Annotated in this window: 122 protein-coding genes, 3 tRNA genes, 2 pseudogenes and 1 riboswitch (1 of these 128 cut by a window edge); of the genes and pseudogenes, 75 read left to right on the top strand and 52 right to left on the bottom strand. The window is 57.5% G+C overall.

The features are described 5' to 3' along the window. Nucleotides 1-48: the start of a PAS domain S-box protein gene (locus tag L53_RS14660; protein WP_034817050.1), read on the bottom strand. 1,737 nt of this gene lie to the left of the window's left edge; 48 of the gene's 1,785 nt are visible here — the first part of the coding sequence; its start codon is at nt 46-48; its stop codon lies off the left edge, out of view. Nucleotides 49-356: 308 nt separating this feature from the next. Here L53_RS14660 and hpf point away from each other — a divergent pair, with 308 nt between their 5' ends. Next, nucleotides 357-950 (top strand): ribosome hibernation-promoting factor, HPF/YfiA family, encoded by a 594-nt coding sequence (hpf, locus tag L53_RS14655; protein ID WP_034817049.1) that lies wholly within the window; start codon nt 357-359, stop codon nt 948-950. A 23-nt stretch (nt 951-973) separates the two neighbouring features. Continuing rightward, nucleotides 974-1,444: a PTS sugar transporter subunit IIA gene (locus L53_RS14650; protein WP_034817047.1), complete on the top strand. Its 471-nt coding sequence runs from the start codon at nt 974-976 to the stop codon at nt 1,442-1,444. A gap of 82 nt (nt 1,445-1,526) precedes the next feature. Here L53_RS14650 and L53_RS14645 read toward each other — a convergent pair whose 3' ends face one another. Continuing rightward, nucleotides 1,527-3,725 (bottom strand): M3 family metallopeptidase, encoded by a 2,199-nt coding sequence (locus L53_RS14645; protein WP_034817045.1) that lies wholly within the window; start codon nt 3,723-3,725, stop codon nt 1,527-1,529. Between the two features lie 67 nt (nt 3,726-3,792). Next, on the bottom strand, nt 3,793-4,731 hold the full coding sequence (locus tag L53_RS14640; protein ID WP_034817043.1) for a nitronate monooxygenase family protein: 939 nt from the start codon (nt 4,729-4,731) through the stop codon (nt 3,793-3,795). A 95-nt stretch (nt 4,732-4,826) separates the two neighbouring features. On the opposite strand from L53_RS14640, the gene L53_RS14635 reads away from it, so the two are divergent. The 7 genes from L53_RS14635 to rpoN all read left to right on the top strand — a co-directional run bounded on the left by L53_RS14635 (nt 4,827) and on the right by rpoN (nt 10,071). Then, entirely contained in the window at nt 4,827-5,279 is a 453-nt protein-coding gene (locus L53_RS14635; protein ID WP_051608019.1) for a GNAT family N-acetyltransferase, read from the top strand. Nucleotides 5,280-5,285: 6 nt separating this feature from the next. Further along, nucleotides 5,286-5,768: a YaiI/YqxD family protein gene (locus tag L53_RS14630; protein WP_034817040.1), complete on the top strand. Its 483-nt coding sequence runs from the start codon at nt 5,286-5,288 to the stop codon at nt 5,766-5,768. Nucleotides 5,769-5,836: 68 nt separating this feature from the next. Further along, nucleotides 5,837-6,451 carry a ribonuclease D gene (locus L53_RS14625; protein ID WP_034817038.1) on the top strand — a complete coding sequence of 205 codons (615 nt, stop codon included), beginning with the start codon at nt 5,837-5,839 and terminating at the stop codon, nt 6,449-6,451. A gap of 88 nt (nt 6,452-6,539) precedes the next feature. After that, nucleotides 6,540-7,214 (top strand): hypothetical protein, encoded by a 675-nt coding sequence (locus L53_RS14620; protein WP_051608018.1) that lies wholly within the window; start codon nt 6,540-6,542, stop codon nt 7,212-7,214. Beyond that, the gene (locus L53_RS14615; protein WP_051608017.1) at nt 7,201-7,722 is read left to right on the top strand and encodes an LptA/OstA family protein; all 522 of its coding nucleotides are present in this window, start codon (nt 7,201-7,203) and stop codon (nt 7,720-7,722) included. Before L53_RS14620 ends, L53_RS14615 begins: the two co-directional genes overlap by 14 nt. Before the next feature lie 98 nt (nt 7,723-7,820). Continuing rightward, entirely contained in the window at nt 7,821-8,555 is a 735-nt protein-coding gene (gene lptB / locus L53_RS14610; protein WP_034817035.1) for an LPS export ABC transporter ATP-binding protein, read from the top strand. A 22-nt stretch (nt 8,556-8,577) separates the two neighbouring features. Continuing rightward, nucleotides 8,578-10,071: an RNA polymerase factor sigma-54 gene (gene rpoN / locus L53_RS14605; RefSeq protein WP_199285735.1), complete on the top strand. Its 1,494-nt coding sequence runs from the start codon at nt 8,578-8,580 to the stop codon at nt 10,069-10,071. Between the two features lie 3 nt (nt 10,072-10,074). On the opposite strand, the gene L53_RS14600 is transcribed toward rpoN, so the two are convergent. The 3 genes from L53_RS14600 to L53_RS14590 all read right to left on the bottom strand — a co-directional run bounded on the left by L53_RS14600 (nt 10,075) and on the right by L53_RS14590 (nt 12,710). Next, on the bottom strand, nt 10,075-10,866 hold the full coding sequence (locus L53_RS14600; RefSeq protein ID WP_034817033.1) for a S1/P1 nuclease: 792 nt from the start codon (nt 10,864-10,866) through the stop codon (nt 10,075-10,077). A gap of 87 nt (nt 10,867-10,953) precedes the next feature. Next, entirely contained in the window at nt 10,954-11,790 is an 837-nt protein-coding gene (locus tag L53_RS14595; RefSeq protein ID WP_034817031.1) for a ribokinase, read from the bottom strand. After that, nucleotides 11,787-12,710: a nucleoside hydrolase gene (locus L53_RS14590; protein WP_034817030.1), complete on the bottom strand. Its 924-nt coding sequence runs from the start codon at nt 12,708-12,710 to the stop codon at nt 11,787-11,789. The genes L53_RS14595 and L53_RS14590 overlap by 4 nt, the downstream gene beginning before the upstream one ends. 86 nt (nt 12,711-12,796) lie before the next feature. Between L53_RS14590 and cdd the strand changes: the two genes are divergently transcribed. Then, on the top strand, nt 12,797-13,204 hold the full coding sequence (gene cdd / locus L53_RS14585) for a cytidine deaminase (protein ID WP_233347866.1): 408 nt from the start codon (nt 12,797-12,799) through the stop codon (nt 13,202-13,204). Here cdd and L53_RS16615 read toward each other — a convergent pair. Together L53_RS16615 and L53_RS14575 are read right to left on the bottom strand one after the other, a co-directional pair. Next, nucleotides 13,201-13,749 carry a thioesterase family protein gene (locus L53_RS16615; protein WP_051608016.1) on the bottom strand — a complete coding sequence of 183 codons (549 nt, stop codon included), beginning with the start codon at nt 13,747-13,749 and terminating at the stop codon, nt 13,201-13,203. The genes cdd and L53_RS16615 overlap by 4 nt on opposite strands. 281 nt (nt 13,750-14,030) lie before the next feature. Beyond that, on the bottom strand, nt 14,031-15,212 hold the full coding sequence (locus L53_RS14575; protein ID WP_034817029.1) for a hypothetical protein: 1,182 nt from the start codon (nt 15,210-15,212) through the stop codon (nt 14,031-14,033). Nucleotides 15,213-15,436: 224 nt separating this feature from the next. Between L53_RS14575 and L53_RS14570 the strand changes: the two genes are divergently transcribed. Then, complete coding sequence (locus L53_RS14570) at nt 15,437-16,330, top strand: stearoyl-CoA 9-desaturase (protein ID WP_034817027.1); 894 nt, start codon at nt 15,437-15,439, stop codon at nt 16,328-16,330. Between the two features lie 196 nt (nt 16,331-16,526). Continuing rightward, nucleotides 16,527-17,288 (top strand): vWA domain-containing protein, encoded by a 762-nt coding sequence (locus L53_RS14565; RefSeq protein ID WP_034817025.1) that lies wholly within the window; start codon nt 16,527-16,529, stop codon nt 17,286-17,288. 117 nt (nt 17,289-17,405) lie between these two features. Here L53_RS14565 and L53_RS14560 read toward each other — a convergent pair whose 3' ends face one another. Continuing rightward, the gene (locus tag L53_RS14560) at nt 17,406-18,185 is read right to left on the bottom strand and encodes an SDR family NAD(P)-dependent oxidoreductase (protein ID WP_034817023.1); all 780 of its coding nucleotides are present in this window, start codon (nt 18,183-18,185) and stop codon (nt 17,406-17,408) included. Between the two features lie 65 nt (nt 18,186-18,250). On the opposite strand from L53_RS14560, the gene L53_RS14555 reads away from it, so the two are divergent. Further along, nucleotides 18,251-18,652, top strand: coding sequence for a YkvA family protein (locus L53_RS14555; RefSeq protein ID WP_034817021.1), 402 nt, complete (start codon nt 18,251-18,253; stop codon nt 18,650-18,652). Between the two features lie 4 nt (nt 18,653-18,656). Beyond that, nucleotides 18,657-19,310, top strand: a complete 654-nt coding sequence (locus L53_RS14550; RefSeq protein WP_156947943.1) for a lysoplasmalogenase — start codon at nt 18,657-18,659, stop codon at nt 19,308-19,310. On the opposite strand, the gene L53_RS14545 is transcribed toward L53_RS14550, so the two are convergent. Continuing rightward, nucleotides 19,307-20,143, bottom strand: a complete 837-nt coding sequence (locus L53_RS14545; protein WP_034817019.1) for a TauD/TfdA family dioxygenase — start codon at nt 20,141-20,143, stop codon at nt 19,307-19,309. The genes L53_RS14550 and L53_RS14545 overlap by 4 nt on opposite strands. Before the next feature lie 136 nt (nt 20,144-20,279). On the opposite strand from L53_RS14545, the gene L53_RS14540 reads away from it, so the two are divergent. The 6 genes from L53_RS14540 (at nt 20,280) to L53_RS14515 (ending at nt 26,341) form a co-directional block, all read left to right on the top strand. Further along, nucleotides 20,280-21,443, top strand: a complete 1,164-nt coding sequence (locus tag L53_RS14540) for a phosphoserine transaminase (RefSeq protein WP_034817017.1) — start codon at nt 20,280-20,282, stop codon at nt 21,441-21,443. A 10-nt stretch (nt 21,444-21,453) separates the two neighbouring features. Continuing rightward, nucleotides 21,454-21,846 (top strand): contact-dependent growth inhibition system immunity protein, encoded by a 393-nt coding sequence (locus L53_RS16610; protein WP_051608014.1) that lies wholly within the window; start codon nt 21,454-21,456, stop codon nt 21,844-21,846. Between the two features lie 4 nt (nt 21,847-21,850). Further along, entirely contained in the window at nt 21,851-23,446 is a 1,596-nt protein-coding gene (gene serA / locus L53_RS14530) for a phosphoglycerate dehydrogenase (protein WP_034817015.1), read from the top strand. A gap of 112 nt (nt 23,447-23,558) precedes the next feature. Further along, nucleotides 23,559-24,146, top strand: coding sequence for a flavodoxin family protein (locus L53_RS14525; protein ID WP_034817013.1), 588 nt, complete (start codon nt 23,559-23,561; stop codon nt 24,144-24,146). A gap of 67 nt (nt 24,147-24,213) precedes the next feature. Next, nucleotides 24,214-24,795, top strand: coding sequence for an acyloxyacyl hydrolase (locus tag L53_RS14520; protein WP_034817011.1), 582 nt, complete (start codon nt 24,214-24,216; stop codon nt 24,793-24,795). A gap of 79 nt (nt 24,796-24,874) precedes the next feature. After that, nucleotides 24,875-26,341, top strand: coding sequence for an NAD(P)/FAD-dependent oxidoreductase (locus L53_RS14515; protein WP_034817009.1), 1,467 nt, complete (start codon nt 24,875-24,877; stop codon nt 26,339-26,341). Between the two features lie 89 nt (nt 26,342-26,430). Here the strand turns inward: L53_RS14515 and L53_RS14510 are convergent, their stop codons facing one another. Then, nucleotides 26,431-27,321 (bottom strand): DUF2971 domain-containing protein, encoded by an 891-nt coding sequence (locus L53_RS14510; RefSeq protein WP_034817006.1) that lies wholly within the window; start codon nt 27,319-27,321, stop codon nt 26,431-26,433. 509 nt (nt 27,322-27,830) lie between these two features. On the opposite strand from L53_RS14510, the gene trpS reads away from it, so the two are divergent. From trpS to L53_RS14480, 5 genes are all read left to right on the top strand, one after another. After that, nucleotides 27,831-28,832: a tryptophan--tRNA ligase gene (gene trpS, locus L53_RS14500; RefSeq protein ID WP_034817002.1), complete on the top strand. Its 1,002-nt coding sequence runs from the start codon at nt 27,831-27,833 to the stop codon at nt 28,830-28,832. A gap of 118 nt (nt 28,833-28,950) precedes the next feature. Next, entirely contained in the window at nt 28,951-29,571 is a 621-nt protein-coding gene (locus L53_RS14495) for a hypothetical protein (protein WP_034816999.1), read from the top strand. A 158-nt stretch (nt 29,572-29,729) separates the two neighbouring features. Further along, nucleotides 29,730-31,022: an adenylosuccinate synthase gene (locus tag L53_RS14490; RefSeq protein ID WP_034816997.1), complete on the top strand. Its 1,293-nt coding sequence runs from the start codon at nt 29,730-29,732 to the stop codon at nt 31,020-31,022. Nucleotides 31,023-31,115: 93 nt separating this feature from the next. Beyond that, entirely contained in the window at nt 31,116-31,559 is a 444-nt protein-coding gene (locus L53_RS14485) for a PA2169 family four-helix-bundle protein (protein ID WP_233347865.1), read from the top strand. A 162-nt stretch (nt 31,560-31,721) separates the two neighbouring features. Further along, entirely contained in the window at nt 31,722-33,809 is a 2,088-nt protein-coding gene (locus tag L53_RS14480) for a catalase (RefSeq protein ID WP_034816995.1), read from the top strand. Nucleotides 33,810-33,873: 64 nt separating this feature from the next. On the opposite strand, the gene L53_RS14475 is transcribed toward L53_RS14480, so the two are convergent. Next, the gene (locus tag L53_RS14475) at nt 33,874-34,149 is read right to left on the bottom strand and encodes a hypothetical protein (RefSeq protein ID WP_034816993.1); all 276 of its coding nucleotides are present in this window, start codon (nt 34,147-34,149) and stop codon (nt 33,874-33,876) included. A 386-nt stretch (nt 34,150-34,535) separates the two neighbouring features. On the opposite strand from L53_RS14475, the gene L53_RS14465 reads away from it, so the two are divergent. Both L53_RS14465 and L53_RS14460 read left to right on the top strand, forming a co-directional pair. Further along, nucleotides 34,536-34,976, top strand: coding sequence for a hypothetical protein (locus L53_RS14465; RefSeq protein ID WP_156947942.1), 441 nt, complete (start codon nt 34,536-34,538; stop codon nt 34,974-34,976). Further along, a complete protein-coding gene (locus L53_RS14460; protein WP_051608013.1) occupies nt 34,963-36,063 on the top strand; it encodes an ImmA/IrrE family metallo-endopeptidase in 1,101 nt (366 codons plus the stop codon). The genes L53_RS14465 and L53_RS14460 overlap by 14 nt, the downstream gene beginning before the upstream one ends. Here the strand turns inward: L53_RS14460 and L53_RS14455 are convergent. The 3 genes from L53_RS14455 to L53_RS14445 all read right to left on the bottom strand — a co-directional run bounded on the left by L53_RS14455 (nt 36,060) and on the right by L53_RS14445 (nt 39,787). After that, the gene (locus tag L53_RS14455; RefSeq protein WP_156947941.1) at nt 36,060-37,046 is read right to left on the bottom strand and encodes a hypothetical protein; all 987 of its coding nucleotides are present in this window, start codon (nt 37,044-37,046) and stop codon (nt 36,060-36,062) included. The genes L53_RS14460 and L53_RS14455 overlap by 4 nt on opposite strands. Nucleotides 37,047-37,055: 9 nt before the next feature. Next, the gene (locus L53_RS14450; RefSeq protein ID WP_051608012.1) at nt 37,056-38,009 is read right to left on the bottom strand and encodes a thymidylate synthase; all 954 of its coding nucleotides are present in this window, start codon (nt 38,007-38,009) and stop codon (nt 37,056-37,058) included. Between the two features lie 107 nt (nt 38,010-38,116). Then, nucleotides 38,117-39,787: a hypothetical protein gene (locus L53_RS14445; protein WP_034816987.1), complete on the bottom strand. Its 1,671-nt coding sequence runs from the start codon at nt 39,785-39,787 to the stop codon at nt 38,117-38,119. Nucleotides 39,788-40,102: 315 nt separating this feature from the next. Between L53_RS14445 and L53_RS14440 the strand changes: the two genes are divergently transcribed. Continuing rightward, nucleotides 40,103-40,624, top strand: coding sequence for a hypothetical protein (locus L53_RS14440; RefSeq protein WP_034816985.1), 522 nt, complete (start codon nt 40,103-40,105; stop codon nt 40,622-40,624). On the opposite strand, the gene L53_RS14435 is transcribed toward L53_RS14440, so the two are convergent. From L53_RS14435 to cpdR, 4 genes are all read right to left on the bottom strand, one after another. Then, on the bottom strand, nt 40,606-41,580 hold the full coding sequence (locus tag L53_RS14435; protein WP_034816982.1) for a site-specific integrase: 975 nt from the start codon (nt 41,578-41,580) through the stop codon (nt 40,606-40,608). The two genes, L53_RS14440 and L53_RS14435, sit on opposite strands and share 19 nt — an antisense overlap. Nucleotides 41,581-41,687: 107 nt before the next feature. Next, nucleotides 41,688-41,762, bottom strand: a tRNA-Val gene (locus L53_RS14430). Nucleotides 41,763-41,806: 44 nt separating this feature from the next. Then, nucleotides 41,807-42,127 (bottom strand): hypothetical protein, encoded by a 321-nt coding sequence (locus L53_RS14425; RefSeq protein WP_034816980.1) that lies wholly within the window; start codon nt 42,125-42,127, stop codon nt 41,807-41,809. Further along, nucleotides 42,127-42,486 carry a cell cycle two-component system response regulator CpdR gene (cpdR, locus tag L53_RS14420; RefSeq protein ID WP_034816978.1) on the bottom strand — a complete coding sequence of 120 codons (360 nt, stop codon included), beginning with the start codon at nt 42,484-42,486 and terminating at the stop codon, nt 42,127-42,129. The genes L53_RS14425 and cpdR overlap by 1 nt, the downstream gene beginning before the upstream one ends. Nucleotides 42,487-42,769: 283 nt before the next feature. Here cpdR and L53_RS14415 point away from each other — a divergent pair, with 283 nt between their 5' ends. The 3 genes from L53_RS14415 to L53_RS14405 all read left to right on the top strand — a co-directional run bounded on the left by L53_RS14415 (nt 42,770) and on the right by L53_RS14405 (nt 45,116). Continuing rightward, nucleotides 42,770-43,576: an N-formylglutamate amidohydrolase gene (locus L53_RS14415; RefSeq protein ID WP_034817174.1), complete on the top strand. Its 807-nt coding sequence runs from the start codon at nt 42,770-42,772 to the stop codon at nt 43,574-43,576. Nucleotides 43,577-43,870: 294 nt separating this feature from the next. Continuing rightward, entirely contained in the window at nt 43,871-44,266 is a 396-nt protein-coding gene (locus L53_RS14410) for a helix-turn-helix domain-containing protein (RefSeq protein ID WP_034816976.1), read from the top strand. A gap of 34 nt (nt 44,267-44,300) precedes the next feature. Further along, nucleotides 44,301-45,116 (top strand): inositol monophosphatase family protein, encoded by an 816-nt coding sequence (locus tag L53_RS14405; RefSeq protein WP_034816974.1) that lies wholly within the window; start codon nt 44,301-44,303, stop codon nt 45,114-45,116. Nucleotides 45,117-45,120: 4 nt separating this feature from the next. Here L53_RS14405 and L53_RS14400 read toward each other — a convergent pair whose 3' ends face one another. Then, on the bottom strand, nt 45,121-46,122 hold the full coding sequence (locus L53_RS14400) for a TraB/GumN family protein (protein ID WP_051608011.1): 1,002 nt from the start codon (nt 46,120-46,122) through the stop codon (nt 45,121-45,123). Between the two features lie 131 nt (nt 46,123-46,253). Here L53_RS14400 and L53_RS14395 point away from each other — a divergent pair. Beyond that, a tRNA-Arg gene (locus tag L53_RS14395) sits at nt 46,254-46,330 on the top strand. On the opposite strand, the gene L53_RS16890 is transcribed toward L53_RS14395, so the two are convergent. The 4 genes from L53_RS16890 to L53_RS14365 form a co-directional block, all read right to left on the bottom strand. Continuing rightward, nucleotides 46,301-47,914, bottom strand: coding sequence for a recombinase family protein (locus L53_RS16890; protein WP_084333503.1), 1,614 nt, complete (start codon nt 47,912-47,914; stop codon nt 46,301-46,303). The two genes, L53_RS14395 and L53_RS16890, sit on opposite strands and share 30 nt — an antisense overlap. A gap of 3 nt (nt 47,915-47,917) precedes the next feature. Beyond that, nucleotides 47,918-48,115: a hypothetical protein gene (locus L53_RS14375; RefSeq protein ID WP_156947940.1), complete on the bottom strand. Its 198-nt coding sequence runs from the start codon at nt 48,113-48,115 to the stop codon at nt 47,918-47,920. Nucleotides 48,116-48,225: 110 nt separating this feature from the next. Further along, nucleotides 48,226-48,930 carry a hypothetical protein gene (locus L53_RS14370; protein WP_034816965.1) on the bottom strand — a complete coding sequence of 235 codons (705 nt, stop codon included), beginning with the start codon at nt 48,928-48,930 and terminating at the stop codon, nt 48,226-48,228. Between the two features lie 26 nt (nt 48,931-48,956). Beyond that, nucleotides 48,957-49,709 carry a TetR/AcrR family transcriptional regulator gene (locus L53_RS14365; protein WP_034816962.1) on the bottom strand — a complete coding sequence of 251 codons (753 nt, stop codon included), beginning with the start codon at nt 49,707-49,709 and terminating at the stop codon, nt 48,957-48,959. A gap of 276 nt (nt 49,710-49,985) precedes the next feature. Here L53_RS14365 and L53_RS16605 point away from each other — a divergent pair, with 276 nt between their 5' ends. Both L53_RS16605 and L53_RS16600 read left to right on the top strand, forming a co-directional pair. Beyond that, complete coding sequence (locus tag L53_RS16605; protein WP_156947939.1) at nt 49,986-54,005, top strand: DNA methyltransferase; 4,020 nt, start codon at nt 49,986-49,988, stop codon at nt 54,003-54,005. 88 nt (nt 54,006-54,093) lie between these two features. Then, nucleotides 54,094-55,137: an HNH endonuclease gene (locus L53_RS16600; protein WP_198019826.1), complete on the top strand. Its 1,044-nt coding sequence runs from the start codon at nt 54,094-54,096 to the stop codon at nt 55,135-55,137. A gap of 317 nt (nt 55,138-55,454) precedes the next feature. Here L53_RS16600 and L53_RS17790 read toward each other — a convergent pair whose 3' ends face one another. The 3 genes from L53_RS17790 to L53_RS16885 form a co-directional block, all read right to left on the bottom strand. Then, a complete protein-coding gene (locus L53_RS17790; protein WP_369794180.1) occupies nt 55,455-56,012 on the bottom strand; it encodes a GIY-YIG nuclease family protein in 558 nt (185 codons plus the stop codon). Between the two features lie 148 nt (nt 56,013-56,160). Next, nucleotides 56,161-56,511, bottom strand: a complete 351-nt coding sequence (locus tag L53_RS17050) for a hypothetical protein (protein WP_156947938.1) — start codon at nt 56,509-56,511, stop codon at nt 56,161-56,163. Beyond that, entirely contained in the window at nt 56,489-57,376 is an 888-nt protein-coding gene (locus L53_RS16885) for a DUF2971 domain-containing protein (protein WP_084333501.1), read from the bottom strand. The genes L53_RS17050 and L53_RS16885 overlap by 23 nt, the downstream gene beginning before the upstream one ends. A gap of 347 nt (nt 57,377-57,723) precedes the next feature. Between L53_RS16885 and arsB the strand changes: the two genes are divergently transcribed. Both arsB and arsH read left to right on the top strand, forming a co-directional pair. Further along, nucleotides 57,724-58,746 carry an ACR3 family arsenite efflux transporter gene (arsB, locus tag L53_RS14340; protein WP_034816958.1) on the top strand — a complete coding sequence of 341 codons (1,023 nt, stop codon included), beginning with the start codon at nt 57,724-57,726 and terminating at the stop codon, nt 58,744-58,746. A gap of 93 nt (nt 58,747-58,839) precedes the next feature. Continuing rightward, nucleotides 58,840-59,559 (top strand): arsenical resistance protein ArsH, encoded by a 720-nt coding sequence (gene arsH, locus L53_RS14335; protein WP_034816956.1) that lies wholly within the window; start codon nt 58,840-58,842, stop codon nt 59,557-59,559. Between the two features lie 26 nt (nt 59,560-59,585). On the opposite strand, the gene L53_RS14330 is transcribed toward arsH, so the two are convergent. From L53_RS14330 to L53_RS14315, 4 genes are all read right to left on the bottom strand, one after another. Next, on the bottom strand, nt 59,586-60,644 hold the full coding sequence (locus L53_RS14330) for a DUF6607 family protein (protein ID WP_034816955.1): 1,059 nt from the start codon (nt 60,642-60,644) through the stop codon (nt 59,586-59,588). Nucleotides 60,645-60,914: 270 nt separating this feature from the next. Further along, nucleotides 60,915-61,190: a MarR family winged helix-turn-helix transcriptional regulator gene (locus tag L53_RS17045; protein ID WP_051608008.1), complete on the bottom strand. Its 276-nt coding sequence runs from the start codon at nt 61,188-61,190 to the stop codon at nt 60,915-60,917. Between the two features lie 10 nt (nt 61,191-61,200). Continuing rightward, entirely contained in the window at nt 61,201-63,192 is a 1,992-nt protein-coding gene (locus L53_RS14320; RefSeq protein ID WP_034816953.1) for a tetratricopeptide repeat-containing sulfotransferase family protein, read from the bottom strand. A gap of 83 nt (nt 63,193-63,275) precedes the next feature. Beyond that, nucleotides 63,276-65,846, bottom strand: coding sequence for a TonB-dependent receptor (locus L53_RS14315; protein WP_034816951.1), 2,571 nt, complete (start codon nt 65,844-65,846; stop codon nt 63,276-63,278). 252 nt (nt 65,847-66,098) lie between these two features. On the opposite strand from L53_RS14315, the gene L53_RS14310 reads away from it, so the two are divergent. After that, nucleotides 66,099-67,733 (top strand): BCCT family transporter, encoded by a 1,635-nt coding sequence (locus L53_RS14310; protein WP_084333499.1) that lies wholly within the window; start codon nt 66,099-66,101, stop codon nt 67,731-67,733. Between the two features lie 15 nt (nt 67,734-67,748). Here L53_RS14310 and L53_RS14305 read toward each other — a convergent pair whose 3' ends face one another. The 4 genes from L53_RS14305 to L53_RS14290 form a co-directional block, all read right to left on the bottom strand. Next, complete coding sequence (locus tag L53_RS14305; protein ID WP_156947937.1) at nt 67,749-69,038, bottom strand: hypothetical protein; 1,290 nt, start codon at nt 69,036-69,038, stop codon at nt 67,749-67,751. 119 nt (nt 69,039-69,157) lie between these two features. Beyond that, nucleotides 69,158-69,234 (bottom strand) — tRNA-Arg (locus L53_RS14300). 68 nt (nt 69,235-69,302) lie between these two features. Beyond that, on the bottom strand, nt 69,303-70,256 hold the full coding sequence (locus L53_RS14295) for a serine protease (RefSeq protein WP_034816946.1): 954 nt from the start codon (nt 70,254-70,256) through the stop codon (nt 69,303-69,305). A 14-nt stretch (nt 70,257-70,270) separates the two neighbouring features. After that, entirely contained in the window at nt 70,271-71,251 is a 981-nt protein-coding gene (locus L53_RS14290) for a P1 family peptidase (RefSeq protein WP_034816944.1), read from the bottom strand. A gap of 80 nt (nt 71,252-71,331) precedes the next feature. On the opposite strand from L53_RS14290, the gene ggt reads away from it, so the two are divergent. Then, complete coding sequence (gene ggt, locus L53_RS14285) at nt 71,332-73,149, top strand: gamma-glutamyltransferase (protein WP_034816942.1); 1,818 nt, start codon at nt 71,332-71,334, stop codon at nt 73,147-73,149. Between the two features lie 5 nt (nt 73,150-73,154). After that, nucleotides 73,155-73,745 carry a thymidine kinase gene (locus L53_RS14280; protein WP_034816939.1) on the top strand — a complete coding sequence of 197 codons (591 nt, stop codon included), beginning with the start codon at nt 73,155-73,157 and terminating at the stop codon, nt 73,743-73,745. Here the strand turns inward: L53_RS14280 and hemW are convergent, their stop codons facing one another. Then, complete coding sequence (gene hemW / locus L53_RS14275) at nt 73,746-74,918, bottom strand: radical SAM family heme chaperone HemW (protein ID WP_034816937.1); 1,173 nt, start codon at nt 74,916-74,918, stop codon at nt 73,746-73,748. Further along, entirely contained in the window at nt 74,915-75,523 is a 609-nt protein-coding gene (gene rdgB / locus L53_RS14270; RefSeq protein ID WP_034817161.1) for an RdgB/HAM1 family non-canonical purine NTP pyrophosphatase, read from the bottom strand. Before rdgB ends, hemW begins: the two co-directional genes overlap by 4 nt. 133 nt (nt 75,524-75,656) lie before the next feature. Between rdgB and L53_RS14265 the strand changes: the two genes are divergently transcribed. The 5 genes from L53_RS14265 to L53_RS14245 all read left to right on the top strand — a co-directional run bounded on the left by L53_RS14265 (nt 75,657) and on the right by L53_RS14245 (nt 77,864). Next, nucleotides 75,657-76,178, top strand: a complete 522-nt coding sequence (locus tag L53_RS14265) for a DUF2975 domain-containing protein (RefSeq protein WP_233347864.1) — start codon at nt 75,657-75,659, stop codon at nt 76,176-76,178. Between the two features lie 11 nt (nt 76,179-76,189). Further along, nucleotides 76,190-76,429: a helix-turn-helix transcriptional regulator gene (locus L53_RS14260; RefSeq protein WP_027839066.1), complete on the top strand. Its 240-nt coding sequence runs from the start codon at nt 76,190-76,192 to the stop codon at nt 76,427-76,429. Beyond that, the gene (locus L53_RS14255) at nt 76,430-76,816 is read left to right on the top strand and encodes a hypothetical protein (RefSeq protein WP_034816932.1); all 387 of its coding nucleotides are present in this window, start codon (nt 76,430-76,432) and stop codon (nt 76,814-76,816) included. A gap of 42 nt (nt 76,817-76,858) precedes the next feature. Beyond that, entirely contained in the window at nt 76,859-77,356 is a 498-nt protein-coding gene (locus tag L53_RS14250) for a CreA family protein (protein ID WP_034816930.1), read from the top strand. A 67-nt stretch (nt 77,357-77,423) separates the two neighbouring features. Continuing rightward, nucleotides 77,424-77,864: a group III truncated hemoglobin gene (locus L53_RS14245; RefSeq protein WP_034816928.1), complete on the top strand. Its 441-nt coding sequence runs from the start codon at nt 77,424-77,426 to the stop codon at nt 77,862-77,864. Here the strand turns inward: L53_RS14245 and rph are convergent. After that, nucleotides 77,861-78,565 carry a ribonuclease PH gene (gene rph / locus L53_RS14240; protein ID WP_034816926.1) on the bottom strand — a complete coding sequence of 235 codons (705 nt, stop codon included), beginning with the start codon at nt 78,563-78,565 and terminating at the stop codon, nt 77,861-77,863. The two genes, L53_RS14245 and rph, sit on opposite strands and share 4 nt — an antisense overlap. Before the next feature lie 89 nt (nt 78,566-78,654). On the opposite strand from rph, the gene L53_RS14235 reads away from it, so the two are divergent. From L53_RS14235 to L53_RS14225, 3 genes are all read left to right on the top strand, one after another. After that, entirely contained in the window at nt 78,655-80,325 is a 1,671-nt protein-coding gene (locus L53_RS14235; protein WP_034816923.1) for a formate--tetrahydrofolate ligase, read from the top strand. A gap of 65 nt (nt 80,326-80,390) precedes the next feature. After that, nucleotides 80,391-81,482, top strand: coding sequence for a heat-inducible transcriptional repressor HrcA (hrcA, locus tag L53_RS14230; protein WP_051608007.1), 1,092 nt, complete (start codon nt 80,391-80,393; stop codon nt 81,480-81,482). Beyond that, nucleotides 81,479-82,093, top strand: a complete 615-nt coding sequence (locus L53_RS14225) for a nucleotide exchange factor GrpE (RefSeq protein ID WP_034816921.1) — start codon at nt 81,479-81,481, stop codon at nt 82,091-82,093. Before hrcA ends, L53_RS14225 begins: the two co-directional genes overlap by 4 nt. Here L53_RS14225 and L53_RS16590 read toward each other — a convergent pair whose 3' ends face one another. Then, nucleotides 82,094-82,930: an SMP-30/gluconolactonase/LRE family protein gene (locus tag L53_RS16590; protein WP_051608006.1), complete on the bottom strand. Its 837-nt coding sequence runs from the start codon at nt 82,928-82,930 to the stop codon at nt 82,094-82,096. 76 nt (nt 82,931-83,006) lie between these two features. Next, on the bottom strand, nt 83,007-83,219 hold the full coding sequence (locus tag L53_RS14215; RefSeq protein ID WP_051608005.1) for a DUF2061 domain-containing protein: 213 nt from the start codon (nt 83,217-83,219) through the stop codon (nt 83,007-83,009). A gap of 304 nt (nt 83,220-83,523) precedes the next feature. Here L53_RS14215 and dnaK point away from each other — a divergent pair, with 304 nt between their 5' ends. Next, a complete protein-coding gene (gene dnaK / locus L53_RS14210; protein WP_034816917.1) occupies nt 83,524-85,437 on the top strand; it encodes a molecular chaperone DnaK in 1,914 nt (637 codons plus the stop codon). A gap of 64 nt (nt 85,438-85,501) precedes the next feature. Here dnaK and L53_RS14205 read toward each other — a convergent pair whose 3' ends face one another. The 3 genes and pseudogenes from L53_RS14205 to L53_RS17785 form a co-directional block, all read right to left on the bottom strand. After that, entirely contained in the window at nt 85,502-85,810 is a 309-nt protein-coding gene (locus L53_RS14205; RefSeq protein WP_034816915.1) for a PilZ domain-containing protein, read from the bottom strand. A 102-nt stretch (nt 85,811-85,912) separates the two neighbouring features. Next, entirely contained in the window at nt 85,913-86,221 is a 309-nt protein-coding gene (locus tag L53_RS14200) for a PilZ domain-containing protein (RefSeq protein ID WP_034816913.1), read from the bottom strand. 75 nt (nt 86,222-86,296) lie between these two features. Beyond that, nucleotides 86,297-87,263, bottom strand: a pseudogene (locus L53_RS17785) (NADPH:quinone oxidoreductase family protein). Nucleotides 87,264-87,362: 99 nt separating this feature from the next. Here L53_RS17785 and L53_RS14190 point away from each other — a divergent pair. From L53_RS14190 to L53_RS14180, 3 genes are read left to right on the top strand one after another with little or no spacing between them, the layout of a single operon-like run. Next, the gene (locus L53_RS14190) at nt 87,363-88,235 is read left to right on the top strand and encodes an isoaspartyl peptidase/L-asparaginase family protein (protein WP_034816911.1); all 873 of its coding nucleotides are present in this window, start codon (nt 87,363-87,365) and stop codon (nt 88,233-88,235) included. Beyond that, nucleotides 88,235-88,555, top strand: a complete 321-nt coding sequence (locus tag L53_RS14185; protein ID WP_034816909.1) for a hypothetical protein — start codon at nt 88,235-88,237, stop codon at nt 88,553-88,555. The genes L53_RS14190 and L53_RS14185 overlap by 1 nt, the downstream gene beginning before the upstream one ends. A gap of 1 nt (nt 88,556) precedes the next feature. Then, nucleotides 88,557-89,081: an RNA methyltransferase gene (locus L53_RS14180; RefSeq protein ID WP_034816907.1), complete on the top strand. Its 525-nt coding sequence runs from the start codon at nt 88,557-88,559 to the stop codon at nt 89,079-89,081. Here L53_RS14180 and L53_RS16585 read toward each other — a convergent pair whose 3' ends face one another. Next, the gene (locus L53_RS16585) at nt 89,082-89,744 is read right to left on the bottom strand and encodes a ChrR family anti-sigma-E factor (protein ID WP_198019824.1); all 663 of its coding nucleotides are present in this window, start codon (nt 89,742-89,744) and stop codon (nt 89,082-89,084) included. It abuts the gene before it with no gap. Between the two features lie 15 nt (nt 89,745-89,759). Next, the gene (locus tag L53_RS14170) at nt 89,760-90,356 is read right to left on the bottom strand and encodes a sigma-70 family RNA polymerase sigma factor (protein WP_233347860.1); all 597 of its coding nucleotides are present in this window, start codon (nt 90,354-90,356) and stop codon (nt 89,760-89,762) included. A 178-nt stretch (nt 90,357-90,534) separates the two neighbouring features. Between L53_RS14170 and L53_RS14165 the strand changes: the two genes are divergently transcribed. Next, a complete protein-coding gene (locus tag L53_RS14165) occupies nt 90,535-91,050 on the top strand; it encodes an invasion associated locus B family protein (protein ID WP_034816905.1) in 516 nt (171 codons plus the stop codon). Here the strand turns inward: L53_RS14165 and L53_RS16875 are convergent. Beyond that, nucleotides 91,047-91,883 carry a 1-acyl-sn-glycerol-3-phosphate acyltransferase gene (locus L53_RS16875; protein WP_084333495.1) on the bottom strand — a complete coding sequence of 279 codons (837 nt, stop codon included), beginning with the start codon at nt 91,881-91,883 and terminating at the stop codon, nt 91,047-91,049. The genes L53_RS14165 and L53_RS16875 overlap by 4 nt on opposite strands. Between L53_RS16875 and L53_RS14155 the strand changes: the two genes are divergently transcribed. After that, nucleotides 91,845-92,501 (top strand): DJ-1/PfpI family protein, encoded by a 657-nt coding sequence (locus tag L53_RS14155; RefSeq protein ID WP_034816903.1) that lies wholly within the window; start codon nt 91,845-91,847, stop codon nt 92,499-92,501. The genes L53_RS16875 and L53_RS14155 overlap by 39 nt on opposite strands. Here the strand turns inward: L53_RS14155 and L53_RS14150 are convergent. Further along, nucleotides 92,498-93,142: an OmpA family protein gene (locus L53_RS14150; protein ID WP_034816901.1), complete on the bottom strand. Its 645-nt coding sequence runs from the start codon at nt 93,140-93,142 to the stop codon at nt 92,498-92,500. The genes L53_RS14155 and L53_RS14150 overlap by 4 nt on opposite strands. A gap of 175 nt (nt 93,143-93,317) precedes the next feature. Between L53_RS14150 and rlmN the strand changes: the two genes are divergently transcribed. Continuing rightward, complete coding sequence (rlmN, locus tag L53_RS14145) at nt 93,318-94,478, top strand: 23S rRNA (adenine(2503)-C(2))-methyltransferase RlmN (RefSeq protein WP_034816898.1); 1,161 nt, start codon at nt 93,318-93,320, stop codon at nt 94,476-94,478. 51 nt (nt 94,479-94,529) lie between these two features. On the opposite strand, the gene L53_RS14140 is transcribed toward rlmN, so the two are convergent. Continuing rightward, nucleotides 94,530-95,033 (bottom strand): PadR family transcriptional regulator, encoded by a 504-nt coding sequence (locus L53_RS14140; protein ID WP_034816896.1) that lies wholly within the window; start codon nt 95,031-95,033, stop codon nt 94,530-94,532. Between the two features lie 233 nt (nt 95,034-95,266). On the opposite strand from L53_RS14140, the gene L53_RS14135 reads away from it, so the two are divergent. The 5 genes from L53_RS14135 to L53_RS14115 all read left to right on the top strand — a co-directional run bounded on the left by L53_RS14135 (nt 95,267) and on the right by L53_RS14115 (nt 97,986). Continuing rightward, the gene (locus tag L53_RS14135) at nt 95,267-96,022 is read left to right on the top strand and encodes a phosphodiester glycosidase family protein (RefSeq protein WP_034816893.1); all 756 of its coding nucleotides are present in this window, start codon (nt 95,267-95,269) and stop codon (nt 96,020-96,022) included. Nucleotides 96,023-96,073: 51 nt separating this feature from the next. Beyond that, complete coding sequence (locus tag L53_RS14130) at nt 96,074-96,454, top strand: hypothetical protein (RefSeq protein ID WP_034816891.1); 381 nt, start codon at nt 96,074-96,076, stop codon at nt 96,452-96,454. A gap of 33 nt (nt 96,455-96,487) precedes the next feature. Continuing rightward, on the top strand, nt 96,488-96,844 hold the full coding sequence (locus L53_RS14125) for an ArsC/Spx/MgsR family protein (RefSeq protein ID WP_034816889.1): 357 nt from the start codon (nt 96,488-96,490) through the stop codon (nt 96,842-96,844). After that, entirely contained in the window at nt 96,841-97,203 is a 363-nt protein-coding gene (locus L53_RS14120; RefSeq protein ID WP_034816885.1) for an MmcQ/YjbR family DNA-binding protein, read from the top strand. Before L53_RS14125 ends, L53_RS14120 begins: the two co-directional genes overlap by 4 nt. 72 nt (nt 97,204-97,275) lie before the next feature. Then, on the top strand, nt 97,276-97,986 hold the full coding sequence (locus L53_RS14115) for a hypothetical protein (RefSeq protein WP_051608002.1): 711 nt from the start codon (nt 97,276-97,278) through the stop codon (nt 97,984-97,986). A 4-nt stretch (nt 97,987-97,990) separates the two neighbouring features. Here L53_RS14115 and L53_RS14110 read toward each other — a convergent pair whose 3' ends face one another. From L53_RS14110 to L53_RS14095, 4 genes are all read right to left on the bottom strand, one after another. Continuing rightward, nucleotides 97,991-98,794, bottom strand: coding sequence for a hypothetical protein (locus L53_RS14110; RefSeq protein WP_156947935.1), 804 nt, complete (start codon nt 98,792-98,794; stop codon nt 97,991-97,993). A 111-nt stretch (nt 98,795-98,905) separates the two neighbouring features. Continuing rightward, nucleotides 98,906-99,904 carry an alpha/beta fold hydrolase gene (locus tag L53_RS14105; RefSeq protein ID WP_034817142.1) on the bottom strand — a complete coding sequence of 333 codons (999 nt, stop codon included), beginning with the start codon at nt 99,902-99,904 and terminating at the stop codon, nt 98,906-98,908. Between the two features lie 123 nt (nt 99,905-100,027). Then, nucleotides 100,028-100,489 (bottom strand): SRPBCC domain-containing protein, encoded by a 462-nt coding sequence (locus tag L53_RS14100; RefSeq protein WP_034816883.1) that lies wholly within the window; start codon nt 100,487-100,489, stop codon nt 100,028-100,030. A gap of 1 nt (nt 100,490) precedes the next feature. Then, nucleotides 100,491-100,844, bottom strand: coding sequence for a helix-turn-helix transcriptional regulator (locus L53_RS14095; RefSeq protein WP_034816881.1), 354 nt, complete (start codon nt 100,842-100,844; stop codon nt 100,491-100,493). Between the two features lie 109 nt (nt 100,845-100,953). Further along, nucleotides 100,954-101,120: riboswitch (TPP riboswitch) on the top strand. A 65-nt stretch (nt 101,121-101,185) separates the two neighbouring features. Here L53_RS14095 and thiC point away from each other — a divergent pair. From thiC to L53_RS14025, 16 genes and pseudogenes are all read left to right on the top strand, one after another. Further along, nucleotides 101,186-103,066 (top strand): phosphomethylpyrimidine synthase ThiC, encoded by a 1,881-nt coding sequence (gene thiC, locus L53_RS14090; protein WP_034816879.1) that lies wholly within the window; start codon nt 101,186-101,188, stop codon nt 103,064-103,066. Nucleotides 103,067-103,147: 81 nt separating this feature from the next. Next, nucleotides 103,148-103,480, top strand: coding sequence for a hypothetical protein (locus L53_RS14085; RefSeq protein WP_034816877.1), 333 nt, complete (start codon nt 103,148-103,150; stop codon nt 103,478-103,480). 127 nt (nt 103,481-103,607) lie between these two features. Beyond that, a complete protein-coding gene (locus tag L53_RS14080; protein ID WP_034816875.1) occupies nt 103,608-105,290 on the top strand; it encodes an AIPR family protein in 1,683 nt (560 codons plus the stop codon). Between the two features lie 57 nt (nt 105,291-105,347). Then, the gene (locus tag L53_RS14075) at nt 105,348-105,572 is read left to right on the top strand and encodes a SlyX family protein (RefSeq protein ID WP_034817140.1); all 225 of its coding nucleotides are present in this window, start codon (nt 105,348-105,350) and stop codon (nt 105,570-105,572) included. A gap of 181 nt (nt 105,573-105,753) precedes the next feature. Continuing rightward, nucleotides 105,754-106,236 carry a hypothetical protein gene (locus L53_RS14070; protein ID WP_034816873.1) on the top strand — a complete coding sequence of 161 codons (483 nt, stop codon included), beginning with the start codon at nt 105,754-105,756 and terminating at the stop codon, nt 106,234-106,236. A gap of 160 nt (nt 106,237-106,396) precedes the next feature. Beyond that, the gene (locus tag L53_RS14065) at nt 106,397-106,693 is read left to right on the top strand and encodes a hypothetical protein (RefSeq protein WP_034816870.1); all 297 of its coding nucleotides are present in this window, start codon (nt 106,397-106,399) and stop codon (nt 106,691-106,693) included. Between the two features lie 209 nt (nt 106,694-106,902). Next, nucleotides 106,903-108,231 carry a JmjC domain-containing protein gene (locus tag L53_RS14060; protein WP_051608000.1) on the top strand — a complete coding sequence of 443 codons (1,329 nt, stop codon included), beginning with the start codon at nt 106,903-106,905 and terminating at the stop codon, nt 108,229-108,231. An 84-nt stretch (nt 108,232-108,315) separates the two neighbouring features. After that, the gene (locus tag L53_RS14055; RefSeq protein WP_034816867.1) at nt 108,316-108,534 is read left to right on the top strand and encodes a hypothetical protein; all 219 of its coding nucleotides are present in this window, start codon (nt 108,316-108,318) and stop codon (nt 108,532-108,534) included. Between the two features lie 87 nt (nt 108,535-108,621). Next, the gene (locus L53_RS14050) at nt 108,622-109,251 is read left to right on the top strand and encodes a fasciclin domain-containing protein (protein WP_051607999.1); all 630 of its coding nucleotides are present in this window, start codon (nt 108,622-108,624) and stop codon (nt 109,249-109,251) included. 78 nt (nt 109,252-109,329) lie between these two features. Beyond that, nucleotides 109,330-109,833, top strand: coding sequence for a crossover junction endodeoxyribonuclease RuvC (ruvC, locus tag L53_RS14045; RefSeq protein ID WP_034817134.1), 504 nt, complete (start codon nt 109,330-109,332; stop codon nt 109,831-109,833). Then, nucleotides 109,830-110,135: pseudogene (locus L53_RS17410) on the top strand (Holliday junction ATP-dependent DNA helicase RuvA); the annotation flags it as partial. The gene ruvC and the pseudogene L53_RS17410, both read left to right, overlap by 4 nt. 74 nt (nt 110,136-110,209) lie before the next feature. After that, entirely contained in the window at nt 110,210-110,431 is a 222-nt protein-coding gene (locus L53_RS17405) for a hypothetical protein (protein WP_233347858.1), read from the top strand. Beyond that, nucleotides 110,428-111,456: a Holliday junction branch migration DNA helicase RuvB gene (ruvB, locus tag L53_RS14035; RefSeq protein WP_034816865.1), complete on the top strand. Its 1,029-nt coding sequence runs from the start codon at nt 110,428-110,430 to the stop codon at nt 111,454-111,456. The genes L53_RS17405 and ruvB overlap by 4 nt, the downstream gene beginning before the upstream one ends. Before the next feature lie 97 nt (nt 111,457-111,553). Then, nucleotides 111,554-111,796 carry a YdcH family protein gene (locus tag L53_RS14030; RefSeq protein ID WP_034816863.1) on the top strand — a complete coding sequence of 81 codons (243 nt, stop codon included), beginning with the start codon at nt 111,554-111,556 and terminating at the stop codon, nt 111,794-111,796. Between the two features lie 22 nt (nt 111,797-111,818). After that, nucleotides 111,819-111,947: a hypothetical protein gene (locus L53_RS17620; RefSeq protein WP_255342028.1), complete on the top strand. Its 129-nt coding sequence runs from the start codon at nt 111,819-111,821 to the stop codon at nt 111,945-111,947. A gap of 80 nt (nt 111,948-112,027) precedes the next feature. Then, on the top strand, nt 112,028-112,306 hold a 279-nt coding region (locus L53_RS14025), incomplete at its 3' end, for a hypothetical protein (RefSeq protein WP_034816861.1).

The following is a 112,306-nucleotide window of genomic DNA, read 5'->3' as shown; positions in this document are numbered from 1 at the left end:
CAGCATGACTGCCGGCTTATTCGGTTCCTCGGGCTCACCGGTCGACATGCCTTGAGTTCATCCTTGATGGAGAGATATTAATTCAAGTAACTACGCGAAGATGTAAATCAGGTTACCCTAACTGAACTCATCATACGACATTGAAACCATGTAATTTTTGATGCCAACGGGCATGCAAGTCATTGCAGGTGCATCCTACTGCAGTGACGCCAGAATACATATTCCACACGCAATGTATCGCTCGGCTCTTGAGGGCGGTTCTTCCCCTTCCCAAGTCAGGAAAGTGAGGAATTCGATTCGCCTCATTGGCAATTCTGCGCCATACTTGAATCCTGAAAAAACAAAGGAGACCGCCCGTGCAGATACAGATTACTGGCAAGCATATGGATCTCGGAGAGGCTCTGCGGAGCCGCATCGAAGACGGACTGGAGGCGGCAGTCAGTAAGTATTTCAACCGAACCGGCGACGCCCGCGTTTTCGTGTCCCAACAGGGCCCCTTCGTCGAAGTTGACTGCAACGTGCACCTGCCCTCTGGCATTATCCTCCAATCGACCGGCAAGGCGGAAGACCCTTATGCTGCGCTGGAAAACAGCCTCGACAAGATGGAAAAGCGGGTGCGTCGCTACAAGCGCCGACTGAAGGACCATCATGCCGGTACATCGGCTCCAATGCCGAACGAGCTGGCTCCGGAAGCCGTATTCCAGGTGAATGGTCACGATGCCGCCGAGGAAGAGCATTACGAAGAGCCGGATGACACACCGCTGACTGTCGCGGAAACATCGCACTCAATTCGGACAATGAGCGTCTCAGAGGCTGTTATGCAGCTCGAACTGCAGGAAGTGCCGGCCCTAATGTTCAGAAATGCTGGCCATGACGGGCTTAATATGGTCTACCGCCGACCAGACGGTCATATTGGATGGGTGGATCCAGCGAACGTCCCGAGGAACTAGTCCGGAACACGGAAAGTAACTTCATGGCCACTGATTTGACATCCCTGCTCGCGGGCGGGGTAATCATACCATCTTTGGAAGCGAAAAGCCGCAAACAGGCAATTCACGCGCTCGCAGAGGCACTTGCCGAGGCGACAGGCATTGGCCTGCGTGAGATTGAGGATGCCGTGATGGAGCGCGAGCGCCTCGGATCGACCGGTGTCGGCGAAGGCGTTGCCATCCCGCACGCCCGCCTTGAAGGCATCGACGCGCCTGTTGGTGGCTACCTGAGACTGGTCCACGGCGTCGATTTTGAAGCGATTGATGATCGCCCTTGCGACCTGATTTTCATGCTGCTGGCTCCGAAATCTTCGGGCGCTGACCATTTGCGGGCCTTGGCACAGGTAAGCCGCACATTCCGCCAGAGCGCCGTACGTGACGCCTTGCGCGAAGCGAATACGGAAGATGAAGTCAAAGCGATTGTCTGCCGCGAAGCTGTCGAACAATCTGCCTGAGACACGCCTGACTTTACTGACATGAAAAAGCCCGCCGAATATTTCCGGCGGGCTTTTTGTTTGGATGTCGACCGCGCGCCGATCAGCCCTCGCTTGGCTGCTGCTCAGAGAAACCGCGCAGCTTCAACAGCGGCTCGATGGTTGGGTCGGAGCCACGGAAATTCCGATACAGCTCGTCTGCTTCGCGCAGACCGCCAGATTCATAGACCCATTTCTTCAGCCGTGCCGCCAGTTCGGGATCATAGATGTCGCCTGTATCGCGGAACGCGGTGAAGCCATCGGCATCCAGAATCTCGGACCAGAGATAGGCGTAATAGCCTGCCGAATACCCACCCGCGAAGATGTGGCTGAAATACTGGCTGCGATAGCGCGGTTCGATCTCCGGGATCAGGCCGTATTCCTCCAGCACTTGCTGCTCAAATGCCCGGGCATCGGTGATTTCGGCGGCTTCCTCCGAAGTCAGCATGTGCCAACGCAAGTCCAGCAGCGACGCAGCGATGAACTCAGTCGTCTTGAAACCCTGATTGAAGGTCGCAGCAGCGTTCATCTTGTCGATCAGTTCGAGCGGAATGGGCTCGCCGGTTTCGTAGTGATTTGCATAAGTCGAAAGCACTTCGGGGGCGCCAGCCCAATGCTCAAGGATCTGGGCGGGAAATTCGGTATAGTCGCGAGGACCATCAACACCGGAGAATGTGGAATACCGGATCTGCGTCAGCAAGCCATGCAGGCCGTGGCCGAATTCGTGGAACAGCGTCTCAACTTCGTCAAACCGCATGAGGGTCGGCTCACCCTCGGCCGGAGTGATCAGATTGAGATTGTTGGTGATGATCGGGCGAATATTGTTGCCATTGACGTTGGACGTGTCGCGGAACGAGCTCATCCACGCTCCACCACGCTTGGAATCGCGGGCATACATATCGACCATGAACAGGCCGAGATGGTCACCGGTCTCCGCATCCTTGACGTCATACGCGGTCACAACCGGATTCCAGCCGTCAACCTCGACCGGCTCGATCGTGATGCCGAGCAGTTTGGAGGCAACATCGAACGCCCCATCCCGCACGGCGCCGAGTTCGAAATATGGTTTCAACGCATTGTCATCGAAGGCGTAGAGATCCTGGCGGACCTTTTCGGAATAGTGCCACCAGTCATGTCCGGCAATCTGGAATTCGTCGCCAACCATGTCTTGCATGGCTGCGCGTTCTTCCTTGGCGCGCTCGAGGCCCGGTTCCCAGACGCGGAGCAGGAACTCCTCTGCGCCTTGCGGCGTCTTGGCCATGCGTGTTTCCAACTGGTAGTGTGCGTGGGACTTGTATCCCATCAATTCGGCACGCTTGGCACGCAGCTGGGCAATCTTGATCGCGAGCGGGCCATTATCGAACTCGCCCTCGGACGCACGCAGGCGATAGCCATCGAACATCTTCGCGCGCAGATCGCGGTTCTCGCTCTGCGTCATGAAGGTTTCGTAGACAGAGCGGTCAACGGTCAGGACCCACTTGTCTTCGCCGTCGACTTTCAGGGCGCTTTTGAAATCGTCTGAAAGGCCGACAAGCTCTGCCTCGTCAGTGACCTCGATCTTGAAAGCCTTGGTCGACAGGAGCAAATTGCGACCGAACTTGGTGGTCAGGCCCGACAATTCCTCATTGATCGCGGCGACCTCAGTTTTGACTTCCGGCGAAAGGTCCGCGCCATTGCGGACGAATTCGCGATGGACCAATTCCAGCAGGCGCGCATCCTGTTCATCCAGCCCCAGCCGATCACGCTGGCTGTAGACGGTCTTAACACGCTCGAAGAGGTCCTGATTGAAATTGATCGCGTTCATCTCGCGAGTCAGCATGGGCCAAATTTCAGCCTCCAGCTCGCTCAGCGTGTCATTGGTATCTGTATTCGTGATGTTGCCAAAAACATTCAAAACCTTGTTCAGCGACCCACCGGCAACATCAATCGCGACGATTGTGTTCTCGAATGTCGGCGCGTCCGGATTGTCGACGATGGCATCAATGTCCGCACGCAACTCCAGAATCGCCTTCTTCGTCGCTGGCATGTAATGCCCATCATCGATTTCGGCGAAGGGCGGTACGCCATAGTCGGCCGTCCACTCCTGACGGAATGGATTACCTGCGAGTTCCTCATCACTGACGACAATCTCCGGCAGCCCGGTCTCGCTGGCGGTCGCCTCGGTTGCAGCGGGCGTTTCCGGGGTTTCCGCTTTCTCGCCACAGGCGGACACGGCAAGGGCGAGCGCAGCAACGCTGCCCGCGAGCAATGATTTTCTGGTCATGGGGTCCTCTCAGGTCAGTTAATGCCGTTTAGCGATAAATCACGGCAAAAACCAGACCGGTCGCGGCCTATTTCGGCAGGCGAGCTACGACTTCATGATACTCGGCCAGGGTTTCTTCGAGGATTTGAGCGACGGGCTTGACCGCGTGAATCCGCCCTGCGACCTGTCCCGTAAGGGCAATTCCCGCTTCGAGGTCTCCGTCGAAATAGACTTTCTGTGTCCCGGCAAATTCTCCGAAAATATTCTCTACGCCTTCCTTCAGGATGCGTTCTGTACGCTCCGTACTCAAGGCGCGCAGTGCGGGCCCCGGACCTGATCGGTTCAGGAATACGGTGTCGGTCGCATCCGCAGCAAAGATCGCGTCTTTCCAGTTCTGGTGCACCGGGCTCTCTTCCGAAGACAGGATACGCGTCCCCATCAGAACACCTTCCGCGCCAAGCGCAAAGGCAGCGGCCATACTGCGTCCGTCGGTTATGCCCCCTGCTGCGACCACGGGAACATTCACATGTTCGCAAACCAGCGGGATGAGAACCATCGATGCAACATCTTTCGGGTTCTTGAAGCCGCCCCCTTCCCCGCCTTCGACAATCAAGCCGTCCACGCCAGCTTCAATCGCCCTTAGCGCGCCCTGAAGCGATGGGACGACATGGAACACGGTGAGGCCTGCCTCCTTCAGCATCGACGTGTACTTCATCGGGTCGCCCGCAGATGTCGTGACGAACTTGATGCCCTGATCGATGATGAAGTCGACAATGTTCGGGTCACGCACGAAAGCCTGGGCAACATTCACACCAAACGGTTTGTCCGTCAGGTCATGCATCTTGAGGATTTCCTCGCGGATCGCATCCAGTTCGCCGGAGGACGTCTCGATGATGCCCATGCCACCAGCATTCGAGAAGGCCGAGGAGAGTGGCGCGCGGGCGATCCAACCCATCGCAGCCTGAATGACGGGTTTCTCGATTCCCAGCATTTCGGTGATGCGGGTTTGGACTGGTGCTGTTGCCATGTGACTTCCTCCATTTTGCCGATAAAAGAGGGGGGAATGGCGAGGCCTGCAAGCCCTTGCCTTGCGTCAGTGCCTGCGGGCGGGAGGACTTGCCAATGATCTTGAGACCGCCACGCCTGAACGAATTGCCATACTTGTCGGACCTGTGCCTGCGATCAAAGGCGGTGTGGGACTATGACGACGCCATGCTAGACGCATTCCAGGGCGAACTCACGCTGACTGAAGACGACCTGGAATCAGACGTCATCATTGTGGCGGAGGATTTGCGCGGTGTGGCAGGGGTAGCTCAACTATCTTTTGATGAAACCGGATCGAGCTATCTGGACAAACTATTTGTCGAGCCGGTCCGGCTCGGCGAAGGCACCGGAAAGATGCTGTATGTCTGGGCGTGCCGCTATGCACAGGATTCGGGGGCAAAGGAGATGGTGATCGAGGCCGATCCGGATGCGGCGCCCTTCTATGTCCACATGGGCGCAGAGCCCGCCGGAGAAGCCGAGTCTGGCTCCATTCCAGGACGTTTCCTGCCCCGTCTGGTGCACAAGCTGTAGTCTCGCATGTCTGACACCCAGCCGCCCCCGCTACAAATTCTCGTCGATGCAGATGCGTGCCCCGTCAAGGACGAGATATACAAGGTTGCACTACGCCATGACACGGCTGTGGTGATCGTTGCCAATTCCTACATCCGCATCCCCGAGCACAGATTGGTCAGCCGCAAAATCGTGTCAGACGGCTTCGATGCGGCCGATGATTGGATTGCGGAAGCGTCCACGCCAGAGTCGGTCGTCATCACAGCGGACATCCTGCTGGCCGACCGCGCCCTGAAGGCGGGCGCAGCCGTCATTTCCCCGAATGGAAAGCCCTTCACGGATGCCTCAATTGGCAATGCCGTGGCCGTGCGCGCAATTCATTCCGATCTTCGTGCAGGCCTCGGCGACGGCATCGCCCGCGGACCTGCCCCCTTCTCCAAGTCGGATAGGTCGCGCTTTCTCTCCGCCTTGGACGCAGCCCTCGTCGCGCTGAAGAAAACCGGCAGCTAAGTGTGAGCCGATTGTTTCCGGAGCGCGGAGATACTTGCCCTTAACGCCTGAAGTGCTAGAGCCTCGGCATGAACGGCATTACTCTTCACAAGGGCGACCTGCCCGCTGGTATCGACTTTGGCCCTGTTGTGGCGGTGGATACCGAGGCAATGGGCCTGAACCTGTTGCGCGACAATCTCACGCTCGTCCAACTTTCGTCCGGGGATGGCACGGCCCACCTGGTACAGCTGGACCGGGACTATAACTGCCCGAACCTCAAAAGAATCCTGACCGACCCGAAAGTGCTCAAACTGTTCCATTTCGCGCGGTTTGACGTATCGATGATGAAACGCTGGATGGGCATCGATTGCGCGCCGATCTGGTGCACCAAGATCGCCTCGAAGCTGGCGCGTACCTATACGGATCGCCATGGCCTGAAGGACGTCGCACGCGAAATCGCAGGCGCTGACATGTCCAAGGCCCAGCAAAGCTCAGACTGGGGCTCAGCCGAACTGACCGACGCGCAACTCCAGTATGCCGCCTCTGACGTGCTTTACCTGCACAAGATCAAGGACGGGCTGGAAGCCATGCTGAAGCGCGAAGGCCGGCTGGAACTGGCCGAGGCCTGTTTTGCATTCCTGCCAATTCGCGCGACGCTCGACTTGTCCGGGTGGGCAGAAACCGACATTTTTGCGCATAGCTGACATAGTCGTCATGCCTTCGCCGCTTTTGTTTCGGAGCATGGGCCGCTAAACGATTACTGTAGTTAAGAAAACAGGCAACCGCGTATCCATGGACGCCGTCAAGCATCACGATCCGGCATCATTATGGGCTCCGCGGCGCCAATTGACGCTGGACCAGGCCCGCAAGCGGTCTCAAGGCGTGCGCCTGTTACGCCTCGCCTTTTCGGCTTGCGCGGCCATCTCGATTGGCTTGTTTCTTGGATATATTGTGCGCAGCGCTATCGCGAAGGATGCGACACCTGTCCAGGTGGCACAGGGTGAAACCGTCACCATGCTCAATCCGCGTTTTTCAGGCCGGGATTCGGTCGGGCAGAGCTTCAACATCACGGCAGATGCGGCGCGACGGCGCCAAACCACCGGTACACTGGTCGATCTCGTCAATCCTGTTCTGTTGGACCAGACTGGAAGCGAAATCCGCGCACCATCGGGGATGTATGACCGTGATGCCGGAATTCTGGAACTGTATGAGGATGTCCGCATCGCGGATGCCAATGGATTCACCTTCATGACATCTGGCGCGCGCGTGTTCGTCGATGAGGGGCGCGTCGAAGGTCTTTCGCCATTACAAGGCAGAGGGCCTCTTGGCGATATCAGCTGTGACTCGTATGAAGTTCTGGAAGATGGCAACCGCGTCATCTGCAAAGGCAATGTCAAAACGGTGCTCTACCCTGCCCCGGAAGACACAAATGAAACGATTGAAGGTGAGACAGATGGCTCTCAATAGAATTCTTGTTTCGCTGACCGCTCTGGCAGCCTTCGCAATGCCGGCCGCCGCGCAGATCTCTTCTGAAGGCGGCCCGATCTACATCAATTCGGAACGTACCGAGAGTCTGGAGCGCGAGCGCAAGGTGCTGCTGATCGGCAATGTCGATATCCAGCAGGGCGATGCCCGCTTGCGCGCGGATACGGTGACCATGATCTTTGCGGAAAAGCCGGCTGGCACGACGCAATCCACCAGCGTCGGCGGCGGTTTCGGCCAGGTCAAGACAATGATCGCCGAGGGCAATGTCTTCTACATCACGGCAGATATGAAGGCCAAGGGCGATCGCGGCGTATATGATGCGGCCAGCGATATCATCACCATGACCGGGAATGTGGCCCTGTTGCGCGAGCGCGACGTGGCCGAAGGCGCCGTATTACGGGTCGAGATCGGCAATCGCCGGACAACGCTGGACGGGGGTGACGGACGCACCCGAATGGTGATTGATCCGGACAATCAGTCAGGAAACTGAAAAAATTTTGGCGCGCACGTGAAGCCGATCTTAAGTATGTAAGGTTAAGCCTGTTTCCGGGTGGCAATATCCCAGTAGATTGAGGGAATTCAGAAAAGATGACGGATTCGGCCGAAGGCCTTGTCGTAAACAGCATTGCCAAGTCTTTTGGTAAGCGACAGGTCGTGCGGGATGTGTCTCTGAGCCTTCAACGTGGGGAAATTGTCGGCCTGCTTGGACCCAATGGGGCCGGCAAGACGACCTGCTTTTACATGATCATGGGCCTGATCGGCGCGGATTCCGGATCGATTTCCATCGATGGCGAAGACGTGACCCGTTTACCCATGTACCAGCGCGCGCGCCTTGGCGTGGGCTATCTTCCACAGGAAGCCTCGATCTTTCGGGGCATGACCGTGGAAGAAAATGTGATGGCCGTCGCGGAACTGGTCGAAAAAGACCGGGCAAAGCGTATGGCACAGGTCGATAGCCTGCTCAGCGAATTGCATGTGGAACATCTTCGTGGCCAGGCAGCCACGTCGCTATCCGGGGGCGAACGCCGCCGGGTGGAAATTGCCCGTGCGCTCGCATCGCGTCCAAGCTTCATGCTACTGGATGAACCGTTCACCGGTATCGACCCGCTCGCCATTTCCGACATTTCCGATCTTGTCCGCTATCTCAAGCAGCGCGGCCTTGGTGTTCTGATCACGGACCACCAAGTGCGCGAAACCTTGCAGATCGTCGACAAGGCCTATGTGATGTATGAAGGTGAAGTCCTGTTTGATGGTACGCCGCAAGACGTGCTCACCAATGAGGATGTACGCAGGGTCTATCTGGGTGAGCAGTTCGCCGCTTAGGAAAAAGGCGCGGGCTTTGGGAATGAAACAGTCACTCGACATGCGCCAGGGCCAATCCCTGGTAATGACGCCGCAGCTTCAGCAGGCGATCAAGCTGTTGCAACTGTCAAACCACGAACTGTCGGAATTCGTCGAAGCGGAGATTGAACGCAATCCCCTGCTCAACAAGGCCGAAGAAGAAGGTGGCGCGGAAAGCGACGCCCCGAGAACGGAAAATCGCGAACAACTTTCGCTGGATGACACATCTGGCCTCGGCGCGGCGCGCGAGCAACTCGATGCACCGGGTGAAGACGTCTATGAACCGGGCACAGGTTCGGATGCGGCGATGCCAGCCGGAAATTCCGGGCCATCGGCCACAACCGATTGGTCCACCGCCAGCAGCGGCGGCGGATCTGGGGAAGACTTCGACTATACCGCCAATATAAGCTCCGAAATATCCCTTCACGAACATTTGCATACGCAGCTGAACCTGGCTGGCCTTTCAGCCGCCGACCGACTGATCGCGGCCCGCCTGATCGACGAAACCGACGACACGGGATATCTGCGTGCCGATCTGGAGGAAGTCGCCACCGCGCTCGGCGCTGACATCGCGAATGTGGAGGCCGTATTGGGTGTATGCCAGGGCTTTGATCCAACAGGCGTGATGGCGCGCTCGATACCGGAATGTCTGGGCTTGCAACTGCAAGAGCGTGGCCGATATGACCCTGCCATGGAAGCCATGGTCAAAAATCTTCAACTCGTTGCCAAGCATGACCTGAAAGGCCTCGCGGATATCTGCGGTGTCGACAAGGAAGACCTGCTCGACATGATGACCGAGTTGCGCCAGCTGTCACCGAAGCCGGGTTCGAGCTTTGCCGGCGATGCATCGGTCGCGGTGACACCGGACGTTTATGTACGCGAAATGCCCAACGGCATGTTTGCCGTCGAGCTGAATTCAGAAAACCTTCCGCGTGTCCTGATGGACAAGGCCTATTATGCTGAAGTCACAGCCTTGCCGATGCGCGACAAGGAAAAGGAATTCATCTCCGAATGCGCCGCATCGGCCACATGGCTGATCAAGTCGCTCGACCAGCGCGCCCGCACCATCCTGAAAGTCGCCAGTGAAATCGTCCGCCAGCAGGACGCCTTCTTCGCGCATGGCGTCGCACACTTGCGGCCGTTGAATCTGAAGCAGGTCGCAGACGCGATCGAGATGCACGAATCCACGGTCAGTCGCGTGACAACGAACAAGTACATGTCGACCCCGCGCGGGCTGTTTGAACTGAAATACTTCTTCTCCGCCTCAATCCCTGCAACAGGTGGCGGCGAAGCACATTCAGCCGAGGCAGTCCGCCATAGGATCAAGAATCTCATTGAGAACGAGAAGCCTGATGATGTGCTGTCGGACGACCAGATCGTCGAAATCCTGACAGGCTATGGCGTGGATATCGCCCGCCGCACCGTCGCGAAGTATCGCGAAAGCCTCAACATCCCGTCCAGTGTCCAGCGCCGCCGCATCAATCGCGCGAGCGCCTGACCCCTATTCAGTCTCCGGGACCGGCTCGAACATCGCGTTCAGATAGGCCGCAAGGCGCACACCGCCCTTGCTCATCTGCTGGTTCAGGATTGGCCGCGCCATATAGGCGTAGTCGTAGGACAGGATTTCCGATTCCGGATAGATCGTGTCGCGAATGGCGGCGCTCTCATCGGCCCATTGTCCGGGCGTGGCCGCGCCCCACTCGCCCAGGTCAGTCGGCGTGATTTTCTGAACCAGCCAATTGGCCCATTCGGTATAGGAGAGCTCTTCATACTGAATGAGCTTCTCGTCCCAGACCTCGTGCAAATTCGACATTTCCTCGAAGAAGACGACATCGACCCAGTTCCCGCCCCGATCGGTGCCGTTGCCGGCATGGAGCGGCTGCTGGAGGTCCCCGACAAGGTGCACAATGAACCGAAGTGCCAGCTGGCGCTCCTCAAGAGACGCGGCAGGATCGAGCACGGTGGCCCGAAAATTTGCAAGCGCCGTGATGGCGTCTCCGTTCGCAGGAGGTGTCACCTCCTCATAGGTCTGCCCTTCAGGGATCGTGACATAATGCCAGGGATTGGCTTCCGAGCGCCAGAAGGAGTCTGGATTGGAACGCATATAGTCTGGCCAGTCGGCAGCCTCGGCAAGACCTTCGGGTCCGAGAATGTCTTCGATAGCTGTTGCAGCGGGTTCGCTAAGATAGGTCGTCGCGACCTCCCCCACGATGCGGTGGCCGGTCTTGCCCCAGGCTGAGGCCGGAAGGGCGAGCGCCGTCACCGCGAGCGCGCCGGCAATCAATCGAAACATGGGGAAACCTCCAACCATCAAAACCTAATTCCAGAAAGCCCTAGCGCGGCCATGCGTCAATTGCATGAAGACGCCTGCGCCCGCCAATCAGAGATATGGATCGAGATCGACACGCTTCGGCAAACTCGGCTGCGCGCCGGGCTTCGTACATGCAACAGCGCCCGCAGCCACCGCGAACTCCAGCGCCTTCTGAGGAGACTGGCCCTCGATCAGGGCCACGGTCAGCGCCGCGGTGAACGTGTCCCCGGCTCCGACCGTGTCGACCACGTTCACTTTCGGGGGTAACGCCTGAGCGATCTGCTTGCCATCTTTCCAGAGCGTTGCCCCGTCACCGCCAAGCGAGATCGCAACATACGCATCCAACTGGTGTAACGCCCCGCCATAAAAGGCCGCTTCGGTCTCGTTCACGCTGATCAGGTCCGCTTCAGCTAGCAATGCGTCGGGCACGACCATGGCCGGAGCAAGGTTCAAGCTTACGAATCCGGTGGCCTTGCGCGCTGCTGCAAGCAACGTGTCTGCGCTGACTTCCAGAACCCCCATCATGTGTTCAATCTCGACGAATTCGACATCAGCAGGGCGCAACACGGCATTCGCGCCGGGGCAGACCACTATCTGGTTCTCGCCATCGGCAGACACCGCGATCAGCGCGACGCCCGTTGTTTCCCCATTCACGTGTTGGACTCCAGACAGGTCCACGCTGCCGGCCTGCAACAGCTTCAATGCTTCCTCTGCCATATCGTCCGCGCCGACAGCCCCCACCAGACGGACATCCGCGCCCAGACGGCGCGCCGCCAAAGCCTGGTTCGCGCCTTTGCCGCCGGGATGGCGGGCAAGCGTGGCGCCCGTCACCGTTTCCCCCGGCCGAGGCAAACTCGCGCCCGTCGCGACGATATCGAGATTGATAGATCCAACAATCGTGATCATGATGTCTCCAGCAAATCCTTCACCAACAAAAAGAAGCCCGCGGCATCCGCCTTGGTGATCCAGGTATGGCGACCCGTTTCCAGTTTGGACGGCCGGGTCTGTCCGAAACGCGCGCCCGATTCTGTTTCAACCGTCACGTCAGCCCTTCGGCCCTCGAACAAATGCGGCGCAAGCAGGAATGCGATTGTGGAGGGATCATGCATCGGCGTGCGCTTGCCCTTCCATTTCTGTTCCAGGGCGTTCGCCGCTTCCAGTAGCTGGACCATGATGCGCGGCCGGTCGCCCTCCAGTGTGCGGAAGGGAGCCAGATGGGAGTCGAGCGCCCGGACCTGATGCGTCACATCCAGAGAGAGAATTGTGGCTGACGTCTCGCTCCCCAGAACAACAGCCGCCGCATGGGGGTCTGCAAAGACATTGAACTCGGCAAAGGGCGTGATATTGCCGCCCTCGCTGTCAGCGCCGCCCATAAGGACCAGTTGGTCAATACTCTCCGCAATATCCGGCGCCATGATCAGCGCTGTCGCGAGATTGGTCATCGGCCCTGTCATCACGATCGACAGGCCCTTCGGCCCGGCGGCGCGAAGCATGTCGATCAGCGCGTTGACGGCATGCGCTTCGGCCAGCGGCGTTTCCGGCGCAAACGGTTCAAGCCCGGCAATCCCGCTTTCACCATGGAAATCCTCCGCAGTGACCGGCGTGCGCACCATCGGACGCGGGCACCCGGCATATACGGGGACCTCCCTGCGGTCCATCAAGTCGCACATCATGCGCGCATTCCGGCTGGTCAGATGAAGCGGCACGTTGCCGGCAACGGTCGTGATGGCACGTATGTCCAGATCTGAACTGGCCAGCGCCATCATCAACATGACGGCGTCATCCACACCGGGATCACAATCAATTATCAGGGGAATACGGGACATGGCGCTTCGCAGGATTCGGCAATCAAGTGACAAGACAGGCGACAATGCCTAAGCAGGAAGCCCGCACTTGGCCAGAGGATACCTGCGTGACCGACCCGTCCCCTTCCCTGATTGACCGACTTCAAGCTGCCGCGAGCGCCGCGCGTGAACAGGCCCACGCTCCCTATTCCAAATTCAAGGTTGGCGCCGCCGTCTTGGATGAACAGGGCAGGATTTTCGCGGGCTGCAATGTCGAGAATGCGGCCTATCCATTAGGAACGTGCGCTGAAGCGGTCGCCCTGGGTGCCATGGTGGTTTCGGGCGGAAAGACTTGCTCGCACGTGCTGGTAATAGGCGGGGACGGAGACCTTTCGCCATGCGGTGGCTGCCGCCAGCGTATTGCCGAATTGTGTGGTCCGGACTGCATCGTCTACGCGGTAGCAGCGGACGGGACCGCCCTGAAAGAGTGGAAGATGGCAGATCTGCTCCCAAACGCCTTTTCGTTTGATCGCTAGGTGCTTCTTTCCGCGTTCCGCGCAGCGTCTTTCGCCTGCAAGTCTGCGATCGCGTCAAGATAGCGCTGGCTCAGCTGCGGGCTTTCGAGGTTGAGCCCCATTGCTTCGAGCGCCATTTGCGTGTCCACCTTTTTCCGACCTCGCCCCACCAGCCGCGCCACCATGCGGCTCTCCGCAATCAGCTTGCCCTTGCTGTGAAACTGATGACGGAAACAAATATAGCAGTCAGCCCACCCAACCAGTTGCGTCGTCAGTTCGAATTTCTGCGGGAATTTCATCATCCGATAGAAGGTGATGGACTCGTGCTGGATGATCGGACTCCAGCCGCGCTTGCGATACGTCATCAGCGCACCGGTACGGCCCATATAGTTCATCGTGCCGAGATCGGTGAACGAGGAATAGCGCGAATTGGTCATGTGACCCAACGGGTCCTGGTCACCTATCCAGACGGAGGAGCGGACTGTATGAACATCCATCAGTCCGGTCCGCTTTTTCGTGAAGAAAGCCGGAAGGAAAATGCGAAGAAACCTGAAGAACAGATTCATGGACTTACTCTAACCCGTGGACGCGTATCATGGTAAACAGAGAATTCGCTCTCAATCACCAGATCACGCTACGTAACAACTGCACCTTTGCTCTGAACTTCCTGCAAGAGAATGAAGAGCGCCGGTACGACCAGCTTTCGCAAGTCGCAGGCCAGAAACGTAGTAAATGCTCCGCAAGACAGAAAAAAACCGGCACATTCTGTGCCGGTTTAGTTCAGATGGAGAAGCACCATGTCGTTGCTTCAATAGTTCTATGCGTGACACGCAGAAGAGTTCATTTTTCAGGAAATGTCTTGGTTAACGCTTTCAGGTTCGGCGTTTACTTGCGACCTGCCATACAGGATCAAAAGCGCGACCAGACCGATCGACGTGCCCTGACTGGAAAAAAGTTCAAGCATGAGCGCGAAGAACCAGCCCGGAATCGATGTGCGGGTCTGCGCTTCAACGAGAATGTCTCCCGAGCCCGTGCCCAGCAGTTCCGCATTTGCGGTCTCAATTCGAGCCAGCAGGTCATCGCGCCGGCGCGCCAGTCCGAGTTCATTCTGTGCATCTCGGTACGGCTTCTGGTGCGTCCGCCCAACCCGCTCGACCTCTTCTATATAGGCCTCCAATCCATCGACTGATCGGGTTTCTGGAGGGATGCCTTCCAACTGGCGCCGCCAGTCAGCGATTTGGGTGGTGAGTACGTCCCGGTTTGAACCAGCCCGGACAAGCTCTGCCTCGGCGGCCTGATTGTTGGCGGCGATGTACATTTGCGTGCCAACGATAGAAGTGCCCCCTCCAGCAAGGGCAAACAGCAAGGCACGCACACCCTCTTTCATTCGGTGGTTGGCCGAATGCCAATAGAAGAAAGTGAAGCCACCGAATGAAATGATCGCCGCGATCACGCCGGTCCATCCCCAGACGCCCGACTGAAGCGGGTCTGCAACGGATCTGGAAAAGGCTTGATAGTTCGCGAAACCGGAGAGGCCCGCTGCCGCCAGGCCTGCCCCGAGAAAGACAAGGGCCAGCAATGTGATGATGATCTTCTCGCCTGTGTGACGACCCTGACGCGCCGCCTTGCGGGCTTGTTTGCGCTCCAGTCGTAATTCGGCGTCGGACCGGACCCGCTGCCCCTCCCCCAATTGCATCACTCTCGGCTCGGCGCGAACGACCGCGTGGGTTGCCCGGATCGGCGCTTCTGAGAATTCAGCATCCATGATGGCGGGCGCTCGGGCTTCCTGGGTCAGCTCGCCGCTTTCAAGCGCGCGAACAAGCTCCCGGAACGAACCCGATTGTCCACAATTGGCGCAATGGAATTTCTCCGTCAGCTGGTTCAGTGTGAGGCTGTTGTCGCCAGCCTCAATACAGTCCCGGGTCAGGGGGCACGTACTTTTGAGTTCAGCCTCATCCTGACTGGAATCCAGATCCAGTCCCAGGTCCCGAAGGCGTTGCAGATCAAATTGGCGACGATCGTCTGCCATGCAGCGCCTCCCATACCAGCCCGGCATATGTTCCTGACGTGTTCTAGCGGGTTAGGAGCCAGTTCGTCACCCCTGCACCGCACGTTTCGGTCACAAGCCCGTCAACCATGCGGTTCCATCTTTACGACAACAGCTTTGAGGCCTTAAGTCTGTATTAATTCAGTCCGCTGGACACTCAGGAAAATCAAGGCCCACAGGATGTGAGGCTCTCAGGAGGACACTCAATGACGCTGCCGCGTTCGCTCGCCATTCCCAAGACGTGGAAGAATTTCAATTATGCGAGCTTCTTTTCAGCCTTCGGCTATCCGGCACTCGGCCTGGCGCTGTTCATCACCATGATCGTGCTTGGCGTTGCCCTGAGCCAATTGACCTTCCATTGGTGGTACGTTCCGCTGGCCATCGCCGTGATCGGCGCATCGATCTTCGTTTGCAATGCCGGCATCGGGCCGCTTCACCGCATCCTTCAACATCGCGCAGGCGAACTGGCCATGCCCGGCCAGATCGTGACCATGATCAATCTCGTGATTGCCATGCAGGGCAATGTGAAGGACTGGGTGAACTATCACTCCCAGCACCATCGCTTTTCAGACAAGCCCGGTGATCCGCACAATCCGTTCGAGTCCAAGCGCTGGGCCTGGGTCGGCTGGATCCTTTGGCGTGACCATCGCGACACTCAGCGCCCTCTGGCAATGTGGTTGAAGAACCAGCCAGCTGTAGTGTGGATGGACCGCTTCTATAATGAGATCAGCCTCGTCGTTCATCTTGTGATCCCGGCCGCGATCTATCTGATCGTCTGGGCCGCTGGTGGCTCATTGCTGCTAACTGCGCTGATCCATGCATCGGTTGTGATTGGCCGCGCCATTCAGTTCCACGCCACGGTCTATGGCATCAACGTGCTGGGCCATCTGAAAACCCCAATCTGGGCTGACCATATGATGGCGCTGTTGACAGGCGGCGAAGCCTTCCACGACCATCACCACGACCAGCCCATCAGCGCGCTGCACCGTCCGCGTCGCGGCGTCTGGAATCGGATTGTCGACTATAATGGCACGATCCTTCTGGCCATGGAAAAGATCGGGTGGGTGCGGAATCTGAAAATCGCGCCCCAGTTCGCCTAAATTTCCAGCTCGGAAATCTTACGCCTATAGCAGCCAATATGAACAGCTGCTCATATTCACCGGGTGCGGACAGTCGTTCGCACCCGATTTCCTTTCTAACAACGCGTTAATGCCACATGTGTGCCCGATTTCGCCCGGAGATTAACATGCATCAGGCCGGGTGGCCCGATGTAGATTTCTGGACAGGGACGCACGCATGAAAAAGCTCATCACAACACTCGCCGCCGGCGCAGCCGCCATCGCCCTGATGGGGCCAGCCTCCGCCAAGATACCCGCACCGGAGCCGGACGATGATCCGGGGGCGGTGCATTCCTACATCCTGCTCGACCGCACCGGCTCGATGAGCAGCATCTGGGATGAAGCCCTCACATCCGTGAATGCCTATGCCGCGAGCGTCGGCGAGGCCGATGAAGGAGAAATCGAGGGTAGCGACATTAAAACCGATGTGACGCTCGCCATCTTCGATTTTCAGGAGAGCATGCAGTTTGATGTCTTGCGCGAGAAAGTCGGTGCCGAAGACTGGACGGATGTTACCAATGAGGAAGCCAATCCGCGGGGGATGACACCCCTGTTTGACGCGATTGGCCGGATGGTGTCGCTGGCCGAGGCTGACGATCCGGAAAAGGCTGTGATCGTGATCATGACGGACGGTCTGGAGAACTCATCTCGTGAGCTTACCCGCGATGGTGCCAAGGCCGCGCTCGACAGGGCCGAGGCAAAAGGTTGGGAAGTCGTCTTCCTCGGCGCAGAATTTGCCCGCTTTGACGATGCCGAAGCCGTTGGTGTTTCCGCCGCGAAAACAATGGCGGTAGGCCAAGGCTCAATGCGAGACTCCATGTCGGCACTGGCCAAGAAATCCCGCGCCTATGGCAAAGGCGAGGAAGCAGAAATCATCTTCAATGACGAAGATCGCGCGATTGCTGACGAGGAAGGCGTAAAACAACGCAAGGGACAGTAAAGGGGACGACCGGGAGCCGGGCTCCCTTTCCGTCCTCGTAGCCCGCTTCCATTAAAGAGGCCCGCCCCCGAGAACCGGGAGCGGGCCTTTGAAGCGTGCTGAGACGGCGTGAGCCGATCAGCGCGGAGCCATGCGAATGGCACCGTCGAGGCGAACGTCTTCGCCATTGAAGTAGCCATTGCTGAGCATCTCACATGCGAGTGACGCATATTCGTCCGGGTTACCGAGACGAGCAGGGTTTGGCACCGAAGCGGCAAGCGCCTGTTTCACATTGTCAGGTGCGCCCTGCATCAGCGGGGTGTTGAAGATACCCGGCAGGATCGTGTTGACGCGGATCAGTTCGCGAGCAAGGTCGCGCGCGATTGGCAGGGTCATGCCAACAACACCGCCCTTGGAGGCGGAGTAGGATGCCTGGCCCATCTGACCGTCTTCAGCAGCAACAGACGCCGTGTTCACGATTGCGCCGCGCTCACCGTCGATCGGATCCAGCGTCATCATACCGGCCGCAGACTTTGCAATGCAGCGGAAGGTGCCGACAAGGTTGATCTGGATAATCATGTTGAACTTGTCGAGCGGGAAATGGGTGATCTCACCTGTTTCCCGATTACGGCTGGCCGTCTTGATGGCATTGCCCGTACCGGCGCAATTGACGAGGATGCGTTCCTGGCCAATAGCAGCGCGGGATTTTGCAAAACCGGCATCCACAGACTCTTCGTCAGTCACGTTCACCTTGCAGAAAACGCCGCCGAGTTCCTTGGCGAGAGCTTCGCCCTTCTCCTCATTCAGATCGAAAAGAGCGACTTTCACGCCCTGCGATGCCAGCTTACGGGCGGTTGCAGCACCAAGGCCGGATGCGCCACCTGTAATAACGGCAGAGATATTCGAGTTCAGTTCCATGGGCTGCTGCCCTCCCTTGTTTTTGTTGATACACTGCTGGTCTATAGTGCTGACAGGAGTTCGCAATGTCTGACGCAGCGGAAATTATCAACATGGTCGAGGACGCCGATGGACGGTTCACACCGCAATCGGTCGAGCGCCTTGAACGCGACACGAGAGGGCTCGTGCCCAAGCTGCTGCGCGTTGCGGGAAAGATACCGTTCGCGGATGACCTTGCGGCAGCTTATTTCGCCGCGCGCGATCCGAATACACCGTTGAAGGCAAAAGGCGTTCTGTTTGCCGCAGCCGCCTATTTCGTGATGCCGATCGACTTGCTGCCGGATTTCCTGGCCGGGCTCGGTTTTACAGATGACGCAACCGTGCTGGCCACGGCACTGGGTATTGTCGGCATGCATGTGAAAGACGTGCATCGCGGCATGGCGCGACGCCTGCTTCGCCTGCCGGAACCGGTCAAGCGCGCAGACTGATCCGGTGACACTTCCAACTGGCGTCCTGCTCACATCGATGGTCCTCGGCGTCCTGTACGGCACGGCCTTCTGCTGGCGACCGCACAACCTGCTCAAGCTGATCGTGAAAACCGGCTCCACCGCCCTGCTGGCGCTGTGGGCATATTTGCTGGGCGGCCCAGTCCTGCTGGTGGCCGGGCTGGCCCTCAGTTCTCTTGGTGATTTCTTCCTTGAGGCCGACGAAAATGACAAATTCCTTCTGCCTGGCATGGGCGCGTTCTTTGCCGCGCATGTCGCCTATATCGCCCTGTTCTGGGCGCTGCCCCAGGCCGACCGGACCCTGTTGATCCTCGCAGCACAGATTGGCCTGATCGCCTGCGGGGTTGTTTTCATTCGCTGGCTGGCGCCGTGGGTCACAAAGGACATGCGCCTGCCGGTGATCGGATATGGCGGCATCATCCTGATGATGGGCGCTGCCGCCCTGAGGCTCGAGCCCGCTTATCTTCTTGTCCTGCTGGGCGCGCTCATGTTCATCGCGTCAGATGTGATCCTGTCGTTTCAATTATTTGTCAGGCCAGCGGACGCGCCGAAACCCGCCCTGCCCTCTATCGCGCTCTGGTTTCTCTATTATGGCGGTCAGGCCCTGATCGCCTGGGGCGTGCTCAGCAACCTCGCCTAGCGCGGCTTGTCACCATTGATCGTCGCCCGGCGCATATGACGGCGATGGCCGTGATAATCATTCAGCGCATAATGCCAGACACAGCGATTGTCCCACATGGTCACGTCGCCCTCCTGCCAGCGCACGCGGCACGTATTGCGCTCTTCCCGTGACAGGTCGAACAGATAGTTGAGCAGCGGCCGGCTTTCCTTCCGGCTCCAGCCGGCAAAGCGCAGCGTGAAAGCCGGGTTGATGAACAGGCCCTTGCGTCCCGTTTCCGGATGCGTGCGGATAACGGGGTGTTCGTATTCCGGCGCATCGGGCGCGGCTTTGGCGTCCATCGACTGGCGCACGGCAGCGGAATAGCCATCCGCGCCGTATTCCTTGCTGGCCGTATGGATGGCGGTCATACCTTGCAGCGTGGCCTTCAGCCCATCGGACAGCCGATCATAGGCGGCCTGCTGGTCAGCGAATAATGTGTCCCCACCATAGGGCGGCACGTCGATGGCGTGCAGGACCGAGCCGAGCGCTGGCTCCTCAAGGAAGCTCATGTCGGAATGCCAGCCGCCACCGAAATTGGTTTTCTCGTCCGGCTCCTTGATGATCTCCATGAGTTCCGGATGGTCATCCATCCCCTTCACATAGGGGTGAATGTTCAGCGTGCCGAAGCGGCGGGCAAAATCCTTCTGCTGGTCTGGCGACAAACCGTGCTGGCCGCGCAGAACAATCACCTTGTGATCCAGGAAAGCCTGATGGATCTCATCGAAATCGGCATTGGACAGCCCAGCGAGCAGGTTTGCTCCATGGATTTCGGCACCCAGAGTGCCCGACAGGCGGTGAATGGTGAGGGTCATGAGCCGAAGTGAAGCACCCCGCTACACCAGACGCAATAATGTCATTTGCGCGTCCCATGGAAATGTGAGACAGACGCGGCGGGCCAGGCGCCCCCAACGGTGCCCAGCCTATCTGTGAGGATAGGAGTAAAAACAGATGACGAATGTCGCCAAACCCGGCGTGCTGCCAGCATGCCCGCACTTTTCTTCCGGTCCGACTGCAAAGCGTCCCGGATTTTCCCTCGAAAAACTTGAAACCGCCGCTCTTGGCCGCTCGCACCGTTCCGGTGATGCGAAGAAGAAGCTGAAAGCCGCGATTGACCGGTCGAAAGCCATTCTCGGTATTCCGGACGATTATCGCGTGGCCATTGTGCCTGCGTCCGATACCGGTGCCGTCGAGATGTGCATGTGGTCCATGCTGGGCGCAAAGCCCGTGGACGTGTTCGCCTGGGAAAGCTTCGGCCAGGACTGGGTCACCGATGCCACCAAGCAATTGAAGCTGCCTGAGTGTGAGACATACGGCGCCGACTATGGCGAGCTGCCGGATTTCTCCAAGGCGCGCGATGATGCGGACATCATTTTCACCTGGAACGGCACGACCTCTGGTGTGCGCGTGCCGAATGCAGACTGGATCAAGCCGAACCCGGACCGTGTCGTGATCTGCGACGCGACCTCTGCCGCCTTCGCGCAGGACATTGAATGGGCCAAGCTCGATGTCGTGACCTATTCCTGGCAGAAATGCCTTGGCGGGGAAGCGGCCCACGGCATGCTGATTCTGTCACCGAACGCCGTCCGCCGTCTCGAAACCTATACGCCGGATCGCGCCCTGCCGAAGCTGTTCCGCATGACCAAAGGCGGCAAGCTGAACGAGGACCTCTTCGCAGGCGCCACGATCAACACGCCAAGCATGCTGTGCGTGGAAGACTATCTGCAGGCGCTCGACTGGTGCGAAAGCCTCGGCGGCTGGAAGGGCATGAAGGCCCGCTCCGACGAGAGCCTTGCGCATCTCACGGACTGGGTCGCCAAGACAGACTGGGTCGACTTCCTTTGTCCGGATGCGGATGTCCGCTCCAATACGGGCGTAACCTTCAAGATAGTCGATCCCCGCGTGGCCAACCTGGATGAGGACGCCCAGCGCGCCTTCGTAAAGACGATGATGAAACGGCTCGAAGCCGAGAATGCCTGCTTTGACGCGGCTGGATACGCCAAGGCCCCTCCGGGACTGCGCATCTGGTGTGGCGGCTCGGTTGAGCCATCCGACGTCGCCAAGCTGACGCCCTGGCTTGACTGGGCCTTCGCCCAGGAAGCTGCAACACTCTGAGGATTACCCAATGGCAACGCTCGAAGAGCTTTCTGGCTCACGCTGGCCCGATCCCGAGTCGGATGCGACCCCGCTTGTTCGAAAGTGTGCGAAGTACGTCAAAACTGATGTATCCATGCTCACTAACGAAGGTGTTCGCTTGCTGGTCGGTCAGCGGATTCATCTGAAACATCTGCTTCCCGTGGCCCTTGGACGATTGATGTCGGACCCTTGGCTGGAAGGCGATATGTATCCCGGCGATCTTTTGAAGAACGTTGTCGGTTGCGCGGAAGAACCTGAAGCTCTGAATTTTCGAAGCCAAATTGAAGACGTCGCAAGAGCAGCTCTTGCTGCAGACATTCCCGAATTTATGCCTGACGAACTCATGTCAGGACTCCTGAAGATACTGAAAAGAGAAAATTAGACCAATGCCCAAAGTCCTCATCGGAGACAAACTCTCTCCCGCCGCCGTGGAAATCTTCCACGCGCGTGGCATCGAAACCATCACAAAGACCGGTCTGAACACGGAAGAACTGATCGCGGAGATTCCGGAATATGACGGCCTCGTCGTCCGCTCGGCCTGTAAGCCGAATGCGGACGTCATCGCCGCCGCCAAGAACTTGAAAGTCATCGGCCGGGCCGGTATCGGCGTCGACAATATCGACATCAAGGCCGCCACCGCCAAGGGCGTGGTCGTGATGAACACGCCCTTCGGCAACGCCATCACGACGGCCGAGCACGCCATCGCCATGATGTTCGCCGCCGCCCGCCAGATCCCTGCGGCGAATGCCGAGACGCAAGAAGGCAAATGGCCGAAATCCGGCTATATGGGCACCGAAGTTTCCTACAAGACGCTCGGCCTGATCGGCTGTGGCAATATCGGCAGCCGTGTTGCCGAGCGCGCCATCGGCCTGAAAATGAAGGTCGCTGCCTATGATCCGTTCCTGACCGACGAACGCGCTGTGGAACTGGGGGTAGAAAAGGTTGAACTCGAAGACCTCCTCACCCGCGCAGACGTCATCACACTGCACGTTCCGCTGACGGAGCAGACCAAGAATGTTCTCTCCCGCGAAGCGCTGGAGAAGACAAAGAAGGGCCTGATCCTGGTCAACTGTGCACGCGGCGGCCTTGTCGACGAGGAAGCCGTGAAAGACCTGCTCGAAAGCGGGCATATCCAGGCCGCTGCCTTTGACGTGTTCGCAGTAGAGCCCGCCAAAGACAATGTTCTGTTCAGCACGAAGAACTTCATCGCTACGCCGCACCTTGGCGCGGCAACGGCCGAGGCACAGGAGAACGTCGCCCTGCAGGTCGCCGAACAGATGTCGGACTATCTGCTCTCCGGCGCAGTGACCAACGCTCTCAACATGCCGTCGATCACGGCCGAGGAAGCTCCCCGCATCAAGCCTTTCGCGGCGCTGGCGGAAAAGCTCGGCAGCTTTGCAGGCCAGATTTCGGATTTCGGCTATGATGAAGTCGTCATCGAATATGAAGGCGAAGTCGCTGACCTCAACCGCAAGCCGCTGACGGCGGCCCTGCTGGCTGGCATGCTGCGCGCCTCGCGCGGTGATGTGAACATGGTGTCTGCGCCAGCCATCCTTGCCGACAGCGGCGTCAAGCTGACCGAGACCAAAACCGAGGACAGCCCGGTCTATGACAGCCTGATCCGCGTCAAGGTGAAAACCAAGGCGACGAAGAACGCCCCCGAGGGCGGCTGGCGCACGCTGGCCGGCACGATCATCGCCGGTCAGCCCCGCATTGTCGAAGTGAAGGGCATGGCGCTGGAAGGCGATTTCTCGCCGGTCACGCTCTACGTCAACAATCTCGACAAGCCGGGCTTCATCGGCGCGCTCGGCCAGTTGCTCGGCGAGGCCGGCATCAACATCGCCACCTTCCATCTCGGCCGCACGGCGGCCGGTGAAGAGGCGATTGCCCTGATTGGCATTGATGCGGTGCCACCCGCAGACATGATGGAGACGCTCGAGGGCCTGCCCCAGGTGCGTTATGCGAAAGTGCTGACCTTCTAGCAATTCAGGCCGGCTTTCATACCGGACTTGCATAAATCCTATTCGAATGGGGCGGGCTGATCCGAGGGATCGCCCGTCCTATTTGCTCCTTTCAACACGAAAGGACATCCTCATGACCAAGATCGCGATCGTATATCACTCCGGCTATGGCCACACGGCCAAGGTTGCCGAACACGTGCGCAAGGGCGCCGCAACCACCGACACCGAGGTCACGCTCTACAAGGCCGAAGACCTTGCCTCCCCTGAGGCTGGCCCTTGGGACGAGCTGGCTGCGGCCGACGCCATCATCTTTGGCGCGCCGACTTATATGGGCTCCGCCTCAGCGCCGATGAAACAGTTCATGGATGCCTCTTCCAAGGCCTGGTTCACCGATGCCTGGAAAGACAAGATCGCCGCAGGTTTCACCAATTCCGGCTCTCTGTCCGGCGACAAGTCCGGCACGCTCGCCCAGTTCGCCACCCTCGCCGCGCAACAAGGCATGATCTGGGTGAATTTCGGCATGAAGTCCGGATTCAATGCTTCGGGCCACGATTTCTCGGAAGCGCTCAACCGCGCTGGGCATTCCAATGGACTCGCCACACAGGCCCTCACCGATCTATCCGCCGAAGATGGGCCCGATGCGGCTGATCTGAAGACGGCGGAATTGTTCGGTGAACGTGTCGCAAATGCCACCCAACGCTGGGCGCGAGGAAAAAGCTGACGGAACGCGCTTGACGGTGCCGCATTGACTTCCATCTTTGTGTATTAACGTTAATTCGGGGTAATGTATGAACCGCGCCGCCATTTTGCTGTTTTCCGCCACAACCGTCTTCGCCGGATCCGCGCAGGCTGATATTCTGAGCGAAGCCCGGCTGGGCGTCATGCAGGAAAATATCTGCGTCACCGACTGCAACAATGCGAACAAGGAGCCCGGCCAGAACATCAGCGCTGAGCTCCTTTTCACATCTCCGGAGTTTCTGGACCTGATCTGGAGTCCCAAGCCCTATGTGATGGGCAGCCTGAGCACCAACAGCAATACAAGCTTTGGCGGCGTGGGATTGCATTGGTCCTTCCCCTTCTCGGACAAATGGTCCTTTGAACCGAGCGTGGGCTATGTGCTGCATGATGGCGAACTGAACAGCCCCTTCCCGCAAGGTAGCCCGGAAGGTGATGCGTTCACCGAAGACCATGTCCTGCTCGGGTCACGCGACCTGTTCCGCACCACGTTTGGTCTGCACTACAAGATCAACGAGGTTTGGGGCGCAGAACTGCTCTATGAACATCTCAGCCACGGCCAGATTCTCGGCAATGGCCGCAATCAGGGCCTGGACAATATCGGCGTGCGCATCTCCTACAAATTCGACGGCTAAGGCTCGCGCTGCGGAACCCCTTGCGAAACGCAGGCATCGTGACACTCTTCTCCCATAAAAATAATGGGAGGATACACGTATGCCGGACAAACATATCGTCATCATCGGCGCTGGCCTGGGCGGACTGACCGCCGCCATCAAGCTGCAGGAAGCCGGCTACGACTTCACGATTCTGGAACAGGCAGATCGGGTCGGCGGCACTTGGGCGCAGAACACGTATCCGGGATGTGCTTGCGACGTGCCCGTCGCCGCCTACCAGCTCTCCTTTGCGCAGTCGATGAACTGGACGCGCGTCTACCCGCAGCAGCCCGAAATTCAGGCCTATGCCGAGGAGATCACCGATCGTTTCCAGCTGCGCCCAAACCTCCGCCTGAACGAGGCCGCAGAGAAAGCCGTCTGGGACGAAGGCACAAAGACATGGACCGTCACGACCGCAAAGGGCGACACGCTAGAGGCGGATGCTGTGATCGGCGCGCTGGGTCAGCTCAACCGTCCCTTCTGGCCGGATATTCCCGGCAAGGACAGCTTCAACGGCCCGGTCATGCATTCAGCCGCGTGGGACCATTCGGTCGATCTTGAGGGCAAGCGGATCGCCATTGTCGGCTCTGCCGCCAGCGCGGTGCAGATCATTCCGGAAGTTGCCAAGACCTGCGCCAAGGTCGGCGTGTTCCAGCGCTCGCCCAATTGGGTGATCCCGCGCAATGACCGCTTCATTGCCCCGGAAGAAATGGCGCTGATGTTCACCCTTCCGGAAAAGGCGATGGAGTTCGCGGAAATGAACCGCAAGCTGATCTATGAGAATGCTGACTATTTCTTCTGGCAGGCTTTCCAGTGGACACCTGAAGGCCGGGCCCATTTCACGCGGCTGGCCACTGATCACCTTCAGGAGCAGGTCCCTGATGAAGAGATGCGCAAGAAGCTGACGCCGGACTATCCGGTCGGCTGCCGCCGCATCTTGATTTCAGACGACTATCTCACCACGCTGATGGAACCGAATGTCGACCTTGTCACCGAGCACATCGCGGAGATCGTGCCGGAGGGCATCAAGACGGTAGACGGCAAAGTGCATGAGTATGACGTGATCGCCTTTGCCACAGGGTTCGAAACGACGGGCTGGCGCTGGTCTGTCGACGTGGTCGGCCGCAATGGCGTGACGATCGCAGATCAGTGGGACGACGGCCCGGAAGCCTATCTCGGCATCACCGTGAACGGGTTCCCGAACCTCTTTGTCCTCTACGGCCCGAACACCAATCTCGGCCACAACTCCATCACCTTCATGCTGGAACGCCAGGTCGAATACACGATTCTGGCCCTGCAAGCGCTGGAAGAAAAAGGCGCCGCCGCCCTCGTTCCGACCGAAGCGGCCCAGGCGGCCTTCAACAAGGATCTTCAGGCACAGCTCGGCAAGACGGTCTGGGCCGATCCGGCCTGCAACAGCTGGTACAAGACCGGCTCCGGCAAGATCACCCAGAACTGGGGCGGCCACACCCGCGCCTATGCCGACGCCGTCGCCGAGGTGAAGCTGGAGGATTACGAGCTGGTGTAAGGGGCTTGATGGGGAGTTGGGGCTTAGGGCAACCAATGGTCGGGGAACCGGCTCATCCCGATTGCGAACATAACAAACACGACTTTCGTCTAAAACTCCACGAAAGGTGCGGAAGAGATTTTTGTCGGCAAGTTCTGGAAGCCGATTCTGATGATCAACTCATCCAATGCTTGTTTAGAGCGCTCGGGATGGGCAGAAGGACCGATAATGATCTCTGCCGGCGTTGGAACTGGAATTCGGACGTAGGGGATTAGATTGTTACGACCTGGTCGCACCGAGAACTGATAATCCGTGCCTTCTTGATCCTGATTTCTGTGTTCGAACGTTATGAGCCGCATCTCGCGCTCGTACGCAAAAGATGGGTGTTTGTAGAAGGAGCGAGCACACCACACTATATTGGAATAGAGATAGCTCGCCGTCTCGAGAGTGAGACCTTCCGCTTCGACGAAATCCTTTATCCTTCCAATGCTGTCGGCGAGTGATTTCCGCTGGACCTCGGGATCATAGCAGCAAGGACAAAAGCGGGTCATTGTCGGGGAAGACATTGCCGTTGCCGCAATTGCAGAGTGTTTCCAACCAATGGCATACCCATTGAACCCCGCATACATTCGCCATTGGGCCAGACTGTCACCGTCCCGAGAAAAACACGCCGCGTACTCCGGTATCTCGATCTGTACGGGTGATTGGTCCGTCAGCGGCAAAAGAAATGGACCGAGCTCCTCATTTTCCTGAATCATTTGCTCAATAAACCGATCTGCAAACCGCCTTTCAGTGTGGTCATTCATAAAGCGAAGATCGGACGCGAATATGCGGGCGGATTTTAGAATCCCGAGCAGAGCCTCTTGACCCGAATAGTGATAGATAATCCCAGACGACGGCTTAGTTGATGCCTCGAGAAGAGACTTCATGAACCGCTCACTCTCCTCTTGCAAGAATACCTGCACGCGTTTTTGTGGATTCAAATCGGTTTCGTCGGTCACTGTCGGCGACTCCTATTCCAAGTGGGCATTCCTCTATCAGATTCTTGAGCCAACGACATCACTGTTGCTGGAGCCAACGTCCGCTTTTGCGACCAAAGCAGTAGATACGAACAAAGCCTCCACCACATGGAATTCGCCAGGAGTCCCCCCCCTCCCATCGCCCCCGCCCGCGAGGATACGCCGCCCCGAATTCGTCTGACAGGTTCCGACCCCACACTTATGCCCATGAGTGTTGACCGGTCTTTCCTCACCCTGGGCCTCGAAACTGCCGAGCGCGCGCTGCTCGATGTGATCGCGCGGGAGCATCTGGATCGGCAGCCTGAAAAGTTGACGCGCCCCTGTGCGCGCTATAGGCAGCGCTCATGAGCAAACGAAGCACCTCAAATTTCGCTTGGTGGCACATCCGATAATCGGGTGGCCCAGCTTTCATATTCCAAAATGGGTCGCCGCATGAGCGGCCTTTTTTTGTTTCCTCTCCTGCGGTGCCCCCACACATTCAGGAGAATACAGTGTCACACCCCATCATCCTCACCGGCGATCGCACAACCGGCCCGCTCCATCTGGGGCATTATGCCGGATCCCTCAGGAACCGATTGAAATACCAGGAGACCCACAGGCAATTCGTGCTGCTCGCCGACACCCAGGCCCTGACCGACAATATCGGGAATATCGGCAAGGTCCGGGAGAGCGTTCTGGACGTGGTGATGGACTATCTCGCCGTCGGTATTGATCCTCAGAAGACGACAATCTGCGTTCAGTCGCATTTGCCCGCACTCGCCGAGCTCTCACTGCTCTATCTCAATTTCGTTTCGGTCGGGCGATTGCAGCGAAACCCCACCGTCAAGGAAGAAGTCCGTGCGCGTGGCCTTGAAAAGAGCATCCCGGCCGGGTTCCTGTGCTATCCCGCCGCTCAGGCGGCTGACATCACGGCGTTCAGGGCGACCCTTGTGCCAGTGGGCGAAGACCAGATCCCGATGATCGAGCAAACCAACGAAATCATTCGCAGAGTGAATGCGGTTGCCGGCCGCCCTCTGCTCGAGGAAATCGAGGCGATTGTCCCGAAGGCAGGACGGTTGCCGGGCGTCGATGGGGCTTCCAAGATGAGCAAGTCCGCCGGCAACGCCATCAAACTGTCGGCAAGCCCGGCTGAAATCTCGGCGGCTGTAAATGCGATGTACACAGACCCAAATCACCTCAGTGTGCAGGATCCCGGACAAGTCGAGGGAAATGTGGTTTTCACCTATCTGGATGCCTTCCACGATGATGCCGAGGAAGTGGAAGCGCTGAAGGCTCACTATCGCCGCGGCGGCCTTGGAGACGTGACGTTGAAAAAGCGCCTTGATGGGATCTTGCAGGACTTTCTGGAGCCGGTACGAGACCGTCGCGCCCAGCTTGAACAAGATCCGGACTATATCCGCGACATCGTTCGGGATGGTACCGAGACAGCGCGAAACCTGACGGAACAGACCAAATCCGAGATTTATGACGGGCTCGGAATTTTCCGGCTTTAAAAGTCCGGGTGCAATGGGGCATCTGCCTGTGGCGGATGCCTCCTCTCCCATCGTCCCCGCCCGCGAGGATAAGCCGCCCCGAATTTGTCTGACAGGTTCCGCCCCCACACTCGGGCCCATGAGTGTTGACCGGTCTTTCCTCAGCATGGGGCTGGAAGTTGCGGAGCGCGCGCTGACCGATCTGGTCGCGCGCGACAATCTGCATCTGCGGCCTGAAAAGATGCCGCGCACGCGCCGGGGCAAGGCAAATGGCCGCTTGAAACAAATTGAACAGATCGTCCGGCGGCTGCTCACCCTTATGGCGCTCAGCCTGCACATCGTGTTCGCGCCGCCGCGCAAGCGCGCACCGACCCCCGATCTGCCGGAGGGCGCCCAGCTGCTCACCTTCCCAGGTGCGGCAGACCCCTGTTTCGCGCTGCTGCCCCGTGCGGGTGGCCCATTTCCCTCTGGACCAGTTATGGACACTTTCGGGACCACTTGTGGACCAGCCGGACAGGTCCCGACCACAAGACTGCTCGCGCGCATCCGGGCGCTCCATCGCGTCCTGAAATCCCCGGACAGCGCCGCCAAGCGCCTTGCCCGGTTCATCCAGCGCCTCAAGGCCAGGGGCGAACCAAGGCCCATGGCGGGACATGCGCACAGCGCGTTCCGGCTATCTGCGGAGCTCGGGGCGCTTTCCACGGCCCTGCCGGGGCTCCTCACTGCCTCGCTTGAGGCGACATGGGAGGAGTCCGGCTGAGGCCCCTCCACATGCAGATGGATTGCCGGAGCGCAGGCCGCGTGTCCGGATAGGGGCGCATCCGCGCCCGCCTGCGACAAAGGGATTTCATTCCCCCCTCTTGCAATTGGTGCCCAAATCCTGCCCATGTCGCCGCGGACTTTGCAGGAGCAGGAATCATGGCCGGAGTAGTGGTTGTCGGGGCCCAATGGGGCGACGAAGGCAAGGGCAAGATCGTCGACTGGCTGTCCAGCCGCGCCGATGTGGTCGTCCGCTTTCAGGGCGGGCACAATGCCGGCCACACGCTGGTCATTGACGGCAAGGTGTTCAAGCTTGCGCTGCTGCCCTCCGGCCTCGTGCGCGGCGGCAAGCTCTCGGTGATCGGCAATGGCGTCGTGGTGGATCCCTGGCACATGCTGGAAGAGATAAAGGGCATTCAGGCCCAGGGCGTCGAAGTCACGCCTGAGACGCTCGTGCTCGCCGACAATGCCTCGCTCATTCTCCCGTGGCACAAGGACATCGACGCCGCCCGCGAAGGCGCGCTCGGCGCTGGCCAGATCGGCACCACGAAACGCGGCATCGGCCCGGCCTATGAAGACCGCGTCGGCCGCCGCGCCATCCGCGTGGCTGACCTCGCAGACCCCGCCGCCCTCGACATGAAGATCGAGCGCCTGCTGGCCCACCACAAGCCGCTACGCATCGGCGTTGGTTTGCCGGAACCGGATGGCGAAGAACTCAAGGCCGAACTCCTGAAGATCGCCGACCAGATCCTGGCCTATGCCAAACCCGTCTGGAAACTGCTCGACGAACAGGTCCGCGCCGGCAGTCGCATCCTGTTCGAAGGCGCGCAAGGCGTGATGCTGGACGTCGACCACGGCACGTATCCCTTCGTCACCTCGTCCAATGTAGTGGCAGGAAACGCCTCTGCTGGCTCAGGCGTTGGCCCCGGCGCCATCTCCTATGTGCTGGGCCTCGCAAAAGCGTACACCACGCGCGTCGGTTCCGGCCCCTTCCCCACCGAACAGGACAATGAGATCGGCGAACGCCTCGGCACCGTCGGCCGCGAAGTCGGCGTGAACACAGGCCGCGCCCGCCGCTGCGGCTGGTTCGACAGCGTCATGGTACGTCAGGCCTGCGCGACCTCCGGCGTTACCGGCCTCGCCCTGACCAAGCTCGACGTGCTGGACGGCTTTGACGAGATCAAGGTCTGCGTCGCCTACAGGCTGAATGGCGAGACGATTGACCACTACCCTGCCGGCCTGACCGACCAGGCCGCTGTAGAGCCCGTCTATGAGACGCTTCAGGGCTGGAAAGGCTCGACCGCTGGCGCACGCTCCTGGGCAGACCTGCCAGCCGAGGCGGTCAAGTATGTTCGCCGCCTCGAAGAACTGGTCGGCAAACCGTGCGCGCTGGTCTCCACGTCGCCGGAGCGCGAAGACGTAATCCTGATGAAAGACCCGTTCGAGGGCTAAGCGCCTTTGATCATGTCCGTCATTTAAGGTTTTCTGTCTGGAACTCATGCCTTGTCTCCCTGTTGGTCAGGACAGACAATGAGGAGTTTCCAAATGACCGACACAATCAACAAAACCGAAATTGACGCCCTCAACGACGTCACCAAAGTGCTGATCGACAGCCGCAAAGGCTATGAGAAATGCGCTGAACTCTCAGATGAGAGTTTTGCGTTTCGCACCCAGTTCCAGAAGCGCGCCAGTGATCGCGCAGCACTGATCAGCCGCTTCCAGCAGCAGGTCCGTACTCTCGGCGGCGAACCCCAAACTGAGGGTGGTGCGCTTGGGTCGCTTCATCGCGCCTTGACCGAGTTCTCGTCCATGTTTCAGGACGACAGAAAAGCTGCCCTTGAGGCGATTGATGACGGCGAAGAACACCTGGCCGACTCGATCAAGGATCGCCTTGAAAAGTCCGAAGTCCACGGCCAGTCCCGCGCCCTTCTGGAAGAAGCCTATTCGAGCGCCCGCTCTGGCGAAGCCTTTGCGGACAGCTTGAGCTGAATACAGGCATAGCAGAAATTTTGAGGGGCGGTTCTGTTTTCTGGAGCCGCCCCCGTTCATTGGATTCCCTCGAAGGGGGATGAAAGCCGCATATGCGAGGAACCAATGAGCCCGTCGCGCAGTTGATTAGAACACCCTCCAACCAGCAGATGGATTTCTCTCATGTCCGACAAACCAGACCTTTCCCTCGACGAGGGCGGCGCACCTCATCAGACTACTGAGGATGGCTACGAGACCATCACCACCCAGCAAGGCGTGCCCATTGCCGACGACCAGAACCATCTGAAAGCGGGCGCGCGCGGACCGATGCTGACCGAAGACTTCATCTTCCGTGAAAAGATTTTCCACTTCGACCATGAGCGCATTCCTGAACGCGTCGTGCATGCCCGCGGCTACGGTGCGCATGGCTATTTCGAGACACTGGATACGCTTGAGGACGTCACCACGGCAAACATTTTCCAGAGAAAAGGTGAGAAGACCAATGTCTTCGCCCGCTTCTCTACTGTGGCTGGCAATAAGGGCTCGCCCGATCTTGCGCGCGATGTGCGGGGTTTTGCCGTGAAGTTCTACACGAAAGAAGGCAACTGGGATATTGTGGGCAACAACATTCCTGTCTTCTTCATTCAGGACGCCATCAAGTTTCCAGACCTGATTCATGCGGCCAAACCTGCTCCGGATCGCGGCTTTCCGCAGGCCCAGACAGCACATGACAACTTCTGGGATTTCATCTCCCTGTCACCGGAATCCATGAACATGGTCATGTGGATCATGTCCGACCGGACCATTCCCCGTTCCCTGCGGTTCATGGAAGGCTTCGGCGTCCACACATTCCGGTTTGTGAATGCCGAAGGCAAAGCAACCTTTGTGAAGTTCCACTGGAAACCAAAGCACGGCCTGCAGTCGGTAGCTTGGAACGAAGCCCTGAAGATCAATGGAGCCGACCCGGACTTCCACCGCCGCGACATGTGGGATGCCATCCAGATGGGCGACTATCCGGAATGGGAACTCGGCGTGCAATTGTTCGACGAGGAATTTGCCGAGAATTTTGAGTTCGACGTACTGGATGCGACCAAGATCATTCCGGAAGAACAAGTGCCCGTCCGCATTGTCGGACGCATGGTCCTGAACCGCGTCGTCGACAATTTCTTCGCTGAGACTGAACAAGTCGCCTTCTGCACACAGAATATCGTGCCCGGTGTCGACTTCACTGCGGACCCGCTGCTTCAGGGCCGTAACTTCTCCTATCTCGACACCCAGTTGAAACGCCTTGGTGGCCCGAACTTTACACATATCCCGATCAACCGTCCGCAATGCCCGATGCGCCATTTCCAGCAGGATGGCCATATGGCGATGGAGAATCCCAAAGGCCGCGCCAACTACGAACCGAACAGCTGGGGACCGGAAGAAGGCGGACCGCGCGAAGATCCCGCCAAGGGGTATCGATCTTATGCCGAGCTGGTTGGCGGAGAAAAGACGCGCCTGCGCCCGGAATCCTTCGCCGATCATTACAGCCAGGCCCGCCAATTCTATGTGAGCCAGACCAAGGTCGAGCAAAAACACATGGCAGATGCCCTGACCTTCGAGCTCAGCAAGGTTCAGAAGTTGGAAATCCGTCTTCGCATGCTGTCTCACTTGCTGAACATCGATGAGGACTTGGCGAAGAAAGTGGCGGATGGGCTCGGCGTGTCTGACATGCCACCAGCGGCTGATCCGGCCAGCCCTCCCATCACGGACTTGCCTGCTTCCGATCCCCTGAGCATCCTGAAGAACGCTCCAGACAGTTTCGCAGGCCGAAAACTGGGTATCTTTGCTACGGACGGCGCGGATGCAGACCTCCTGAACGCGCTGAAAGAGGAAGTGACCTCCGCTGGCGGCATGACGATGCTGATCAGCCCGAAAGTGGGCGGCATCACACTCAGTGACGGGTCGCACATGGATGCTGACGAGAAAATCGATGGCGGTCCATCGGTCCTCTTCGATGCCGTCGCCCTGCTGATCTCCGAAGAGGGGGCGGACATGGTCAAGAACGACGCCCCTAGCCGGGATTTCGTGGCCGACGCGTTCGCGCATTGCAAATTCATCGGCTATGTCGAAACGGCCCAACCTCTCATGGAGAAGGTCAGCGTCTGGGATGCGAAGGATGAGGGCTGCGTCGCGATCAGCAAGACCGGAGATGTGCCCGGTTTCGTGAAGACACTCGGCAAGCTCCGCCATTGGGATCGCGAACCGATGGTTGACCTTGACGGCTAGGACAAGGCCCCTGCCCCGGAATTGAAACGAACATGAAGGAAGGCGGCCAGTTCGCCTTCCTTTTTTATACGTCCATCATACGGCGGACCCATTTCGTGGTGCCTTCTTCCATCCCTTTGAATTTGGGCAGGGAGTCCAAGCGACCGACGAACAGGGCGTCCGGCTGGGCCAGGCGTTTGACGTGGTGGTAGAGTCTGGACTGCGTCTCCGGCGTCGCAACAAGAAACAGACGTTCATCCAGCTTCCTAGTCATCAGAGAAATATTGGAGGCCTGCAGCATTTTCCCGCCGGTGTAATAGACGACAAACATATCGGCGTCCGGCAAATCTGGATCAATCATGGAAACATCCCGTCATTTTTTAAAACAACGCGGCAGGTTTCAGGAGGTTTCGGAAGACTTCGGAATGGTGGGCGGTACAAGGTTCGAACTTGTGACCCCTACGATGTCAACGTAGTGCTCTACCACTGAGTCCGCTTCGCTTTTGTCGACCTTTTGCCTTTTAAATCAGTCTGCTAGCGCAGCCTAAGGCAATGCGGCCAGACACGCAACCGCCCGTCATTCCTCGGGGAATCATCATTTTGGTGTGACACCAGTGTGACAGAAATCGAAGACTGCAAGGGGGGGAGGCAGGGGGACGGGGGGCCCTTAGTATATGCATACTAGACGATCAAAATTTCTCGCAGAAATTGCGCGAACCTCCTCTCTCCATTTAGACAACAAGCAAAATGAACCGGGCGAATTTAGTTGCTGAACTCAACTCAATGGGGTTCAAAACGCTCATATCTAACGTTTGCATGGTGTTCGTAGCCTCGACCATTTTGGACGACATTGGAGTTTTTGAATTGGAATTGGCGTGGGAAACGGAGGAGCTGCGAAATATATGTGAACACTCAAGCGCCGCCGAAGCTGCATTGGGGCCTCTTGTTATAACCGACTTCAAAGCTCGATTGGCTGACATGAGGGCAGCTATAACCGTTGACGATCTCTTCTTTGGCGAGCAAGCCCAAGCGACAAACGGCTCGCCCGCAGTGATTCGCATTATGTTGCAGCCCACTGGTAGTATCGTATTTTCGAGCAATCACAGTCGAGACAAGGATGTCGCCGGAGTCGATTGGTCGCAGGTGAAGAGAATTCGAATCATGGAAATCACTAATGATGCTGTCTGACCCTTCGACATTCGCTCCCGATTGGTTTTCTCATCCGGGCATCACCATAAACGCTGTTCTGCAACGTCGAGAATTAGACATTAACGACTTCTCGGACCTCGCAAGCTGGAATCAAAAACGCACTAGGGATCTGCTTCAAGGCCAGCTTAAAATTGACGCTGATATTGCTTCCACTCTTTCAAAACATATTGGTTCATCACCGGCGTTTTGGCTCCAGCGACAAAAGGATTTCGATTCAGATCTTCAGCGCTGCGCGAACCAAATTAAGGAGCAACAAGCGGATGCGTTCCTTTCAAATCTTCCAATTAAAGAGATGAAAAAACATGGTTGGCTACCAACCGCATCAAATGATCTTAGCTCTATTCTACAATTCTTCGACATATCTGGGATCGACGATTGGTCTGCGAAATATGAAGCCAAAGAAAAGGCCGTAGCCTTCCGGCAATCTCCTACCTATTCCAGTGAGCCTAATAGTACATTGGTATGGCTAAGGCAGGCTGAGAGAGCTGCTACGCTCGTACGTTGCGGATCTTGGGACAAGGACAAATTTGTCTCTAACCTCACGGCGATGCGGGCATTTGCTAAAATGAAAGACCCTGCGGCCTTCCTGCCAAAGCTAATCAAACTTTGTGCGGAGTGCGGGGTCGCTGTAGTGTTTGTTCGCGCCCCAAAGGGCTGCCGCGCTAGTGGCGCTACTCAGTTTATCAACGCCGACAAGGCTATGATCGTATTGAGCTTCCGATATCTGTCAGACGATCACTTTTGGTTCACGTTCTTCCACGAAGCCGCACATCTAATACTGCACGACAAGCGCGCTCTTTTCATTGAAGATGGAAGCGAGGTGACTGGTCAGGAAGAGCAAGAAGCAAATGATTTCTCTAGGAACGTACTGGTTCCGACCCAATATGTCCCAGAAATGGAATCGCTCCCCTCCAATTTCAGATCCATTGTGCGATTTGCACTAAAGATTGGAATTTCTCCAGGAATTGTAGTGGGCCAACTTCAGCATGCTGGATGTTTACGTCCCAATCAGCTGAATTCACTCAAACGAAGGTTCAATTGGGATCAACTGGCCTTGGCCTTCTAGCGAAACGCCACGAATACTGATGGGCTCTTCTGCCAATTGCAGAGTGAATCTTCGAGCACTTGTTGGCCTACTGATAGCTTGGTTCCTAATTTTATAAGCTCCGCTTCCGCGTGCTTGACATCTAGTTTAGCCGCAGCATCGCCGTTGAGCAAAAGTGCTGTGCCTGCCCTAGGTCCGGTGGCGCCTTTAAGAAAGGTCCTGCCCGGTTCGATGTGCAGCAGGCCTAGCTTTCCGATCATAGTAAGGTGATCAAAAGCCCCCAGTCGCCCCCAACGAGTAATAGACGATACCGACTGATAGAGTTGTTCAAAAGCGACTGTGGGGTCATTGGTATGGCCTATGATGCCGGTAAAGCGTTGATCGTGTGTTCCGGGCGGGCCGACCCATGCCACGTAGCTTTCCACAACGGCAGCCAAACCTTTCGGACTGTTCTCTCTCTTGCTTTCATACTTTCTGTGATTGCCAAACCGAAGGTGCGAAAGCCCCGTTTGGTTGGCGCGAAGCCACAGTCTAAAGCCGCTCAAGTCACTGCAAATCTCGGCCCAACTCCAATAAGGGTTCGTACCCAGCCGTCCGTATACTGCTCTCATCAACCCCCAACCATCGACAGCATGCTTGCTAAAATGCGTTGCTAAAAAGATCAACCAAAACGCTTCGTCTCGGTCTCCCGCGCGCATGCACAGAAGCGCTGCTTTCAGCGGGTCGAATAAATCACTCTTTGGGTCCGCTCGATCAGGATCTATCGGTCGGGAAGCGATAGCTTTGACGTATTCGATTCGTCGAATGCTTTCCAATATCTGCGCGACCAAGACGTTTCGCCGTACAGGATCATCGACCCCAGGCAGCGGGAATATCTGCGCGGAATATTTCTGTAGGGCCGAGTTCAGCGCGGCTGCATGCGCAATTTGTTTCGGTCGAATCATCAAATCACTTTCATTCAGGGCAGTTGGCGCTTTGGCCCGCTCTACCAGATTTCGATTCAACTTACGCTGCTATTTGACTCTCGATTCAATATAAATTTTATATGCCGGATCCCCTATTTCCAGTGCGTTCTTCTGTGCTTCGCCAGCGTCAGCGGCCCTACTAGCTGCGAAGATCGCCAACAATCTAGCCAAATCTTGCCAGTAAAGAGGAAGATCGAAATCGCTCAGATTGCACTTTTCATTTGACCGCAACGATTGCTCAACGCGCAACATTTTTTCTATAGAGTCCCATGGATCACCGCTCGGCATTTCGGGCATTGGAATATTGGTAGGCTGGAACCCTTCTGATAGGAATTTTTCTGCCTTCGCGCGATCTCGATTATACAAATGAAGGCTTCCCACGAAGTGCTTGTAGGTTCCAATTTCAACACCTAGAGATCGTGCGACTATTTCTTGGAGCATTGTGAAAGCGAACACGTCGTGCGCTAGACCAAGGTGAGCGTCGTTCGAACGCATGTTGACGATCAGTTGAAGCTGATTGTCTCTTAACAAGAACTGGAGCATGCAAGTGCAAGGAATCTCCTTTCGCCGAGTCGAGCGCTCCCCAATGTCTAGAGCATCGAAGATCTGAATTACAGCTCGTCTTGTGTTCGGCGTCACCTTCAACAAATTTATGACGTTCTGTAGTTGGTTCTGACCATGCCAATTGAGCAACCTAGGACCATACGCGCCGTATATCGTTTCTCCATCCTCTGATTCTTCAGCATACAGCGGTATGTAGTATCGAATGTGCTCAGCACTATCGGAACCTGACAAGTACCAAAGCAATTCGCCCACACAGCTAATCGCCTTCCCTTTAGTTTCAGTTCTGCTCAGACGCGCCCGAGGATTCCCTATCTCAAGCAGGACACCTGCCAATTCCACGGCAGGCGCCCGAGTTGGATCTATCGGGCTGCCATTTGCAAGAAGCTCAGTAAGAACGGCCCGCAGCAAATCATCCAAGGTTTCTTTGTTGATGTACATCTATCTGCGCTCCAATTATCGTTCGCCAGTTCAAAATTCCCCTAGGATTCGTGACTTGAACCAACAATACGGCTCTCAATCTTATTTGGCGGCCAAATTTTCTATGTTTACGAACTCATAGCACGACGACCTGGCTGCTCAATGCAGCCCGAAAGGTGACGCAGATACCAAGTATAATTTGATGAAATGCTATGCGACTTAAATATTTTCTCTCTCGCCTTGGCGGACCAACCGATATCCACGTTCGCTTCAATCGACCTAATTAGTTTGGCCTCGGCACTCAACTCCAAAAGATCTTGCCAATAGTCAAAGAGTGTAGCCTTGCAGTCGACCTTAATGTCCTCACACCCTATCACGGTCTTATACGCGTCAAACATGCTAGAATTGAGATTCGCCCCCTGATCCTCTGTCACGATGAAGCTGTCATGCACGGGCAAAGCCAGCGCTCTATGTTGATCCCGCATTGTTCGCATAATGATTTCCGCAATATCAGAATCAAGTCTTTGAAGTTTCACTCCCGCATCACTGCGAAAACTGTCGGCTATGGCTTCATGCTTCTTCTCAAGAGCCCTTATGAGTCGCACTGGTGTCCATTCTGCTGGCAGTGATAGATGATCTAATGATTCCAGATGACGGGCGCCTGGCTTTGCATTGACCAATGCCATCAGAGCTTTTTTTGCAGATGTGCGATACTCGCTTGGCAGTCCTTCAACTTCATATGGATCGCCGTCCAAAGTCAGACCGTGTTGATGATAGATCATCGTCGGGTGCAGGGCGTGAAAGTCTAGCTCCACGGTCGGGTGTCCATTAATCGTCAAGAACGGCCGATAGAGCTTTGGAAGATTTTGCCAGAAACCGCCATAGTGCCGCCCACCGCACTCGAAGCTACTTCGATTGAATACGCGATGCAGCTTGTTCGCCTGCCATCCCATAATCTGGGACATCGTGTGCGTGTAGTCTCCGGCGCGCTTTCGTTCCGCGAGCTTTTCCTGTGTCGTTCTAAGGACTGAGGCGATTTCAGCATCACTTATGAACAGCCCGACCCTATGCTGGTCCAAATGGCGATTGTAGGTAGACACCAACTTTGACATCCGGTCTGTTTCGTCGGAGCGATCAAACTCGACCTGTTGTCTGTGATCATCAAGCAGGCAGATAGGAGCAGACTGAATGTTCGATCTGAACACTGAGTTTAGCGTACTAGTTATAGGCGTAATTCTTTTATCTTTTAAACCTTCAACTTCCTTTGAGTAGGCAGAAGAACTTGTAGGAACAAGAAGGATAGAAGCAGGGTCGATGGAATCGTATTTAGTTCCAACCTTCAACAAGCGAATCCATTCGATCACAGATTCATCTCTGAGCTTGAGCTTCGTATTGTCCATGTAACCGTCAGGACTTCGAAAGCCCTTGTATTTGGTCACTAGTGGTTCCAGTTCATGACCATTCACCACCTGGGGTGTCACCAACAAATGGATCGCCCGTGTAATGGCTTCGTAGCCAATGCCGAACCTTTTCGCAGGTGAGTAATTTTTCTTCATCAATGAGATGGCAATCAATGCGTCGCCAGTCCATCGGGTTCGAAACAGGTTTGCTAGTAGGGATCGGATCGCTTTTTTTGTCTGCTCTTTTGTGGCGGATCTTGTGCGTGGCCGAGCGGTAGACAATGCGATTTCGATTAGCTTTGAGGCGATCAACTCAACCAGTGGGTCTGAAGTCACTAAGTTGAGGTCTACATATATCTTGTTCGTAAAATCTTCTCTCGTTCTCTTTCCATTTTGCATGGACAAATCTACTTTCTGGCCCCGTTGTCCGGGGTCCTATTTTTGGAGGTGATAGGGGGTCTATATCGACGTATCAAAAGACACGACGAAGACGACGCCCAATATTTGAAAAATTCATTTTTTTGAATCGACTAGAGCAATGCGGAGAGGCCAATTTTGCCTGAGACGCAATCCCAATCTGAAATTATATTGTATCACAAAAGGTCGAATTTGTCAAGGAAAATCACCTTCTCGTTGATGTCATGACTGATTCCTGTACGGTCAATCGATGCGCTCTCAAGATGGGCGCTTATTGAGTTGGTTGGGGAAACGAACATGACACAAGCAGAATGGATGGCCCGCCTCGCGACCTTTGGGCCCTATATCTGGGAGTTTGCGCTGGCCGTCATCTTCTTGATGATCGGCATGGTCTTCTCTCGCAGAGAGATCGGCAAACGAGAAAAGAAGCGCGTGCTCGAAGAGCTGACCAACATACAGCGCGAGATGTATCGAAGAGCTACGAAGGAATGGTCGGAAACCGGTTACCGAGAAGTCTGGATGATCGGTCTATACTTTGAAAGAGTTGTGACTCTGAGGAACATGCTCAACGACCGCGACTCCCTTCCCATAGAACTGAACCAAATGTTCGAATCCTACGAAAGTAATCTTCGTAACTTCGGTGCGGTCTGGGCATCGGCACAACGTCGGAAAGATGGGTTTTGGCAGGCCTACAAGAGCACCTTCGATTCCTACCACGCGCTCATAAGGAAGCTGTCTAAGGAGTATGTGATCGCGAACGAACCCTTGATCCAATTGCTTCAACGAAAAGACATGTCACATCAGCCAGAACTCACATGACTGTATCGGGCTAGCATACGATAGTCCCTGTGCCCCGAGATTGCTGCGACTGCAGGCATCGACAGACCTTTCTCAAATAGGCGCGAGATGGCTTCATGTCTTAAGTCGTGAAAGTGGAGATCATCCAATTTCGCTCGTCTTACGGTTCGCTCCCACGACAATCGGAACGCATTTGGAGTGATCGGGATGATCGGGGCGCCGTGCTCTACCGAGAATGCCTCCAGAAGACTCCCAAAGGCCCCTACAGCGCCTTCTGAGAGGGATATGGACCTTGCCCTGCCCGTCTTGGTGACCGGAATCCTGAGCGTCCTCAGCGCCTCGCCAAAATCCCTTTGTCTCACGTTCAATATCTCTCCACGTCGCATCGAAGTCTCAACGGCAATGATGATAGATGGCTTGAGATATTTGTTCTTCGTTTGGTCTGCTGCCTCAAGCAGCGCGGCGTACTCGCCAGACCTAAACCTTCTCTCGCGTGGAGGATTGTTCTGCGGTTTGCGAAGCAGGGCGACAGGGTTCTCCAGAATAGGGATACCCCACTCGGATCGCGCAATCGAAAACATGTGCTGGAGGGGCGCAAGCTCACGATTGAACCCGGATGCGCTGATCGTCTTCAAGCGCTCGTCTCGGTAAGCTGCAAAGTCCGACACTGAGATTGATGATAGGGATTTGTGGTTCAGGGATTGTCCTAGAAAGGCGTTCAGCAGGAAGGTTTCAACTTCAGCTCCCTTCTTTGCCTGACAGACCGTGTCGCGATAGCGGGTGACGAGATCCCCCAATGTGAGTTCATCGAGAAGGCGGGGGTCATGCTTGAGGGTTCGGCGATCAGCTTCCACCTCCATTGATCTCGCCCAGGTATCGGCGTCAGCCTTCTTCACGAAGCTTCTGGATATGTTTGGGGCGTTCTTTCGCCTCACCTGAACCTGCCAGCGATTGGCACGTTTACGTATTGTCGCCATAGGAAAACCCTCGTCGAGTGTGACACCAGTGTGACAGACTGACTTTTGAGGGCTTGGGTCGCGGGGCTGCTTCTAGGGATAACCCTGAGAAAACAGCTTAGTAGCGATGGTGGGCGGTACAAGGTTCGAACTTGTGACCCCTACGATGTCAACGTAGTGCTCTACCACTGAGCTAACCGCCCGATCCATTCGGAAGCAGGGGTAATGGATAATTCAGCGCGCGCCGTCAAGCCGGGTTTGGCGGTGTAACGACGCAGAGCGCAATTTTCTGCAGTATTGGCTCCGGTGTCGCAGGATCTTCGGCAAAAAACCAGACTTCGCCAAACGGATCATTTGCGGAAAAGGCATGTCCCTCAAACTCGAAAGACAACCAATGTCCAAGCTCCGAGGGCGTAAGAGACACTATGTTCGCGCCATCCAGAAAATTCAGGCGCAGCATGCATTCATCCATACTCATCGCAGCCGGCGCATCAAAGAAGTGCCGGCCAGCGTCATGGGATAGGGATTTCAGCAGCTTGGGAGGCTCGATGTCGGAGCCCCGCCCCATCAGGCCGCCATCACCTTGTCGACCTCATCCACGATTTCGCGGAGATGGAAGGGTTTGGACAGGACTTTCGCGCCTGCAGGTGTCGGAGCCCCGGAGGAGAGCGCCACGGCGGCGAACCCCGTAATGAAGACGATTTTCATGGCCGGGTCGAGTTCGGCGCCCCGGCGTGCCAGTTCGATTCCATCAAGGCCGGGCATGACAATATCGGTCAGCAGCAGATCGAACACTTCGCGCTCCAACGCGGACAACGCGCTTTCGCCGTCAGCGTAATCCTGGATCTCGTGTCCGGCGCGACGCAGAGCGGCAGCCAGGAACAAGCGCATGGAATCGTCATCTTCGGCCAGCAAAATCTTGGTCACGCGGAATACCCTCTTCTCGGTAGAACCCTAAGCATAAAGACGCAGTTCGGTAAATCAGGCGTGAATATCTGCGGACTTAAAGTCGGAAATTACTGCGGGCACCGGCTGGATTCTCGTGAAAAGGCTTGACCTTCAGGCAAACAAAGAAACGATGTGCTGAATGACAGACGCCCCCCAATTTCTTGACAGACCTGAACATTTTCAGCGAACGGCCGGTTCGCAGGACAGCCCTGCGGCCACGCCTCGTTATGAAACGCCGTACCGGCTGGTAACCCCGGAAAAAATGTTGGCGCCAGTCATTTTTGCCTCGCCGCATTCGGGCAGTCTCTATCCACGTGAGATGCGTGAGGCGCTCTGCGTACCGGTGGACACCGTACGCCGGACGGAAGATGCGTTCGTGGACGAGTTGTTCAGTGCCGTGCCTGAGCAGGGTGGCATACTCGTGGCGGCGAAATATGCTCGCACAGTCGCTGATCTCAATCGCGACCCACGGGAACTCGACCCGAACATGTTCAGTGATGGAGTCCCTCGCCCCTGCGGCATGCCGACAGCGCGTGTGGAAGCCGGGCTCGGCTGCTTGCCGCGTGTCGCAGCCAGGGGAGAGGCGATTTATGCGCGCCGCCTTACCCGATCAGAAGGAGAAGCGCGCCTGTCCGGCATTCACGACATCTATCACCAGTGCCTGGCGACCGAGCTGGGCAGTCTGAAGGAGCGGCACGGCCGGGCCTTCCTTATTGACTGCCACTCAATGCCCAGCGTCCAGCCTGGGCGTCGCAATCTGGCAGATATTGTGTTGGGGGACCGGTTCGGCTCCAGCTGTGACCCACGTCTGACGGGGCGAATTGAGCGCGCATTCCGAGCGAACGGGTTCAGCGTTGTGCGGAATGCGCCCTATGCAGGAGGGTATACGACACGTCGATATGGCCGCCCCAAGCGAGACTTCCATGCGGTACAGATCGAGATCAATCGCGGACTGTACATGGATGAACAAGCGGTCGAGACCAGTGTCGGCTTTGCGCAAATGCAGCAAGTCTTGTCCGCTATTGTCGTCGAAATCCTCGACGTCGCGACCCAGATCGGTCGACGCTGATCGTCGGAATACCCTGCAATTGCAACAGGTCTGCGTTACTTCCAAAAAAAGGCCGCGCTACGAGAGCGCGGCCAAGGTCAAAGGGAGGAAACGCCAGAGGCGTCTGCACCGGAGTGCAAGACCAGATTTATGTTGCGGCGCACAAAACGCAACCGATGATTTGGCAAATTCCTGCAATTTGGAAATGCAGCCCAAATTTTAGGCAAATGTGACCACCGGCACGCCATTTGCGAGAGACCAGCCCGAACATCCCGTTTTGGGACTGAGAGCGGTCCCATCCGCAAGGAGCTGAACATGGCTGATGAAACCGACCTGCACGTAGGCAAACGCCTTCGCCGCCGCCGCCGCCTGCTGGGCATGACCCAACAGGACCTTGCGAGTCAGGTAGGCGTGCGTTTCCAGCAGATCCAGAAGTATGAATGCGGTGCCAACCGCATCACGGCATCTCGACTCTATGAACTGGCGAAAGCCATGAACGTCTCAGTGCAATACTTCTTCGACGGCATTCCCGCAGCAGACGCACCGGATGCCGCGAATGACGCCGAACGCATGGAAGGCGATATTCTTTCGCAAAAAGAGACGTTGGAACTGGTTCGCGCCTACTATCGCCTCGGCGAGCGCCCCCGCAAACGCCTCCTGGAACTGGCCAAGGCGCTGGAAGGCGACACCAGCAGCACGGGCGTCGCTTGACGCCCAGCCCGGGGCGGGGCAATCCCATGCCCGCATGACAAATTCCTACTCCCTAGAAGATGAGCTGACCTTTGCAGGTCGTCTCGCAGATGCGGCCTGGTCAGCGATCCGGCCGCATTTTCGTGCACTGGATGCCGTCGACAACAAGATCACAATACCCCACGCCGATTTTGACCCCGTGACGGCCGCCGACACGGGCGCCGAAGCGGCGATGCGCGCCCTGATCGAAGCGGAACGGCCCGATCACGGCGTTACTGGCGAGGAATTCCCCGCTAAACCTTCGAAGAACGGCTTCACCTGGTTACTGGATCCGATAGATGGCACGCGCGCTTTCGTAGCTGGCCTGCCGAGTTGGACCACATTAATTGCGTTGTGCGATGAAACGGGCACGCCCGTCATCGGCATCATTGACCAGCCTGTTCTGGACGAGCGCTATCTCGGCTGGCCGGGCGGTGCAGCGGTTCAGCGAACTGGGACACAAACGCCAATCCAGGTCTCCGACTGCCGAGACCTCCGCGAAGCGGTCATCTCGACGACAGATCCCTTTATCCTGAACCCCGCCGAACAGGGCGCGTGGACTCATCTGAGAGCTACAGCTCGGATCAGCCGCTACGGCCTGGACGCCTACGCTTATGCCCGGCTGGCCGCCGGCACGATCGACCTTGTAGCGGAAAGTGGCCTGAAAGCATGGGATGTGGCCGCGCTGATCCCGGTTGTGCGGGGCGCAGGTGGCCTCGCGACTGACTGGCGCGGCAATGAACCAAAGCTCGGCGGTCAGATCGTCTGCTGTGCCAGCGAGGAAATCCTCGAGCAAGCGCTGTTGGCGCTCCGCCGGTCTGCCGATACATGAGCGCCTACGGGCCCTCGACCTCATAGCCTTTGGCTTCCAACATTTCGATAACGCTGTCTTCACCAGCCAGATGACCGGCTCCGACAGCGATCAAGCGCGTACCGGGCTCTTCCAGCATGGCTTCGATCTTGCCAACCCAGATCTCGTTACGAGACTTCAACAGCGCATCATAGACATCGTCTGACCCCATCATGTCCGGATTGGACATAAGCAGGCCAATCCCGTGCACATCGCCATCAACCCACTCGGACACCAGCGTATCGAGCACATCTCCCCCCTCCTCGATGGACTCGGCAGAGCTCACAAGGAAATCGACCTGCACATCTGTGGGCATATTGGCGAGACGGCCCAACTGCTCGTCTATTGTCTCCAGATAGGCGAATGACTTGCCTGCCGCGCGAGCTTCTGCGCCCAGAACGGTTTCTACGCCGGCATTCGGGTCGAAGCCTTCCTTCTTGATCTGCAGAACAGAGAGATTCACCGCCGCCCACCACGGCCGCATCGGCTCAATCGCGCCGAGGGGCAGTCCGACATGGTCAAGCGCCTTTTGAAGCTCTGCTCGCTCCAGTTCACTGAGCAAACTCGACAATTGCTGACCATTTTGCAGCATGCCCTGAGTGGAGATGAACTTCATCATTTCGGACGCCGCAGCTTGGCTTGTGACATCTGCCTCAAAGACGACCGTATCAGCCTCCGCGAGCGCAGCGTCCATCTCATCGCTGCGCCATTCCAACTCCGGGCGGAGCAAGTGCACCGTACCAAATATGTAAAGCGTCGTGTCTTCGTCCTGCAGCGTCCACAAGGCTGGCTCCCCTGCCCCTCGGGAAGCTTCCGCTTCGCTCAACGCGGCCTCATAAGCAGCCTTCTGCGCTTCCAGCTGCGCCGCCCGGTCTGCGGGCTTTTCCTGAGGCACCGCCGGGCTGGACTCTTCCCTTGCCCCGCAGGCCGAAAGGCCCAGCAACAGCGCCATGGCTGTGACGGTCATCGCAATGGTGAAAGTCCGCATGTCTGGCTCCTGAATCTGTGTCCGTTCCAGACCTAGCCCAAAGTGATCAAGGCGCAAGCACCCAGCGCTGCGCAAACCGCACTCCGACGTTGCACTCACTCGCTGGTTGCCGTATTCACCAGCTTCGGTTTGCACCCATAGCTCAGCTGGATAGAGCGCTGCCCTCCGAAGGCAGAGGTCAGAGGTTCGAATCCTCTTGGGTGCGCCATTCCTGTGCAAAAGCAGGCACTAATTCCCCGCTGGCAGAAAAAGACATAGCCTGATGGGCGATGGCATCCTTTGATCCGCTGATTCTGATCTGTTTTTCGCCAACCTCGATCTTGCTGACGAGTGTGCGGACATAGGCTTTGGCAAACTGGCGATTGTCCGGATTTCTGAGAGCCTGCGACACAGCATTCCCGAACTTCTCAACAACCTTGTCGCCAAGCTTATCGACAGGCGCACTCCGATCCCGATCCAGCAGCGCAATCTGCCGTTTCAGACGCTCAACTTTATCCTGTTGTTCGCGGATGTGTGCCGACAAGGTGCCATCCATCGACAACTCGCCAGTGCCAACCATCGTGTAGAGGTTCGTGACCTGGGCCTCAGCTTTCCGCTTCTCGCCATCCAGCTTTTTGCGCCGCTCTTTTGCAGAGCGTCCCCGCTCCTGAGCACGGGCAAGCAGCATTTCCGTCATCTTGCGAAGGCGCTTCGGTTCAAGGATTGAGCCTTCCAGCGCATCGATAACAATATCATCCAGTTCCTGCATCGGGATCGACACGCCCTTGCAGGCTGCTTGCCCGGCATCGGCTTTCCGAGAACAACGGTAATAGTGATACTGCCCGCTCTTGCCGGAGAGCTTGCGCATAGGTGCTCCGCATTCTTCACAAACTGCCAAAGCGGTCAGAAGCACGTCGCTCGAAACCAGCCTTGGAGCGGTCTTCATCGGATGCTGGCGATCCAGCTTTTCCTGCGCCTCATAGAACAGGACATCCTCCACAATGCGCGGCATCGGGAAGAGAACCCATTCTTCGCGAGGGCGTGGTGTCTTCCGGCGCGAGTCCGTCCGGTTGAAGTAGTGCTCGCCAATGTATGCCGTGTTTCTCAGAATCTTGTCGATGAACTGAACCCGGAACGGCTTGCCCTGACGATTTACGAAGCCTTGCACATTCAGGTAAGTCGTAATCCGCTTCACCCCCATCGGACCGGACGTGCCATCGCCCATGACGTAGAGTTTGAAGATCAACCGGACAGTCTCAGCCTCTTCGGGGTCGATCTCGATCTTCTTTTTGATCCGCGCGCCGCGCGTTTCGGCGGCATAGGTGCGGAACCCTAATGGCGCAGCGGCTCCATTCCAGAATCCTTGCTTGGCATTCTCGATCATGGACCGAGCGACGTGCTTGGCGGTTTCCTTGCTCTGGTACTCATCCAGCGCGCCAACCATTGTCGTCAGAATGTCTGCCGTTTCACCTTCGCCCAGATCCTGCGTGATCGAAACGAACCGGACGTGCCGTTCATCCAGAAGCGAGCGATAGACCAACAGGTCTTTCGTATTTCGGAACAGGCGGGACTGACTATGAACAAGGATGGCATCGAAGGGGTGATCCGGCGCAACGGCACGAGAAATCATTTCCTGAAACTGAGGCCGCTTGTCAGTGCGGGCACTTACCCCGGCATCGGTATAGACTTTGACGACCTCGTAGCCGTTCTGCTCGGCATAAGCCTCACATTGGCGAACCTGATCGGGGATGGAGAGTTCACCGGCGGCCTGTTTCCCTGTTGAAACCCGCACATAGATTGCCGCCCGCGTCATGGACTACCCCTCCATCAGTTCCTCAGAGGCTTCTGCCTCGTCCAGCAAGTCCCGGATCATAGCGGACAGATAGGTCTCGACAATCTGAAGTTCCGCTTCAGTGATGGGAATATCAGGGAAAACCTCTATCTCCACGCCGCGAGAGCCGGAAGCAATCTGCTTCCGGGCATCGGCTTTGCGGGGAGATTTCGTGGCTTTCAACTCTGCACTCTTGATCCGGACCGGCGGTCTGCCGGGCCAGTTCATGAGAGCAGAATGAGGGGGCGAGCGCCGCAAAAGGCGCTGGCGGAAACAAGGTAGGAAAGAGCGGGCTATTCCTGTGAGGGATTGGGGGCTTTCTGATTTAGTTTGGAAACAATCGTCCGCATGGCCGTGACAATTTCTGTTTCACCAATGTCAGGAATTATTCTCTCTAAGACTAATCGAACAAACTCAAAGGCAGGCGTTAGTCCGCTTCCCTTGTGATAATCGATAGTGAACTTCTGATCTAATAGCTCTTCCCACACATAAGCTAACCGCCGCACTAAACTCTCTAAGGTATGATTGGGTTTACGGCCTCTGGGAACAGCGGATTTTTCGAGTCCTAAATCTGTTGCGTACTCTAACAAAGATAAAAGCCGCTTGAGCTCTAAGAGATACGGCGTTCCGTTTGTTTTCTCAAAATCCGCAATCTCAGGAAAGTTCGTCTCCGGTAGAGGCGCATTCCTGTGAAGGGCTGCAAAGTGGAGATCCGAAGCAAGGTTGTCCTGGTCCTGTTGTTCCAGGAACGCACAAAATTCCGAAACAGTTTCCTTGAAAGACTTGTAATCAGCGGTAGCCGCTTTTCGGTTTGCTTCGTGAGAACCGAAAATACGCTGGTAGAAGGAATAACGCCGAACCGTACTTCTCAGATCCTTACGAACGTTATCTGAAAACGGTTGAAGACCTAATTGCTCTGCAATGTCATCCAGAACGGCATCTGGCAGAACGGTTTCTGGATCGAGTGGCGCTATATTGTCTGAAACATCGTTAGACATAACCGATCCCAACAAACTTTGCGGGATCAGATTTTCTTTAATCCGTTACTCGATCCCTTTGACTTCACCTTATCGGAATTTGGTTTGCGAAGACTTTCCGGATCGCGCGGAGATTTGGAGGGTTTGTTCTTGGGTTTAGTTGTGGAACTCCTTTTTACCGGAAGCGGTGTTACGTTGCCTGACTTTCCCGACAACAAATCTATGATGACTTGCTGAATTTCGATTTCTCCAAAATCAATTTCCGAATCTGGGAACAACGCAGCGTACGTAAGAACTGCCAATGCTGAATCGATAGCGGCAATCCTTTGCCGACGCTCTCCCTTTTTCGCATCTTCTAGCAACAACCCCGCGAGATGCTGAGAGACATATGCCCGGTATTCATCAAACGGCGTGCGGTGCCGTTCTGCCAAAAAGCCGAGTTTGACGGCTGTGCGAACTATACCATTAAACTCAGGATCAGAGAAATGCCGGATAAGCACATCTGACAAATTGGGTGCATAGAGAACGTCAGCTTGTTCTTGGAAAACAGATCTGGCCTCTGCAAACGTGTTTGCGATCACAAAATCTAAGAATGCGTCCTTATCCCTGAACCGGACGTAGAAGGCTCCAACGGATATTCCCGCAGCCTTCGACACCTGGGAGATCGACACCTGGTCCAAGTCATTCCGAGACAGAAGCGCACGCCCTTCCCGGTAGAGGGCAAGTGTCTTTGACTCAGCCAGACTGGCAACAATGCGCTTTCGGCCTCGGCCATTCGATTTCTTGAACGGAGGCACCATCTCGACCTCATTAATATAAAATAAGAATTCGTATTCTATTTATTTCGGGGTGCGATTCAAGGAAGTTGTGGTTCTGCTCACCTTGAAGCGGGCAAGCGGCCCTAGCTGTAATCAGGTTTCGCTGGGCTTCCGTCCGGCGGCAATCCCTCAATCTCGCCCACCTCTGGATCGTACTCCGCGAAAAGATCGCGAAGAGGCACATCCAGCACCTTCGCAACGCGTTCGAGCCCGCCCAAATAGGACCGATCAACATTCGCTCAGCCAGGTGGCTGAACCTTGAGAAATCTCAACGCTCAGGCGGTTCCGCCGTTCGATATGCTTATTGACCAAGGTCTCGAGCGAAACATGACTTTCCCCGTTGACGTTTCTTGTAAACACCCTATCCAAAAGAACAAATCAAGAAAAAATCGATTCGGATCGGAACTCAAATTGACGTTCAATAGTTTTCTTTCAATTCAAAGTCGCCGAGAAAATCTGGGCCTGAGTCAATCGGATTTAGCCACGAAACTTGGCGTCACAAAATCGCTCGTGAGCTTGATCGAAAGCGGCAAGAGGCAGCCAACACACGAACAAATTGATGGCCTGTCGCAGATTTTGATGATGCCCACAGACCTACTTTGTTTGGAGACAAGGAGACTGCCGACTGATGTCGAACATTACATTGAAAACAATACCGCGTCTGCCATCGCGATGGTGCGCCGAACCGCCGAAGACCAAATAGTCTGCCTCCCGCAGGCGCCTGCTAAGGTGTACTTGCCGACGCGTGACCGACCCAAGAAAGCACGAAGCCTACCCGAAAAAATTACTGTTGCAAAAACCTCTTCTGCCTACAGAGCTCACAGTTACCACACAAAGGTCCCGCCTGAAGCAATCACTCCTTTTATCGAAGCATTCACTCACAAGGGGGAGCTTGTTTACGACCCTTTTTGCGGCTCGGGTATGACAGGTGTTGCTGCGCTTTCGGTTGGGAGGAACGCGCTTCTTTCAGATTTGTCTCCAGCTGCTGTGCACATTTCAAAAAATTATACCACTCCTTGCCCGCCGGAAGACCTGGAGCGCAACCTTCAACTCGTGGCGGAACGCATTGGACCCACAATGGAGTGGCTCTATCGAGTACCTGGAGACACAAGAACTATCGAGTATACGACGTGGAGTGATGTGTTCTTGTGCCCTTCGTGCAAGCGAGAGATCTTGTTCTGGGACGTTGTACAGCGAGAAAAAAATCGAATCGGACGAGAGATCGAATGCCCACGATGTTCGTCCAAGCATGAAAAATCTTCTCTGAATTGGATTGGTGAAAAGCCCGTTGTGACTCATACGTCGGCCTCAGGGAGAAATATTCAATCTCATGAAACCACCAAAGCCGAACTGGATCTAATTTCCGCATCAAATCAGACACCTATTCCCTATTGGGTACCGGACGTTAAATTTACTAGCGAAAGGGAAATGTGGCGAGCGGGCCACCAAAAAATGGGGGTCAACAGCGTAACTGCTTTCTTCACTTCTCGGAACCTACATGCACTTGCTGCTCTCCGACATACGATTCTATCGATCGAAAGTGAGCGCGCCCGAGAAGCGTTGATGTTTGCATTTACAGCTTGCGTAAATCGAGCATCGAAGCGGTACCAGTGGAACGCGAAACGCCCTACAAATGTGATGACTGGAACGCTGTACATTTCGTCCCTTCGATATGAATGGAACGTATGGAGCCTATTTAAACGCAAAGCCGCCGACGCTCTGCGGTACTACAAGTCATTTCAACCAGGTGGCGTATATGCTGACGTGTTTCAAAGGTCGGCAGACGATATTGGTTGCGTGGCGGATGGCACGGTAGACATGGTTTTCATGGACCCGCCTTTTGGGTCGAACATATTCTATGCAGATGCTTCTCTGCTTTGGGAGGCTTGGCTGGGCCAACTCACCGATCAATCGGCCGAGATGGTCGTAAACAAGCACAGAAGCACAAGCTCAGGCGGCAAGTCACTGGCAGATTATGGCGAACTTATGCAGCGTTCTTTTGAACAAACTGCTAGAGTTTTGAAGCCTAGCGGTATGGCTGTGTTGGCGTTCTCAAACTCGAACGACAAGGTCTGGGAAGTTCTTCGCGAGTCGGTGCAAGCGGCCGGGTATAATATTCAAAGTGCGCACATTCTGAACAAGGGCCAGCCATCCATCAAAGGAGTCAAGGGCGTCAGCGGAAAAGAACGGGTTACCACCCTTGATCTGGTTATGTGTCTAGAAAAGAAGAGCAAGCTGACTCAAGTTGCACTGCCCGCTGCTTTAAAGGATGGCGATATAGAGGATCTGACTCGGTCCGCTTTTGAGGCCCCCACCCACCCTGAGGGCCTACCGCTGGACGAGGTTTATTCCCGAGTAATTCGCAATCTCTTGGAAAGGGATTTGTCCGTAATCGGCATAACAATGCCGAGTATCGAGAGTGCGCTGATTAAACTTGGAGCCAAAAGAGAGAATGGCAAATGGACGTATCTTGCTGCGCAAGAAGGTGAAAGTGACTCCGACTTTTTAGCAGGGTACTTGGGCTGTCCTGAAGCCTATCCCAAAACTTCGAACCCGACCGCACCATCTAAATCAATAGGGCCACTTTCCACAAAAGGGAAGAAGAATAGCACCTATTACACTGCCCATAGCTATCACACTAAGGTGCCCCCCGAAGCGATAACTCCATTTCTTGAGCACTATTCGAAGCCCGGAGACGTAGTGCTTGATTTGTTTTCCGGTTCAGGAATGACGGGTGTCGCGTGTGCACTGGCGGGAAGACGAGCAATCTTGAATGACCTGTCTCCTGCTGCAGCACATTTGGCCTGGAACCATACTCGCCCGTGTGACCCAACTGCATTGAAAGCAGCGTTCAATCGACTGGAGGCAGAGGTAAAGGAGGATTTGGACAGCCTCTACGCCACGGAATCGGATGATGGAAAGCCAGCGGTGCTTCGTTGGATGATGTGGAGCAGCAAACATCAGTGCCCACATTGCGAACGTCAATTTCTTTTGTGGGATGCAATTGACAAGAAAACCGGAAAAATAGGCACCACGTTGAATTGTCCAGATTGCGCTGTTGAGATCAAAAGGTCCGCGTTGGTAGATCTGGGGTCAGAGCCTTCATGGGTTTGCTATGCTAGTCCGAGCGGCCCCCTGCAGCAGCGTGCCCCGACTGCATTCGACATTGCCCAAGCAACTTCCACACACTTTGATGAAATAGACGCTTGGTACCCTACTACCAGCTTAGCCTCTGATCGAGAGATGCACATACGATGCGCGCTCCACCTGCGTGGCATTAACGACCTGAAAGACTTCTACACGCCCCGCAACCTCAAAGCTCTCGCCATTATATGGCGTGCCATTCTAAAGGAGACTGACGACCGCTTGAAGCGGGTACTTGCGTTCGCATTTACGAACACTGCCTGGCACGGCACCAAAATGCGTCGCTTCAACGCTCGTGGTGGTCAAAGACCACTAACCGGCACATTGTATGTGCCTCAATTGTCTTCAGAAGCAAACGTACTCGATGTAATGCGGAACAAGATTGGTCAACTTCAACGTTACTATCGCGCGTTTAAGCCAGAAGAAATTGAAGCCCCGACTATAATAACCGGGAGTGCTTCATCTCTGAACGGAATTGAAGACAATTCGATCGACTATGTGTTCACGGATCCGCCATTCGGATCGAACATCTTCTACTCTGATTGCAATTTTATTTGGGAGTCATGGCTGGGCAACTTAACGGATCCAGCTTTGGAAGCTGTCGTCAATAAGTCACTTGGCGTTGATCGAGGCGGCAAATCAATCGCGGACTACAAGTCGTTGATGTTGGCCTCAATGCAGGAGGCGTTTCGGGTCTTGAAGCCTGGCGGTTGGGCAACCGTTGTCTTCAACAACACGGATCCAAATGTCTGGGAGGCCATTCACCAAGCCGCAGAAGAAGCCGGGTTCCAATTTCACGAAGCCTCTTCGCTCGATCGGGCCCAACAAAGCCATAAGGGATACAAGGGACGCTCCGGCATGGAGGACGTCGCGCATTTTGATGTCATTTTCAATTTGCGCAAAGCCAAGACTAAAAATGCCAAAAGGAAGGCATTGAAAGCAAGGAGTTTCGACTTGGAAGCGGCCGTCAAAGAAATCGCGGACCAGCCGGAAATCGCAAACAAAGGGCTCCAGGGCATCTACGCGGAAGTGATGCGTCGGGTAGCATCATCCAATCCCGCAGTGGCATACAGTTATGCGGAGGTGAAAGATCTGTGGAACGCCATACAAGTCGAAATGGGAGTGGCCAAGTAACATCCACCTTCTGCGCTGATAAGAAATCGCGCTAAGAAAGAAAATTGACGCACCCAAGAGAATCACTGCGACTAACGCAATGGTTGCTATGACATCAGAACGCCTTCTCGCTACGCTCAAATCAGCGCTTCCCTCCGCGATGTTTGAGCCTAGTGAAACCGCGCCCAAACCCGTTGAATTTACGCTAGGTGATGGCCCTAAGGTCCGGCTGTATCTCTGGACCACAACACCGGACGCTTCAGCCACCGGCCGGCCTCCGGATGAGTACAAGATCCAGATCATTATTCCAGGATGTGGTGGCGGGAGCCCGCAACATTTCGATTTGGCAAATATTCCAACGTTTGTGTGCGGATTTAGTCCGCTATTTGGCATATTCACATTCTGGGAGGTTCAGTACCATCAAGATTGCGCCTATAGTAAAAACCTGCAGTTCAAAGGCAGTATGATTGAAGCCGCAACCATATCTGGATGGGAAATTGACACTCGAAAACTACATGGTGGTGCGGTCGAAGTCAGAGCAGCCATCCACCCAAATAACCTCGATAAATTCATACGTACATCCATCGAAGCTGATACTGCCGGAGTCGTTGGCGAGGATCGAGCTAAGTTCATTCTGTTGAAATCACCGGAATTGGAACAGGTGCTCACACCAAAGCCGGGCGAAGTCATCACGCTGGAAGATGTCGAGCGAAAGCGTGTAGAAATACAAGGAACCCGACTCCATCGTCACCCAAAATTTCGAAAGAATGTGTTGGCGCTCTACGGGAATAAATGCGCGATTTGTGGAGTTCAGCTATCCATATTGGACGCGGCTCACATCATTCCTGTCCACCATCCCAAAGGATCGGATGATGATTGGAACGGATTAGCTCTGTGCAAGAACCATCACGCGCTTTTCGATAGTAGAGTTATGATAATCGATGCTGATTTAGTCGTTCAGACTAACCCAGACGCAGTTTCCGTCCTAGCGGAAAAGAATTTGCTCGGAGGATGGGATACAACACTCAAGCCGTTTGTCGGAAAGACCATACAGATCCAACCAACATTTGCTGCAACCGATAAAGTCAAACTCGAGGCGTTCAAAAGTGCACTCAAGCTCAATTCTGCTTTTGGGATAGCCGCTCCCGACTAATTCACCCGCGTCTTCTCAAACTTGGCTGCCAAGCATCTTATCAATTATTCAAATACGAAACATTCTACCGTATACAGACTTAAAAATGGATAAACCCTCTTAGGGCTGCATGGCGACTACAATAAGCAACTCCTATAGCGATGCGACGGGAATAAGCGCTCGAATACCTTTAGCCCGAGATGCGTACTTTCCATGCTTCCACGCGTTTCGATTCCCAATGGGCGCGCCACTTCGCGTAGTAGGCGATCACCCCCCCTAGAAATTCACCTGACGCGATTGGCTACACGGAAGCAGCGTTTGTGCGAGGGCCTAAATTATCATGCAACTCCGCAAGCCTGTCTTAGCATTGTTCGGCGATCTCTCACGTCCTGCCGAAATGGATGAGTTCCTTTGCTGATGTTGAGTGGAGGGTTGAGGAATCTGATGACATCTGCTTCCGTCTTCCAAGGTCGTTCCGCCAAAGCGAACGTCACTCCGCAGGATGCTTCAATCCATCGTGATAGCGGTTCTTCCGAAACAAGCCGGGATCGATCACCCCCCTTAAGGGGCTGAAGCGTCAAACGCTCCATCAATAGAGCTGCAACACTCTGCCGGAAAGTGGAACTGCCAATACTCCCCCCAGTATGATCCTTAGCCAGACGGACCGCGATGTTTCGTCGGCTGTTTGGGTTGTTAGGCGAGATGCCGACGTAAAGTAGTGACCAGCCGGACTGCACAGGAGGCCTTTCCTCTAGCGGAATCTGCAGATCGGCATCTTTAAGTCTATCGCTGCGGCACCACCAAGCATAAAATCCTGGCGACGAGGGCGGCTGTGCCTGCAAGGGTGAAATAACCCTACCGGCCAGCAGCCGCGTGACGATTTCACCAGCTTCCATTTGAGGTTCCAATTGCTGGAGCGACGTTCTTGTTTTCGTCAATGTACCTAGATTCTGATATGTCAGCGCGTAAATCATTCAACGACATTGAGATAGGCGTTCCCATCTTCACCTTCACCGGTACGTCATTCCCCAATGTGGCGAGTAACTAAGCTGGTCTTCGCGCCAGATTGCTTCCGCGCTTAGGACGGGCCATTTCCTCTTGCAAATGTGGACAAGCAATTTCCGTCATTAGATCGGGATAGATGCACACGGCGTTCTGCAGCATGAAGTCAACCGCAGTCACTGTTCTTCCCTTAGTTGATAGTACAACTTCAAATCCGCAACGCGGGCAACTGACGGTATGTGTCATCATCTTTATGTTCCTTCGATGCAATGCCAGCAACGCTTCAAGCGTATAGAACAAAATATGAACAAGATCGATTGCATCGACAAGGGGAAGATGCCGGAAATTAGTAGAACAAATCAGTTCGTCCTTAGCCTCCATTGTCGAGGACATTCATTCTCTGCAAGAGTGCTCTCGGATTATCTGGAGTGATTTGTGGAATTCCGTTTTGCCAACGCGCTTCTGCCAGTTGAATATCTGTGTCGAGAAGATTACGCGCAATAGTGGCCAAATGTCCCCGCGCTATCTTTTCGCCGTAGACCACCCCCACCAAAGCCGCTTCTATTGAGACAAATAGCGCGGCATCGTGCTCGACTTCGTTTCGTACTAGTATTCGGTACTCACGTTCACTCTCCCAATCAGCATTCTTCTCGAAGAATAAACCGCGCCAATGCGTGTCGAAATGACGGTCCGCCGCTTGGCTGAATCCCTGTCGATTGAAATTGTCTTTCGAGATAGCGAAAGGATCTGTGGGACCAAGGGACGGAAGACCGGCGTTTTGGTAAGTCACTGGCCCTTTTACGACGATAGCCGCAGTTGCTCTCGCCAACGCCATTACCGCATCTTCCAAGGCGTTGCGCCGAAGCACTATGCAAACGCCTGTATGATTTTCGGCGTACTGAGCCCACATACGGGGACGCGCGAATCCACGTTCATGGAGCGCCAAAATTGGATTGGGCTCACTACCGTCTGGCCGCCGCCGCATGACCGCAGCCGGGGAATCGATAGTGAAGCTTGCGATGACGCAGGGACGGACAATTTCAGAATTTAATCGTGCATGCACATCGGCGTGATCGTATTCGGGTGTGATCGCTCCACTTCTGATACTGAACAGCCGAGTGCCCGCATCACGCGGATCATTCAGGTTTGAAAGAGGAGAAAAACGAAGCGTCTTATCTGGCAAAATATGATCAGCCGCAACTTCTGCTCGCGTGTAGTGATAAAGATATTCGTCGGGGTCTGTCAGAAATCCGTGCATCAATTGCAGGCCCTAAGCATCAGATTATTTTGGTTATCCAAGGTGGATTAAGCGGTTGTCGGATAGTTAGTCTTAGTCAGAAGCAGGCGCCATCTTCTTTAAAGTCAACCTTTCTGACTATTACAAGCACATAGCAGTGCCCACTTTCACCCTCTCCGGTGCGCCATTCCCCGTTTTCAGTCCCGGAAAATGCGCCGCCTCAAAACAGCGTTTGACGTGAAGCCCCCGCACAAATGCACTCCTGCGGAGCAAGAAAAAGATATTCGATGAATTATTGAACAATGTCGTATGCCGTACTAACTTGCCCATACCGGAACGCCGACAGGGCAAGACGCGGGGGCATACTCATGGGACTATTCGAAAGATACCTCTCTATCTGGGTATCACTCGCCATTGCGATTGGGATTGGCCTGGGGCAGATCGTGCCTGGCGCGTTCGAAGCACTTGCCCGTTTCGGATATGCAAATGTGAATTTCGCTGTCGCCCTGCTCATCTGGGCCATGGTCTGGCCCATGATGATCGGCGTGGATTTTTCCGCCATGCGCCGCGTCGGTGAGAAACCGAAGGGGCTGATCATCACACTGGTTGTGAACTGGCTTATCAAGCCCTTCACGATGGCGGCCCTCGGCGTTCTTTTTTTCCGCCATGTCTTCGCGCCGTTCATCCCCCCCGGAGACGCGGAAGGCTATATTGCCGGCCTCATCCTTTTGGGCGCTGCCCCCTGCACGGCGATGGTATTTGTCTGGTCACATCTGACACGTGGCGACCCGAATTACACACTGGTTCAGGTCAGTGTGAATGATGCGGTCATGGTGTTTGCCTTCGCACCGATTGTCGCTTTCTTGCTGGGAGTCACGGATATCGCCGTGCCGTGGGAGACGCTGCTCCTGTCGGTTGCGCTCTATGTGGTCGTTCCCCTGATGGCGGGGATTCTGGCTCGCAATGCCCTTAAGAAGCGCGGGGGTGAGGAATTGGTGACCGCCTTCACGCGCCGTATCAAACCCCTGTCGGTGATCGGCCTCCTAGCCACCGTTACACTCTTGTTCGGATTCCAGAGCGAAACGATCCTGGCGAAACCGATGGTCATTGCGCTCATTGCCGTACCAATTCTCATTCAGTCCTATGGTATTTTTGCACTCGCCTACGCGGCCGCCTGGGCATGGAAAGTGCCACACAAGGTCGCCGCGCCCTGCGCCATGATCGGCACGTCCAACTTCTTCGAACTGGCCGTCGCGGTGGCGATCAGCCTGTTCGGGCTGAATTCCGGAGCGGCGCTCGCCACAGTTGTCGGCGTGCTGGTCGAGGTGCCGGTCATGCTGTCGCTGGTAGCCTTCGCCAATCGCACCCGCAATGCGTTCCCGGAAACTTGAGAGAGCTCTCACGCAAAGCCTCAATTCTGAACGCGAACAGGTTTGCATGAGTGGAGCAATCAACTGATCTGCCCGAGAAAGACCAACACACAGATGACCTCCACGAATGACCTTCCTGCCCTTCACGAAGACAGTTTTCGCGAGACCGACCCAGACGCCCTCCTGACTCCTGCGCTCAGCACACACAAGCCACGTATCCTGCTTCTGCATGGTTCTTTACGGGAGCGGAGCTATTCCCGCCTGGCAAATGAGGAAGCCGCTCGCATTCTGGAAAAGCTCGGCTGCGAGACGCGCATGTTCGATCCCGATGGTCTCCCGCTCGCCGATGGGGCGGAGGACTCCCACCCAAAAGTACAGGAATTGCGAGACCTCGTCGTATGGTCGGAAGGAATGGTCTGGTGTTCACCGGAGCGGCACGGTGCAATGTCGGGAGTCATGAAAACCCAGATCGACTGGATTCCCCTCTCTCTCGGCGGCGTCCGCCCTACCCAGGGAAAGACACTGGCCGTCATGCAGGTCTGTGGCGGGTCGCAGAGTTTCAACGCCGTCAATCAGCTACGCATTCTGGGACGCTGGATGCGGCTCATCACCATTCCAAACCAATCGTCTGTCGCCAAAGCATTCCTGGAATTCGACGAACGCGGCCGCATGACCCCCTCGCCATATTACGACCGAATTGTCGATGTGATGGAAGAACTCGTGAAGTTCACGCTCCTGACCCGGGACCGTGCAGACCATCTTGTTGACCGCTATTCAGAACGCAAGGAAAGCCCCGCCAAACTGTCCGAACGAGTCAATCAGAAAAAGATCTGATCGCGGCATTCAAACCATAGACGAACTCAGTCTGTTTCGGCTGTATCCATGTCCGCAGGACGCAGCCGGTCAGCCAATGCGCCAATGTCGCTGGTTGTGAAATTTTCGATCAGCTGTCTGGCCTCCAGCACCGCCTCTTCGTTCCCCTTGCTGCCATCCGCCACTTCACCGGCGAGGGTCAGCAGAGGCATATAGAGCGCTTCGGTCTCGCCCTTGATCGTGACGGCAAATGCCTCGTTCTGATTGGCAATCCTGTCCCATTCTCCGCGAACGCCAGCCCAGAAGTCTGCGGTGCCGCTCCAGTAATCCGTTGCAATCTCGGTCTCGAAGTCGCTATCTCGGCGATATGTGTTCAGGCCGGTTTCACGCGCCAGCATGTGTGGCTGACTACCGCTCAGAACGAGCTTTCCATTGTCCTGCTCATGCACCCAACCCCAATCTGTAACGACGTGTCGGTTCATCGCATGGATGGCATGGTAATCATCGCGCGTGGTCATGTCGCGCCGCGGTAGCGGGCGCCATTCATGTGGCGGCTGCCATGTGGCAATCCCATTCTCATGCGACCATGTCGCAACAGCCCCGTATCGCGGCGCATCATCGACTTGGTAGACCGTCTGAGACCAAGTACCGCCTCGCTCGGATGCTGGAACGTCACGCCACTCCCAGGCATTTCCGCCAATGAATATCAGCACACGCTCAGGCTCATACTGCCAGTCCTGACGCCAGTGCTTGATCGCCATCTTGTGCTCGCCGCCTACGACCAGAATATGCTGTAGGCTGATGAAGTTTCCGCGATCCTCGACAACGAGGACCACTTCATCCCCACCAGACACTTTGCGAGGCTTCAGAAAATAGTCATCGTCGAAGGCGACGGTTTCGTTGAAGTCGAACTTCACCTTGTAGTTTCCCGCCATCGCCAGGATAGCTTCACGATCTGCCTGGAACAGAGGATCCCTCAAATCGGTCGCCGCAGGATGCGATATCACATTGGAAATATCAGACCGCGCCGGCAGCGTCGTACACGCAGCAAGCAATACGCCTGCCAGTACGGAAATGGAAAGTACGATCCGATTCGTCGCAATCATAGGGTGCCCTCATTCACGTCATCTGCCCGATGCGGGTAAGAGCGCGACCTAGCATTGGTGAAAATGATTTGCAATCGCAAACTTGCGTGTGACGCTTATCCCAGTTCTCCGACGTCCAAAAAGGGCGCAGCGTCGAGCTCTTCGGCATCAAGCAGGCCAGCCGCGCGCTCAAGAGCAGCTACCAGCATGGATTGTTGCCAGTCAGGGAGTTTGTCGAATCCGGCAGCGAATGTTTCGTGCAGCGGGTCGGGCGCAACCGACAGAGCCTCTTTACCCGCAGGCAGCAGGTTCAGCCAAACGCGCCCGACGCGCGATCAAGCCGCGTGCCTCCAGCTTGTCGACAAGGCTGGTGATGGTGGCATGCTTCAGCTGTGTTGCCTCTGCCACCCGGCCTGCGGAGATCTCGCCCTGTTCATTGAGCATGCGCAAGACCGTCATTTGCGACGGAGTCAGGCCCGCCGTCTGAGCCAGCCGCTTGGACGCCAGTTCTGTCATGCGCTGTATTTTACGCAGCGCGATCAAGGCATCATCGGACCGTGTGCTCACCTGGCGACTCCTATTGGGGCGCGAGGTCGGGTCCCAGCGCGGCTTTCAGTGGATCAAGGTGTGCCTCATAAGGGCGCCACTGCTCAACCCCGCTTTTATTGATCGGACGACGAACCTGCTCGGAGCTGGCCGTGCGCACGGCCCGGTCAGTCTTGTGAAAATCCACACAGGCCTGATCGAAGGGCAAGCCGCAATAGTCGAGAATTCGCCGCACCTGCCCTTCCAGGTCTTCCAGAACATCCTCGTGCTGAACGCGCAGGATTCGCCCTTCCGGAAGCACGCTGTCCCAATGCGCCATCAAATCAACGTAGCCGCGATAGTAGTTTCCGATATCACCCAGGCTGTAGGTGAACTCCTGACCTTCCGCGAAGAGTTGCTTGAAGCCCGACCAGCAACAATCCATTGGGTCGCGCCGCGCATCGATGATCTTGGCATTGGGCAGGATCAGATGAATCAGGCCGATATGTCGGAAATTGTTCGGCATCTTGTCAGTGAAGAAAGCCGCTCCCTGACGATGGATGCGTGTCGTCTCAATATACTCCTCGCCGAGCGCAGACAGCTCATCGGCCGGAAGTTCGTGCAGTATACGCGGGTAGCGCTCACGGTCTGTCAGCTGCTTGCGCCCCCGCAGGCGATGAGCAAGTGACAGGATATTGGGAAGCTCAAGCGTTCCGTCCACGTCGGGGTGCGAGGCGAGAATCTGCTCGATCAAAGTAGAGCCCGCGCGCGGCAGGCCGAGAATGAAGATCGGGTCAGGCGCGGAGCACCCCTTTCCGCCCTGGGCTTCGAACAGACCGGCCGTGCAGATTGCTTTTTGCGCATCAAATTCAGCATGCATTTGTTCGGTCGTGTAGCGCACCGTCTGATGCTTGAGCGCATTGCCCTGCGCGTAGGCGAGGAATGCAGCGTCATGATCGCCACGATCCTCATGGGCCTTGCCAAGCGCGAATGCGATATGAATGCGAGACATATGGTCAATATCAAGCGCAGCAAACTGGGTTTGCATGCGGGCGAGTTCCTCGTCGCCAAATGTGTAGGTCTTGAGATTTGCGAGACCGTACCAGGCATCCCCCTGCCCCGGCGCCACATTGGTTGCCGCCTTGTACGAACTGATCGCCTCTTCCGTTCGACCATAAGTTTTGAGCGCATGTCCCCGCGAGACAAGCGTCGCAGGATCACCGGGAATTTTCTGCAACACCCGTTCAAAATGGTCCAGCGCGGTTTCATAATCACCCGCCTGCATACTCTCGATTGCGAAATGCGATTGGAATAACGGATTGTCCGGATCGCGCGCCATCAAAACTCTGGCCTGCTCCAGCGCGTCTGCGAACTTCTGCCGTTTGCGTAGCGCCTGGATGTAGTCGAGTCGCAACTGCACATTGTCCGTATCGAGTTCGACGGCACTTTCCAGGAGGAATTCCGCATCTTCCTGAACACCAAGGCGCGAACCAATATCCGCCAGCAAGCGCATCCCTTCGACATGGGTCGGGTGCTTCTGGAGAAAGGCTCTGGCGATTTCCTCTGCCCGGAAGACGCGACCTTCATGAATATGATTCGTCACCGCCTGCAGCTCACGCGGAAGCGCACGCACGCGATCTGCCTGCGCGCGCGCATTGGTCGCCGCGTTGGCATGTCCTGCCTGAAGGTGCAGATCGGCAAGCGCCGACCAGCTGGCGACCAGAGCAGGATTGTAGCGAGTCGCGCGCTCATAGGCGCCAATCGCTCCGGACAAATCTCCCAGCTTGCGCTTGAGATGCCCCTCTTCCTGATAAGCGCGGCCGAAATCCGGTGAGACCGACTTCAACGCGTCCAGATGCGCGAGCGCGTCCGCGCTGCGTCCGTCATAGCGCGCGCAGACTGCCGCCATGTAGAGCGCATCCTTATGAGTCGGCTCACCAGCAAGAAGCGCATCGGTGATCTGTCGGGCGGCCGCAAAATCGCCAGACTGTATGGCTTTTTGCGCGTCCCGCAGGGCGAGGTCCGAATCAGCGATAGCGGTCATCGTGGTGGCTGAAGCTCCCGTCAAATAAAAGCAGCGCCCTGAACCTGTCAGGGCGCTGCTTCAGTATCAAGTAGACGTATGTCCTAGTAGTCGTAGGAGACGCGAATACCGATCGTGCGGGGACGCATCGGCGTGATGCGCTCGCGGTCGTAGACGAAGCTGCCGCTGAGTTCAGCATACTCGTTCGTCAAATTCGACGCGAACAGTTCAGCGCCCCAATTGTCAGCCGTGACACCCAATGTCGCGCCGAGCGTAACATAGCCATCAAGATCCATCTTATTGATTTCGATGACATCGCTGACGGAGTCATCCGAGAACACGATCTGTGGCATGACGTGCGCTGTAAGGCGCTGACCAGCCACCTCCTGCTCGAGGTCCCACTCATACCGGACACGCAGATTGCCCTGATAGGCTGGCGCAAAGGCAAGGTCAGAGCCTTCCACAACATCATCTGTCGGCACGAGCACTTCGGTGATCTCGGTGTCGAGCAGCGAGAACGCACCCGCAATCGTCAGGCCGTCTACTGAGGCTGGCGCCCAAGTGAAGTCACCCTCAAGCCCCTGGATTTCAGCATTCGCGGCATTGTCGGAGAAGAACAGGTTCACGATCGACGGATCGAAGATCGTTGTCTGCAGGCCTTCAATATCGACGAAGAAGGCCGAGCCGTTGAAGCGCAGGGAATTATCGAACAGCTCGGTTTTCCAACCCAGTTCGTAATTCTTCACTTCATCGGTATCGACTGCGTACGGCACGGTATAGCCACCGGGGCCAGACGCGCCGCCCGGACGGTTGAGCAAGCCAGCGCGGAACCCTTCAGAATATGTCGCGTAGAACATGACATCTTCGGTAGGCGTCCATTCCCCGGTCAGCTTGTAGATCATGCCATCGGTCGAAGCCTTGTCCGGCGCGCCAGCCGGTCCATTCGGACCATAAATGGCCGAAATGTTCGTACCGAACACTTGCTGGTCAGTATCTGCGAACAGGTTGAAGAACGACGAGTTGGCACTTCCTTCAAGGTCGACTTCGACGTCATAGTATCGTGCGCCAGCCGTGATGGCGAACTGGTCAGAGATGTCGAAGGTGGTCTCGCCGAAGAGGCCCATCTGCTGATCGGTGCGCAGAATATCGTTTCGGAAGATAACGCCTTCCGGGAACGGGCCGGCAACGCTGTAGTAGCCAGGGGACGCACTGCCGATTTCGCCTGTTACGTCCGTTTGCGTCAGCGGATAGTTCGGGGCAAAGCCGATCGATCCATCCGTATAGGCCACCTGCGTTGAGCCCGGATAGACGAAGTCATTACGCTCAGCCAGCTCCAGATCGCTGTAGAAGGCGCCGAAGGTGGCGCGCCAGCGATTCTCGCTCGGCGTATTGAAGCGCAGCTCATGCGTCTGCACTTTCGTCTCACTGTGTGAGTTCACGAACAGGTTCGGCGCGTAGCAATTGCCCGTCGGCGCACCCGCCGGATAGGTGACCGAGTAGTCACAGATATAGTATGGCAGGTACTGGCCAACAAACAGGTAGTCGGAATAGTCAACCGTCTGATCGGTTGTGCGATCCGTGTACGCACCGGTGTACAGCGCTTCAAGCGCGCCGATACGGCCGTCGAGTGTCCAGGACGTATTGTGGAACTTGTCCTCAATATTTTCCGGCGTGAAGCGAACGATGTCGTAATCATCGAGATCTGGATCGGCGGCAAACACGCCATCCGATTCAATCTGCTGTTGAGCATGCGTGATCAGCAGGTCCCAGTCTTCATTGATCTGGTACATGCCGCTCAGCCGGAAGCCCTGATACGTCACATCATTGATGTCATTCTCGACAATATTGCTGTTGTTCGCGTCAACAAAATTGACGCCAGACAAATCAGCGCCTGCCTGGAAGCCCTCGCGCTGAGCGCTGACCGGCACGCCATTGGCGCGCACAGTGCCTTCGGAGCGAAACCGGGCGGAGTCACGCACGGACAGAGTGCCACCGACATTGTCAATATATCCGCCTTGAGTGTCATTATAGATGACCCCGCGCAGCGCCAACTTGTCATTGACGGGCACGTTGATCATGGCCTCGACACTGTTGCTCATCTCACCGCCATCAGTGAACGAGGTGGACGCATTGAAGCCGGCGTCAAAGCCGCTGAAGGACGGCTTGTTGGTAATCATGCGGACCGTACCAGCCTGCGAGCTTGACCCGAACAGCGTGCCCTGCGGTCCGGACAAGACCTCCACGCGCTCTATATCCGCCGCATATACGTCCAAATTCCGGCCCGGTTGGGCCAGCGGCTGCTCGTCGAGATAAAAGCTGACATTGGGTGCGAGACCAGCGACGCCGGCAACCGTCAGGTTTGGCGTAGTGGATGCGAGACCACGAATATAGATGGTATTCTGGCCGGGGCCGGAACCACCTGCCGTAACGCCAGGCAGCTGGACAAGATAGTCCGAGAAATTCTTGACGCCGAGCTCTCTGAGCTGTTGCTCGCCGAGCGCCGTGACTGCGACGGGCACGTCCTGCGCGCTTTCAGAGCGCTTGGTCGCCGTGATGGTCACTGTTTGAAGCCGTTTCGCGCTCGATGGTTCCGCTGGAGCGTCCTGCGCCAATGCAATCGGCGCGACCAGTCCAGCCATCGCAATCAGCGAGGCCCCGTACTTGAGTCTATTCATGTGTGTTCCCTTTGGGTCGTCTCCAGCCATGGCGCGCCAGAATAAGCGGCGCGGCTCGGTACACATGGCTGCTCGATGGTTCCGAAGTACATTTTTATTTCGATGATAGAAAGGTTTCGCCCAGCTATTCGTCGGGTAACTACGGGAATCTTATGCAAACTGTTGCATCAAACCCTCACTCTTCACGATGGCGCGGACAGTTTCCTCAGAACAATGCTTTGATAATCGACGTATTTGCGGCACAAGCCCGGCATGGACACACAAGCCCCCGACACGCCGTCAGACCTGATTCCCGAGGACGAAGAAGCCCTTTTTGTCTACGAAACCGATTACGAGATCGGGCAGGACAATATCGAGGTCGCCGGGCTGAATATTCACAATCCTGTTTTCTTCCTGAGCGCCGGACTGATCATCGTCTTTTCCGGCCTCACGCTGCTCTTTCCGACAGTTTCGGCGGAGTATCTGACAGCGGCCCGAACCTGGACGCTGCAAAGCGCTGACTGGCTCTTCGCACTCACCGCCGTGCTCGTATTCGGCTTCTGCATCGCGCTCACCATCAGTCCACTAGGAAAAATCCGGTTGGGCGGACCGACCGCGACACCGGACTTCAGTATCATGTCCTGGGTGGCGATGCTGTTCGCGGCCGGCGTGGGTGTCGGATTCATGTTCTACGGCGCAGCCGAACCGCTTGCTTATTATACTGACTGGTATGGCATGCCGCTGAATGCCGAACCGCTTTCAGCAGAAGCGGAACGGCTCGCGTATAGCGCCACGATCTTCCATTGGGGGCTCGCGCCCTGGGCGATCTATGCGATTGTCGGGCTCGCACTCGGATTCTTTGCGCACAATAAGGGCCTGCCTCTCAGCATCCGTTCGGCTTTCTATCCTTTGCTCGGTGAGCGGGTCTGGGGCTGGCCGGGGCATATCATCGACCTGTTTGCGGTTGTCTCGACTGTGTTCGGCCTCGCAACGACCATCGGCATCGGCGCAACGCAGGCGACCAGTGGGCTAGCCTACTTGCTCGGCTTTGAGCCCAATGTCGGCATCCAGATCCTGCTTATTGTCGTGATGACAGGGCTTGCAGTCCTGTCCGTTCTTCGCGGTCTTGATGGCGGCGTCAAACTGCTCAGCAATATCAATATGGGCATCGCCTTTGCCCTGCTCGTCTTCGTGATCATTGCCGGACCAACCATCCTGATCTTTACCGGTATGGGCCAGAATTTGCTCGCCTATATCACCGACACGCCCGCCCTCACCAACTGGATACGGCGGCCGGACATCGCCTGGTTTCATGACTGGACCATATTCTATTGGGCCTGGTGGATTTCCTGGTCGCCCTTTGTCGGCATGTTCATCGCCCGCATTTCGAAGGGGCGGACAGTGCGCGAATATTTTGCGGTCGTTCTGTTTGCACCCGTCACAATTGGCATCATCTGGTTTACCGCGTTCGGCAAAACTGCGATCGCCCAATTCAAGACCGGCGAAGGCGAACTCGGCGAGGGCATGGGCAGCGCGTCTCTCGTCCTGTTCCAGATGCTGGCAGACCTGCCCTTCTCGGCTATCACGTCAGCCGCAGCCATCCTGCTGCTGGTCGTCTTCATCGTGACCTCGGCAGACTCCGGCGCACTGGTCGTCGACACGATCACCAGCGGCGGCAAGACAGATTCTCCCCGGCGCCAACGCGTGTTCTGGGCCTGCTTGATCGGCCTGACAGCATCGGCCCTGCTCTATGGCGGCGGCACGGATGCGCTGCAGTCACTGCAGGCGGGCACAATCACGGCGGCCCTGCCGTTTACGCTGATCCTGCTGACCTGTTGTCTCAGTCTCTATATTGGCATGCGGGACGAATATCGCAGCATGAACCAGAGCGACGCGGCGGGGTTCTAACAGCCCGCCCTGCACTCAACAGTTCTTCCAGATGTCTCGGCAATAACTTGTATACACCCAGCCATTGATATTCACGACGGCCCTGTGGTCCTGCCCCGTTGCCCCTTCACCCGGAAACCAGCCAGCATGGCCGTAAACCACCTCGCCTGTGTCCAGCAGCAGGGTCACGACATGGCCATCGAAATAGTATTGCCCCGCAACGGGCCCTTCTGTGCCGCCACCGGGAAGAGATGACGCGCGCACATGCCCGGCCATAAACCGTCCATCCGGCAGGAAAAGGATGTCCCGCGGCTGAAGCTCGGACAGGGGAAGGTTCCCGGTTAAAACCTCATCGAAGCGCGCCCGGCCAATACCGATCCGCAGGTCCAACAACTCCCCTTTTGCAAACTTCCGATAGGTTTCGGCCTTTCGGTAAGTGAAACGCCCCCGCTCGAAGGAAGCGCCCGTCCAGTCCGAGCTTCTTGAAAGACTCTTCATGTCCAAATCATCCGCAGATCCGCGCCAGAAATACCGCTCGCATCCGAGCATGACCTTCCACGGTGACTCGACCTCATAAGGGTCAAATAGCGCCGCATCCCAGTTGGTGCAGGTGATCGCGCTTGCAGCAAAGTCCTGCGATCGCTTCGGGAAGAGCACCAAAGTCTGGGTTTCGTCCTTGCCCGCAAAGCTGACCGCGTCGAAGCCGCCGCTGTCGATCATGCGCACCATGCCAACCGGCTTGCGATCCGGCGATACACGCTTTCCCAGCCCCTGAGCGCTCATGGCGGCCCGCACCTGGTCGCCCGTCATGCCGGCTTCGGAAACCTGAGCGCGGCCCATCAGGTACTCTATGACCTCCTGCATGATTTTATTGGACAGCACGGAAATACTCATCGTCGATGGCCCGGACGGCACGCCACCCAGTATCTTGTCCTCCTTGACGGCCTCATCAAGAATCAGCGCGCTTTGCAATCCCCCCGCTTCCCAATGCCCCATCGAGAGAAGGGTGCATCTGGCGACCGGTCCCCCGCTGCGCGCGGAGAAGCCTGCGAACGAGGTTTTTGTCTCGGCATTCGCCAAGGATGGGCAATCGGCCCGCCCGGCGAAAAAACCCTTCACATATTCAAACTTTTCCTCATGCGTCAGGTTTGGCCGCACATCGCTGACGATGCCAACATTGATTCCCGGCAGGTCCGGTCGTGTCAGATAGATACTGTTGGGGGAAACCTTGACCGTCCATCCGGCCATTGGAATGTCCTGCGCACTCGCCGTCGGCAAGGCAGTGGCGAGCACGGCCATTCCAGCCGCGACACAAAACGAACGCATAAGAGTCCCCACACTTAGTTGCTTGTCGCAACAGTGTTCAACACGCGCGCGAACAGGGTCAACCCAATCCCCCCGGAAAAACCGAAAGGGGCTCGGTTCAAATGTTCAAGGAAGGAAAATGGCACACCCGGAGCGATTCGAACGCCCGACCCCCAGATTCGTAGTCTGGTGCTCTATCCAGCTGAGCTACGGGTGCCTGCCGTTTGGAAGGCGGACACATACAGTGAGGAATCGGGGGATGCAAGCCTGTTTGCCACGCAACTGTCATTCCTCTGCAGTGGCGGCATCACCGGCAGGTGCAATCCCCGTTACAGCGCTGATCCAACCCGAATATGCGCTGACCCGCATATAGATTCCCGGACTGTCCGGCCGGGCACATCCCAGTCCCCAGCTCACCACGCCTATCTGGACCGGGCCATGCTCATAACTGCGCAGCATGAGTGGTCCGCCGCTATCGCCCTGACACGAATCCACGCCTCCTGCGCCCGCGCAGATCTGCGTCTGGGGATCTACCGCCACACCAGTCAGTTCGTCCTGCAACCCATACTCGGAAATGCGTGCGGCGGTTTGCTTCTGGCATGTCTGCGCATCGACCAAGGGCACATAGCCCTCCTGCAAAATCAGGCTCGGCGCGGTGACATGGCGACCCGTCCGACTGGTTCCAGCTTCGCTGCGAGCGGTTTCGCCAACCTTGCCATATCCTGCCACGAGCGTGTCGGCATAGGACCCCGTCATATCAATGGCTGTCGCCGTCAATCCATCAAGCGACGCTACTTCACCTTCCCAGCGGCCTTCGATACGCAACAAGGCCAGATCATGTCCTCGCTCGGGATTGCCGGAATCATAGTCCGGATGAACAACGATCCTGGAGACCGGAAACAGTGCGCTTGATGGCACATCCATCAACGAGCCGCGACCTATCGCCAGCCCGACTGGCCCAAACCGCTCCATCGTGCGACCGGTTGCATCTGGAAAATACTGGACTGCACGCCCGTTGCTCTCGACGCGAATTCCTTCAACACAATGTCCCGCCGTTATCGCCCATTCCGGAGAGATCATGGTTGCGCCGCATTCGTGGAACACGGACCGTCCTTGCAGGGCCTGCAGCGACGCCATGCCGGGCCAATCCGCAGGATCTGCTTCCTGACCACCCACAACACAGGCCGTGGCCAGCGCCAGCAATCCTGCTCCAATTCCGATCTTCCACCCGCGCTGCATACGCCTGTCCCTCATCAGCGATTGGCTTCGTACACCCCCCGTGCAATGGCCCGGGCGAGTGTGGAGGCGGCCAATTCTCCGATCCTCGCAATGAGTATGGCACGCTTCTCCTGCGAGGCAATCTGGCCTGACGACATTACGAACAAGGCATCTCCATCAAACGGCGCAAAGACTGGCCGGATGGCTCGAGAGAAGCCGGACAGCGCCATCTGCGCCACCCGCTTCGCTTCACTCGCTGTCAGAATCACATCCGTGGCGATGCAAGCGATGGTCGTGTTCTGGCCGAGCGCCGGGTTGGACTTCGCAGCGCCCCAATCCTCTGCATCGGCGACATAATCTCCGGGTGGACGCTGGCCCCCGAATTCCCCATCAATCTCAAAGGGCCACGACCAGAACGCTTCTGTGCCGGGCATGAAGACTGATCCGAAACAGTTTACCCCGGCCAGCGCGCCAACGGTTATACCGTCATGCGTCACGATACTGGCAGAACCGGTCCCGCCTGCAAACGCTCCCGCCCGCGCACCATAGGCCGCCCCGGCCTGACCAAGCACCAGCTCTGTGCCACGCGAACGATACGCCGCCAGGCCGAGGGCCGCATAAGGAGAAACTTCGCCCCAGTCCTTGTCGCCACCATTGGAAAGATCATAGAGGATCGCCGCTGGCACAATCGGCGTTCGCGGCACGCTCGTTAACGGCACGAGCGCGAAACCGCGCCCCTCCTGCTTCAGTCCTGACGCCACGCCGTCTGCCGCTGCGAGACCGAATGCGCTGCCGCCGGAGAGACAGACCGCGTCGATGCCATCGACCAGCATGCCCGCCGATAGAAGGTCGGTTTCTCGCGTGCCGGGCCCTCCGCCGGACACTGCCACCGCCGCGATCGCAGGTGCATCCGGCACGATCACGCTGACACCTGAACGGACACTGGCATCCTCAGCCTGCCCAACCTTTATGCCGGGCACGTCCGTAATGGTATTTCTTGCGCCTGGTTTTGCCATAAGCTGCGGCCCTGTCTTTCCCTTGTGAGGCATGTTTCATAAGGTCTGCTGCAACACACGCCAAGCTGAAGGGGCACTTTATGAGCCGTTTGCCGATTCTCCTCGCCTGTATTGGACTCTCCGCCTGTGCGCCGGGCGACGATAGACCGTTCAACGCGACCGAAGAAGCGAGCCGCGCTGCTGAGGCTGCCGCCCAGTCCGTAGAAGAAGGTGTCACTGCGGCTGAAGCCCCAGCCACGAACGCCTGGACGAAAGGCGCCATGGTCGCCGCAGCGGACCCTCGCGCGGTCGAGGCGGGTCTCGAAATGTTGCGTCAGGGCGGATCGGCGATTGATGCGGCCATCGCCGTGCACTCAGTGCTTGGATTGGTCGAACCTCAAAGCTCCGGCATCGGCGGTGGTGCCTTCATGGTCTACTATGATCGCGCCAAGGACGAGATAACCGTTTTTGATGGACGCGAAGTTGCCCCCGCATCCACGACACCGGACCATTTCATGAAGGATGGCAAGCCGCTTGGGTTCCTTGAAGCCTGGCAGTCCGGCAAGGCCGTTGGCGTGCCCGGCCAGATTGCGCTCTACAAGACTTCTCACGAAGCGGCTGGCAAACTCGAATGGGACGCCTTGTTCCAACCAGCCATCAAACTGGCTGAAGATGGGTTCGAAGTCTCACCACGCCTTGCCGGCCTGCTGGCCAATCCGCGCCTGCGCGGCGCAGTACGGCTCGACGATCTGCCTGCCTCATCCGAGTACTTCTATCCGGGTGGAGAGCCGCTGCCCGTGGGATTCATCCGTACCAATCCGGACTATGCCGCGACATTGTCTGCCATCGCGGATTCCGGACCAGCCGCTTTCTACGAAGGCGACATTGCACAAGCCATCGTGGACGCGGTCAACGGGGATGCTGTTCCGGGCGATATGAGCCTCGAAGATCTTTCGACCTATTCCGTCAAAGTCAGGCCAGCCCTTTGCGGTGATCGGGCAGATCACTATCGCATCTGCTCGGCACCACCCCCCTCTTCCGGGGGCGTGACCCAGAGCATGATCATGGGACTCTATGATCTGCTGGAGCCAACCGACGAGATGAGCATGACCGAAGAAGGCTATCTGAAAGCCTTCGTCGACGCCCAGCGCCTCGCCTATGCGGACCGCGACCATTATGTCGCCGATGCCGATTTCGTCCCGGTGCCCTCAAAAGACCTGATCAATCCGGCCTATCTGCGTGTCCGCGCAAAGGAAGCCTTCGCACCGGATGCAACCACCTTCCCGGGTGATCCCGGCATTGCACTTGGACGAGACCCAATCCGCCCGCTCTGGGGAGAAGACGTCACCGAGCACGCGCCCGGCACCACGCACATTTCGATCGTGGATGCAGATGGCAACGCCGTGTCGATGACCGCAACGGTCGAAGCAGCTTTCGGCTCCTCCCTTATGGTTCACGGCTTCATGTTGAATAATGAGCTGACAGATTTCTCCCGCGAACCGACAAAAGGTACCAAGCCCGTCGCGAACGCACCCGGCCCATTGAAACGGCCTCGCAGTTCGATGTCTCCAACAATCGTCTTCGATCCGGATGGTGACCTGTTCATGGTCACCGGATCACCCGGCGGCAATTCCATCGTCGCCTATGTCTCGAAAACGCTTGTTGGGGTTCTTGAGTGGGGCAAGTCAGCTCAGGAAGCTATCGAACTGCCAAACATTATCGCGCGCGGCGATACGGTAGGTGTGGAAATCGATGTTCCAGGCGGCATGGAAGCCGCCGAAGCCCTGCGTGAAATGGGATATGATGTGGAAGAACGTGAAGGCGAAAACTCCGGCCTTCATGTCATTATTGTGAGGGAGGATGGCCTGGAAGGCGGCGCCGATCCGCGCCGGGAAGGCGCTGCGAAGCGTCTGGATTAGGCTCCATGGCCAAGCTCTATTTTTCCTATGCCGCAATGAATGCGGGCAAGTCCACGATCCTGTTGCAGGCGGCCTATAACTATCGCGAACGCGGTATGGAGGTTCTTCTCCTCACATCCGCGCTCTACAAGGATGATGAGGAGGGGCACATATCGTCCCGGATTGGCATCGGCGCGGATGCGATTCTCTATACGGCGGACACGGATTTGTATGCGCTGATCGGCAATGCGATGGCCGGCCACAAAATGAGCGCGATATTCGTCGATGAGGCGCAATTCCTGACCAAGGCGCAAGCTTGGCAGCTCGCGCGTGTGGCGGACCACCTGAATGTACCTGTGCTGGCTTATGGCCTGCGAACCGATTTCCAGGGAGAACTGTTCGAGGGGTCCGCCGCGCTGCTGGCGATTGCCGACTCGCTGCGCGAGATCCGCACAATCTGCGAGTGCGGCCGGAAGGCCACGATGGTTGTGCGACTTGGTCCGGATGGAAAAGCGCTTACCGAAGGCGAACAGGTCAGCATCGCCAAGGCGACCTACCTGTCGCTTTGCCGCCGCCATTGGGAGGAACACATGGGACGTTTCCCACCTGCGCCGTGATCAGGGAGACAGCTCAGCAGTCAGGGCATCTGCGAGAAGCCGTCCACGCGCGGTAAGGGCGAGCCGTGGTCCATCTTGCACCATCCAGCCTTCTTCGACGAACACGTCGATCTTGGCCTGCGAGAGCGTCCGGTCTGAAACGCTTTCGATCCTTGTCCGGTCTATCCCGGATGATGGTCGCAATCCCATGGCCAACAACTCTCTCGCATTGTCGAGCGGATACAGCTTGGACGCTTCGGACCAGCCCGACGCAAGAGCTTGCACATTTGCGATATAGGCAGCCGGCTGACGCTCAGCCTCTGAGGCATAGCGGTTGCCACCTACGCTGAGCCGACCATGCGCACCAGGACCCACACCCATCCAGTCACCGCCATTCCAGTAGATGTTGTTGTGACGAGACTGGTATTTTTCCGACATGGCATGATTGGAGATCTCGTACGCAGGCAAACCGGCTGCAGAAAGCACATCTTGCGTCAACTCATACAAATCGGCCTGGTCATCATCGCCCATCGGAGTCATCTGGCCGCGAGCCGCCGCCTTCCCGAAGGCCGTACGCTCCTCGATCGTCAGTTCGTACAGGGATATATGGGGTGCACCATACTCCAGAACATCTGCAAGCTCCGCCTGCCACTCATCCTCTGACTGGCCGGGTCGGGCATAGATCAGGTCGATTGAGACATTCGGGAATATCTTCATGGCCCGCTTCAAGGCTGCGCGCGCGACATCGCTATCATGATCACGGCCCAAAAAAGCCAATGCATGATCCCGAAGAGATTGTATGCCGATGGAAAGCCGGTTGATACCTGCCGCCTTCAGCCCCTCAAGGTCCATGCGCATGATGTCATTCGGATTGGCTTCAATTGTAATTTCAGCATCATGTTTCAGGCCGAAACTGTCACCGGCAGCAGTGACCAGCCCGGCAATGGCGTCGGGGGCCAGCAAGGACGGCGTCCCTCCCCCAAGATAAAGACTGTCCGCCGCCCCATGCTCTGGCATGCGCGGACGATGGATCGCGATATCTTTCCGGATTGCCTTCAACAAGGGTTCCGGGTCGCGGCCCTTGGCTGCGTACACATTGAAGTCGCAGTATGGGCAGATCTTCGCACAGTACGGCCAGTGGATGTAGACACCAAATCCATATTGTGGACCGAACTGAGCGGATTCCCTCGTCACGATAGCAGCGCCGCTTTGAGCTTCTCGACCGCCCGTGCGCGGTGGCTCATCGCGTGTTTCAAAGCGGGCTCCATTTCGCCAAACGTGATCGATTCCCCTTCTGCGACAAAAACAGGATCGTATCCGAAGCCCTTGTCCCCGCGTGGCGGCCAGGTCAGCTCCCCATGGACTTCGCCCTCAAACACCTCCGCATGACCGTCTGGCCAGACAATGGCCAGCGCGCAGACAAATTTCGCCGAACGGTCGGTGGCACCAATATCGTCCATTTCGCGCTGAACCTTCTCCATCGCCCTGCCAAAGTCGCGCGGCTCGCCGGCCCAACGGGCTGAATAAATGCCCGGCGCGCCGCCCAAAGCTGTAACAGACAGGCCAGAATCGTCGGACAGTGCCGGAGCACCCGTAGCCTCGGCCGCCGCCCGCGCCTTGAGGATTGCATTGCCGGCAAACGTCGCTTCGGTTTCTTCCGGTTCGGGCAAGTCGAGCTCAATCGCCGAGACGACCTCAAAGCCCAGAGGCGCGAACAGATCCGTCAGCTCGGATACTTTGCCCTTATTATGGGTCGCCGCGACCAGCCGTCCGGGCGAGAGCCTTCGAATCATGCTAATTTCACCCATTCTGTATTGGCCCTATTCTTGCTTTTGTCATTAAAGTATATATCGTTATTCGGTAAGCCTTGCGCCTTTAGCGATAAAGTCGGACGGCTCCATGTCAACAACGCCGGAAGGTGAAAAGATACGCATGAGTACAAACGCGGGAAATTCCATGGCCGCCATCATGACCGTGCTGGTGACGATTGTCATGTGGATGACTGCCCTCATCGGCGCAATTGTTATCCTCGCAGCCGGGATAGAATTGATTTCCATGTTGTCAGGCAATCCAATCAATATTGCCGGCATCAAGATCGACGACCATGATATCAGCGTGCACGAACTCAGCGCAGGCCTGCTCGGCGCTGTTGTGGTGGTCGCTGCGGTCGTCTTTGTCTGTCTTGAATTGCGCAAGATCCTCGCAACCCTGTCTGCAGGTGACCCGTTCGTACCGGATAATGCTGGTCGGCTCACGCGAATCGCCATCGCCATCGCGGTGACACAACTGATGCGGTATGCGATCGCATTGGTGATCGGACTGACAGCCGAAGGGGCAAAAATACAATTGTCTTTCGACCTTATCGCATGGGCATCGGTTGCGGCGCTCTTCATCCTGTCCCAAGTCTTCCGTGAGGGCACCCGCCTTCGCGACGAAGAAAAAATGACGATTTAGGAGCACAGGATATGTCCATACGCGTAACCCTCGACCGAGTGCTTCTAGATCGCCGCATGTCTCTGACGGAGCTATCAGAACGCGTTGGCGTAACGCTGGCCAATCTTTCGATCCTGAAAACCGGCAAGGCCAAAGCAGTGCGGTTCTCCACACTGGAAGCCTTGTGCCGGGAACTGGATTGCCAGCCAGGTGATTTGCTTGTCTTCGACGACGAAGATTCTGCCGACCATGAACAAGTCGCAGCCGAATAAGTGCTGCGTCTACACCTCCTGCCGTTCGAACCGGGTGATGTTGTTTCGGTCCGGTTTGGAGTGGTCCTGTCGCATTATGGCGTGGTGACCTCCCGCGGTACGATCATCAGCAATTCCCGTCTGCATGATGGTGTCGTCGAACAAAGTCCTGATCAGTTTTCGACCGGTCGTGAGATTCGCCTGCATCGTCGCTACAGTTCGCTGGATGGCCACCTCGTGGAAGGCCGCGCCCGCCGCCAGCTTGGCCGTGACTATGATCTGTTCGGCTCCAATTGCGGCCATCTTGTCCGTCATGCGCATCGCCGCAAGCCGACGCCAATGCAGATTGGGGCGGCGACTGTCCGCGCGCTGGGCGACATGCTATCCAGCAAGCGAAATCCTTACTGACTCAGACAAGGAACGCCGAAGGCCTTTCGGCGTAGCTACAGCATGACCCACAAGATTGCCTACGCGATGCTCGCCCTGATCCTGCCCCTTACTGCTTGTGGCGGCGACAAGGAAGTCGGCGAATTCAAGAATGACTGGCTCGGCAACGAGATCAAGATCAAGCAGTTACAGGACCCCGATATTCAGGGCATTGTCTGCCATCTCTCTTATTTCGATCGTGGCGTCTGGGACAGGCTTGGCAAGGGCAACTGGTTTGAAAACCCGTCCAATTCCTCGATATCATGCCTTCAGTCGGGCCCCATCCGCATCGGTCGGATTGATCTGGACAAGTCCGGCGAGGAAGTGTTCGACCAGAACCAGAGCCTGGTCTTCAAGCAACTTGCCGTCCGCCGGATTTACGATGCCGATTCCGACAGCCTGATGTACGTCTCCTACAGCCGCAAGATCGTCGACGGCTCTGCCAAGATGAGCCTGTCGACCGTGCCGCTGTTTGGGCGTGATGTGACCTGGCAAAATGGGAAGCCGGCTTCCGGCAATTAGTCCACCGACACATGTTTTCGGCAATTACGTATGGACGCCGGACAGTTCGGCGCCCATGTGCGGTTGCATGACAATGAGAGTCCGATCTGCTGATGATCGTCGCCGCGAGATTCAGGAAAACGCCACGCGCCTCGGCATCGACGAGGCGTTCATTTCCGATCTTGTCGAGCGTTTCTATGCCCGCGTCCGCGCCCACCCCCTTCTGGGCCCGGTTTTCGAGCAAGAGATCAGAGACCAGTGGCCATCCCACCTCGCCAAGTTGAAGGATTTCTGGTCGTCGGTGTCCATGAACACGGGTCGCTATTCCGGCAAGCCTTTCCCGGCCCATATGAAATTGACGGGCATCACGCCCGCCCATTTCAATATCTGGCTCGCCCTGTTCAGATTGACGCTGGAAGACCTGTCGGACAATCCGGAAACGGTGGACTACTTCATGGAACGCGCCAATCGCATAGCCCGCAGCTTTCAACTCGGCATGTTCGAACTGGGCAACGGCCCCGGCATTTAGCCCAGCGCGGCCTTCTGCGCGTCGAACAGTTCCATACAGCCTTTTTCCGCGAGTCTCAGCATTTCATCGAGCTCAGGACGGGTCATTGGGCGCTCTTCGCCGGTGCCTTGCACCTCGATAAAACCACCATCGGAACTCATCACGACATTCATGTCGGCTTCACCGCGTGAATCTTCCGGATAGTCGACATCCAGAACCGGGTGGTCCTGGTAGATGCCCACAGAAATGGCGGCCGCCTGCTTTGTGATTGGATCCGCAGAAATCACGCCTTCGGCGCGCAGGTAGCGACAGGCCATGGCCAAGGCAACAAATCCGCCGGTGATCGAAGCCGTGCGCGTGCCGCCATCGGCCTGCAGCACGTCACAATCTATGGTGATCTGGTTCTCGCCCAGCGCCTTCAAGTCACACACTGAACGCAGGGAGCGACCAATCAGGCGCTGAATTTCCTGCGTGCGACCGGCCCGCCGACCGCGTGTATGTGTTGCGCGCGGCAACATGCCATACTCAGCGGTGACCCAGCCCTTGCCCTGCCCTTTCATCCAAGGCGGGACGTTCTTTTCCCAACTGGCGGTGCACAGGACATGCGTGTTGCCGAACTTGGCGAGGCATGAGCCTTCAGCATAGCGCGTGACATTGGTCTCCAGCGTCACGTCGCGAAGCTGGTCAAAAGCGCGTCCGGATGGACGAATAAGCGTGCTCATTTTGAATTCCTCATTGCTGCCCTGCCTGATTGCGGGTTTTGACGCGCCTGTCTACACCGGGAGAGAGGTTCATAACCGCCGGGGGAATCATGCCGACAGATATCGAGATCGCCAGAAGCGCCAAGAAGCGCCCTATTCACGAATTGGCCGAAGCGCTCGAGATCGCCCCAGAAAATATTATCCCCTATGGCCACGACAAGGCGAAGATCGCGACCGATCATCTAACGGCTTTAAGGTCAAAGCCGAATGGAAAGCTGATCCTGGTCACCGCTATCAACCCGACACCTGCTGGCGAAGGCAAGACCACAACAAGTGTCGGCCTGACAGATGCGATGAACCGGATCGGCGAACGGACACTGCTCTGCCTCCGCGAGCCTTCGCTCGGCCCCTGTTTCGGGATGAAGGGCGGCGCGACAGGCGGCGGCCAGGCACAAGTGGTGCCGATGGAGGACATCAACCTCCACTTCACGGGCGACTTTCATGCCATCACCTCCGCCCACAATTTGCTGGCGGCCATGATCGACAATCATGTTCATTGGGGCGGCGAGAGCGGCATCGATCCCACACGGATTACATGGCGGCGCGTCATGGACATGAATGACCGCAATCTGCGCAGTGTCGTAACGGGCCTCGGCGGCAGTCCGAATGGCACACCGATGGAAACCGGCTTCGACATCACTGTCGCATCCGAAATCATGGCAATCCTCTGCCTGGCAAAGGATGCCCACGACTTGCAGGCCCGGCTGGAGCGCATGGTGATCGGCTATCGCCGGGGGCGCGTGCCTGTCACGGCGAAAGACATGAATGCGGTCGGCGCCATGATGGTCCTTCTGAAGGACGCCATGCTGCCCAATCTGGTCCAGACCCTGGAGGGCAACCCAGCACTCATTCATGGCGGCCCGTTTGCCAATATTGCGCATGGCTGCAGCTCTGTGATCGCCACGCAAGCCGCACTCAAGATGGCAGATTTCGTCGTAACAGAAGCTGGCTTCGGAGCAGATCTCGGCGCGGAGAAGTTCTTCAATATCAAATGCCGCCAGGCTGGCCTCGCGCCCAGCGCTGCGGTGCTCGTCGCGACCGTTCGCGCGCTGAAGATGCATGGCGGCATCGCCAAGGAAGACGCCGGCACCGTCAGTTATGACTCGCTCGAAAAAGGCCTTGCCAATCTTGGCCGCCATATCGAGAACATGAAACAGTTCAACGTCCCAGTCGTTGTGGCAATCAACCGGTTTACCTCAGACACATCCGGTGAAATCGCCGCAATTGAAGCCTATTGCGCCCAACAGGACGTACCCGTCTCCGTCTGTACGCACTGGGCCGAAGGGGGGCATGGCGCCGAACACCTTGCGCACACAGTTGCCAATCTTGCGCGAAACACACCGGCAGATTTCGAACCGCTCTATCCGCCGGAAATGCCTCTTTTTGACAAGATCGAAACCGTAGCCCGGCGCATCTATCGTGCCAGCCATGTCGAGACGACCCCTTCGGTACGCAACCAGCTGGAACGTTGGGAAAAGGCAGGCTTCGGCCATTTCCCGGTCTGTATGGCGAAGACGCCCTACAGCTTTTCAAGCGATGCCAAACTGATTGGCGCGCCCGAAGACCATGTTCTCAAGCTTCGTGACGTGCGCCTGTCTGCGGGTGCGGGGTTCGTCGTGGGAATCTGTGGTGACATTGTTACCATGCCAGGCCTCCCCCGCCAGCCTGCTGCGGAAAACATGCACCTCAACCCCCTGGGTCAAATCGAAGGCCTTTCCTGATTGGTGCTCAGCAGGCGGGATGAAACCTGTTGAACGCAGCGCGGCACGCGCCTAATCAATAAGGGATGATCCAGCCACTCGACACGCAATCCCTGTTGCAGCGCCTTGACCAGCGTTCACGCGACATTTTCCGGGAAATTGTCGAAGGCTATCTCTCGACCGGCGACCCCGTTGGGTCGCGTACCTTGTCGAAAAGCGGGATTGCCCTGTCCCCTGCCTCCATCCGCAATGTGATGGCGGATCTGACTGAACTCGGCCTGCTGGAATCGCCCCACATCTCTGCCGGACGCGCGCCAACCCATACCGGCCTGCGCCTATTCGTCGATGGCTTCCTAGAAATCGGAGAGCCCAGCCGCGACGACCGTATGGAGATTGATGACCGCCTCAAGTCGGCAGGCACCAATATCGAAGCGGTCATGGGCGAAGCGTCGAATATCCTGTCCGGCCTGACCGGCGGTGCAGGCCTGGTCACGTCCCCAACCCGCGACGCCGTGGTCAGGCATGCCGAATTCGTACCGCTCGGCGGACGCGAAGCGCTCTGCGTCATCGTCACAGAGGATGGCGATGTCGAGAACCGTATCGTTGAAGTGCCCGAAGGGCTGCCGGCAACGACGCTGATCGAGGCGGGTAATTATCTCTCAACGCGCGTGCGCGGTCGCACCCTGACGGAAGTCGCCAGCGATATCCGTCAGGAATTGCGCTCGCATCGCGCCGCGCTGGATCAGGCCGCATCCTCGCTGGTGGAACAGGGACTGGCGCAATGGAGCGGTGATGCTCCCGGACGGGGACGCTCCCTGATCGTGAGAGGCCGTGCCAATCTGCTCGAAGACGCACAGGCCGCAGAAGATCTCGACCGGGTACGCCAGCTGTTCAACGAGCTTGAACGCCAGCAAAGCTTGCTCGATATCCTCGACACAACCCGAGAAGCGGACGGTGTGCGGCTGTTCATTGGTGCGGAGAACCAGCTTTTCCCGCTATCGGGTTCAAGTGTGATTGTGGCTCCCTATATGGGAGGCGGAAAACAGGTTATTGGCGCACTGGGCGTGATCGGCCCCACCCGGCTGAACTATGCCCGCGTCATACCTATGGTCGATTATACGGCGAAAGTGGTCGGGGAACTCCTCTCCACACGCCGCAAAAAGGATACGCAAGGATGAGCGACGAAACCAAACCCGGCGAAACCGCTGAAATTGATTCCAATACTTCCAAGGCTGACCTCAAAGCGGCTGCGGACGATATCCTGAAGTCTGCGCCCAAGCAGGAAGACGCACCCGAAGCGCAAGCGGACGTGGATCCTGTGCAGCAACTTGAGATCGAGAAAGAAGAGCTGCGCGAGCAATTGCTGCGAACGCTGGCCGACCTCGACAATACGCGCAAGCGCGCTGAGCGTCAGGTGTCCGACGCGCGCGTCTACGCCATCGAGAAATTTGCCGGCGACCTGCTCAGCGTTTCGGATAACCTCTCCCGCGCCCTCGCCGCCCTGACTGATGAAGATCGCGCCGCCCTGTCAGAAGCTGGCCGGAACCTGTTCGAAGGCATCGAGATGACGGAGAAGGAGCTGCACACAGCCCTCGCCCGTCATGGCGTTACGGTGATTGCCGCCCTGCCCGGCGACACATTCGATCCGAACCTGCATCAGGCCGTTGCAAACATTCCGTCTGACCAGCCAAACGGCACCATCGCCTCCTGCTTCCAGCCCGGCTGGAAGATCGGCGAGCGCACCTTGCGCGCCGCCATGGTCGCGGTCAGCGCAGGCGCGGCGAACTGATCAACGCCCCACCTTCCACGTCGTAACGGTGTTCTGCCGCCAGTTCGGCACGATGACCGTATCGCCGATCACCGTCAGGTCATTCTGAGAGACCGGTTCATCAAACAGGGTGGCGACCGCGCCATCCTCGCCGACATAGTGGATCTGGCCGGGCCAGGACGAGACGAGATAGCCGCCGCCCGGCACGAGCCCGATCCCGTCGGCATTTTCCATGCCGGCGGCAATCTCGGTCAATTCGCCCTCTGCGGTCACGCTGAACAAGCTGCCGGTTGTCATGGTAGAGACCAGCATCCGGTCGCCATCGCCCAACAGGCCATTCACGCCCGCCAGCCGCTCATCCTGCAGCCAAAGCTCAGCTGTACCGTCTGATATCCGGTAGATCGCCGCATCGCCGGAATCCGACACATAGATCGCGCCGTTCCAGTCGGTCGCATCATTGAGAAATTTGGCGCCCTCAATGCGGACCGAGTCCAGTCGCTCGCCGTCTTCGACGTTGAACATCACCACGCTATCAATGTCGGCGGCATGTAGAGTCCCGTCCAGCACGGCCATGCCCTTGGGCGCGTCCAGTTTCGCTGTCCAGTAGCGCGTCGTGATACTGCCGTCGGCTGCAAGATGAGAAATGTAGCCATTCCCATCCCTGTCAGTCCCCTCTCCGACCACGTTCGAAATGAAGTATCCGCCATCCGGCGCAGCAGCGACACCTTCTGGACTTTCAAAGCCTTCCGCAATCCAGGCCTGCTCAATGCTCGCCACAGAGAGCGCCTTGTTGACGGGCTCTGACGTGCAGGCCGCCAATAGACAGATGGAAAAGATTGGAACGAAGGTGCGGATCATCTGAGCCTCCCCGGCTTCTGCTTTTTTGGCACTATGCCCGGCAGGATACCCAAACGTCCAGAAGTTCCGGGATAATTCAGCCCAGCGGCTCGGGCGCGGTGCGCCCACGGCCGGGCAGGCGCTCCCACAGGCGCTCATGAAACGTGTAGGCGAGGGTCTGCACGGCCGGTTCAATCATTCCGATGGCCAGCGCCGCATGCCAGTTACGCGTCAGGGCAAACGCCACGGCAATAGCGACCGTAAAGTGCATCAGGCTGTATGTGAGTGTCTTGATGAGTTGGCGCGGCATGATATTTCCTTTCACACCAACTGACATAGTGAGACTGCGAACCATTATCAAATAAATTGCTGTTGGGGTTGCTATAGGGCCGACCTATAGCAGCAATGCACCGAAATCCTGTACAGCTACGTATTGTTCCCCCCTTGAGACGCGCTAAACCCTTCCCATATCGCAAGACGAACCGGCGCACGGATCAAAACCGTTTCCGCCGCCTCATTTGAACCCTTGGAAAGAGCCACTGGCTGTCCGGGGCTGCTGAGCAGACCGCAACAGAACACGGCCCGTGGCGGCTTGATAAAAAGAGAGATGCAACATGAGCAAAATCATTGGTATTGACCTTGGAACCACCAACTCCTGCGTCGCCGTCATGGAAGGCGGACAGGCAAAGGTCATTGAAAACGCAGAAGGCCAGCGCACAACCCCGTCCGTTGTGGCCTTCACTGAAGGCGGCGAACGCCTGATCGGCATGCCGGCCCGGCGCCAGGCTGTCACCAACCCGGATTTCACCTTCTACGCCATCAAGCGTCTGATCGGTCGCCAGTTCGACGACCCGACCGCGCAGAAGGACAAGGAGATTTCTCCGTTCGAAATCGTCAAAGGCCCGGCAGGCGACGCGTGGGTCAAAGGTCGTGACAAGGATTACGCACCACAGGAAGTGTCCGCTTTCATCCTGACGAAAATGAAGGAAACGGCTGAAGCCTATCTCGGCAGCGAAGTGACCCAAGCGGTCATCACTGTTCCTGCCTACTTCAATGACGCGCAACGCCAGGCAACCAAAGACGCCGGCAAGATCGCGGGTCTTGAAGTCCTGCGGATCATCAACGAGCCAACCGCTGCGGCCCTCGCCTACGGCCTCGACAAGGACGAACAGTCCAAGACGATCGCCGTATATGACCTTGGCGGTGGTACGTTCGACGTCTCCCTGCTCGAGATCGGCGATGGCGTTTTTGAAGTGCTGTCCACCAATGGTGACACGTTCCTCGGCGGTGAAGACTTCGACCTCCGGATCGTCGACTTCCTTGCAGAAGAGTTCAAGAAGGATCAGGGCATTGACCTGAAAGCCGACAAGCTTGCCCTTCAGCGACTGAAGGAAGAAGCTGAGAAAGCCAAGAAAGAGCTTTCCTCTGCCAGCCAGTATGAAGTGAACCTTCCCTTCATCACAGCCGATGCGACCGGCCCCAAGCACCTCAATATCAAGCTGACGCGCGCCAAGTTCGAAAGCCTTGTCGAAGACCTCGTCAAGCGCACCATCGAACCGTGCAAGAAAGCGCTCGCAGATGCTGGCAAGTCTCCTTCCGACATCGACGAAGTCGTTCTCGTGGGCGGCATGACCCGCATGCCGGCGGTTCAGGAAGCCGTGAAGAAATTCTTCGGCCGCGAGCCGCACAAGGGCGTGAACCCGGATGAAGTTGTTGCCATCGGTGCAGCGATCCAGGGCGGCGTTCTGCAAGGCGACGTGAAAGACGTGGTCCTGCTTGACGTGACACCACTCTCGCTCGGTATTGAAACACTGGGCGGCGTGTTCACACGCCTGATCGACCGCAACACGACGATCCCGACCAAGAAGTCCCAGGTGTTCTCGACGGCTGATGACAATCAGCCTGCCGTGACGATCAAGGTCTTCCAGGGCGAGCGCGAAATGGCCGTCGACAACAAGATGCTCGGCCAGTTCAATCTCGAAGGTATCCCGCCGGCACCGCGCGGCTTGCCTCAGATCGAAGTGACCTTTGACATCGACGCCAACGGCATCGTGTCCGTGTCCGCCAAGGACAAGGCCACAGGCAAAGAGCAGCAGATCACCATCCAGGCGGACGGGGGCCTGACGGACGAGGACATCAAGAACATGATGGCCGACGCCGAAGCCAATGCGGGCGAGGACAAGGCACGCCGCGAACTCGTCGAAGCCAAGAACCAGGCCGAAGCGCTGGTGCACCAGACCGAAAAGCAGGTCGAGGAGCATGGCGACAAGGTGTCTGACGAGGTGAAAGCCGAGATCAAGACGGCGTCCGACGAGTTGAAAGAAGCCCGTGAGGGCGACAACATCGCCGACATTCAGGCCAAACATCAGGCTCTGATGACAGCCGCAATGAAGCTCGGCGAAGCGATCTATGCCAGCCAGCAGGATGAGGCGGCTACGGCAGATGCCGCGGCTGATGCGGCCGCGGACGGCGACGATGTCGTGGATGCCGACTTCGAGGAAGTCGACGGCGACCAGAAGTCAGCCTGATCGGGTCCAAAGCCTGAAATAAAAACAAACCCGCGGGGGTTTTTTCGTCTCGGGTCCCGAGAAACTAAGGGCGTGGCGGGCGCACGAACTTCGCTCCCACCAGCACGCCGGTTTGCCACATCTTCCTACAGTGGGCGGCCAGTTCGACGTCTCCAGACGGGGTCAGCACTTGAAGCTCGAATTCGGTTGGAACAGCCCAGACTTCCAGCAGTTTCAGCTTGGCGCCGGTGCCCGACAAGTCGCGCACCGTCACATCGAACGAGCTAGACCGCCGATTGGTGACAATTCGGCCGCGCCGGAGCGTCCGCATGCGGCGGCCTGATCGATTTTCCTGTTTGGTATCTTGGGTGTGATTCTCAGGGTTATCTGCCATACGACATATATGCGCCCCGGCCGGTTTGGTTCACTGCGGACTGCCATTGAGCGCTCGGAACGCAAGCGTTGTATACCTCTTTATGCCGGACGGGATCCTCGCTTAACGATTCTCGACAGACACAAAGCGGGCACCCAGCGTGTCGCCGACCTGCCATCTCTTCTCGCAGGGCACAATCATCTCGACCGCGCCGAGCGATGTCAGGATCTGAAGCTCGAACGCGTCCGGCACGGCCCACAAGCTGGGTAATTTCACCCGCGCGCCCGACATGGATAGGTCGCGAATGACGGCGTCGAAAGAGCTGTTCGAGTTGTTGACGATAACCCGTGCACGCCGAAGAGTGCGCCGACGAAAGTCGCATCGCTTGTCTCTTCCTGCAGCTCGAAGCTTCTGAACAGATTCAATTTCCATACGATTGCATTACAGCAATTGCAGTGAAAACTCCCCTATTTATAGCAGTGTCCCGACAGTTGTACCGTTTTGGGACTAGACGACCACGACCACTTTGCCTTGCGCTTTTCGGTCCATCAGCTCCTGAATGGCATCAGCTGACTTTTCCAGCGGATACGTATTGGAGATGTGCGGGCGTATCTTGCCTTCACCATACAGCTTGAACAACTCGGCGACATTCTGCTGGTGGGCCTTCGGGTCACGCGCCACTGCTGCGCCCCAGAACACGCCGCGAATGTCGCAACTTTTCAGCAGGGTCAGGTTGAGCGGCAGCTTCGGGATACCGGCAGGAAAGCCGATCACGAGAAAACGCCCTTCCCAGTTCATGGCCCGCACGGAGGGTTCAGCATAATTGCCGCCGACACCATCATAAATAATGTCCACACCGCCGCCGGACACCTCCTTGATGTCGTTGGAGAACGCTTTCTGAGCGTCCCGATCAAGCTCACGCGCATAGACGAGGCCTTTATCGGCGCCTTTTGAGAGGCAGAAATCCACCTTTTCCTGTGTCGAGCAGGCCGCGATCACTTCAAGGCCCATCGCCTTGCCCCCCCCCAGCCGCACCCAGAACGAGCAGTTTTTCACCCGGCTTCGGGTCAGCCCGGTCCTTGAGAGCATAATAGCTGGTGCCGTACGTCATCAGGAACGCGGCCGCTTCTTCAAACGGCATGCCTTCCGGGATCGGCATCACAGCATGCTGGGCGGCGACGGCATATTCCGCCATGCCGCCATTCCCGATCGAGGCCAGAACGCGGTCACCCACTTTCACATGGGAAACGCCTTCGCCCACTTCCTTGACGAAACCGGCGATTTCGCCGCCAGGTGAGAATGGGCGCGGTGGCTTGAACTGGTACATGTCCTGGATGATCAGCGAGTCTGGGAAATTCACCCCACACGCCTTCACTTCTATCAGCACCTGACCTTTGCCGCATTCCGGCATCGGGGCATCTTCGATGACCAGACTGTCCGGTCCGCCTACTTCTTTGGAGAGCACTGCTTTCATGGCTGCGACTTCCTTCCCATCTTGTTGTTTCTGCTGTCAGACGGTAGCGGTGTGCCCGATAAAAGTCCAAGCCTGACGTAGCGGAGAGGTAGCAGTCAAATGGCAAAGAAATGGGCCCTGGCCCTGCATGGTGGCGCCGGGCCGATCCCGGGGAAAGACTATTCCCTGCAGGAAGCCCATTTGGCGACCCTGCTGCAGAATGGCGCCGAACGCTTGCGGGACGGCGAGGCAGCTCTGGACGTCGTCGAAGTGATGGTTCAGGGACTTGAAGAGTCCGGCCTGTATCTTGCCGGAAAGGGCGCTGCACCAAACCTCGACGGCGCGTATGAGCTGGACGCCGCAATCATGGACGGTCGCAACCGCACAGCAGGAGCTGTCGGCGCTCTGCAGGGATACCGCAATCCGGTCTCGTGCGCGCGCGCGGTCATGGAACAGACCCCCAATGTTTTGCTGATTGCAGACGGCGCCCGAAAGCTGTTGGCCAATTCGGGATTGGCCGTGATCGACGATCCGGACGCTTACTATGACCCCGTCGATGAATTGACGACACAGGACATGATCAACCCGACCGGAACCGTGGGGGCAGTTGCGCTCGATATCTATGGTGACCTGTCAGCTGCGACCTCTACGGCCGGAATTCGCGGCAAAACGCCCGGCCGGCTGGGCGACACTCCCCTGCCCGGCGCGGGCACATGGGCAGATGAACGTTGCGCCGTGTCGTGCACCGGACTGGGTGAATATTTCATTCGCGCAGCCGCAGCCGCAGACGTCTCGGCGCGCATCCGCTATGCTGGAGCCGGACTGGAAGCTGCCGTCCAAGGGGCATTGGATGATGTGCGCATGCTGGGAGGGCAAGGCGGCATGATCGCCGTGTCCGCCGAGGGAGACATATCGGCGCTCTGGAATTCGTCTGGCCTGAAACGCGCCATGGCGGATTCAAATGGACGATTTGAAGTGGGCACGTTCGGCTGATGAATATTCTTCTTTTCATAGTGTTGGGTTTGGCCGTGTTCGCCCTGATGCTCGCCCTGCAGATGCGCTGGATGATTTCGGTAGCGTTGCGCCGCGCCCTGACGGAAAAATTTGGCGGACTCCCCTCAGACATCGAGTACCGCGAAGGCGTCGCTGATGCCGGCCGGCGCGTCTCGCACACGGAAATCGCAACTCATCTCAACCAAACCTATCCGAGCCAACTCGGGCACTTGCGCCTTGCGCGGCGCGTTTCGGTTTACACACTGCCTGTGATTATCGGCCTGCTCGTGATCCTCAGGTTTGGGCTGGAGGCTTTCTGATATGCGCGGTTATTTTGCGATCGGCTCTGAACGCATCTCGAAACCCATGAACCTTGGCGCGCTGATGCGTACAGCGAATGCCTTCGGGGCAAGCTTTGTGTTTTCCATCAATGCCGAACATCGTCTGCGGGCTGCCTATCAGGCCGACACGTCTAAAACAGCCGGACAAGTGCCCTACTATCAATGGGACAATGTTGACGAAATGCAGTTGCCCCGAGGGTGCCAGATGGTCGGCATCGAGCTGACGGATGATGCGGTAATGCTGCCCACCTTCCGGCATCCTCCGCAGGCGGCCTATATGCTGGGCCCCGAAAAAGGCGACTTGTCACCCGACATCCTCGCGCGCTGCGACCATGTCGTGAAAATCCCGACGAAATTCTGCATCAATGTCAGCCTTGCCGGCGCGCTCGTCATGTATGATCGCCATCTATCAATGGGCGGCTATGCTCCGCGCCCGATCATGCCTGGCGGCACTGGCGGGGATGGCCTCAGCGGAACATATGTTCCCGGTCGCGACCGCAAATAGTCAGCGCCCAAGCACACGCTGGATCACACCCATGATCCCCGTGAACTGTAGTCCCGCATCCCGCACTGCAAGGGCGAAACAAACTTCGCCCGGATCACCGACGGGTTGGTGCGTGTCGTCCGGCCCCTTGACCGCCAGGTCGCCGGGACCGTAACTGCCGGTCTCATCCGAAAATCCGCCTGCCACCACGAGCGTGAACTCCGTACCGCCATGCGAATGCCGGGGCACTTTGGCATTGGGCTGTATACGGTAAAGCTCGATCTCGAGTTCACTGCCGACATCAAGTTTCATCCGTCGGATGCCCGGCGCGTTCGCCTGCCACCCGGCAGCATCAAATGCCTCCAGCGCCGTGTCTCGCAAGGGCATGGGCAAACGCGCCAACTCGGCGTCTGCCGGTAAATCCGCAGCGGCCGCGCTATCCTCGCTTTCGAGCGCATCAATCAGCTCAAGTGCGCGAACCCCTGCTCCGGCTGACATCTGAACGGGCTCTGCTGTTTCCAGCATGAAGCCGGACACCGCTTCACTTGCGGCAAGCGCGCCACGCACATCACGCCGCAACATGCTCTGGGTCTCGAGTAGCAACGCAAATGCCGGATCAAGCTGACCCGCCGCATAGGCCGAATAGAGCTCGCTATAGGATGAAGTAGCTGGCTGCTGCATCATGTCATGTTCCATTCACTACGTGTCGGCATCTCCGCCCTCCGGTTCCAATTGGCCACGCAGGCGGCCGAAAGCCAGCCGGATTCGTGACTTCACCGTTCCCAGGGGCAAGTTGAATTTTGTGGCGATTTCGGAATGCGACAAGCCTTCATAAAAGGCAGCCTGCAGCAATTCGAGCTGTTCGGGGGGCAGCTTCACCAACTCGGCCCGAACTGTCTCCTCGATCTGAACCCGATCCAGCGCCGCATCCGGCTGCTCTATATCCGGTGGCCGAAGCATGGGTTCATCCGCATCGAGGTCGGGCCGACTGGCCCGGCGGAATTTGTCGATGCGCCGATTGCGTGCGACGCGGAAAATCCAGGTCGAGACCGACGCCTGCTTGCGGTCGTACATGCCCGCCTTGCGCCAGACAGTCACCATGACGTCTTGCGCCAGATCTTCGGCCTCCAGCGCGCTTGCGCCCAACCGCAACATGTAACTCTTCACCCGCGGGGCGTAGAAGTCGAATAATTCCGAAAAAGAGGCCCGACACTTGTCGGAGGCAATCAGGGCCATGCAGTCTGCATGACGCTGTCGCACATCCGGGGAAATCGTCGTTGTTACAGTGTCGTTCACACAAGAACTCTCAGTTTACATGTTCCAGACACTATCGTGGCGGCTCACATGGAACGCAACCGCCTGAACGAACAAGCTGGCGTGATCTGCAGAGGCAGCTGACATGCCGTAGTTTAGCCTTAACCCTGTTGTCTTTATGATGCTGGGAATGCTCCGCGCAAATGGGAATGTATAGAATATGCAAACACTGAGATTGAGCCGGAAAACTCTGACCGTGCTGACCCTTGTGGCTGCGCTTGCCGTGCCCATGGCCTCTGCCAGCCCTTCGGCGATCGGCCGATACAAGGATTGGTCGGTCTTTACCGACACGGCCAATGGAGAAACCATCTGCTACGCGGCCACACAGGCCACCGACAAGGCCCCACGCGCGGCCGATCATGGCGATGTGTGGTTCTATGTCACCAATTGGAAATCCGGTCGCGCGCGCAACCAACCGAGCTTGAAAGTCGGCTTTGACTTGCGGGAAGACCTGGCGCCGAAGGCCAGCGTGGGACGGTCGTCCTGGGCCATGTTTGGTGTCGGGCGTGAAGCGTTCGCAGATGATTCCGACGATTCCCGGATTGTTTCAGCCCTTCGCAAGGGGGCAGAACTCCGGATTGAGGCCGTCTCCCAGCGCAACACGCAAGTGGCCTATCATTTCTCGCTGAGCGGCTCGGCAGCGGCCATCGACAAGGCCTCGGCAATCTGCCGCTAAGACGCCAGATCCGGTAGATGGAAACGCTCAGGATGGCGACCTTTCGCATCGCGATAATGCGAAATGATCACGTCCATATCGGTCGCAATATCGCCGCCAGGCATGATCGGTCCCTCCAGCCGCATTTCCCTGGTTCCAAAATCAAGCACGGCGCTGAACAAGGGCACATTGGCGGATTGGGCGATATGCCAGAACCCAGTTTTCCAGACCGGATTGGCATTGCGCGTCCCTTCAGGCGCGATCGCGAGGTGGAGCGTATCCGCCGCGTCGAACGCCTCCTTCATCAGCGACACAACATCCTTGGACTTTGACCGCTCAACCGGCACGCAGCCCGCTCGCCTAAGCAAGCCCCCAAACGGCCCCCGCACGAGCGAAGCCTTGCCCATCCAACTGAGCTTTTGTCGGTACCAGCCCGCAATGGCGAGCATGACCAGCCCGTCATAATTGGAGGTGTGAGGCGCGGCGATGATCACGGATTTGGAGACATCCGGCCAGTCTGTGGCGACATGCCAGCCCGTCGCTTTCAGAAACATCCAAGAGAGCCCGCGAATGCCTTCGGAGAAGAGGCCCCGATAAGGCGCTGACTGACCGAAACGGCCTCGCGGATTATGGGTCGGAACGGAGTCCTGCATGTTCCGATCCTCTTCGCGCTCGGTGTTGTACGCTTGTATAGGTGCTGCCATCAGGAAAGTCGTGCAAATATCGACCGGCATCATGCCGCCGGACTCGCTACGACGTGTGGCGACTGCTATCAATACCGCACCGGCAATCTGGGGCTGGAATCGGAGTGCATCATGAATATCGGCTTTGTCCTTTTCCCGAATGTGACTCAACTCGATTTCACCGGCCCTCTCCAGATACTCCACCGTATGCCCGGCGGGGAAACCCATATTCTCGCAAAATCCCCTGATCCTGTGCCGAGCGATTGCGGCCTTGGCCTCCAGCCGACCGGCACATTCGCAGATGCGCCTGATCTCGACATGATCCTCGTGCCGGGCGGATTTGGCGTGGTCGATGCGCTCGCTGACGGGGAAACGATGGATTTCGTTCGCAAGGCCGGCGCGGCAGCAACCCATGTGACGTCCGTCTGCACGGGCGCTTTCATACTCGGTGCAGCAGGCCTGCTAAACGGCAAAAAGGCGACCACCCATTGGGCCTATCACCATCTGTTGCCGCTGGTCGGCGCTGTGCCCACCGAAGCGCGCTGCGTTCGGGACGGCACCACCTATACCGGTGGGGGCGTTACCGCCGGCATCGATTTCGCGCTTCAGATTGTCATGGAAATTTCGGGCCAGAACGTGGCCGAAGGAATTCAGCTGGCAGTGGAATATGATCCTGCACCGCCTGCCAATTCGGGCCATCCTTCCACGGCAAACGCTCAATTGCTCGCCGCCATGGAAAAACGGTATGCAGACCCCATCGAAGCGATGAGGTCTGCAATTTCAGCTTAGTAGCTTTCCTGCGTGATCGGCGTCAGGATGATTTCTACGCGGCGGTTGGCGGCGCGGCCCTCAGCAGTCGCATTGTCCGCGATTGGCTGGGTCTCACCCATACCAACAGCCGCAAGGCGAACAGGCGTGACACCCTGGTTCACGAGGTAGGAACGGACCGATTCTGCACGGCGACGGGACAGGTCCATATTGTAGTCGTCCGGGCCGTCAGAGCTGGCATGACCAATGATATCCACGGCGGTCGATGGATAGTCGACCAGCGTCAGGCTGACATCGTTCAGCGCGCTATAGAAGTTCGGCTGGATCGTGGCACTGTTCACGGAGAAAGTGATGTTGGACGGCATGGTCAACGCGATCTGATCGCCCTGGCGCTCAACACCAATGCCCGTGCCAGCGGTTTGCTCGCGCAGGCGGCGCTCCTGTTTGTCCATATAGTCACCGGCTGCGGCGCCAGCAATTGCGCCCACGGCTGCGCCAATTGCAGCGTTGCGGCCATCGTCGCCACCTGCAAGCGTACCTGCACCAGCGCCAAGAATGGCCCCGACGCCAGCGCCGGTCAGAACCCGTTGGCTCGGCCCGGTTTCACAGGCTGGAAGGGCAATCAGGGGAAGCGCAAGCAGCGCATAGGAAAGGCGTTTCATGTCATCAGCTCCTTTGGAAAGGACAGCCCGGAATTGGGCACGCTTATTAACGCGTGGGTCAGTCTTTCCGTTCCATCGATGACAAAACAATGGCTATCCTCATTAACTCCCCGTAATGTGAGGCCTGCAGCCAGCAATTCCTTCAACCGCTTCAGCGTGTTATAGGCGCCGCATCATGAAAATCGAACTTGACCTCACCCGGCGCGGCGACGCTGCATTCCCTGCCCCCCGCTCATTGGCGGGCCTGTCCCTTCCTGCTCTGAAAACAGAGATGGAAGCGCTTGGTCTGGAGCCGAAGAAAGCTGGCATGCGCGCAAAACAGTTGCGCCGCTGGATGCACCATTTCGGTGTTCAGGAATTTGACGGCATGACCGATGTCGCCAAGGACCTGCGCGCGGAGCTGGGCGAGAAATTCATCCTCACCCGGCCCGAGATTGCAGATCACCAGGTCTCTCGCGATGGCACGCAGAAATGGCTGGCCCGCTTCGGCCCCGGCATCGAAGGCGAGAGCGTCTATATTCCCGATGTCGGCAAGGCGGGTGCACTCTGCGTGTCCAGCCAGGTCGGCTGCACTCTGAACTGCACCTTCTGCCATACCGGCACACAAAAGCTCGTCCGCAACTTGACCGCACAGGAAATCGTCTCGCAGGTATTGATCGCGCGGGACGCGCTGGATGGCTGGCCGAGTGACGAAGAAGACCGACGCCTGACGAATATTGTTTTCATGGGCATGGGCGAACCGCTCTACAATCTGGACAATGTCGCCGAAGCGATCGACACGATCAGTGACGGCGATGGCATAGCAATTGGCCGGCGCCGCATCACCGTTTCCACGGCGGGTGTCGCGCCGAAGATCGTCGAGCTTGGCGAACGCACAAATGCCATGCTCGCCATCTCACTGCACGCGACGAATGATGATCTGCGTAATGAGATTGTTCCCATCAATCGCAAGTACAATCTGAAGGAACTGTTCGAGGCGATCCGCGCCTATCCCGGCCTGGGCAATTCCCGCCGGGTGACGTTTGAATATGTCATGCTGAAGGGCGTCAATGACAGCCTTGCTGAAGCGCGCGACCTCGTCCGCCTTCTGAGAGGCGTGCCGGCAAAGATCAACCTCATACCGTTCAACCCCTGGCCGGGCAGCCCTTATGAATGCTCCGACTGGGACACAATCGAGGAATTCGCCGAAGTGCTGAACCAGGCGGGCTATGCGTCCCCGATCCGCACACCGCGCGGACGCGACATTCTCGCCGCCTGCGGACAATTGCGCTCCGAGAGCGTCAAGAAGTCCGCCGCTGAAAAGCGCCGCGAAGCGCTGGAAGCCGCTGCTGAATAGAAAAGGAGAGGCATCGCCTCCCCTTCTCCGCCGTGAACCCGGTCAAACCGGCTAGGCGCCTTTCAGCCCGGCGATCCGCTCTTGGGCATCCGTCAGGATATCCGCGATCGCCTTGCGCGTCTCGCCATTATTCGACGCCGACCGGGCCGCATCTCGCACGGCGTGGCGTAGTCGATGCATGGCCCCGCGCACATCCTGCGGATCTTCGGGTCGATCGCTCTCCTGAAGGTCGGCGAGACGGGCCTCGATCGCCTCGATTGTCGCGGCTGAATCTTCGCGCTCTTTGCTGCCATCCTTCGTCAGGCGAAACGTCCGGCGCTGACCATCCATTTCCGCCTCGACCAGGCCGAGGTCCAGGAGGGCCTCCAGCGCAGGATAGATCACGCCGGGACTGGGGACATATGCCCCGCCCGTCCGGCTCTCGATCTCACGGATCAAGTCATAGCCGTGGCGGGCTTCCTCCGAGACAAGCTCCAGGATCAACAGGCGTAGATCGCCATGATTCAGGGGCCGACGGCGTCCGCCGCGATGACCATCCGCTCTACCATGTCTCATACCGCGTCGACCTCCATGCATGGGTCCATTTTCTCGTGTGCCGCAACCTGCGCCACGACGATGTTTCATGTTTCTATTTCGATACGTCATTTGAAGTCCTTTCGATATATCTAAACCTCAGATAATTTCGATATATCTAAATTTCAAGGTTCGATATATCGAAAATATACCGATCCCCAGTCTCGTGGAATTTGTGCATGGCGCTTGATCCAGCCAGCCGCTAATTTGTCGGCATGCGTCTCTGGTTTGCCATTCTTGTCTGCACGGTTCTGATGCAAGCTTGCGCTCAGGCGGAAACGCCGTCGCCCTGCGCCCCGGTAAAGCATCTCGGCCAACCTTATACGGTGTGCTCCTTTGAGACGCCCACATCGGTAAACCTCTGGCTCACTCACCCCGATGGTGCGCCCTTCGGTCAGTTCGACCGGCTGGCCGCCCATCTCGCCGATCACGGCCAGACGCTTGAGTTTGCCATGAACGCCGGCATGTATCATCAGGACCGTCGCCCGGTCGGGCTTTATGTCGAACAGGGCGAGAAAGTCGCCTCGCTCGTGACGCGTGAGGGGCCGGGCAATTTCGGCCTGCTTCCCAACGGGGTATTCTGGGTGGATCAAGACGGCACCCCCCATGTCACAGAAAGCCTCGCCTTTGAGGCCGAGGCACCGGACGCGCGCTTTGCGACACAGTCCGGCCCCATGCTGGTGATCGACGGCGCATTGCATCCGAGATTCAACGCGGACGGCCCCAGCCGGAAACGTCGCAATGGCGTGGGCGTCACCGCTGATGGCGCAACGCTCTATTTCGCCATCAGTGATGTGCCCGTGAACTTCCACAGTTTTGCCAGCTTGTTTCGCGACAAGCTGAACACGCCCAACGCCCTCTTTCTGGATGGATATGTCTCAAAGCTCTACGCGCCCGAGATCGGCCGCAACGAGACCGGTCTCGATATGGGCCCGATTGTCGGCGTGGTCCGCCCCTCCGATACGGACTGACCAACCCCGCCCGGCATGATATGCTGATCAGCGTATCCAGAGGAGCCCGTCATGCTCGCCCATACAATCCTGCTCGTCTTCGGCCTCTACTTCATGGCGTGTGGTGCCGGCCTGTTGGCCAGCCCTGACCGCATGGCCCGTCTGATCGACGAATTGGAAGACAGCCCGGCGATCGGCTTTCTGTGCGGCGCGGTCATGATCTTTGCGGCGGGGGGAACCTTGTCAGTCCAGAACAGTTTCTCCACCGCAACCGATGGCATCGCAACCCTGATCATCGCAGGGGCGCTCGTCGAAGGTCTCCTCCTGGTGGCATGGCCCAAACCACTCTGGGCATTGGCACACTGGATGATGCCGGATGATGATCATTTGCGCGGATTTGGCATTGTTGCGCTCGCGCTTGGCCTGGTTGTGTTTGCCATCGGTGCGTTCTAGCCCTTTGAGGCACCACACTTAGAGGAGACCCCCATGTCGGCTGGCCCGGTTACGCTGTACGGATTGAAGAATTGCGATTCCTGCAAGAAAGCCCTGAAAGAACTTGATGCCTCGGACCGGGAGAGCGCTTTTGTCGACATTCGCGAAGACGCCGACCTTGACCGGCTCCTGCCAGCCTGGCTGAAGGCCGTCGGCGCGGAAAAACTCGTCAATCGCCGTTCGACCACATGGCGCACCTTGTCAGAGGCTGAGAAGTCAGGCGCGCTGGGCCAAGGCGCCGCAGCCCTGCTGAAGGCGAATCCCACGCTGATCAAACGTCCGGTCATCGATACCGGTGCGGAAATCCTCGTAGGCTGGGACAGCGGCACGCAGCAGGCGCTCGCGCGGTGACACTGGAAGATTACAATTCCTATTGTGCAGGCCTCGGCCAGACAACGCATGTGGTCCAATGGGGTGGCTCCCATGTCTGGAAGATTGGCGGCAAGGTCTTCGCCATGGGCACACCGGACGGCGACCAGCTCGCCGCCTGTACGTTCAAGGTCCGCCCGATCAGCTTTCATATCCTGAAAGACCAGCCCGGCTGCCAGGGCGCGCCTTACCTTGCTTCACGTGGCATGAAATGGATCCAGCGTTTCTCGGACGAAACCCTGTCGGATGACGACCTCAAGGACTATGTCGCCGAATCCTTTCGCCTGATCGCCAATGCCCTCAGCAAGAAAAAGCAACGCGAACTCGGTCTGCTCGACTAGCGCGCATCCTGCCTGCATGTCGCATTGACCTCACTCGCCGCTATCGGCATGCGCGCAGGACAGGAGTTGCCCATGTCCACACCGCTCACCATCCTCGTGCCTGCCATGTTCAACGGCCCCCCGGGCTCGGCCAATGGAGGCATCTCGGCAGGTCTCGCCGCAAGCCAGATTGATGGTCCGGCAGAAGTTTCCCTGCGCGCGCCACCCCCACTCGACATCGCGATGGAGGTTGTCCCAACAAATGACGGATACGAAGTCCGGCATGGAGACCAGTTGGTCATGACCGCGCAACCTGCCGCACCGCTTGCCCCTCCCCCCGCTGCGCCAAGCTTCGAGACAGCACAGACAGGCCCGGACAGTTTCCCCCCTGTCGAGACCCACGCGTTTCCCCGCTGCTATGTCTGCGGACCAGAGCGCACCGACGATGGCCTCTGCCTCTTCACCGGCAAGCCGAATGGCTATGACGGGGTGACAGATGTCTGGACGCCGGATGAAAGCCTTGCCGGCGAAGACGGCCTGGTGCGCCCGGAAATACTATGGGCCGCGCTCGACTGTCCGGGCGCATTTGCGATTGGCTTTCAGGACAATCCGATGGTGCTGGCCCGCATCACCGCGCAGGTGCATGCACGCCCCGCCCCCGGCGACGATCTCATTGTGGCTGGCTGGTCTCTCTATGATGACGGCCGCAAGCATGGCGCTGCCACCGCACTGTTTACGCGCGACGGCCAGCTGCTGGCTCAGTCGGAGCAATTGTGGATCGAACTGAAGCGGCCTGCAGCCTGACCAATCAGCGCCGACGGCGCGGGTTCAGGTAGAGATTGCGCTCCTGCGTGTCGAGTTGACGCACGGCCCGCCCGAGATGCAGCTGCTCAACCTCTTTCGCGACATGCCGACGGGCGGCGCCGTTGAATTTCAGCAGGGCACAGAACATCTGCAACACGGCCTCCAGCTTGGCATAGCTTTCCGCCGCATCCACTTTAACGATCCATGATCCGCCCAGATTGATGATCCGGTGATCCAGCTTGCCGATCTTGCGACCCCGATCATCATACAGACTATAGTCTGCACCGATGCCTATGACGTTGCGGCGCAGGCGATAGAAGCGCGGGCCTTGCGTCGTGTCGATAAAGAAGGAGAACTTCTCCGGGAAAAGCGGCCACTTCTGCGCCGACCGTTCCAACTGGATAATCTGGTCATGGCGGCTGATATTGACTGAATAGGACGGCACCGGTGTGCCCTTCGCCCCAATGCTCAGTTGCAATGACCGGCCCATCAACAATTCTGCCGTCCCGCGCCAGTGCATGCCTTCGGAAAACAATTTCAGCACCAGCCGGCGCTTCATGCCTTCCCCGGTTTTCCACATTTCCTTGCGATAGGCGAGAATGCCCGTCCGCTCGCGACCATCCTTGATCTGGCCAAAGATCTCCATGTCCTTGGTGAACTGGTCAGACGCGGCCTCATGCTGGGTCTGTTTCATGATCCCGATTTCGGTCGGGTTCAGATCGGTCGCCCAGAGGTCCACCTTGAAGGTCTTGTATTTCGGTTTTGCCTTGGTCTCTTCGGCGCCGCCGAATGTTGCAGTAAAGGCCATGAAGCACATCTCCGGGGTCGGGGTTTGCGCAATCATCGCGATTCGACGTCGCCATAAGGTTAACAAAGCGGCCAGCAGCGTTAATCAAAGAACAGTTTTTGCAGTTGGGCCTTACTCAGCTTTGGCCAACGCTTGATCAAGCGCAATCACGAAGCGGTCGAAGGCCTCGATATGGGGCGAGTGCCCGAGGCCCTCGAGCTCGATCAGATCCGCCTGCGGAATCAGGGCAACCGTGCGTTTCCCCAACTGATCATACCGCCCGAGTTCGTAAGACGCATCTTCGCGCATCCAACCCCGGCCCGGCCCGGTGCGGTCCCGTGTGCCCAGGATCAGGCTCGTTGGCACATCAAGATTGGGGAAATCGGTTACGACGGGCTGGGTGAAGATCATGTCATAGGTCAGCGCATTCACCCACGCTACAGCCTTCGAGTCCGGGCCCTGAGCCTGTCCAATCAGGTGATGTGTCAGCGCCTCATAATTCGCATTCCACGCCCCGTCATAGTAGTTTTTCTTTTGATAGGCTGCGATGCTTTCGGCTGTCTTGGACAATTCCTGCGCGTAGAAGAATTCTGTGTCCTTGTACTGAGCATATTCGAGGTAGTTCTCCAGCCCTATCGGGTTCAGCAGGATCAAACGGTCTACGGTATCTGGATACATGAGCGCGAATCGGCTCGCCAGCATACCGCCCATCGAGTGTCCCATAACAATCGATGTCTCTATCCCGAGCGAGTCCATGAGGGCATGTGTGTGCGAGGCCAATGCCGCGAAAGAATACTGATAGGACTCTGGCCGGGACGACTTTCCGAACCCGATTTGATCAGGAATCAGGACGCCAAACCCTAGACCCTGCAAATGGTCGGACGTGGTCTTCCAGTAATCCGCATTGAAATTCTTGCCATGCATCAGGGTGACAACCGGCATGCCGGGCTCTCCAGGACGATAGATATACGCCATTTCCAGCGCCTGCCCCTGACTGTGCAGGCTGAACATGCGCACATCGTCGAACGCATAATCGTAATCGGTAAGCCGCTTGTCATAGGACAGGCCGGTCAGGTCCGGCGCCGATTCGGCCATCACGGGATCAGCCTGCGCGCATGCGGAGAGCGGCATTAGGGCCAGCGCAAGAGCCGCCGCCCCCGATAACAGGATTTCCGGAAATTTGATCATGCCCGCCTGCTTACAGGCTTTTCCCGATTGCTCCAATTGCGGCTGAATATCTCAAGCGGATGAGCCTCAGCCTGCCTGTAGCAATTCCTCCAGCCGTATCAGGGCGCTGCCCCAACCCGCCTGCGCCTCTTCCAGAAGGGCCGATCCGTCCAGCGCCACGGTCTGCAACGTCATGACCAGGCGCGTCCCTTCCCCGTCCGGCAGGAACTCCGCCGAGACAAGGCAGGCCCCTTCGGTTGCCTCCATGGAGGCGATGATCTCGGTATAGACGATGCGCTTGTCCGGCACGATGTCATGATAGCGCCCGCGCACAATGGCGATGGCCTCGCCACCGGCCAGGCAGGTTGTCACATCCTCTCCGCCCACGGAAAAGTCGGCCGCATCGATGCGCATATCGATCTCGGCAGAGGGCGAGTTCCAGGCCTTGCGCTGCTCCGGATCGGCCCAGGCCGCAAAGACGCGGGTCAGCGAGGCCGAAAGCCGCTTCTCCATTGTGGCGGTGCCGTGCTGTACGGTCTGATGGGTCATGTCAGGTGTCCTTCTTGGGGTCAGTCGCGTTCAGGAAAGTATCCAGCCGGTCGAGGCGCGCCGCCCAGGCCTGCTGATATTGCGTGATCCAGGATTTCAACTCTGCCAGCCGCGCCGCTTCCAGTCGGCAGTGCCGGACCCGGCCTTCCTTGCGGCTGGATACGAGCCCGGCTTTTTCCAGCACGCGGACATGCTGCAGGAAGCTCGGCAGGGCCATATCATAGGGCTCGGCCAATTCGGCAATGCTCGCTTCGCCGAGGCTGAGCTGAGCAATCACGCCGCGCCGGGTCGCATCGCCGAGGGCGTGGAAGGCACGGTCGAGGGTGGCGGAATCGGAAGCAGAATAGTTAGCCATACGCCTATCTATTGCGATGGAGCGGAGCCTTGTCAAGACACTTAGGCAAACACCTATCTTTTCTCGCCAGCTGCCCCCTTTCCTTCCTTCCGCAACGCGCCTATTCTCCCGGCCATCCGAGGGGCGCGTCTGGTAAGCGCTGAGATGGAGCTGAAGTCAGCGAGGAAAAGTGGGAACCGTTTTCCGCCCGCGCTGACCGTTCAAAAGAACACCGCTCCAGCACCCTTTGAACCTGATCCGGTTTGCGCCGGCGTAGGGACGGAATGGCATAGTGGGCCCGCGCGGCCCGGATTCCCTCTCTATTCCAATGGTGCAGGCCTCAATGCTTGCGAGGATGCGCCATGAACAAGCCCACGGACCAAAGCCAGTTCGAGACCCCCAAAGTCACCACCGGCGCCCTGCCCGCCAGCCGCAAGGTCTATTCTCACCCCGCTGACGCGCCGGACATTGCCGTGCCGCATCGCGAGATTGACCTTCACCCCTCCGCGAACGAGCCTGCCGTGCCGGTCTATGACACGTCCGGCCCCTATACCGATCCGTCCGTCACCATCGACGTGGAAAAAGGCCTCGCCCGCGACCGGCGCGCCTGGGTGCTGGAGCGCGGCGGCGTCGAGGAATATGACGGCCGCCATGTGAAGCCCGAAGACAATGGCGGCGCACAAGGCAAATACCTTGCCCGCGAATTCCCGGTCACGCACAAGCCGCTGCGCGGCCTGCCGGGCCACAAGGTCACGCAATACGAATTCGCCAAGGCCGGCATCATCACGAAAGAGATGATCTATGTCGCCACCCGCGAGAATATCGGCCGCGCCAAGGCCGTCGACGGCGCTGCGGAACAGATCGCGCAGGGCGAGAGCTTCGGCGCGCACATCCCGGAATTCATCACGCCGGAATTCGTCCGCCAGGAAATTGCCGCCGGCCGCGCCATCATCCCGTCCAACATCAACCATGCCGAGCTGGAGCCACAGATCATCGGCCGCAACTTCCTTGTGAAGATCAATGCCAATATCGGCAATTCAGCGGTCACGTCTTCCGTGGAAGAAGAAGTCGACAAGATGGTCTGGGCGATCCGCTGGGGCGCCGACAATGTCATGGACCTGTCCACCGGCCGCAACATCCACAACACGCGCGAATGGATCATCCGCAACAGCCCGGTTCCGATCGGCACGGTGCCGATCTACCAGGCGCTGGAAAAGGTCGATGGCGTCGCCGAGGATCTCACCTGGGAAGTCTATCGCGACACGCTGATCGAACAGTGCGAACAGGGCGTCGACTATTTCACCATCCATGCTGGCGTCCGCCTCGCCTACATCCACCTCACCGCGGATCGCGTCACCGGCATCGTATCGCGCGGTGGCTCGATCATGGCGAAATGGATGCTCGCCCACCACACCGAAAGCTTCCTCTACACGCATTTCGAGGAAATCTGCGACATCATGCGCGCCTATGATGTCAGCTTCTCCCTCGGCGACGGCCTGCGCCCCGGCGCGATTGCCGACGCCAATGATGCGGCCCAGTTCGCAGAGCTCGAAACCCTCGGGGAACTGACGAAAGTGGCCTGGGACAAGGGCTGCCAGGTCATGATCGAAGGGCCGGGCCATGTGCCCATGCACAAGATCAAGGTGAACATGGAGAAACAGCTGCGCGAATGCGGCGAGGCCCCCTTCTATACGCTGGGGCCGCTCACCACCGACATCGCGCCCGGTTATGACCATATCACGTCCGGCATCGGCGCAGCCATGATCGGCTGGTATGGCACGGCCATGCTCTGCTATGTGACGCCCAAGGAGCATCTCGGCCTTCCGGACCGGGACGATGTGAAAGTCGGCGTCGTCACCTACAAGCTCGCCGCCCATGCGGCCGACCTCGCCAAGGGCCACCCCGCCGCGCAGGTGCGCGATGATGCAGTCTCCCGCGCGCGCTTCGATTTCCGCTGGGAAGACCAGTTCAACCTCGCGCTCGACCCCGAAACCGCCCGCGACTTCCACGACCAGACCCTGCCCAAAGAGGCCCACAAGGTCGCCCATTTCTGCTCCATGTGCGGCCCCAAATTCTGCAGCATGAAAATCACCGCCGAAGTGCGAGAGTATGCGGCAGGCATGAGCGAGAATGAACGGACCGACTTGGAGAAGCAGGCGGCGGAAGCGCGGAAGGGAATGGAAGAGAAAAGTGCGGAGTACGAAGCTCTGGGCCGGAAGCTCTATATCGAGCAACACCAATAGCCATCCAAAGAATTTGGGGGCTGACAGCGCCTCGTCAGCCCCTTAGTTTCTACCGGAGATTCCAACGGTGGGGGATACGAAGTGATTGCAGTCGACATTGTAAAGTTTAAGAAACAGCATCGGCCTAACTCTTGGGACCTGCTTTTTCAGAACACAGGCTCTAAACCGATCTACGGTGCATCGGTTGATGCGAAAGTCCTGTTCATGGACGGAACAACATCGTCAGAAATGATCGCTGTCGATGATATAGATCCCGGTGAGAAAACGCACAGTTCGTTGACGCTGTTGAGGCGCGTAGCCTCGATCAAACTTTATCGCCTCACAATGGTCGCGCACGACTATAGCGACATGAAGGAGGTGCCACTTGATCTCACCTACAGGAAGAAAATGTTGGGCTGGGAGAAAATTGGCTAGCAATAACATCCACCAGCATGTCAGAGAACAACCGTCTCGAAATCAAAGAACGGGCCACAGAGGCGAACAGCCGCGAATATGAGGCAATGGGCTGGAAATTGCACGTAAACAGAGGGGGAAACTTAGGATGACGACTAAACGGCCTTTGAAACCTGAACAGAAGATTCTGGAAGCAATACTAGCGGAGAATCGCAACCGATTTCCAGAAGATTTAGATCCGGGCGCGTACTTTGAAATGTTCGTGGCAGAACAGATCATGAAGGACAGCGGATTGGACTTTGACGAATTGGAGGCCGGGATAACAGATGGAGAGCATGACGGAGGATTCGACAGTATATATCTCTCGCTCGACAACAAAAATGTAGGCGAAGATAGCACATTTGATTCATCCTCGAAGTCGCCGACTTTGGAAATCGATTTGATTCAATCCAAAACTGCCAAGGGCTTTAAGGAGGCCTGCATAGACAACTTCATCGCCAACTTTCCCGAGTTGTTTGACATCGGAAATGGACCGTCTACGGATTTTGAACGTTACTCGACGGACGTGCTTGCGAAAGCCGAGATCTTTCATGAAGTGTTCGAAAAAAATCTTACGAAACATATTCAAGTGGAATTCCGATTTTGGTACGTTAGCAAAGGAACGGAAGTTCAAAACAACACGCAGAAGAAGGTTCCTGCCCTACAGAAAGTCGTGACTGATCTGTATGATAATGCGGGATTCGAATTTCACTTTGTAACCGCTGCCGATCTAAACTCATTGTTCCACAAAGTTCCGTCTCAAGTCCGAGTTTTAAAGTTTTCGAAGCACCTAGCGACCGATGGCAGCTATGTCTGTCTCGCCAAGATTCGAGATATGTACCAATTCATTTCGTCGTCTGATGAACTAACTCGGGAAATCTTCGAATCAAACGTAAGAGACCATCAAGGTAATACCGCCGTAAACAAAGCAATCCGAGAGACGTTGAGAGGTGTTCACACTCCTGATTTTTGGCACCTGAACAATGGCGTGACGATACTTACTCCCAAGGCCACACAGGAAAGCGACAAGATAAAAATTACGGATCCGCAAATCGTCAACGGACTTCAAACATCGACGGAACTTTTCAATCATTTTTCGGGAATGTCCGATGAGGAAATGTCCAACGATGATCGGGATGTCTTGGTAAGGATTATCGACGAGGATGAAGATGACGCGCGAGACAGGATTATTCGCGCGACGAATAGTCAAAACTCTTTGCCCGCCGCGTCTTTACGAAGTTCCGATCTTATTCACCGAGACATCGAAGACTACTTTTCATCCCGCAAATGGTACTATGATCGGAAGAAGAATAAGTGGAAAAATGAAGGCAAGCCGAGCAAGAATATTGTCAGCATAGTCTACTTGGCTCAGGCTGTGATGTCAGCACTTCTTGGGAAGCCCAACGACGCCCGTGCAAGGCCCTCGAATCTGATAAATAGCGATGATACCTATAACGACATTTTTTCGTCGGCTCTTCCGCCCGAAATCTATTTTAATTGTGCCGTGCTCTCTAAGAAGGTTGAAAACATTCTTAGACTCAAAGTGACCGGGGAGAATTCGCGGCGCACGATCAATAATGTGCGATTCTACGTACTTCATCACTACGTCGAATCCCAAAGGGGCACGAAAAGCCGAAAAAAGTTTCTCACAGACCTCGATGTCGCGAAGGTGACGGACGGTGCGCTGATAAAATCCATGGAGTTGGTTCTTCAACTTTACGAAGACCTTGGAGGAAACGATCAAATCGCAAAGGGTCGAAAGCTATTGGAGGCCATCGCGAAGCCGAAATGACTTTAGCAATGTGATGCAGAGCATTGCCCCCCCACCCCCGCCGCTATGCCCTCGCTCATGACAGACAGCCCTTCACCGAACTCCGCCCGCCTCGACGAGCTTGAAATGCGTGTGGTCCATCAGGACCAGACGATTGAGGATTTGAACGCGACCATCACGGCGCAATGGAAGCTGATCGAGCGGCTGGAGCGACAGGTCGCGCGCCTCGCCGAGCGCGTCGCCGACAGCGAGCGGTCACCCGGCGACGCTGCCCCCGTAGACCGGCCGCCGCCTCATTATTAGAGGCGCATTCCTAGCGACGCATCGGCCCTGGCGATTGCGAGTCTACTGGATACATTCCGCGCTCTCCTCATGCGTCACCCCCGGCCGCGATAGCGGTCTGGGGGTCCAACTCTGAATGCCGCGGCGGGCGCGACCTGTGCCGTGAGGCGCGCAGGCGCTGCACAAAGCGCCGCGCGCTGCGGTGGCGAATTCAGGAGATGGGTCCCCGGATGACTTCGCCATCGGGCAGGACGACGCAGGCAAGATATCCGACAGGCTGCCCCACCATGCCACACTTCCCCACATGGACCCGGCCTATCGCCCCTTCTTTGCCCATGTCTGGGCCTTCTGCTGGCCGTGGCTGTGGTGGAACCTTGTGCGGCTCACGGCCTGGCGCAAACGCACCGGGCGGCGCGTCTTCGTCACGGTCGACAAATACGGCAATGTGGTCATCCGCTATATCGGCGATGCGCCGACGCCGGACAATGCCTACACCTATACCCCGCCGCGTGTGCCGCGCTGGCAGAGCCCATCGCTGGCAAGCGACCTGCCCTGCGGCCTCGATGTACCGTCCGCATTTGTCCGGACCAGTCTGTACATCTTATGGACACTTTATGGACCAGTTCGGGACCAGTTCGGCCATGCGCCGATCAGCCAGTTCCGCCCGGCCCGCGCCCCGCCCTGAGCCGGCTTTCTCCGTAATTCAGCCCAGACACCCGGACGGCCCCGCCGCTCCGGCCGCCCGTGCTGGAGCGTGTGCTGGCCGGAACCATTCGATTACAGCCCCGTTATGTTTGCAAGCGCGCTGAACTGCGCAACAAAGCACAAGAAGGAAGACCCAGAACATGAGTACAGGAAAAGTTATCGGAATCGCCGTCGCTGTTGTCGCCCTCGTTGGGGTAGTATGGCTCGGCTCCACACTGATCGATGTCGACCAGACAGAGCCCGGCAAGCTGCCGGATGTGGATGTCGCCATTGACGCCGAAGCTGGCAAGATCCCCGAATATGATGTCGATACGGGCGAAGTGAATGTCGGCACAGAAACCGAAACGGTGCTCGTGCCTGAAGTTGTGATGGTCGAAGAAGAAGTCGAAGTTCCAACCGTGGACGTTGAAGAACCGGAAGAAACTCCGGAACAATAATCGCCTCGGCGTGAATGCACTCCCCGCCCGGTTATCCGGGCGAGCAATGCTGATCCCATGGCAGACCGCGGAAGCGGTCTGCCATTTTTTTGTCGGCGTCTGTCACGCAAACTCTTCCCCGCAATGCTTGTCCCATCGCCGGATTGGGATTATCTGCCTAGGTCTCAGGGCAATGCAAAAAGCGCCCGAGACCGGGGAGGTCCGACCGAATGACAGATTTCAGCTCGCTGCGCGATCCAGCCAGGCCGGCCAGCCCAGATGCGCCCGCCGCCCTGACCGGTCACGAACTGGCAGAATTGTTAAGCCCGGTATCGTGCGAAGACTTTGTGGATCGCTATTTCGCGCGCGAGTCCTTGCACGTGAAAGGACATGCCGGGAAGTTTGACCATATTTTCAGTATGGAGAGACTGAGGCTCGCTCTCGCACGAGGGCAGCATATCGAAGATCCCCGCTTCAACCTGACAGCTTCATTCGCGGGCGGGGAAAAAACTGGCAGCCGCAAGCCCATGTTTTCAGCGCAACTGGGTGAGGCCAGCGATCTGCTGAAATCAGGCGCCACGATCTGTATTACCAATATTCACATGGCTGATCCCTTCCTGGCCCGCTGGGCCCAGGCGATCCGCGCGCGCCTCAGCTTTACCGGCACAGTCGGGGTCAATTGTTACGCCTCACCCGACGGCGCCGGATTGCCCATGCACTATGACCGGCGCGTGGCCACGACGCTTCAGATCGCGGGAAAGAAACGCTGGATATATTCCACCGAGGCCGCCAAACGCTGGCCCGATAACAATGCGACCTATTTCGACGGCCGCGCCGAGCCCGCCGACATTGATGTCGGGACCCTGCCGGACAATATGGCGTTTCAGGAAGTCGAGCTGAACCCCGGCGACCTTCTGTGCCTGCCAGCGGGGGCGTGGCATGCGGCGCGCGGCATCGGATATTCGCTCGCGCTAAACCTCTATTTCGCTCCCCGAAACCTGTTCGAGCAATTGGTCCCCCTGCTCCAGGAGTTCGCGGCCTCTCAGGACAGCTGGCGCGGAGGACCTCCCGTCACATTGGACGACGCTCACGGGGCTCTTCCGGACCCTGTGTCAGACTATATGCGCAGTCGCCTTGCCGAGTTTCAAACCCTGGTGGGCGAAACACTGGCTGAGCCGAAAGCGATGAGCGCTCCCTGGCTGACTTCACTGACGCAAGGGCCCTATACCGGATGGCAACCCGATCCAGTATTGCCCCTGCCAGCCGCGTCGGCAACGGATCGATTTCGGGTTGTGATGCCGCCGTTGCGCTTCGTCGTATCCGGCGGCCGGGTGAACCTGCCCTGCGACAATGGTCTGCTGGACTTCCCCTCAAACTTTGCGCCCATCCTTCGTCGCCTGTCTTCTGAACCGGCGGGGTTTTCCATCCCTGACATCATCACCGCCGCACATGGCACCGATGTACCGCCCCAAGCGGAGATCATCGCCCACCTGCAGACATTGTTCCGAAACGGAATAATCGCGAAAAGCGATACACCGCAAATGGCACAGCCAACGTAAATTTCGTGTCGCAGGTAGATACCGGCGCAACCTTCTTCAATATCCGGCGTTCTACCGGCTCTCTTCCAAAGAAAGCCACAGGACATGTTCACCCAGCTCAATCCGCCTATCCCATTGACCGTCACGGACCGGGGCGATGGCTTCGCCATTGGCGTTATCGACTATGGCCAGGAGCACAACCTCATCTGGGTGACCGTAATCACCGCCACCGGCGAAATCTGGTGCGCGCCGAACCCCTCCGTACGCGGCGTCGTGAATTGGACAATGGGTCGCCCTCGTCCCACCACAGATAGCGCCCATTGAGAGATAAATTTTGCTCTTTGGCGCTGAACCAAAAACGAAGGCGCACGTTACCTGATCATTGCCTGCCGGAGGAAAGGATCCCCGCTCATGAAACGCCACTTACTCATTTCCGTTGCGGCCGCACTATTCTTGGCTGCCTGTTCCGGCGAGACTTCGGACACGCGCACACCACCGCAAGATCCCGTGCAGCCCTATGCGGATGATGTCGACATTACCCCTTCCCCGGATGCGGGCGAAGATGAAATCTATGCTGACACAATGGATCGCGACCAGTTGGTCACCTCCGGACCGAACGTGCTGGACACGATCGCCGCTGATCCGCGCCTGTCGACACTCTATGGTGCCATTGAAGCCGCAAGCCTTGACGAAACCCTCGCTACCGGTGGCCCATACACCATCTTCGCGCCGACCAATGACGCGTTCGATGCCCTGCCCACTGGCCAGTTGGAAGACTATCTGAAACCAGACAATGCCGACAAGCTCGTCCGCGTGCTGGAATACCATATCGTCGAAGGATCCGTGCGCGCCTCCAACGTGCCCCCCGCCGATGAAGGCGTGCCAACAGCAAGCCTGAACGGCCTCGACCTTTCGGTCCGCGACATGGGCGGCGGCAAACTGATGATTAACCAGGCCAGCATTCTCGAAACCGATGTTGAGGGCGGCAATGGGATTGTACACATCATCGACTCGGTACTGGTGCCACGGGAAACCGAATAGGGTCTCGCTGCAGTCGATGTGAACAAATAGAGAAAATGCAAGGTGTCATTAACCCATCCCGCTGATAGGATGGGCGGCATGACAGCCACGATTCGCATTCTCGGCATCGACCCCGGCCTCCGCCATACTGGCTGGGGTGTCATCGAGCAGACCGGCGCCCGGCTGGTTCATATTGCGCATGGCGTGATCTCGGTAGACACCAGTCTCGCCATGTCGGAACGGCTCGGCGGCATCTTCGAGGCGGTCGGAGAACTGGCCCGGCATTACGGACCACATGCCTCAGGCGTTGAAGAAACGCTGGTCAATGCCAATCCCCGCTCGGCGCTGAAACTCGGCCAGGCGCGCGGCGCGGCCATGGCGGCGCTCTCCATGGCCGGTATTCCTGTCGCCGAATTCGCCCCACGCAAGATCAAGCTGGCCATTGTCGGGACAGGCACAGCGGACAAGGACCAAGTGGCCTTCATGGTTAAACGCCTCCTGCCCCGCGCCGGAGACATGAAATCGGACTCGGCTGATGCGCTCGCCTGCGCAATCTGTACCGCGCACCATTTGCCGCTGGAATTGAAACGAGGCGCCGCATGATCATTGGCAGGCTGACCGGAACCGTTGCCGCGCTCGGCACGGACAACATCCTGATTGACGTCAATGGCGTCGGCTATGTTTGCATGGCCGGCACGCGGCTCTTGTCCAGGGTGCATGTCGGCGAGACCAGCGTCCTGCATGTCGAGACCAAGGTCAACGAAGCGGCGATCATACTCTACGCGTTCGGCTCTGACGAGGAACGCGCCTGGTTCGTTCGTCTTCAGGATGTGCATGGTGTGGCCGGCAAGGCCGCAATGGCCATCCTTGACGCAATCACACCGGCAGAACTGATGGACGCGATTGCGCTCGGCGATGCTTCGGTCCTGACACGCGCAAAAGGCGTTGGCAAGAAACTGGCCGAGGCAAGCCGCCGCCGATGGGCCGGTTTGGCAAGTTCGAAACCGCCCAGGTCGCTAGCCTTGCCAGTGCGCCCGTCGCCGCCCCGACCGGCGTGCGAAGCGAGGCAATCTCGGCGCTTGCAAACCTCGGCTATGCCCAATCGGATGCCGCCCGCGCCGTGGCCAGCGCTGCGAAAGATGCCGGCGATGACGATGTCAGTACTCTGATCAAGGCGGCGCTCAAGGAGTTGGCACGATGAGCCGCGAGGGCGAACTCTCTGATCCCAATGCCCAGGGCGGCGACGCGCTGGACCGCGCGCTGCGCCCGCAAGCGTTTGATGATTATGTCGGCCAGCGCAAGGCCAAATCCAATCTCAAAGTCTATGTCGAGGCAGCCCGCAAGCGCGAAGAGGCGCTGGACCATGTCCTGCTGTTCGGCCCGCCGGGGCTTGGCAAGACGACGCTGGCGCAAATTCTCGCCCGCGAAATGGGCGTCGGCTTCCGCGCGACCTCTGGCCCGGTCATTGCCAAGGCCGGTGACCTCGCGGCGATCCTGACCAATCTCGAACCCAATGACGTCCTCTTCATTGACGAGATTCACCGCCTGCCTCCGGTCGTGGAGGAAATCCTCTATCCGGCGATGGAGGATTACGCCCTCGATATCGTTATTGGCGAAGGGCCCTCGGCGCGGTCTGTGCGGCTGGATCTTTCCCCCTTTACCCTGGTCGGCGCGACGACCCGGGCCGGCCTGCTCGCCACGCCGCTGCGCGACCGGTTCGGCATACCGCTGCGCCTTGAATTCTATGAGCCGGAAGAGCTGGCCCGGATCGTCATGGCGGCGGCCCGCAAGCTGACTGCGCCGATCACGGAAGATGGCGCAATCGAGATCGCCAGCCGCGCGCGGGGCACGCCGCGCATCGCGCTGCGCCTGTTGCGCCGAGTGCGCGACTTTGCCGAGGCAGATGGCGGCACGATCACTCAGGATTCCGCCAGAAGCGCGCTGAAACGACTGGAAATCGACTCCGATGGCCTTGATGCGCTGGATCGGCGCTACCTCCATGCACTGGTAAAAACCTATGCCGGGGGGCCGGTCGGCGTGGAAACGCTGGCGGCGGCCCTGTCGGAGGCGCGGGACGCGGTGGAGGACGTGATCGAGCCTTACCTGATGCAGAAGGGCTATGTCGCGCGCACGCCGCGCGGCCGGGTCGCAGCGCCGCTGGCCTATGAACGCCTCGGCCTGCCGAATCCGGGCGGTCAGCAATCCGGCCTGTTCGGCGAGAAATAGCCCCCTGCCCGCAAGGATACGTAGTTTCCCCGATTCCGCGTGGCCGCGCGCCGTGTCCTGATAGTGCCAGACACATCTTATCAGGGAGCGACCCAATATGTCCCACACACCGCACGAACTCGCCGAGGAATTCCCGGACGCGACAGACCGCATTCATGCACTGAAGGAAGCGGACGGTCATTTCGCCCGGCTGGCCGACGAATATCACGCAGTGAACCGCCAGATTCACCGTATCGAGACAAATGTCGAGCCCGCCAGCGATGTCTTCCAGACGCAGCTGCGCAAGCACCGGATGGCCCTGAAAGACGAGATCAGCGCCATCCTGAACGCCCCGGCCTGAAAAGCCGTCAGGAGGACCGGGCATGGGTAATCTGAGTGTAGATGCATTGGCGATTGCCGCCTTGGTCGGGTTTGCCAGCCTGTTGCTGATCGGCGCGGGCCTGACAGCCTGGTTGTGGAAGCAATCGGGCAAGTCCGAAGGCGATTTGTAGGGCGCGCAGAGCGCCCTGCACAAATATCTGAAATAAGGGAAGACATTTCAACCCAGAGATGCTATACAAAATGCAATCGTTTGTATTTTGAGCATAACTGGGGGACACTCACATGGCTCATTCCCCCGACCGCCGTGCCGGAAATCTTCGAACTGGCATCCATTGATCCGGTTTTCGCGCATCTGGCAAAAGCGTTCGAGGAAATCACGCAGGTGCTGGCCGAGGCCGAGACCAGCATCGAGGATGTGACCCCGCAGGATCGCCGCGCGCTGGAGGCCCGGCGGGCCGAGCTGCGCGCGCAATTATACACCGCGCTTTGTAACGTCACCGGCGATGATCGCTGGTGTGACGAGGCCGCC

The organism is Hyphomonas sp. L-53-1-40 (assembly GCF_000682775.1).
Classification (GTDB): domain Bacteria; phylum Pseudomonadota; class Alphaproteobacteria; order Caulobacterales; family Hyphomonadaceae; genus Hyphomonas.
This window is presented reverse-complemented; position numbering and strand designations above follow the sequence as displayed.

Bases quoted from the DNA above. Each gene is read 5' to 3' on its own strand.
- L53_RS14650 (WP_034817047.1), top strand. From the start codon at position 974: ATGGCCACTGATTTGACATCCCTGCTCGCGGGCGGGGTAATCATACCA.
- L53_RS14645 (WP_034817045.1), bottom strand. From the start codon at position 3,725: ATGACCAGAAAATCATTGCTCGCGGGCAGCGTTGCTGCGCTCGCCCTT.
- L53_RS14640 (WP_034817043.1), bottom strand. From the start codon at position 4,731: ATGGCAACAGCACCAGTCCAAACCCGCATCACCGAAATGCTGGGAATC.
- L53_RS14635 (WP_051608019.1), top strand. From the start codon at position 4,827: ATGATCTTGAGACCGCCACGCCTGAACGAATTGCCATACTTGTCGGAC.
- L53_RS14630 (WP_034817040.1), top strand. From the start codon at position 5,286: ATGTCTGACACCCAGCCGCCCCCGCTACAAATTCTCGTCGATGCAGAT.
- L53_RS14625 (WP_034817038.1), top strand. From the start codon at position 5,837: ATGAACGGCATTACTCTTCACAAGGGCGACCTGCCCGCTGGTATCGAC.
- L53_RS14620 (WP_051608018.1), top strand. From the start codon at position 6,540: ATGGACGCCGTCAAGCATCACGATCCGGCATCATTATGGGCTCCGCGG.
- L53_RS14615 (WP_051608017.1), top strand. From the start codon at position 7,201: ATGGCTCTCAATAGAATTCTTGTTTCGCTGACCGCTCTGGCAGCCTTC.
- lptB (WP_034817035.1), top strand. From the start codon at position 7,821: ATGACGGATTCGGCCGAAGGCCTTGTCGTAAACAGCATTGCCAAGTCT.
- rpoN (WP_199285735.1), top strand. From the start codon at position 8,578: ATGAAACAGTCACTCGACATGCGCCAGGGCCAATCCCTGGTAATGACG.
- L53_RS14600 (WP_034817033.1), bottom strand. From the start codon at position 10,866: ATGTTTCGATTGATTGCCGGCGCGCTCGCGGTGACGGCGCTCGCCCTT.
- L53_RS14595 (WP_034817031.1), bottom strand. From the start codon at position 11,790: ATGATCACGATTGTTGGATCTATCAATCTCGATATCGTCGCGACGGGC.
- L53_RS14590 (WP_034817030.1), bottom strand. From the start codon at position 12,710: ATGTCCCGTATTCCCCTGATAATTGATTGTGATCCCGGTGTGGATGAC.
- L53_RS16615 (WP_051608016.1), bottom strand. From the start codon at position 13,749: ATGAATCTGTTCTTCAGGTTTCTTCGCATTTTCCTTCCGGCTTTCTTC.
- L53_RS14575 (WP_034817029.1), bottom strand. From the start codon at position 15,212: ATGGCAGACGATCGTCGCCAATTTGATCTGCAACGCCTTCGGGACCTG.
- L53_RS14570 (WP_034817027.1), top strand. From the start codon at position 15,437: ATGACGCTGCCGCGTTCGCTCGCCATTCCCAAGACGTGGAAGAATTTC.
- L53_RS14565 (WP_034817025.1), top strand. From the start codon at position 16,527: ATGAAAAAGCTCATCACAACACTCGCCGCCGGCGCAGCCGCCATCGCC.
- L53_RS14560 (WP_034817023.1), bottom strand. From the start codon at position 18,185: ATGGAACTGAACTCGAATATCTCTGCCGTTATTACAGGTGGCGCATCC.
- L53_RS14555 (WP_034817021.1), top strand. From the start codon at position 18,251: ATGTCTGACGCAGCGGAAATTATCAACATGGTCGAGGACGCCGATGGA.
- L53_RS14545 (WP_034817019.1), bottom strand. From the start codon at position 20,143: ATGACCCTCACCATTCACCGCCTGTCGGGCACTCTGGGTGCCGAAATC.
- L53_RS14540 (WP_034817017.1), top strand. From the start codon at position 20,280: ATGACGAATGTCGCCAAACCCGGCGTGCTGCCAGCATGCCCGCACTTT.
- L53_RS16610 (WP_051608014.1), top strand. From the start codon at position 21,454: ATGGCAACGCTCGAAGAGCTTTCTGGCTCACGCTGGCCCGATCCCGAG.
- serA (WP_034817015.1), top strand. From the start codon at position 21,851: ATGCCCAAAGTCCTCATCGGAGACAAACTCTCTCCCGCCGCCGTGGAA.
- L53_RS14525 (WP_034817013.1), top strand. From the start codon at position 23,559: ATGACCAAGATCGCGATCGTATATCACTCCGGCTATGGCCACACGGCC.
- L53_RS14520 (WP_034817011.1), top strand. From the start codon at position 24,214: ATGAACCGCGCCGCCATTTTGCTGTTTTCCGCCACAACCGTCTTCGCC.
- L53_RS14515 (WP_034817009.1), top strand. From the start codon at position 24,875: ATGCCGGACAAACATATCGTCATCATCGGCGCTGGCCTGGGCGGACTG.
- L53_RS14495 (WP_034816999.1), top strand. From the start codon at position 28,951: ATGAGTGTTGACCGGTCTTTCCTCAGCATGGGGCTGGAAGTTGCGGAG.
- L53_RS14490 (WP_034816997.1), top strand. From the start codon at position 29,730: ATGGCCGGAGTAGTGGTTGTCGGGGCCCAATGGGGCGACGAAGGCAAG.
- L53_RS14485 (WP_233347865.1), top strand. From the start codon at position 31,116: ATGACCGACACAATCAACAAAACCGAAATTGACGCCCTCAACGACGTC.
- L53_RS14480 (WP_034816995.1), top strand. From the start codon at position 31,722: ATGTCCGACAAACCAGACCTTTCCCTCGACGAGGGCGGCGCACCTCAT.
- L53_RS14475 (WP_034816993.1), bottom strand. From the start codon at position 34,149: ATGATTGATCCAGATTTGCCGGACGCCGATATGTTTGTCGTCTATTAC.
- L53_RS14465 (WP_156947942.1), top strand. From the start codon at position 34,536: ATGAACCGGGCGAATTTAGTTGCTGAACTCAACTCAATGGGGTTCAAA.
- L53_RS14460 (WP_051608013.1), top strand. From the start codon at position 34,963: ATGATGCTGTCTGACCCTTCGACATTCGCTCCCGATTGGTTTTCTCAT.
- L53_RS14450 (WP_051608012.1), bottom strand. From the start codon at position 38,009: ATGTACATCAACAAAGAAACCTTGGATGATTTGCTGCGGGCCGTTCTT.
- L53_RS14445 (WP_034816987.1), bottom strand. From the start codon at position 39,787: ATGCAAAATGGAAAGAGAACGAGAGAAGATTTTACGAACAAGATATAT.
- L53_RS14440 (WP_034816985.1), top strand. From the start codon at position 40,103: ATGACACAAGCAGAATGGATGGCCCGCCTCGCGACCTTTGGGCCCTAT.
- L53_RS14435 (WP_034816982.1), bottom strand. From the start codon at position 41,580: ATGGCGACAATACGTAAACGTGCCAATCGCTGGCAGGTTCAGGTGAGG.
- L53_RS14425 (WP_034816980.1), bottom strand. From the start codon at position 42,127: ATGGGGCGGGGCTCCGACATCGAGCCTCCCAAGCTGCTGAAATCCCTA.
- L53_RS14415 (WP_034817174.1), top strand. From the start codon at position 42,770: ATGTTGGCGCCAGTCATTTTTGCCTCGCCGCATTCGGGCAGTCTCTAT.
- L53_RS14410 (WP_034816976.1), top strand. From the start codon at position 43,871: ATGGCTGATGAAACCGACCTGCACGTAGGCAAACGCCTTCGCCGCCGC.
- L53_RS14405 (WP_034816974.1), top strand. From the start codon at position 44,301: ATGACAAATTCCTACTCCCTAGAAGATGAGCTGACCTTTGCAGGTCGT.
- L53_RS14400 (WP_051608011.1), bottom strand. From the start codon at position 46,122: ATGCGGACTTTCACCATTGCGATGACCGTCACAGCCATGGCGCTGTTG.
- L53_RS16890 (WP_084333503.1), bottom strand. From the start codon at position 47,914: ATGACGCGGGCGGCAATCTATGTGCGGGTTTCAACAGGGAAACAGGCC.
- L53_RS14370 (WP_034816965.1), bottom strand. From the start codon at position 48,930: ATGTCTAACGATGTTTCAGACAATATAGCGCCACTCGATCCAGAAACC.
- L53_RS14365 (WP_034816962.1), bottom strand. From the start codon at position 49,709: ATGGTGCCTCCGTTCAAGAAATCGAATGGCCGAGGCCGAAAGCGCATT.
- L53_RS16600 (WP_198019826.1), top strand. From the start codon at position 54,094: ATGACATCAGAACGCCTTCTCGCTACGCTCAAATCAGCGCTTCCCTCC.
- L53_RS17790 (WP_369794180.1), bottom strand. From the start codon at position 56,012: ATGGAAGCTGGTGAAATCGTCACGCGGCTGCTGGCCGGTAGGGTTATT.
- L53_RS17050 (WP_156947938.1), bottom strand. From the start codon at position 56,511: ATGTCCTCGACAATGGAGGCTAAGGACGAACTGATTTGTTCTACTAAT.
- L53_RS16885 (WP_084333501.1), bottom strand. From the start codon at position 57,376: ATGCACGGATTTCTGACAGACCCCGACGAATATCTTTATCACTACACG.
- arsB (WP_034816958.1), top strand. From the start codon at position 57,724: ATGGGACTATTCGAAAGATACCTCTCTATCTGGGTATCACTCGCCATT.
- arsH (WP_034816956.1), top strand. From the start codon at position 58,840: ATGACCTCCACGAATGACCTTCCTGCCCTTCACGAAGACAGTTTTCGC.
- L53_RS14330 (WP_034816955.1), bottom strand. From the start codon at position 60,644: ATGATTGCGACGAATCGGATCGTACTTTCCATTTCCGTACTGGCAGGC.
- L53_RS14320 (WP_034816953.1), bottom strand. From the start codon at position 63,192: ATGACCGCTATCGCTGATTCGGACCTCGCCCTGCGGGACGCGCAAAAA.
- L53_RS14315 (WP_034816951.1), bottom strand. From the start codon at position 65,846: ATGAATAGACTCAAGTACGGGGCCTCGCTGATTGCGATGGCTGGACTG.
- L53_RS14310 (WP_084333499.1), top strand. From the start codon at position 66,099: ATGGACACACAAGCCCCCGACACGCCGTCAGACCTGATTCCCGAGGAC.
- L53_RS14305 (WP_156947937.1), bottom strand. From the start codon at position 69,038: ATGCGTTCGTTTTGTGTCGCGGCTGGAATGGCCGTGCTCGCCACTGCC.
- L53_RS14295 (WP_034816946.1), bottom strand. From the start codon at position 70,256: ATGCAGCGCGGGTGGAAGATCGGAATTGGAGCAGGATTGCTGGCGCTG.
- L53_RS14290 (WP_034816944.1), bottom strand. From the start codon at position 71,251: ATGGCAAAACCAGGCGCAAGAAATACCATTACGGACGTGCCCGGCATA.
- ggt (WP_034816942.1), top strand. From the start codon at position 71,332: ATGAGCCGTTTGCCGATTCTCCTCGCCTGTATTGGACTCTCCGCCTGT.
- L53_RS14280 (WP_034816939.1), top strand. From the start codon at position 73,155: ATGGCCAAGCTCTATTTTTCCTATGCCGCAATGAATGCGGGCAAGTCC.
- L53_RS14265 (WP_233347864.1), top strand. From the start codon at position 75,657: ATGAGTACAAACGCGGGAAATTCCATGGCCGCCATCATGACCGTGCTG.
- L53_RS14260 (WP_027839066.1), top strand. From the start codon at position 76,190: ATGTCCATACGCGTAACCCTCGACCGAGTGCTTCTAGATCGCCGCATG.
- L53_RS14250 (WP_034816930.1), top strand. From the start codon at position 76,859: ATGACCCACAAGATTGCCTACGCGATGCTCGCCCTGATCCTGCCCCTT.
- L53_RS14245 (WP_034816928.1), top strand. From the start codon at position 77,424: ATGACAATGAGAGTCCGATCTGCTGATGATCGTCGCCGCGAGATTCAG.
- rph (WP_034816926.1), bottom strand. From the start codon at position 78,565: ATGAGCACGCTTATTCGTCCATCCGGACGCGCTTTTGACCAGCTTCGC.
- L53_RS14235 (WP_034816923.1), top strand. From the start codon at position 78,655: ATGCCGACAGATATCGAGATCGCCAGAAGCGCCAAGAAGCGCCCTATT.
- hrcA (WP_051608007.1), top strand. From the start codon at position 80,391: ATGATCCAGCCACTCGACACGCAATCCCTGTTGCAGCGCCTTGACCAG.
- L53_RS14225 (WP_034816921.1), top strand. From the start codon at position 81,479: ATGAGCGACGAAACCAAACCCGGCGAAACCGCTGAAATTGATTCCAAT.
- L53_RS16590 (WP_051608006.1), bottom strand. From the start codon at position 82,930: ATGATCCGCACCTTCGTTCCAATCTTTTCCATCTGTCTATTGGCGGCC.
- L53_RS14215 (WP_051608005.1), bottom strand. From the start codon at position 83,219: ATGCCGCGCCAACTCATCAAGACACTCACATACAGCCTGATGCACTTT.
- dnaK (WP_034816917.1), top strand. From the start codon at position 83,524: ATGAGCAAAATCATTGGTATTGACCTTGGAACCACCAACTCCTGCGTC.
- L53_RS14205 (WP_034816915.1), bottom strand. From the start codon at position 85,810: ATGGCAGATAACCCTGAGAATCACACCCAAGATACCAAACAGGAAAAT.
- L53_RS14200 (WP_034816913.1), bottom strand. From the start codon at position 86,221: ATGGAAATTGAATCTGTTCAGAAGCTTCGAGCTGCAGGAAGAGACAAG.
- L53_RS14190 (WP_034816911.1), top strand. From the start codon at position 87,363: ATGGCAAAGAAATGGGCCCTGGCCCTGCATGGTGGCGCCGGGCCGATC.
- L53_RS14185 (WP_034816909.1), top strand. From the start codon at position 88,235: ATGAATATTCTTCTTTTCATAGTGTTGGGTTTGGCCGTGTTCGCCCTG.
- L53_RS14180 (WP_034816907.1), top strand. From the start codon at position 88,557: ATGCGCGGTTATTTTGCGATCGGCTCTGAACGCATCTCGAAACCCATG.
- L53_RS16585 (WP_198019824.1), bottom strand. From the start codon at position 89,744: ATGATGCAGCAGCCAGCTACTTCATCCTATAGCGAGCTCTATTCGGCC.
- L53_RS14165 (WP_034816905.1), top strand. From the start codon at position 90,535: ATGCAAACACTGAGATTGAGCCGGAAAACTCTGACCGTGCTGACCCTT.
- L53_RS14155 (WP_034816903.1), top strand. From the start codon at position 91,845: ATGAATATCGGCTTTGTCCTTTTCCCGAATGTGACTCAACTCGATTTC.
- L53_RS14150 (WP_034816901.1), bottom strand. From the start codon at position 93,142: ATGAAACGCCTTTCCTATGCGCTGCTTGCGCTTCCCCTGATTGCCCTT.
- rlmN (WP_034816898.1), top strand. From the start codon at position 93,318: ATGAAAATCGAACTTGACCTCACCCGGCGCGGCGACGCTGCATTCCCT.
- L53_RS14140 (WP_034816896.1), bottom strand. From the start codon at position 95,033: ATGAGACATGGTAGAGCGGATGGTCATCGCGGCGGACGCCGTCGGCCC.
- L53_RS14135 (WP_034816893.1), top strand. From the start codon at position 95,267: ATGCGTCTCTGGTTTGCCATTCTTGTCTGCACGGTTCTGATGCAAGCT.
- L53_RS14130 (WP_034816891.1), top strand. From the start codon at position 96,074: ATGCTCGCCCATACAATCCTGCTCGTCTTCGGCCTCTACTTCATGGCG.
- L53_RS14125 (WP_034816889.1), top strand. From the start codon at position 96,488: ATGTCGGCTGGCCCGGTTACGCTGTACGGATTGAAGAATTGCGATTCC.
- L53_RS14115 (WP_051608002.1), top strand. From the start codon at position 97,276: ATGTCCACACCGCTCACCATCCTCGTGCCTGCCATGTTCAACGGCCCC.
- L53_RS14110 (WP_156947935.1), bottom strand. From the start codon at position 98,794: ATGGCCTTTACTGCAACATTCGGCGGCGCCGAAGAGACCAAGGCAAAA.
- L53_RS14105 (WP_034817142.1), bottom strand. From the start codon at position 99,904: ATGCCGCTCTCCGCATGCGCGCAGGCTGATCCCGTGATGGCCGAATCG.
- L53_RS14100 (WP_034816883.1), bottom strand. From the start codon at position 100,489: ATGACCCATCAGACCGTACAGCACGGCACCGCCACAATGGAGAAGCGG.
- L53_RS14095 (WP_034816881.1), bottom strand. From the start codon at position 100,844: ATGGCTAACTATTCTGCTTCCGATTCCGCCACCCTCGACCGTGCCTTC.
- thiC (WP_034816879.1), top strand. From the start codon at position 101,186: ATGAACAAGCCCACGGACCAAAGCCAGTTCGAGACCCCCAAAGTCACC.
- L53_RS14080 (WP_034816875.1), top strand. From the start codon at position 103,608: ATGACGACTAAACGGCCTTTGAAACCTGAACAGAAGATTCTGGAAGCA.
- L53_RS14075 (WP_034817140.1), top strand. From the start codon at position 105,348: ATGACAGACAGCCCTTCACCGAACTCCGCCCGCCTCGACGAGCTTGAA.
- L53_RS14065 (WP_034816870.1), top strand. From the start codon at position 106,397: ATGAGTACAGGAAAAGTTATCGGAATCGCCGTCGCTGTTGTCGCCCTC.
- L53_RS14060 (WP_051608000.1), top strand. From the start codon at position 106,903: ATGACAGATTTCAGCTCGCTGCGCGATCCAGCCAGGCCGGCCAGCCCA.
- L53_RS14055 (WP_034816867.1), top strand. From the start codon at position 108,316: ATGTTCACCCAGCTCAATCCGCCTATCCCATTGACCGTCACGGACCGG.
- L53_RS14050 (WP_051607999.1), top strand. From the start codon at position 108,622: ATGAAACGCCACTTACTCATTTCCGTTGCGGCCGCACTATTCTTGGCT.
- ruvC (WP_034817134.1), top strand. From the start codon at position 109,330: ATGACAGCCACGATTCGCATTCTCGGCATCGACCCCGGCCTCCGCCAT.
- L53_RS17405 (WP_233347858.1), top strand. From the start codon at position 110,210: ATGGGCCGGTTTGGCAAGTTCGAAACCGCCCAGGTCGCTAGCCTTGCC.
- ruvB (WP_034816865.1), top strand. From the start codon at position 110,428: ATGAGCCGCGAGGGCGAACTCTCTGATCCCAATGCCCAGGGCGGCGAC.
- L53_RS14030 (WP_034816863.1), top strand. From the start codon at position 111,554: ATGTCCCACACACCGCACGAACTCGCCGAGGAATTCCCGGACGCGACA.
- L53_RS17620 (WP_255342028.1), top strand. From the start codon at position 111,819: ATGGGTAATCTGAGTGTAGATGCATTGGCGATTGCCGCCTTGGTCGGG.